Origin of the sequence: Promicromonospora sp. NPDC090134, assembly GCF_044746965.1 — a bacterium.
GTDB lineage: Bacteria > Actinomycetota > Actinomycetes > Actinomycetales > Cellulomonadaceae > Promicromonospora.
On sequence record NZ_JBIVCZ010000003.1, the window covers coordinates 304,046 to 411,259 of the forward strand.

Genomic DNA, 107,214 nt, shown 5'->3' on the forward strand with positions numbered 1-107,214 from the left:
TCTCGCTCGTGACGTTGCGCGGCACGCGGCGGGCCACGGTGGAGCAGGTCCGCACCGAGACCGTCGTGGGCGAGGCCGGGCACGCCTGAGCGGCGCCCGGTCGAGCCGGTGGTCGAGCCCGTTCGGACCGCGCGGTCACGAACGGCTCGACCACCGAACGGTCACGCGAAGGGGTCGGGTGTATGCGTGTACCAGGATCGCCTCCGGCTGGCTGACACGGCGTCGTCGACGAGCAGGTGCGACTGCGGACCCATCCGTCTGCGGTTTGTCAGGGACAATGGACGACAGCAATGTCTGCCGGATGAGGAGTCTGAAGTGCCCCAGGGAACTGTCCGATGGTTCGACGCCGACCGAGGGTTCGGCTTCATCGACCTCGGGAACGAGGCCGATGACCTGTTCGTGCACGCGTCCGAGATCGTCGGCGACGACGGACCGAAGCTGCTCCGCGAGGGGCAGGCCGTCGAGTTCGAGATGGGCGAGGGCGAGCGTGGCCCGCAGGCGCGCCGCGTCCGTGTCACGGGCGAGCGGGCCGCCGACGCGCCCGTGGGCGTGCTCGGCACCGTCACCTGGTACGAGCCGGCCAAGGGATACGGCTTCGTCACGCCCGACGACGGTCGCGTCGAGATCTTCGTGCACAGCTCGGCCATCGTCGGGGGCGGTGTGATCTCGGAGGGGCAGCGGGTGGCGTTCCTCGTCGTCGACGGGGAGAAGGGGCCGCAGGCGGACCACCTGCTACCGCTCGGGGCGGCGGCCGCACGGTCGGCATCCGACGGCGCGGACGGCACGGTGTCCTGGTACGACGACACCAAGGGCTTCGGGTTCGTCGCTCCCGACTCGGGTGGCGAGGACGTCTTCGTCCACGTCAGTGCGCTCGGCTCGGGGTTGACCGAGCTCTCCGAGGGTGCACGCGTGACGTTTGACGTCGTCGAGGGCGACAAGGGGCCGAATGCCCGCAACGTGCAGCTCGTGCGCGGCTCCGGGAGTGTGCGCGCAGCCACGGACCGCGGTCGGTCCAGCCGACCCGCGGCATCGGGCGGGCCTGTGCGCGGAGGTGAGGGCACCGTCGCGCGCTACGACGCGGACCGCGGTTTCGGCTTCATCGCACCCGATGCCGGGGGCGCGGACCTGTTCGTGCACGTGTCGGTCGTGCAGGGCGCCGAGTTCCTGGAGGAGGGCGATCGGGTCCGATTCAAGGTGCGTCAGAGCGACCGGGGACCGCAGGCCGACAGGGTCGAACTGGTGTGAGCTTCGGGTGGCCTCACGAGGCCGTCCCTGTCCGCTGAGGCACGACGGAAGCCCCGGTCTCGCCGCGGACCGGCGGCGCCGCCGTCGCGGTCAGCGCGAGAATCGGCGGCCGGCCCATCGCCCGGATCGCGGCCGCCAACCGCAGGTAGTCGGGCCGGAAGTCTTGCCCCCATTCGCTGACCAGGTGAGCCTCGTCGACCGCGACGAGGTGCGGCCGGGAGCCGGCGAGCAGTTCGAGTACGTCCGCATGGGTGAGCTGTTCCGGTGACATCAGGACAAATCCCGGACGGCGTTCCGCCAGCATCTCGCGTGCCTGGCGCTGTCCGGCGTGATCACCGGAGTTCAGCTCCGCGACCTCGAGGCCGGCCGTGGACAGCGCCCGCAGCTGATCCCGCTGCAGAGCGACCAGCGGACTGACCACCACGGTCAGCCCGCCCAGGGCCAGCTCGGCAAGCTGGTAGATCGCGGTCTTGCCCGTCCCCGTGGCCAGCACCGCCAGCGTGTCCTGCCCGTGGAGCACCGCCCCGACCGCCTCAGCCTGCCCGGGCCGCAACGCGTCGTACCCCAATCGATCCCGCGCGAGCGCCGCGATGTCCTGCATCGTGTCAGCTCCCGTTGGCCGCGACCAGCAGAGGGACGAGCCGTTCGGCGTCACTCAGCGAACCGTGATGACCGATGAACCGGCTCAGCCGCGCCTCGACCTTCGACCGGACCACGACCGACGATCCCTGCGCCGCCACCACGACGTCACCGATGCGCGGCCGCACCCGGTCGGCGACCCGCGGCCCGAACCAGCCCCGGTCGATCGCCTCCTGCCGCCGCAGCACCTGAGCGCGGTCGCCGAGCACTCCACGCCAGTTGTCGACGACGTCGTCCACCGCGCCGGCTTCGGCGTACAGGTAGCGCACACGGCCCTCGCCGCCGAGCATCCGTACGCCGTACCTCAGGTCGGGCTCGGTGTCGAAGTCGACCCGATCCTGCTCGCCCGCGGTGACCATCCCGTGGTCGGCCGTGACCACCAGCATCGCGCCGGGCGGAAGCCCGTTCGCGATCGTCGCCGCGAGGTGGTCGACCACGCTCAGCTGGTAACACCACGCGTCGCTGCCCGGCCCGTAGCCGTGGCCGAGGCCGTCAAGATCCGCGTGGTAGGCGTAGCAAAGCGTCCGGTCCTGCTCCCGCAGCGCCTGCAGCACCTGGCTGATCAGGTCACCCAGTGCGTGCACCCCTCGCACCTCACCACCCCGCAGTACGGCGCGAGTCAGTCCACTGGCCTCGATCTCCCGTGGCGCTACCAGCCGCACCGGCACCCCCGCCTCGACAGCCAGCTCGAAAACGGTCCGCTCCGGCTGCACCGTCTCGGGCACGAGCCGCTCTCGAAGATCGAGCCCCTCCCCCTGCCTGTGCCACCCCAGCGCGTTGAGCAGCTCGCCCTCGACAGCGAACGTGTACCCGACCACGCCGTGCTCCCCCGACAACCGACCGGTCCCGAGCGACGCAAGGCTCGTCGCCGTCGTCGAGGGGAACCCCGAGGCGATCGGCGCCTCCGCCAAGGACGCCAGGAACGGCGCGTCCCGAGCATGGGCCCGCAGCAATTCCCACCCCAGCCCGTCCACCACCAGCAGGCACACCTTCCGCGCCCCCGGCAGCCCGAGCCCGTTGGTGTCCCCGGGAACCCCCAGCGCCGCCAGCACAGCCGGTCCCACCTCAGCCAGTGTGTGCACGCGGTGCCCCTTCTCCTCACCACCAGTCTGAAGCAGACCGACCGAAGGCAGCCACCCATCCGAGTATCGTTGCGGTCACTGTCCGGAACGCGTGAGTTGATCAGTGGCGGGAGCAGCTGTTGTCGGCGCGGTTCGGCGCGGTTCGGCGCGCTCAGTGAGCGGCTTGGCCCCCGCCCGCTGATGACCGTCGGTGCTGATGGGGCTCGGCCTGGCCGGTACCAGCCCGCGACGGCTACCGGCGGAAGCCGACAAGCGGCTCCCCGTGCACCGGATGAGCCACTGCCCGCTGGAATCTCCTGCTGTACATCCTCAGGAAGTGGGCCGGACATCGTGACCGACAGCGACCCCACCCCCGCCGCCTGACGCCGGCAATCACCGGACACCAGATCCGCCCGACCCCCCAGCACCACCTCAGGCGCGGGTCGCTGATCGTCTCGCCGACTCGACCCGACCTCACGTACCGTCTCGGGTATGACACCGGAGGAACACCTGCGGCAGGTCGACCCGATTCTCGGACAGGTCATGGACGAGATCTCCCGCGGTGACGCCGGTGCGCCGCCGAGGTTGCCGCCGGACCCGGAGTCCCTGGGCGACCCGGACATCCCCAAGGACAGCTATGGCGTGCTTGTCCGTGCGATCGTGAGCCAGAACATCTCCAGCTCCGCGTCGCGATCGATCTTCCGCAAGCTGAAGGACAGGCACGGTGACCGCCTGCCGACGCCGCAGGAACTGCTCACGGACGATCCCGAGGAACTGCGCAAGGGAGCTGGCCTGTCCCACGCGAAGATGACGTCGTTGCGCTCGCTCGCCGAATGCATCCTCTCCGGTGCTCTCGACCTCGACCGGCTGCAGGAGCTGACCGACGACGAGGTCATCGCGAAGCTCGATGTGGTGAAGGGCATCGGCATCTGGACCGCGGACATGTTCCTGGTGTTCCATCTCCACCGCCCGGACGTGCTGCCCGTGGGTGACCTGGAGCTGCGCCGAGTCGCCGCCAAGGTCTACGACCTGCCGACAGCACCTACCCCCACCGAGCTCACGCGCATCGCCGAGCCGTGGCGGCCGTACCGGACGCTCGCGTGCCTTTACCTCTGGCAGCTGTGGGAACGAGCACCTCGCCTGTGAGGTGCGCTCCGCAACCTCGATCTTCCCGCCCCCTGGCGTGAGTGCTCTCACCCGGTGTCGCGTCGCCCGTCACAGCGTCTCGGGGAGCCCGCCGTCGACGGCGTAGTTGCTGCCCGTGACGTTGGCGGTGCGGGGACTGGCCAGCAGCACGGCCAGGTCCGCCACCTCGCGCGGGGTCGTGAACCTTCCGGTCGGGATCCCGGCAACGGCGTCGGCCGCGACTGCGGCGGGGTCCTTGCCGGTCGCCTGCGCGACCGTCTCGGCCACGCCGTTGTGCCCCAGCCACAGACCGGTTTCTACCGGCCCTGGGCTGATGGTGTTCGCGCGCACGCCACGGGGTCCGAACTCCTTGGAGATCGACTTGGAGAAGTTCGACAGTGCCGCCTTGGCCGCGCTGTAGTCGATCACCGACGGGTCTGGCAGAACCGCATTGACCGAGCTGATCGTCACGATGCTTGAGGCCGGACGCTTCATGAGCTCAGGCAGGGCCGCGCGTGTAGCACGGACTGCGGACATCAGGTTGAGGCTCAGCGCCCAGTTCCAGTCGGCGTCGCTGACCTCCAGGAAACCGCTGGTCCGGGGCCGCACCCCGCCGACGTTGTTGACCAGGATGTCAAGCTGTCCGAACCGTCCCGCGGCCGCCTCCACCATCGCCGTCGGCCCGTCCTCTGCCGTGACGTCAACCAGGAACGGCGTCACGCCCGTCGCAACCAGCGCATCCAGCTCCGGGGTCAGGGTCCGGGCGACCGCGACGACCTTGACACCCTCCCGCGCGAGACCGTCGACGACGGCCAGCCCGATTCCCCGGCTGGCGCCCGTGACGATGGCTACCTTGTCGTTCAGTCCCAGATCCATGGCGTCGATCCTCTCGTTCGTGCACACCCTGCCCTACATCACACCGGGGCACGCGCCGGCTCGTGCTCGCTCAGGGGCCAGCCGTGACCGAGGTGCCGTGCTTCGCGAGCTGTCTGGTCATGATGCGTACCAAGTCGTTCACGTGAAGCACTGCCCGGACGTCGCGGCTGAGGACCCGCGCTGACGCCGCGTCGACTGCCGCGCGCACTTCGCGGGTCTGGCCGGCGTGGTACGCACCAGGATGGACGTATGACCGACGAGCCACCGCTCGCGTGTTCCCCAGGAGGTGAGCGGCTACATCGATCGCCGCGAGCTCGGGACGGCGCGACTGTGGGGCGTCGACGGCCGTCGCGCCGGCGAGCATGGCCATCGCCACGGCGGTCCCGCCCCACGTACGGAACATCTTCGCCGTGGCGTGCTCGGCGACGACACCATGGATGTAGGCGTTCACGACCGCACTGGTGATCGGGTGCTGGGCCCGAGTTGTCCGTGCCACGAAGAGGCGACCGTCAGGAGCTGGAGGATGCGCGAGCAGCTCGCGCACGACTTCCGTCACCGCCGGATCTTCGATCAGCAGGTGCCACGGCCGGTGCTCCTTGCCGATGAACGCGAACACGATGCGTTGACCATCCACAGAGACCTGGTCGCGCGTCAAGGTGGTGAGGCCGTACGTGTTGTTGTCGCGCGCGTAGCGCCCGTTTCCCACCCGGAACAAGCCACGGTCGAGCAGCCTCACTGCGGCCGCGGAGACCCGGAGAACCTGCTGGCACTCGTCGTCGGAGGACGCCGCGTTCATGTCGTCCACCACCCGGGCGCGAAGCTGTGGGAGGGACGCGCCGAAGCCCAGCAGACTGTCGAACTTCGCCCGCGCCGCATCCTCGGTCGCTCGTGCCGAGTACCGATATTGCGTCCGGCCACGTCCGTCCACTCCCGTGGCCTGGATCCGCGCATCTGGATCATTTGACGCCCACACGTCGGCCCAGCCCGGCGGGATGGACAACGAGCGGAGTCGCGCGAGCTCCGCGCCGTCCTGGACCGGAACGCCGGTGTCGTCCACCCACGCCGGTGGCTGCCCTGGCAGACGATGCAGGCCCGGGCCGCGACAGAACTTCAACGCAGAACTGCTGGACGTCATGCCATGAGGCTGGGTCGGGGAGCCGGGCAGGACCACCCTCATGGCTGAGGTCGGGACGACGCTCTGAGCCACCGTGGCGTGTACGGAGCGCATGCTTCGTGTGCAGACGTCCGCGGCGTCAACGAAACGTAGGAGCCCACGGAACGCGATCTGTAGCCGACGCGCAGCGCTTCAGTGACCGCAGCCGCTTCTCTCCCCGGCCGGGGTCTCGAAGACCCCGAAGCCGATGGCGGGCATCTCGATGCCGTTCGCTGGTTCCCGCTCGCAGCCCGTCTCGCTGCGAGGTCGACCACGATCGGGCAGGCTAGATCGACAGACCCGGCAGCAACGGGTCTATCAAGCTGGTCGCGGCATCCTCGTCGTCGCAACCACGGCAGGCCCGCACGGCGGAGAGGTGCTGCAATGAGCCGTCAGCCGATCGCCGACTACGGACTGCTCTCAGACCGGCACTCCGCCGCCCTGGTCGGCCGTGACGGCTCAGTTGACTGGCTCGGCTTCCCTCGATTCGACAGCCCGTCGGTCTTTGGACGGTTGCTCGACGCGGAGGCGGGAACCTGGACGATCCAGCCTTCCGAACCGTCCGACCTCGAGGTCAGCCGAAGCTACGTGTCCGACACCCTGGTGCTGAGGACGGTCTTCACCACCCGGGTCGGATCGGTCGAGCTGACCGACGCGCTGGCCCTCACCGATCCGCGAACCCTCGACACGGCCGACGTGACCAAGGAGGACCCTCATCGCCTCGGTGAACACGCCCCGCACACCCTGATCCGCGAGCTGCGCGGAATCAGCGGCGAGATGGAGCTCGAGATCGTGGTGCGGCCGCGGCCCGAGTACGGGCTGGTCGTTCCCCGGCTGAGTCACACCGACGGCTGCGTCCGGTGTGCGGGCGGAGCATGCCGCCTGCTGCTCTCGTCCACGGTCGACTGGATCCTGGACGAGGGCGAGGCTCGGACGACCGTACGCGTAGCAGCGGGCGAGACCGCAGGTTTCGCCCTGCAACAGACCCAGCTCGCCGATCCGCCGCCGCTGCCCTACACCCCCGAACAGATCCACGCCTCGTTGCGGACGACGATCATCGCCTGGCAGGACTGGTCGGCCGAGCACCAGAGCTATGCAGGTCCATGGCGCAACCAGGTTCTGCACTCCGGTCGTGTGCTGCAGGGGCTGAGCTACCGGCCGACCGGTGCGATCATCGCCGCGGCAACCACCTCACTCCCCGAGGAGATCGGTGGCGAGCGCAACTGGGACTATCGCTACTCGTGGGTGCGCGATGCGAGCTTCACGATGGAAGCGCTCTGGGTTGCCGCCTGCCCGGACGAAGCGGGCGAGTTCTTCGAGTTCATGGCCGCCGCCGCGGCGCACGGCAAACGCGGTTCGCTGCAGATCATGTACGGCATCGGGGGCGAGCACGACCTCACCGAGCGAACCCTCCCTCACCTGTCCGGCTGGCGGGACAGCAGGCCGGTCAGGGTCGGCAACGCCGCCTGGAGACAACCACAGCTGGACGTGTACGGCGAGCTGCTCGCCTCCGCACACCGGCTCCGCCACCAGCTGGGGACCATCTCCGCATCGACACAAGACTTCTTGATCGGACTGGCCGACACCGCCGCAGCGCTGTGGCGACAACCGGACAACGGCATCTGGGAGGTCCGCGGCGAACCCCGGCACTTCCTCTACTCCAAGCTGATGTGCTGGGTCGCTCTCGACCGGGCCGCCGGTCTGTCCACATGGCTGGGAGCCGTCGAACGCGGTGAGCACTGGCGGTCGGTCGCCCAACAGATCAGAGCGACGATCCTGGACGAGGGGTGGAACGACGAGGTCGGTGCGTTCACCCAGTCGTTCGGGTCGAACCAGCTCGACGCCTCAGCCCTGATGATCCCGATCGTCGGGCTCCTGCCCGCGACCGATCCTCGCGTCCTCGCCACGATCGACGCGATCGACGACCAGCTCACCGATGACCAGGGGCTGGTCTACCGCTACCGCACCTCGAGCGGCGTCGACGGGCTGGCCGGCGAGGAAGGCACTTTCCTGCTCTGCACGTTCTGGCTCGCCCAGGCACAAGCCCAGGCCGGCCGCGTCGAGCAGGCCCGCGCCACCTTCGACCTGGCCAGCCGCTACGCCAACGACCTCGGCCTGCTCTCCGAGCAGGTCGCTGACGGTGAGATGGTCGGCAACTTCCCCCAGGCATTCAGCCACATCGGCCTGATCAACGCCGCCTGGGCCATCCACCAGGCGTCCCGTCGTACCCCTGGGTCGTCGTCCGAGACCGTCACGTGACGATCGAGGTCTCAGGTGGCCGCCCCGCGACGCTCCCGCCCAACCGCCTCGCGCACGGCCGGCGCCACCTCGGCCGCGAACCGCTCGATCGCGTGTCCGTCGTCGCCGCCGATGAGGAACGTCGTGACGCCATGGGTCAGAGCGAGATCCGAGAGCTGTTCGACCCACTGCGCGGGCGGCCCCGCCAGCAGGCCCCGGCCGTCCGGCGCGAACTGCACGTTCATGAAGTTCATCAGCCTGCGCACGTCCCGGGGCGAGCGCCCCGCGGCCTCGGCGGCCTCGTCGATCCGGGCGTTCGCGTCCGGCAGCGAGTCGACGCCGCGCGGCAGGTACTCGATGGTGGGCAGCCACCCGTCCCCCACGGCGCCGGTCAGCGCGAGCATCTTCGGCTTGTAGGCACCGACCCAGACGCCGATGTCGTGCGCGGGCCGGGGGCCGCGTTTGGCGCCCGCGGCCTGGTAGTAGCGGCCGTCCAGCCGGACCCCACCCCGGGTGTCGGTGTCCCAGATATCGCGGATGATCGTGATGGCCTCGCGGAGCGCCTCGACGCCCTGCCCGGCGGTGAGCCGCCGTCCGCCCATCGCCTCGATACCGTCCCAGAACGCGCCCGCCCCCAGGCCCAGCTCGAAACGTCCGCCGCTGAGCACGTCGAGCGACGCCGCGGCCCGGGCCAGCACCGCCGGCGGGCGCAGGGGCAGGCTCAGCACGTTGCCGCTGACCCGGACGTTCTCGGTGCGGGCGGCCACGTACGACAGCAGCGTCCAGGTGTCCAGGAACGCCGGCTGGTAGGGGTGGTCCTGGAAGGTCACCAGGTCCAGCCCCGCGCGATCGGCCGTGACGGCCAGGTCGACCACCTGACGCGCACCGTGCGCGCTCGGTGTGGCGAAGGTCCCGAACAGCAGGTCGTGTCGGTAGTCGGTCATCAGTACCGTCCCGTCCGACCCGCGCCCGCGGCCTCACGGTCGCTGCGCGGATCGATGTTGAAGTTGTCGCGGAAGAGGTTGTCGGGGTCGTGGCGGCGCTTGAGGTCGCGCAGCCGGGTGAGGACCGACGGCGGGAACGCGTCGTCCAGCCGCTCGGGCCGCCGATCCGTGTCGAAGCTGAGGTACAGGCCGTCGAAGTGCTCGGACAGCGCGTCCCAGCGGGTGTCGAGGTCCGCCTGATCGGCGCCCATGGCGGTGACCTGGAACAGGGGCGTGCGGTGGGCGAACGCCGTCTCGTCGGCCGGGACGTCTGCGATCGCACCACCCATGGGACGCAGCTCGAAGAAGAAGACGCGGCCGCTGCGCAGCAGCTCGGCCGTGTCGTGCGCGTACTCGGGGGTGATGTCCGGCAGGAACGCGGACCGGGAGACGGGTTCGCCCCGCCCCTGGTGACCCTCCGGCCCGACGTCGTGCGCCTGCCCCATGATGTCCTTGTACCGGGTCACGAACACCTCCTGCTGGGCCAGGGCGCCGATGTCCAGGAACGGCGTGAGCCGCTCCACCACCACGGCCGGCTCGGGAGAGTCGACTATCGCGTACAGCTGGATCATTGACTGTCCCTGGCGCGGTCGCCCGGTGACCAGGAAGACCGTCGTGTCGCGGGGAGCCGCGGCCGCGACCTCGCCGAACCGGACGAGCGACCTCTCGATGTCGTCGGTGACCAGCGTGAGCTTCGCCCAGCCGACCTCGCCCACGTCGTAGACCTCGAACTCGAACGCCGTGGCGATGCCGAAGTTCGCGCCGGCCCCGCGCACGGCCCAGAACAGGTCGGGGTTCTCCTGCGCCGAGGCACGCACCTGGGTCCCGTCCGCGAGGACGAGCTCGACCGCCCGCAGGTGGTCGATCGTCAGGCCGTGCTCGCGTCCCAGCAGTCCGATGCCGCCCGCCGTCGCAAGTCCGCCCACGCCGACGCCGCCGTAGTCGCCGGAGCCGAGCGCCCAGCCGTATGGATCGAGCGCCGCAGCGACCTGCTTCCACGTGGCGCCCGGGCCGATCCGGACCAGCCGCCGGTCCCGGTCGAGCACCTCGATCCGGTTCATCCGGCCGACGTCGATCACCACCCCGCCGTCATTGGTCGACCGGCCGCTGACGCCGTGCCCGCCGCTGCGCACACCGAGCGGCAGGTGCGTGTGCCGCCCCGCGAACTCGAGCGCGTCCGCTACCTGTTCCGGGGTCTCGGGGCGCAGCACGATGCCGGGCGCCCCGCCCCGCAGATAGTTCGAGCTCACGGCGAGATACTCGGCGTCGCCCGGTTCGACGACGCCGTCCCGCAGCGACTCGGGCACACCGTCGTAGTCGATGACCTCGCGTCGCATCGCCCGGACGCTCAGGCTGCGCCGCCGGCCGACAGCGGGGCCGCTCGCGGCGACAATCGCCACGAGCCGGGCGACGTCGTCGTACGTGCGCACCGGAACCGCCACCGGCAGTCCTTCGCCGCCGAGGACGGCCAGCTCCTCGGCGCTGGAGCCGGCCGGTGCCTCTACCCAGCCCGTCCGGGTTGCAAGCCGGTTGCCCGCGAGCAGGCCGAGGCTCTGCTCAGCCTGGGCCGCCACGGTGGGATACGCGGCCTCGGGGTCATCCGGGTGCGCGGTCGCGTCCGGCGGGTGCCCGGCTACGGCGATCCCGATGCGTTCGGTGGAGCCCGCGATCCAGATTGCCGTGGTCCAGGGATCGAGCGACCCGGTGGCCCCTGTGCCGTCGGGACCAGGCGCGGCGACGACCACCAGGTCCAGCCCGCCTGCCTCCGCACGCTGCGCGAGCGCGGCCGGAGAGTCCGGCGCGGTAAGCGTCGAGGAATCCAGGACGATCCCCAGCTCGAAGTCCATCTTGATCCGTTCTTTCATGGGCGGTCTGCACGGTCGCGCCTCGGCCGCATACGGCCGGCACGTTCCGTTCCGGACCGCGGTCCGTTTGTTGGTGCCGGTGTAACGGACTATGGTCCGGATATGTTCCCGTCGCCCGTGGCCCCTGCTCGGTTGCCGTGAGCGCGCGCGCCCAGCCATCGCTTCTCCCCCTCGCGGGCCAGCCGCGGCGGGAGCGCGCTGATGCCGTCCGCAACCGCACCCGGCTTCTGGAGGTGGCGGCTCGTCTGGTGGCGCAGCATGGCGCCGCGAACGTCACGATGGACGCCGTGGCGGCCGCCGCAGAGGTCGGCAAGGGAACTGTCTTCCGGCGCTTCGGTGACCGTGCCGGCCTGATGCAGGCTCTGCTCGACCACGCGGGGCGCGCCTTCCAGCAAGCCTTCATCTCCGGCCCCGCTCCGCTCGGACCTGGTGCGCCTCCGGCGGACCGGCTCCGGGCGTTCGGCGCCGCGGCGATCGACCATCAATTGCGGTATCGCGACCTGTACCTCGCGGCGGAACTGCCGCCCGAGCGGCGCTACACCGACGACCCGCCACGAGCCCTCCTTGCCCGCCACGTCGCGGGGCTCCTCTCCGCGGCCGAGACCGAAGGCGATCTCGAGCTGCTCACCGAGGCCCTGCTCGCCTACCTCGACACCGCCCTCATCACCCACCTCCACACCCAGCGCGGCATGGCGGCGGAACGCATCACCGCAGGCTGGTCCCACCTCGTCGACCGGCTGGTGGGCTAGCAGACGCTCGACCCGACGATGCCAGCCCGGCAGGCGTGCGGTGACGACCAGGGTCGCCACCAGGTCGTGTCCGGGATTCGCGGAGCCAGAGGACGATCGCGGCGAGGGTGGTGCGGAGCCTCTGCCGGCGCGACCCTCGGCCGCACATGCAACGTCTGCGCCGCGGCCGGCTGGCGGCCGGCGCCGACCCACGGAAGGTTTGGCGGACGACCCATAGGATCAATCAGATGGCCGTCAGACCACCCCTAGCTGCATGACAGGAGACAGCACGATGACCATGGACGCCCGATACGAAGCTCTCAGAACCGCGCTCGAACAGGACCCCGACCGCGACGTCACCGTGCGTGAAGGAGCCCTCGTGGTCCATCAGACAGCATTCGCGTTCCTTGCGGGCAGCTCGCTCGCTGTCCGTCTGCCCGCCGGCCGCGCGGACGATCTGATCAAGCGTGGGATCGCGGAGCTCCTCAGGCACGACCCCGCCGCCGACTGGGTGACGATCTCGGACCCTGAGGACTGGCCCGAGCTCGCCGCCGAGGCCCACGAGCTCGCCAGCGGCCACCAGCCTGGCAACAGGTCGTGACACAGGTCCGGTGACCGGCAACGGCCACAGGAATCAGAGGCTCATGAGCAGCCGCTCCCGGCGCCGGCCGAGGTCCGCGAGCTGCGCGCCGAGCTCGGCCGTCCGCCGTCCGGTTCGCTGGTCAGTCTGCTCCACGATCCCGAGAGCCTCGTGCACCCGGTCGACGGCGCCGTCGATCCGGTCCATGAAGGTCCGGTTGTTGAATCGGTGGTCGAACAAGAAGTCGAACGCCCCGAGGTAGTCGTCGTCCAGCAGGTGATCGATGCGGTCCTGCTCGACCGCGTCGAACTCGCGCGCGAGCACGCGGAGCGCCGCACCGGCCTTCCGGATCAGGCCGACAGCCTGGTCCATCTCGTCGGCCTTCCGCCCGTCGGAGAGGCGTGCCAGCTGTCGACGTCGCCGAGAGCGTCGAGACCGGCACGCACCCCCGTGAGCTCCCGCTCCCAGCTGTCGACCGTGGTCCGCGCCTCCGCCACGTGAGCCTCGGCGTCGTCCTGCTCGGACCGTCGGGCCGCGCGCCACTCAGCGCGCCGGCCCCGCAGGGCCGCCAGGATCAGCGTGGGGCTCAGGCGCTCGAGCATGCGGACCGCAGCTTCCGCACCAGCGAGTGCCTCCGTCGCGCGGGCCAGCTCGTCCCGGGCCGCGGCGAGCGTCGAGCGCGCCGCGCCGAGGCGCTCCACGAGCTCCCGGTGCTCGACAACCGCCTCCTGTGCCGCCCGCAGCTCCGCCTGGAACTGCCGCCCCTCGACCGACATGGGGCTGAGAGTACGCCGCACCAGATCATGACCGGTACGAAAGCGCCCGCGAGCGCCGCTTCCTCAGCCGGGCGCGAGCGGGCGACCCCGTCTCGTCATGATCGGCCGCTGACGCCATGAGGTTTGGTGCACTACCGAAGTTGGTCGCATCTCAGCGGCCGTACTCCTCGGTCCGGGACGTTCCGCGAACCACCGGGCGGCCCCAACGAAACACAGCCAGTTCTGCACCAACGACCAGTGCGGGACACACGTGCACTGAGCGAGGCTCACCCTCTCAAGGGCGCCGAGCTGCGGTACCGCGACGCTCGGCGCCCTTGAGACAAGTCATGGTCAGGAGCGTCCCGCACGCGAGTGTTACGGACGCCAACCTTGAAGCGCCATGTCGGCCACTTCTTCGAGCTGTTCGCGATCGACATCAGTAGCGGCCTGGACAGCGATGCCAAACGCCACGGACATGACGTACCGGGCGAGCCGCCCGGGGTCCGCGTCGCCCGGAAGGTCACCCTCCTCCACAGCCCGCCGGAAGCGCTCCTCGAGCATCCTGCCGCCTGCCTGCCGCCAGGCCACGAGCACATCATGCGCACCCCGACCTCCTTCACCGGATACGAGCGCAGCTTGCACTCCCAGGCATCCGTGCGGGCTGTCAGGAAGAGTCGTCGCTCGGGCAGCCCCATGAAGCCACGCGTCGACCACCGCCCGTGCGGTGGGCTCCGCCAACGCCCTCGACGCGTAGGACGCGGGTCCGGCGGTGTAAAGGTCCAGGGCCTTTCGGAACAGCTGTTCCTTGTTGCCGAACGCGGCGTACATGCTCGTCTTCGTGATTCCCATGGCGCCGGTCAGGTCCGTGAGACTCGACCCCTCGTAACCGCGTTCCCAGAACACTCGCAACGCGCGGTCCAGGGCAACATCGATGTCGAACTCCCGCGGACGACCCATGACGGCGCTACGCATACCACTCATTCGACGAGCGTACGCCTCGGTACAGATGTGCCGGCCTGGTGACTCCGCCCTCACTCACGGTGACGGGAGGAGCCCTCGTCGACGGCGTGGGCGCCTACTCGGTCTCGGAGCGCGGTCCCGGGACGATGGTGGTGAAGATCTGCCCGAGCCCGTCGGCGCGGGTGACGATCTCGTCCCCCGGCCGGAGATAGACCCCGGCCTCGTGCGCGTCCCGGACGTAGACGTCCAGGGCGGACGCGACGACGCTCTCGGCGTTCGTGCCCAGGCTGGCCGCCCACTCCATGAAGCCCAGGAAACGCTGCCGAGTGTCCGGTGCGCGGTAGACCACACCTTCGGGGGTTCCGCTCTGGATGATCGTGCCCTGCGAGATCACACCGGGCTCGCGGGTCAGCGGGATCTGCTCGCCGTCGCTGTCCCAGGTGCGATCCCCGATGGCGAGGACCTTCTCGATGACGGTCGGGGCGTCCCAGACCATGTCGACGGGGTGGGCGCGCTGGCGCAGGTCGCCGTTGACGAAGAGGTCGAGCTCGAGGTCCTGGTAGTAGGACTGCCAGTCGGCGGGGATGACGAACAGGTCGCCGGTGCTGAGGAACCCGGGCTGGCTCTTCGCGTTCGTGAACCCGGCACCACTGGTGAGGTTGTCCACCTCGATCTGGCTGACGAGCAGTTCGCGGTCGGTCCAGTCGTTGCTGAGCACGAGTCCCATGTGCTCGGGGGTGCCGGTCTCGGCGGTGATGTCGTCCAGCGCGACCAGGCCGAGCTCGACCTCGTAGTCCAGCAGGCCGCCGTCGCCGGCGAGCAGTGGCTCGTTCGAGTCGGTCAGGGCACCGATCTTCGGGAACAGGTAGGGCTCCTCGATGGTCGCTTCCGCCTGGTGCTCGACGTAGTTGGTGCCCGTGCCGATGTGGTCGGAATGTGTGTCGATCGCCGTGAGCACCTCCGACGCGGCGACGGTGACCGGCGTCAGTCCGGTGTCCGTGGCGATTTCCTGGAGCGCCGGATACCCGAGCTCGTTGAAGGCCTCGATCGGTTCGGTGAAGGCAGTGCCGGCCGCCGCGTTGAGGTCGACTCCCGTGATCTCGTTGCCCGAGTACCCGGTGACCGCCAGGATGGTCGGACCCGAGCCGACGTCGACCCGGGCGAAGGTGAGGGCCGTGGCGGGATCGGCGATGTCGACACCCTCCGTGGCGCCCGGCTCGATCTGTTCGGAGTAGACGAGCGGGAACTCGGCGGGGATCGCGCGGACGACGGCGTAGGAGCCGACGGCGGCGACGGCGAGGCCTGCCGCGACGCTGACGCTGATCGTGGCCGCCTTCCGGCGGCGGGACATGGTGCGCATGATGAATCTCCTCGTTCGGGTGGTGCCGCGGTGCGGCGGTGGCCCGAAGGTAGGAAGACATGCCGACGGGGATCATCACCCATCCGGTGCGCGTAGCCCGTACGCCGGTACCGGCCACGCATCGCTCAGGCAGTGTCGCCGGCGAGCCCTGCGGACCCCGGCGTGACCAGACCCGTCTCGTAGCCGAGCATCACCGCGTGCACACGGTCGCGGAGGTGCAGCTTGGACATGATGCGGCTGACGTGGCTCTTGGCGGTCTGCTCCGCCATGTACAGGATCTGGCCGATCTCGGCGTTCGACTTGCCCGTGGCCACGAGCAGGAACACCTCCCGTTCCCGGTCTGTGAGGCTGTTGAACACCGTCATCGGCACCAGGCCGTCAGGCTTCCTCGCGACGAACTGCTCGATCAAGCGCCTGGTGACCTGTGGTGCGAGCAGCGAGTCCCCGCGCGCCACGACCTGGACGGCGGTCGCGAGCTCGCGGACGCCGGCGTCCTTGAGCAGGAACCCGCTGGCCCCTGCCTCCAGGGCCGCGTAGACGTACTCGTCGATGTCGAAGGTGGTCAGCATGATCACCCGGGGGACGTTCGCGGCGCCGGCCGGGCGGGTCAGCCGGCGGGCCGCGTCGATGCCGTTCATCGCCGGCATGCGCACATCCATGAGCACCACGTCAGGGTGGAGCACCCGGTTGCGGGCGATGGCCTCCTCGCCGTCGCCCGCCTCGCCGACGACGGAGATCCCGTCCTCGGCCCCCAGGAGGGCGGTCATGCCGGCCCGGAACATCGGCTGGTCATCGACGACCAGGACGCGAATGGTCATCGTGACTCCTCAGGTTCGACAGTCCGGCCGACGGCCTGTTCGATGATCGCCGACGGCAGGATCGCCTCGACCGAGTACCCGCCGGACCTGTCCGGGCCGGTCTCCAGGCTGCCGCCGAGCAGGCTGACCCGTTCCCGCATCCCGCGAAGACCGTGCCCGCCGCGGTCCGGGCTCGCCGGTGTGTCGCTGCCCTCGGCCGTTGGCGGACCGTTGCGCACGGTGACGTGCAGGGCCGTTCTGCGGACGCCGATCAGCACCTCCGTCGACGCCGAGGGGGCGTGCCGGGCGACGTTGCTCAGCGCTTCCTGCACGATCCGGTAGGCGGTGAGCTGGGCGATCGGTGACGCGGCGGCGGTACCAGGTGCGATGTCGAGCCGTACGGGTATCCCGGCGCGGACGGTCCCTGCCGCGAGGTCGGCGATGTCCTGGATCTGCGGTTGCGGTGCGAGGTCGGCGTGTCCGTCTCCGGGCCGCAGCGCGCCGAGGAGCTGGCGCATCTCGGCGAGCGCGGTGCCGGCCGAGCGGGCGATGTCCTCGAAGTCGCGCTCCACCTCGGGGCGCGTCGGACCGAGCCGGGCCGGCGCGGACAGGGCCTGCATGTGCACCAGGGACATGCTGTGCGCGACGACGTCGTGCAGTTCCCGGGCGATGCGCGCCCGCTCCTCGAACAGGACGCGCTGTGCCTCGGCGTGCTCCACGTCCTTGCGTGCCTTGGCAAGCTCCGCCCGGATTCGATGGCGCTGTCCGACAGCGATCGCGGCGCCGAGCACCAGGAGGGTGTAGCTGGTATAGATCGTGAGGTTCGTGCCCCACTGGTCGGGGTCGGCGTAGCGGTCGGGCGTCAGCACGATGAGCGCCACCAGCATCGCGACGCTCGCCCACCAGGTCCCGAACGACACCGTCCACCGTTCGCGGACACCGAGCAGGAGCACCAGGGCACCAAGGGAGACCAAGCCCGTGATCGGCAGGGGCCACATGTCGGCGTCGCTGTCGCGTGTGACGAGCACCAGTGCCGCGATGGACACGAGGTGCACGGTGGCACCGAGACGCGGCCGCGGAACCGCGAGCACGAGCGACCCGCACTGGACCGTCGCGATGCCGAACGCCACGGCGAGGTCCAGCTCGTAGACCGCCGACGTGTAGGGCACCGCCACCGCGTAGAGCGTGGAGCAGAACAGGGCCACGACGCACCGCGCCCAGAAGGGCAGCGGCGCGCGCCTCATCGTCTCGCTCGGCTGGTCGTGCGGCATGTCCTGAGCGTACGGTTCGCGGTGCGCGCCGGTCCTCACCCCTGGGTTGAGCACTACCCGTACCGCGGTACGGGCCAGCGCTGCCACGCCGTTGTTCGTCGGCAGCGCTCCGGACGCCGGACGGTGGCTACGCGCTGCCGCGCGGAGCCACCGTTGCGTGCCGGACTCAGTCCCTGCCAGGCCGGTGCGAAGAACGCCCGCACGATGCCGTGCCCGTACGGCAGCGGGCGCAGGGCGACCTCCGACTCGACGGCTGTCGCCCCGTGCCTCGCACGGTCACGGTGATGGCCGGGCCGTTCATCGGGTCTGCTCCATCCAGTCGGCGGCGAGGCGGCCGGCGACGGCGGCACCGCGCTCGTTGAGGTGCACGTTGTCGGCGGTGACCTGCAGGCCGTGGCTCGCCGACATCTCGTTGAATGTCTTGCCGAGCAGAAACTTGTCGAACGCGGTCTGGATGATCGGGAACGAGAACTCGGGGGCGTCACCGTCCAGCAGCGGCTCCAGCGACTCGAACAACGGCAGGTAGTCCACCCCGCGCTCCTCAGCCTCGCTCCGGAGCATCGCGTTGTAGGCGCGGACCCGGGTGTTCTGGTCGCTGTCGGGCTGCTCGCCCAGGGGCTGCAGCGACATCACGGCGACGTCCGCCGTGGTCTGCGTGGTCAGCTTGTCCAAGATCTGGGAGATGTTCTCCTGCGACTGCTCGGGGTCGACATCGTTGCGGATGTCGTTGGTGCCGACCAGGGTGATGACCCGCTCGGGGTCCAGCTCGATGACGTCCCGGTCCAGGCGCTCCAGGAGGTCGGCGGCGGTGTGCCCGTTGATACCGGCGTTGACGACGTCGGTGCCTGGCTCGTACAGGCCGCTGACCCAGTCGGCGCTGATGGTGCCCTGCACCGTGCTGGCGCCGGCGACCACCATCAGCGAGGCCGACACCGGAGCGTCGCGAAACGCGTCCGGGCCGTTCGCCGGCTTGAAGACGAAAGCCTTCATCAGTACCGAGACGCTGACGATCAGGGCGGCGACAAGGACCGTCGCGACGACGGCGACCAGGCGCCGGCCCCACCGGCGCCGAGAGCCGCTGGCGGTGGGGACTTCGAGAGAGTCGGGCATGGGAGTTCCTTCCAGGAGTCGAGGTGCCTGCCGGCCACGGCCGGCGCCCGACCGGACAGGCGTCCGGTGGGTGCGCGGACATCGTCAGTGGCCAGATCCCCGTTCGACATCACCCACCGGTACGGACCGAGCCACACCCGCGGTACTCGACCTTCGTCGCTACCAGGCCAGATCCGCTCCCCCGATGCTCCGGGTCCGCGACGAGCGCAAGCGCGCACCCCATGGCACTTAAGTACCGATCGGAATGAAAGTCCGGTGGTCGGTGTTGGCGCGTGTGTCATGGCCACCAACACACGCGCGGCGGCCGGACACACGAGATTCGAACGCTGCCCGCCAGGTGGCACCAGGAAAGGACGCCCATGTCTGACATCGATCTTCGCGAGTTCTACGAGCGCTACATCGAAGCGCTCAACGCCCACCAGTTCGACCGGATGGACGAGTTCATCAACGACAGGGTCACCCTGAACAGCGAGCCCGGCACCAGGGACGACGTGGTCGCCGTCCTGACCGGGGACGCAGAGGCCGTGCCCGACTTCCACTGGGAGCTGCAGGAGCTCGCGTTCGACGGCGACCGGATCGGCGCCCGCCTGATCAACACCGGCACCCCTGTCAAGGAGTGGCTCGGCGTCACCCCCACCGGGGCATCGTTCGAGATCGTCGAGTACGCCATCTACCAGGTGCGCGACGGACGGTTCGTGCACATGTCCGCACTGCACGACGCCGAGGTGCTGCGCCGACAGCTCGCCGGATGACCTGACCTCCAGACCGGCCCGAGCATGCGCCGGCCATTCCAGGGCACGCGGCGCCTTGCCAGGCGGAACCCGCTCGGCGCAGGTACTCGGTCAGCACTGGAGCTGACGCCGGTCGCATTCCGTCAGTACGGAGGGTGGCGGCCTCGTCCCGAACGGCTTGCCAGGACGAGGCCGCCACTCTTCGCCGGCGTGTCCTGCGGCGTACGCGTCGCGCCCAAGCAGTTCTCCTGGGCGACCACGGCGAGAAGGCCGTCGATGTGGCCGACGCTGATCGTTCTGTCGCTACCGCCCGAGGTGGCACTACGGCTGGAGCTGCTGAAGCTTGAAGCGGGATGCCATATGGCCGTCCAGACACCACACAGGGTCGGTGAGGACAGGCGACCCGGACTGTGGGTCACGGCCTCACGGAGCCGAGCAGCGCGGCCTCAGCCCGTCGATGACGAGACCGAACATGCGATCGAGCTGGGCGTTCTGCTCGGGCGCGCCGGCCACGGAAAGCACTCCGGCGAGCATGCCTCCGACGTCGACAGGGTCGACGTCGCCGCGAAGCTCGCCCGCCGCGGCGCCGGCCTCGAGCATCATGCCCAGGACTCCCTGGACCTCATCGCAGACCGGACCCGTCCCGAAGCGCCCGGAAGCGCTCATCGCGACCAGGGCTTCGCAGATGCCCCGCCGCTCACCCGCCCACTCGGCGAAGCGCAGCATCCACGCGTGCAGGGCCTGCACGGGCTGCTCCTCGGCCAGCAAGGTCAGCGCGTCATCGCGCAGGGAGCGGACCTGGTCGCGATAGACCTCTTCGACCAGATCCTCGCGTGTGGGGAAGTGCCGGTAGAGGGTGCCGCTCCCCACTCCCGCACGCCGGGCGATCGCGTCCAGCGAGACCGCCTGCCCCGAGGCGAAGACCTCGGCCGCCGTGACGATCAGGCGCTCGCGGTTGCGTCGGGCGTCCGCGCGCAGAGGGGTTGCTTGGGGTGTCATGACCTTCGCGTCCTGAGGTGTCGGGGCGAGCCAGCAGTGAAACGGGGACGTCTCCACTTGAGTGTACAGTGCGGTAAGCGGAGACCTCCCCGCTTGGTGACGACGTCACCCCGGCTCACTCCAGGAAAGGCACACCATGCCCGTAGCACTCATCACCGGCGGCACCACCGGGATCGGGAGGGCGACCGCCGAGCTCCTCCACGCCCGCGGCTACCGAGTCGCAGTCACCGGACAGAACCCTGACTCGCTCGCGCGAGCGAGCCGTGAGCTTCCCGACGACGTGCTCGTCGTCCGGTCCGACGCACGCGTCCTGACCGACGCCGACGCCGTCGTGGCGACGGTGGCCGAGCATCTCGGACCCATCGACGTGCTGTTCCTCAACGCCGGGATCTTTCGGCTCGCACCCGTCGCCGACGTGACCGAGGAATCGTTCGACGAGCACGTCGACGTCAACTTCAAGGGCCAGTACTTCACCCTCCAGAAGGCCCTTCCGCTCATGAACGACGGCGGATCGATAGTCCTCACCGTGGGGGTCGGGTCCCGTCGTGGCAGCCCCGGCGCCGCCCTGGGGGCGGCGACGCGCGGTGCGCTGCTCGCGATGCTGCCCTCGCTCGCACTCGAGCTCGCGCCGCGCAGGATCCGGGTCAACGCCGTGAGCCCCGGGGCAACGGACACCCCGCTGTTCGACAAGCTGGGAGTTCCTGAGAGCGGCAGGGCCGCCATGCGCGCGAGCATCCCGTTCGAGCGCTTCGGATCCAGCCAGGAGGTCGCGGAGGCGGTCGCCTTCCTCGCCTCGGACGCCGCGAGCTACGTCACCGGCCAGGACCTCGCCGTGGCCGGCGGGTACGGGCTCCGCGCCTGACTCCTGGCGCGCACCAGGCCACATCCATCCTCAGCAACACCATCGCAGGAGAACACCATGACACTCACGCTCGACACCTACCGACAGCTGGGCCGTTCCGGCCTGCGCGTCTCGCCGCTCGCGCTCGGGGCCGCCACCTTCGGCAACGACTGGGGCTGGGGTGCGGAACAGGACGAGGCGCGGAGGCTGTTCGACCTCTACGTCGAGCACGGCGGCAACTTCGTCGACACCGCGGTGACCTACACCGACGGCACGTCGGAGCGCATGCTCGGAGAGTTCGCGCGGGGCAGGCGAGACAGCCTGGTCCTGGCCACGAAGTACAGCACGCTGCGCAGCCCGCACGACCCGAACTCCGGCGGCACCAGCCGGAAGAGCCTCTTCGGGGCGGTCGAGACCAGCCTGCGGCAGCTGAACACCGACTACATCGACCTGCTCTACCTGCACGTGTGGGACCCGGCCACACCCGTCGAGGAGGTCCTGCGCGGGCTGAACGACCTGGTCCAGCAGGGCAAGGTCCTCTACGTGGCCATCTCCAACACGCCGGCCTGGCAGATCTCCCGCATGCAGACGATCGCCGACCTGCGCGGCTGGTCGCCGCTGGCCGCGCTGCAGCTGGAGTACAGCCTGGTGGAGCGCACCGGGGAGCGTGACCTCATCCCCATGGCTCAGGAGCTGGGGCTGGGGACCGTCCTGTGGTCACCGCTCGCCGGAGGCGTGCTCACCGGCAAGTACAGCCGCCAGGACCTGACCACCGCGCCGTCCGGCACGGGCGAGAGCGTCCGCAAGAGCTTCAACCTCGCCCTCGGCGGAGTGACCGAGCGCAACCTCGCGATCGTGGACACGGTCAAGGAGGTCGCCGGCGAGCTGGGCCGCACGCCCGCCCAGGTCGGCCTCGCCTGGGCCCTGCAGCAGCCGGGCGTGACGGCACCGATCATCGGGGCTCGAACGTCCGAGCAGCTGCAGGAGAACCTCGGTGCCCTGGACGTCGACCTCGACCCGTCCCACCTGGCACGCCTGGACGAGGTCAGCGCGATCGAGCCCGGCTTCCCCCACGCCATGCTCGCGAGCGAGCACATCCGGGCCCAGACCCGCGGCGACCTGAAGATCCAGGCCCGCCGCTGACGGCCGCGCCGCACCCACTGATGCGGCATGCACCCCACCGCCGTCGCGGTGCACCGGCGGCGTGATTCCGTGCCAAGATGGGTCCGCGGTAGTAGACGTACTCGTACGTCTACTACCGCGGGACGAGGGGACGCGCCCTCGCTCCCCGGCACATACCGCTCACCCTCCAGGAGATGCTCCAATGACCACGACGGACACTCGTTCCACAGACATCGAGGAGCTGCTGACCGCAGCCCGGTCGGCGGTACCGGTTCTCGCCACCCATGCGGGCCGCGCGGACCACGACCGACGGCTACCCGCCGAGAGCATCACCGCGCTGCGGGACGCGGGCGCGTTCGCGCTGGCCACGCCGACTCGGTTCGGGGGCCTGGAGGCGGACCTCCCGACCACCGTCCGCGTGATCTCCGAGCTGGGCCGCGGCTGCCCGTCCTCGGCGTGGCTGGCCGCGGTGAACGCCGAGGCACAGGCGGCCTTCACGCCGCTCATGTCCGACGAGGTGCTCACGGAGTTCTACGCCGACCCTGACACGCGGCTGTGCGGTGCGGGGAACCCGCCCGGCCGCGGGCAGCGAGTCGCCGGGGGCGTCCGCGTCTCCGGCCGGTGGCCTTACGCCTCCGGCAGCGAGGACGCGCGGTGGGCCATCGCTCCGGTCCTGGTGAGCGCCGAAGACGGGCGCCCCGAACTCGTCATGGTCCTCGCGCCGACGTCGGACCTGGAGGTCGATCGCACCTGGCAGACCGCGGGCATGCGCGGCACGGCCAGCCACACGCTCGTGGCCGACGAGGTGTTCGTTCCCCAGGCACACGTTCTCCCGGTGCCCACGGGCCCGAACGGCGCACCGGACCTGTTCGCCGGACGGTCTGCGCGTCCCCTCGGCGGTGGCGTCACGCTCCTCGCGTCGCTGGTCGGAGCCGCTCGCGGGGCACTGGACGCCGTCGGCGCCGTGCTCCACGAGCGCAGGCCGCCGATGTCGCAGCACGACAGCCTGGCGGCCTCACCCGGCGCCCGGCAGTGGTTCGCGGAGGCCACCCACCTGATCGAGAGCGCTCAGCGTGACCTGGTGCTGCTCGCCGCGGAGATCGAGCAGCTGGTCGCCGAGCCCACGCTCGCCGACCGGACCACCACAGACCTGCGCATGCGGCTGAGCTCGGTGGTCCGGCGGTGCCAGGAGGGGGTGAACCTGCTGCTGGACCTGAACGGAACCTCTGGCTTCGCGCTCGACAACGCACTGCAGCGCTTCTGGCGTGACCTGCATGTCGGCAGTCGCCACGTGCAGTTCACCACCTACCTCGCGGTGGAGCGCCACGCCGAGCAGCTGGCGATGCCGGCTCAGGCCACGACAGGCGCGGTGAACGTGCGCCGGTAGGAACCGGGCGCCACGCCGAGCGTGGCGTGGAAGTGCTTGCGGAGCAGTGTTCCGCTGCCGAACCCGGCGGCGGTGGCGATGTGGTCGACGGTCAGGTCCGATGTCTCGAGCAGGCGTCGCGCCCTGTCCACCCGGCGCTGGATCAGCCACTGCGCCGGGCTCTCGCCGACCTCGGCGCGGAAGCGGCGGGAGAAGGTTCGCACGCTCATGTTCGCGTGCCGGGCCAGATCGGGCAGGCCGATCGGCTCGTCGAGGTGGGCCAGTGCCCAGGCGCGCGCCCCCGCGGTCGACGAGTCCGAGTCGATGGGCAGCGGGTGCTCGATGAACTGGGCCTGGCCACCGTCCCGCCAGGGGGCGACGACGCATCGCCGTGCCGCACCGTTGGCGACCTCGGCACCGTGGTCGCGCCGGACGAGGTGCAGACAGAGGTCGATCCCGGCAGCGCCGCCGGCAGAGGTCAGCACCTGCCCGTTGTCGACGAACAGCACGTCGGGGTCAACCGACACCCGTGGGAAGAGATCGGTGAGCGCCTGGCACAGCGTCCAGTGGGTCGTGGCGGTCCGACCGTCGAGCAGACCGGCCGCCGCGAGCACGAACGCCGAGGTGCAGAGGCTGACGACGCGACTGGAGGGCCGGACGAGACGGAGCGCGCCAAGGATCTCGTCCGGCAGCGTACCGGTCGCCAGCAGCTCGGACGTCGGCTCCTGCGTCGCGATCACCACCGTGTCCGCCCGGGCGAGCAGCCCCTCGTCGTGCTCCACGGCGATGACGAAGTCCTGGCTGGTGCGCACCGGGCGCCCGCCGAGCGAGCACGTGGACACGCTGTAGAGGTTCTTGCCGTCCGCGTCGCGAGCCTCTCGGAACACCCGGGCCGGGATCCCCAGGTCGAACGGGATCACCCCGTCGAGGGCGAGAACGGCTACCTGGTGAGTCATGGCCCGAATGTTACGTCCGATGTCCTTCTGGCTACTACCCCGCGCTCTCGGGCCAGCCGATGCTGAACGCATGCCTACACAGATCAGCACCATGCGCGCAGTCGTCCAGCATCGTCTCGGTGGCAGCGAGGTCCTCGCGGTCGAGACGGTGCCGCGGCCCGTGCCTCTGCCCACCGAAGTTCTCGTCCGTGTCCACGCGGCAGGGGTGAACCCCGTCGACTGGAAGACCCGGGAGGGACATGGCATGGCCGGCGTCCTCGGCGAGCCGCCGTTCGTCGTCGGCTGGGACGTGGCCGGGGTCGTCGAGGAGGTCGGGTTCGGGGTCACGACCCTGGCCGTCGGGGACCGGGTCTACGGCATGCCATGGTTCCCGCGCGCGGCAGGCGCGTACGCCGAGTACGTCACCGCGCCGGCGCGACAGTTCACGCACGCACCGACCTCGCTGAGCGCCGTGCAGGCCGCGGCCGTGCCGCTCGCGGCCCTCACGGCGTGGCAGGTACTGGTCGACACCCTGCACGTACAGCCGGGGCACCGGGTCCTGATCACGGCCGGCGCCGGAGGGGTGGGGCACTTCGCGGTCCAGTTCGCCCGCCACCTCGGCGCGCACGTGGTGGCGACCGCGAGCGCGGCGAACCACGAGTGGCTGCGTGAGCTCGGCGCCGACGAGGTCGTGGACTACCACGACGCCGGGTACGAGACCCGGATCAAGGACCTCGACGCGATCGTCGAGCTGGTCGGCGGCGACGAGGGCCCGCGGCTGGTCGCCGGCCTCCGCCCGGGCGGCACCATCGCCGCCGTGCCCGGCGGGGTGTCCGAGGAGCTCGCCGCCGCGGTCACGGACGTCCACGGCCACGCGTCCGCGTTCCTCGTCGAGCCGGACGCCGCGGCACTCGCGCGCATCGCCGAGCTGATCGATGCCGGCGAGGTGCGGGTCGAGGTGGCTCGGACCTTCCCCCTCGAGGAGGCCGGCCGAGCGCACGAGCTCGGCGAGACGAACCGCACCCGCGGCAAGATCGTCCTGACCCTCGACGCCTGAGGAGACGCCGTCACCGGCCACGCCGCCCGAGAGGCGCCCCTGCCGAGCACCAGGCTCGAGCGCGGCAGGGGCGCCCTCGGTCATGCTGCTCCGCCCAGGTCGATGCCGTTCGTGAGCGCGTGCGGATCGGCTGCCGGAACGGGCAGACGTGTCAGCGGCTGGTCGTGTCGATGACGATCTTGCCGCGTACACCGCCCTGTTCAAGGCGCCGGTGCGCGGCCGCGATCTCGCGCATGGGGAGCACGTCGTGGACGACCGGGTGGATCGAACCAGACTCGACGAGCCCTGTCAGGCGCTCGAGGTCGGTCGGAGTCGGGTCGTTGCTGAACGTTGTCAGCCGTGTTCTCCTGTCGAGCCCGCCGATGCCAACGGCAAGCGCGGAGCGGATGGGCCGTCGTGGGTCGAGGGCGAGCGCCACCATGACGCCCCCCGGAACAAGGAGTCGGCGGAAAGCCCGGAGCTCGGTGCCGACCAGGTCGACGATGACGTCGAACGCGGCGAGGTCTTCGGGTCCGGTCGTTCGGTAGTCGACGGCCTCGTCCGCGCCCAGACCGCGGATCCACTCGACGTTGTCGGCCGCGACGAGGGCTGTGACGTGTGCGCCGATCGCTGCGCCGAGCTGTACGGCGACGACACCGACACCGCCGGATCCCCCTCGCACGAGGAGCCGCTGACCTGGACGGAGGTCGGCCGTCACGGTGAGTGCGTGCAGCGCGGTCGTCCCGGAGGCCGCGAGCGCAGCCGCTTCCACCTCGGAGACGGTGCTCGGGGCAGTCGCCACGCGCCGCTCGGGAACGACGACCCGCTCGGCGACGGCGCCGAACGTACCGTGCGGGACCAGGCCCCACACCGTGTCGCCGACCGACACCCGTTTCACGTCCTGTCCGATCGCCGTCACCGTGCCCGCGAAGTCCACCCCGCTGCCTGCGGGCATCCGCTGGCGGAGTACCCGCCGGAGGTGACCGGCGCGGACCGGCAGCTCGCCGCCACCGACGCTCGCACCACCGACGGCGACCTCCACTTCTCCTCGGCCCACCTGCGGGACCTCGACGTCAACTTCACGGAGGACCTCCGCCGGCCCGTAGGCCTCGTACCGGACAGCGCGCATCGTCTCTTCTTTCTCACTCGATCACTGTGGTCACTGGACTACCCGGGGCCCGCGTGCCCTCCCTGGTCGGGACGCGCCCGCTGTCACGCCGGCGGCTCTCCGACGTCGCACACGGAGCGCACCGCCCGATCACCGCGCGTCATCCGTCGAACGGCCCTTCTCCGCCCGGGTGGGGGTCGACGACTCCGGCAGGGCGATCGCACGGAAGACACGGTCCGGGTCGAAGCGACGCTTCGCGGTGAGCAGCCGCTCGGCGTTGGGACCGTAGGCATGCGCGATCTGCGGGGCGTCGTCCGGCCCGAGCAGGTTGGGGTAACCGCCGGGCAACGACTCAGGCTCGAGCGCCCGGGACACGTCGTCGGCCCAGGCGCGATGCTCCGCCGCCCGGGTGTCCGCGGGCTCCCAGATGGCGATGGTCTCGACCATGAGATGTGGGGTGCGGATGCCGAACACGGTCTCCGTCACGGGAACTTGCGCTGCCGCTCCGTGCAGGCTGTGCACCGACACGGCCGAGGCGGGCGACGTCAGGGTCGACCCTGCGAGGTGCAACGCGCCGCCGACCCCTGAGGTGAGCGACGGTACCGACCGCGTACGGATCGCGACGTGCCGACCGAAGGGGAACTGCGCGTCGATCGCACCGAGCATCGCGGGCAAGGTGGTGGTGCTGACCTGGGAGACGAGCGGGGTGCCAAGGGCTTCGAGCCGCGCCAGCGCACGTTCTCCCGCGGCGGCGTCTCCGCTCCAGGTGGGCGAGACGAGGACCACCGGCGCTCCGTCAGGACCTCCGAGCACACCGAACTGCGTGGTCAGCTCGTCCGGGCTCTCCGCAAGGAGATCGGAGAGCCCGGGCAGCACGGTCTGCGCCTGCGTCCACGGGAAGAGCATCAGGCCGGACATCAGTGCGGGTACGGCATGGAGCCGCACGCGCATGGAGGTGACCACGCCAAAGTTGCCCCCGCCGCCGCGCAGGGCCCAGAACAGCTCCGGCTCATGATCGGCGTCCGCGGTGACGACGGAACCGTCGGCCAGCACCACCTCCGCCGACAGCACGTTGTCCAGGGCAAGCCCGAACCGGCCGCTGAGCGGTCCGTAGCCGCCGCCGAGCGTCAGGCCGACCATGCCCACGGAACCGGTCGTACCGGTCACGGGCACCAGGTCGAAGGCCGCGGCCGCCGCGGCGACGTCGGCCGCCGTGGCCCCTCCCGACACCTCCGCGACCTTCGCCGCCGCGTTCACCGTCACTCGGCGCAGACCGGAGAGATCGATGGTCAGGCCGCCGTCGCTCAGCGCCCTGCCCGCCCAGTCATGACCGCCCCCGCGCACGGACAGCGGCACTCCGGTCTCCCGGGCTGCCAGCACCGCGGCGGCGACGTCGGACACGTCGGCGCACCGGACGACGACGCTCGGCCGGGCCGACACCGCGCCGTTCCAGATGTGCCGCGCCGCGTCATGGTCCGGGCCGGTGGTGGCCACCGTCCCGACCCGGACGGTTCGCCGGAGGATCTCGACGAGTCGGTCGATCTGCTGAGCGGTCGGTGCTGGCATGGGTTCCTCTTTCATCGCGTCTGGGTGCGGGTGACGCCGCACGCCGGGGCGTCCCGATCGGGGTGCACGCCCCTGGCAATGTAGACTGACTAGTACGTCTACTGCACGGTACACAGCGCCCGCCACATCACGCAACCGGGCGATGTGCGCTTGGCGTAGGCTGATTTCCCACGCCATCCGGTATCTAGACGGGAGCAGGTCAGCGAGATGAGCACCACGACATCGACTTCGACCGCGCCGCGGAGCGCCGCCCACACCGGCGCCCTTGCGCCCCGTGAACGCATCCTCGAGGCAGCGACCGTGCTTTTCTATGCGCACGGGATCCGTGCGGTCAGCGCCGACAAGATCATCGACCGCGCCGGGATCACGAAGGTCACCTTCTATCGCCACTTCCACACCAAGGACGATCTCGTCGTCGCCTACCTGGAGCGCCAGGCGGCCCGGGAACGCGGCGCGCTCGACGACATCCGAAACGCTGCCGCCGATGCGGCCGAGGCGTTCCGGTCCTTCGCCGAGCTGATCGGTACCGCGAGCTGCCAGCCAGGTTTCCGGGGCTGTGCCTTCATCAACGCTGCCGCCGAGTACGCCGACGCGGACAGCGCGGTGCGGAAGGTGGTCGCCGACCACCGCGCCTGGTACCGGGCGACGTTCGCCGAGCTGCTCGGTCAGCTCGGCGTGACCGACACCGACGACGCGTCCGACGAGGTGCTCATGCTGCGTGACGGCGCCATGGTGGCCGGCTACCTCGGCGAGGCACCCCGGGTCGCCAGGGCGCTGTCCGCGGCCATCTTCGCCGTCGCGAGCACGCACGGCGCCGCCATCACCAGGTAGCCCGCCGCCCGCACACCGTCGAGGTCGCACCCTGCAGCGCCTGTCCGTGCAGCTCGTCCAGGCCGTAGCCGACACCGGCCTCCAGCTCGGCACGCGCGAGCGAGTGCTCGCAGAGCCCCGTGAGTCGTCGTAGCTCCTCGGTCGCCGCCAGATGCTCGACGAGCTCGACAGTCATCCGATCCAGCTCCGGCCGGACCTCAGCGGCCAGATCGGGGTGCCGGGTCGGCGCCAGCCCGGGATTCCGCGTCCACAGGTCGTGCAGGCCGCGCTGGATGAACTTGCTCGCCTCGATCTGTGCCCGGAAGAACTCGAGCGCCTCCTGCCTGTCGACACCCGCCACCTCGGCACGGGCCACCGCATCGTCCAGCACTCGCCGTTCCCGCTCAGGCTCCTCGATCGGGGAATCGGTACCGAACTTGGCGGCAGCCACCTGGTCGGCAAGCAGGACCCGTCGGGCCGAGAGCCCGACCAAGGGGATCAGCTCGTCGGGCAGCGCGCGTGACTGAGTGGGCATGGTCTCCTTCTCCTCTACCAGCGATTCCAGTGGCTGAAGTTCCTGTCATCGGCGCGCGAGGCCGGCTTGAACTCGGTGCCGATCGTGTAGGCGACAGGGATCAGCGCGACCTGGACGGTGGTATCGAACGGGAGGCCGAGCAGATCGGCCATCTCCCGCTCATAGGTGAGGTGAGCGACGGTCCACGCCGTTCCCAGGCCCCGTTCCCGCGCAGCGAGCATGAAGCTCCAGGTTGCGGGAACGACCGAGCCCCAGTTGTGCGCCTGCCCGCGGATCGAGCTGAGCTCCTCGCGGCGAGCGACCCGCACCACCGGGATCATCAGCACCGGCACCTCGTGCAGATGCTGGATCAGGTGGCCGAGACTGCCCCGGATCCGCCCCCACTCCGACGAGGCAAAGCTCATCCGGGTCGGAAGTGGAGCGGAGCTGTGCTCGTCGGGCGCGCCGGCCATGAGCCCGGCGCGCCAGATGTCGGCCACCTTCCTCTTCGTCGCCTGGTCGTCGATGAAGACGAAGTCCCACTGCTGCTGGTTGCGGCCGGTCGGTGCCTGGGTGGCGACCTTCACGGCCTCCTGGATCAGCTCCCGCGGAACAGGCCGGGTCAGGTCCAGGCGCCGGCGGACCGCGCGCGTGGTGGTGAGCACCTCATCGGCGGTGAGGCCGAGGGACCGGTGGTCCGGACTGCTGCTGTTCACGCTCTGCTCGCTCTCCACGTTGAAACATCGTGACGGTCGACGCCTAGATAGACTGACTAGTCACTCTACTCGTCGTGACGGTACACATCACCCGTTGCCCGGCGCAACTACGCTCCCCCTCGACCGAGGCCGCCTCCCGCTCAGGAGGCCGTCCGCACGCGAAGGGTCACGATCTGGAACGGGCGGACCTCCAGGGTGATCGGCTCCCCGCTCCGCCAGGTCGGCTCGCCCAGGTCTCGCTCGAGAACGTCGGTCCGCGACGCCGAGGAGTACGGCGCGTTCAGCCCGACCGTGACCGCCGTCCGGGCGCCCTGCGCCTCGTAGAGGCGGACGACGAGGTCGCCCGAACGGTCCTCCGCCAGCTTGACCGACTCCACGAGGACGGAGGGCGACGAGACCGTCACGATCGGCTCGACGGCGTGGCCGGAGCCTCCGCGCACGACGCGGGGCGGGAGGTTGAGGCGGTAGCCGGCCGCCGCCGCGTCGAGCATCGTCCCCGCGGGACCGATGGTGGTGCGGAAGACGTGGGCCCCCTGGTCGGCGTCGGGGTCCGGGAACTTCGGCGCGCGCAGCAGGGACTGGCGGATCAGGGTGGTCGTCCCGCCGTCGTCGCGCGTCGAGCGGGTCACGTCGTGCCCGTAGGTGGACGCGTTGGCCACGACCACACCGAAGCCGGGCTCTCCGGCGTGCACCCAGCGGTGGGCGACCGTCTCGAACCTCGCCACGTCCCACGAGGTGTTCGCGAAGGTCGGACGCATCACGTGCCCGAACTGGATCTCGGAGGCGAAGTGGTCGGCACGCACGTCCACGGGGAAGGCGAGCTTGAGCAGCTTCTCCTGCTCGTGCCAGTCGACGGCCGTCTCGATCTGCAGCTCGCCGCCGTCGACGGCCAGCCGGTAGCGCTGGACGATCGTGGAGCCGCCGTGGGTGTGCGTCACGGTCAGGGCGTCCTCGACGACCTGGACCGACTCCGGCGCGCGCAGCTCGGTGACGACGTTGGCGTAGGTGCGGTCGATGTCCCACGCCTCGAACATGTTCGGGCGGTCCCGGAAGACCTGCAGCAGTGCCGCCTGCTCGCCGGCCGGGATCAGGTCGCGGCCCGACGGGACGTCGACCAGCGAGATCAGCAGTCCCGTCGCGTCGAAGGACGCGGAGATCCGCGCGTTCTCGATGCGGTAGCCGCCGGCGACGGCGGCCGGCGGGACGTTCGCCGGCGCGCCCGGCTCGGGCGGGGCAGTGACGGACGCGCTCAACGGCGCCACGTCCCCCTCCGCGACCGGCGCCGCGTTGAAGACGACCGTCGCGTCCCCGTCGCCGGCAAGCGCGTGCTGGGCGGTCGCGATGAGGCCCTCCAGCTCCTCGCCGACCCGCCGGTAAGCCTCCTCGGCCTCCTCGTGGACCCATGCGATCGCCGAGCCGGGGAGGATGTCGTGGAACTGCTGCAGCAGCACCGTCTGCCAGATCGCGTCGAGCCGCTCATAGGGGTAGTCGAGCAGGCCGCGGACGGCGGCCGTCGCGCTCCACAGCTCGGCCTCCCGCAGGAGGTGCTCGCTGCGCCGGTTGCCGCGCTTGGTCCTGGCCTGGGAGGTGTAGGTGCCACGGTGGGTCTCGAGGTACATCTCCCCCGTCCAGACCGCGGGACGTGCCAGGTTCGCCTTCGCCTCGGCGAAGAAGTCGCCCGGCGACCCGAGCGTCACCCGGGGAGAGCCTTCGAGGTCCCGGGTGCGGTGCGCGGCGGCGATCATCTCGCGGGTCGGCCCGCCGCCGCCGTCGGACCAGCCGAACAGGGTGACGGAGGTGTTCGACGTCGCCTTCTCGGTGTGCTGCCGCTGCGCCTTGGCGAGGTCGGCGGCGCCGAGGTCCGAGCCGTAGGTGTCGTTCGGCGGGAAGTGCGTGAAGAGCCGGGTGCCGTCCAGGCCCTCCCAGAGGAAGGTGTGGTGCGGCATCCGGTTGGTGTCGTTCCAGGACATCTTCTGCGTGAGGAAGCTGTCGGTCCCGGCGGAGCGGGCGATCTGCGGGAAGGCCGCGGTGAACCCGAAGGAGTCAGGCAGCCACGCCTCGCGCGAGAGGGTCCCGAACTCACGGAGGAAGAACCCCTGCCCGTGCACGAACTGGCGCACCAGCGCCTCGCCGCCCGGCATGTTGGTGTCGCTCTCGACCCACATGCCACCCACCGGGACGAACCGGCCCTCGGCGACCCGCTCGCGGATGCGCTCGAACAGCCCCGGGTAGTACTCCTTCACCCACGCGAGCTGCTGCGCGCTCGAGCAGGCGAAGACGAAGTCGGGGTCGACGTCCATCAGGTCCAGGACGTTGGAGAACGTGCGTGCGGTCTTGCGCACCGTCTCGCGCGTGGGCCACAACCAGGCGGAGTCGAGGTGCGCATGGCCGACCGCCACGATCGAGTGCGCGGTCGCGGAGGCGGGCACGTCGAGGACGGCCGCGAGCTCCCGCCGGGCCGCCGCCACGCTCGCGGCGACAGCGTCCGGGTCGATCGCGTCGCACATCCTCTCCAGCGCCCCGAGGATCTCTGCCCGGCGCGGGAGCGTCGGCTCGAGCTCGCGCACCAGCCCCGTCAGCGCGGCGACGTCGGCCAGCAGCGCGTCCACCTCCAGATCGCGCTCGACGAGCACGACGTCGCGCAGCGTGTAGACGGGCTCGGAGCCGGCCGTCGACCTGTGGCCCAGGCGCGCGATGTGCGAGGTGCCGGCGGGCAGGAAGGTCCCGGGGAGCGCCGCCGCCATCCCTGCCGCCGGGGTGGGCGGTGCCGAGGCGAAGAAGTGCTCGAGCATGTTGGGGTTCGAGGCCGCCTCCACGAAGAGGTCGACCGAGTCGCCGTCGACGTCGACGACGTGGTTGAACGGCTCGACGCCCTTGACGATCGTTCCGTCCGGCCGGTACAGGAGGCCCTCGGCCTGGAAGGCGGGCATCAGACGCGAGAACCCGAGGTCGACGAAGAGCTGCACGGCCGTGCCCGGCCGCCGCCAGCCGTCCGGCACGGAGCCGGTGACGTGGAACCACGTGGTCCCCCAGGGCTTGCTCCAGGCCTGGCCGACCTCGAACGGCGTGAACTCGTGCCGCACGGCCTCCGCGAAGGGCACGGGCTCGTCGGGCACCTCCCACGCCGTGATGCGGACGGGTGCCCTGCGTGGGAAGAGGGCGGGTACCAGGAGGTCGCGGACGGTGTTGTTGACCCGGTGCTCGACCTGGACGGCGTTGTCGTTCATGAGGGCACCGTAACAGAAAAGCTCCACGTGGAACTTTTTGCGCTGATAGGTTGAGGCCCGGCCAACATGGAGGTAGGACGTGTCGCAGAGCGAGCGCGCCGAGGCGCCCGAGAGCGCGGAGCCAGGGAGCACATCACGGCCGCGCGGCCGGTATCCGAAGGGGATCCTGCGGCGGCAGCAGATCCTCGACCGCACCATCGACGTGTTCGCCGAGCTGGGGTCCGAGGGCACCAGCCTGCGCGCCATCGGCGAGGCGATCGGCGTGAGCCACGCCGCCCTGCGCCGGTACTTCGAGACCCGCGAGGAGCTCTTCCTCGAGGTGCTCCGCGAGAAGGACCGCCAGGCCCTGGCCGACGCCCGCGAGAGCGGAGCCGCCCCGACCGACTTCACCGCACACCTCGAGGCCTACGCCCGGCGCACGCCGGGCCTCATGGCACTGCGGCACAGCATGGTGGCCCGGGCACTGGAGTCCGGCAACGAGCACTCCCGCACGTTCTTCGTCGAGCGGTACCGGTCATTGCGCGACGAGGCGCTGGCGATCCTGCGGCTCGCCCAGGCCGCGGGCACCGTGCGGTCCGACATCTCGCCACAGGTGGCGGCCTCCCTGGTGATCGCCGCCATGGACGGGCTCTCGACGCAGTGGCTGCTCGACCCGGACGTCGACATGCTCCAGGGGATGACGCTCCTGGAGGAGCTCCTCCGGTCGACCGAGGGATAGCGCCGGACGGGGCACGAAACACGGAAGAGAGGCGGACCACAAAAAGTTCCACGCGGAACTTTTTGGTGTTACGTTGACTCCTGCCCGGGCACCGCAGCCCGGAATGCTCGCAGAGAGAAGCCGACGTGGACGCCAACCCCCATCCCGTGCCCACCGACGCCGGCCCGACGGCCGTCGCCGCTCCCCCGACCCCGAACGGCGGCGCCGAAGAACGGCGCTCGCGCTATCCCCAGGTCGCGATACCGCTCGCCATCCTGGGCTTCTCGATCGCCCTCGTCCCGCCTCTCGTCGTCACGATCGCACTGCGGCTGCGCGAGCTGGACATGGACGGCGCCGCCGCCGACCTGGGCCTGATCCTCGGGGTCGGTGCGGTCTTCTCGCTGATCGCCAACCCCCTGGCCGGACGCTTCTCGGACCGCACGACCAGCCGCCTCGGCATGCGCAAGCCCTGGATCTTCTCCGGAGCCGCAGTGGGCTACACCGGGATCGCCGTCATCGCCTTCGCCCCGAACGTGCCCCTCGTGCTCGTCGGCTGGAGCATCGCGCAGGTCGGCCTGAACTTCGCGCTCGCGGCCCTGGTGGCCATGCTCCCGGACCAGGTCGGGCCCGAGCGGCGCGGGCGGACGGCGTCGTTCATCAGCCTGGCGCAGAACGTCGGCGGCGTCGCCGCGACCTTCCTCGTGCAGCTCTTCCCGTCCGGGCTCGTGCAGTACCTGGTGCCCAGCCTGATCGGTGTCGTGCTGATGGTCGTCATGGTGGCCCCCGTCAAGGACCGCGTGCGGACGGAACGCACCCGGGAGCCGTTCGGCCTGCGGTCCCTCCTCGGCTCGTTCGTCTTCGACCCGCGCAAGAACCCGGACTTCGGCTGGGCGTGGCTGACGCGGTTCTTCCTGACCACCACGCAGTTCACCGCGACCAGCTATCTCACGTACTTCCTCATCGCCCAGTTCGGGGTGTCCGACGCCGAGGCGCCCACGCTGGTCTTCCAGGCGATCCTCGCCAACGCGGTCGGCATCGTCCTCGTCGCGCCGCTGCTCGGCTGGCTCTCCGACCGGCTCCGCCGCCGCAAGCCGTTCGTGATCATCTCCTCGGCCATCGCCATCGTCGGGCTGATGGTGATCGCGCTCGCGCCGTCGATCGAGGTCGTGCTCCTCGGCGAGCTCGTGCTCGGCGCGGGACTGGGCGCGTTCTTCGCCGTCGAGCTGGCCCTGATCGCCGACGTGCTGCCCAGCTCGGACACCGCGGGCAAGGACCTGGGCGTCGCCAACCTCGCGCAGTCCCTCCCGCAGTCGCTCATCCCGGTCGCGGCGCCCGGCCTCATCGCCGCCTTCGGGTACCCGGGTCTCTTCCTCACCGGTGCCCTTCTCGGGGTCCTCGGCGCGGTCAGCGTCACGCGTGTCCGGAAGGTCCGCTGACCCGGACGCCGCCAGCGTGTTCCCGCCGCGGGCGGACCGGTCCGTCCGGAGACGATCCAGCAACGGACAGACCGGTCCGTCCAGGGCAGGGCGGTCCCGGGGCTACGACGGAACGATCCGCTCCCCGTCGACGTAGACCTCCAGGTCGGGGCTCTTCTCGGGCCAGAAGCAGACCAGCCCCGCGACCCCTGCCGCCTCGCGCAGCGGGGTCTCGTACCCCCAGGCCGCGTCGTGGACCTTGAGGCCGCCGGCGGTCACGGACCAGTACCGCGCGGTCCCCTTGTACGGGCAGTAGCTCACGGCGTCGGTCGGGCTCAGCAGGTCCATGCGCACGTCGACCCGCGGCAGGTAGTACCGGGGCACCAGCCCGGTCTCGGTCAGGATCACCGGGCGGTGCGAGTCGGCGACGACCTCACCGTTCGCCACCACCCGCACGTGGCGGCTGGAGTGCAGGGTGTCGACCCGTACGTACGGGCTGCGCCCGTGGAAGTGGATCACCTCGTCCTCCTCGAGCCAGGTGTCCATGGCCGACCAGGTCAGCGTGTACGAGCTGCGCATGCCTTCGGTCGGCGCCTCGGGAAACCGCTGGGCGGCGCGCCTCAGGACGCGGTCGCCGAGCACGACGTCGAACAGCTCGCTCGGCCCGAGCACGCGCGAGCGCTCGCCCTCTCCGGCCGGGCGCAGCTCCGCCCTGACGTCCTCGGGCGCGAAGAAGTACCGGGGGGCGTACGAGTACTCCCACACCAGCAGCGGCACCACGGCGTCGGCGACTGTCTCGCCTGCGCTGAGGGCGCGAATCCGGGTCAGGCCGCGCTGGACCGTTCCTGGCTGGATCGCGAACGGGTTCTGCACGATGTCGGGCACTGCGTCGCCTCTCGATGTCGGTCGCGTCACGCGACCGCACAAGCACGGCCACTGACGCCTCACCCAGACACCAACCCGACAAACCACCCCAATATTTCACCCGGCCCGTGGTGCGAGCAGCGCCTGGGTGGGTCAGCGCGGATCAGTCGAGGTGCCGCAGCTCCGGCCACAGGGCGTCCCAGCCGTCCGCCGGGCCGCGGCACTCCAGGATCGACACGCCCTGTTCCTCGTTGTCGACGCCCACGCCGTTGTCGAGCCGCCCCCGGACCGCGCACTCCTCGAACCGGCTGTCCCACGCGCCGGGGGCCTCGGTCAGGACCAGCGCGACTGTCGAGGACGCCGGGGGCGGTCCGTACTCCCACAGCTCGTTGTGCCCCGAGTACACGGCGGGCAACCCGAGCTCGGGACCGTACCGGTCCACGGCCCCCGCCTCGCCGTAGTTCTGCGTGAGGACGACCGTCCGGTCGCGGTCCTCCGCGGGGAGCGCCACGTACACGTCGGCGACCTGCCGTACGTACTCGGGCCAGCCGACGGCGTCCTGCGCCGAGGAGTTGATGTCGGCGACCGGCGTGCTGCCCAGCACCGCCACCGGTACCAGCGGCAGGCTGATGACCAGGCAGATCGCCGCGTTCAGCGCCACCGTCACGACGACCGCCCGCCGCCAGGCGGTCCCGGCCCAGTCCACGATCGGCACGCAGCCCGCGGCGAACAGCACCGACAGCAGGCCCGTCGCGTAGTACGTCTGGGACCCGGCCACGTAGGTGAACGCGAGCAGCACGGGGTACGCGACCACCAGGAAGCGCAGCAGGGGCCGGCGGCGCCACAACCACACCAGCCCCACGAGCCACACCAGGGTCAGCGGCACGCCGAGCGTGAGCAGCTGGAACAGCCACATCTCGGAGCGCACGTCGGCGGCGTTGTTCTCGCCCAGCGCCGCACCCATCGCGAGCTGCGGCCAGCCGTTCGTGGCCTGGAAGACCAGGTTCGGCAGGCCCACGAGGAGTGCGACGACGGCGCCGGCCCACGGCCAGGGCGTCGCCAGCGGCCACCGGTCCGGGGCTGCGGACCGGCGCAGCATCCGCCACGGCCAGCCGACGACCAGCCCCACCAGGATCCCGCCGAGGAGCGCCACCACCAGCAGCTTGTTGTACAGCGCGACGCCCGTGACCAGCCCCGCGGCGAGCCACCAGCGGGGGTCCCGCTGCACGGCCCGGATCACGCACAGCAGGACCGCCGGCCACATGACCAGGTCCAGGCTCGAGGTGAGCAGCGTGTGCCCGAACGCCACGGGGATCGCCGCCGTCCCGTAACCCCAGGCGGCCAGCGCCTGCGCTCCCCCGCGCCCACCCAGCTCACGGGCGACGAGCGCGATCACGACGATCGCGGCCAGGTGCGCGAGCGTAGCCGGGATGCGCATGACGAGCAGCGTGTCGCCGAACAGCTCGGCGAAGGTCCGCGCCAGCCACGGCGTCAGGGGCGGCTGGTCCACGTATCCCCAGCCCGGCTCCAGCATGCGGAAGTACAGCTCGTCCCGGTGATATCCGTACCGGGTGCTGGTCGCGGTCAGCAGCACGCCGAGCACCAGCACCGCGGCGCCTACCGGACGCCACGCCACGTCGGGCCGCGGGCCGGAGGGCCGGACCTCGGCGGGGTACGCCGGGCCGGGGAGCGGGTCGGGTGGTGCGGACGCGTCCGCCATGGTCCGGAGCGTACCGACGGCGCCGGGCGGCGCGCCAGGAAATGGCGCGCGCAGGGCCGGTCCAACCGGGCGTCAGAGGCCGAGGTCCACCGCCGCGGCCGCCACCCACGCGGCCAGCACCACCAGCACGAGCACGACGTCCCCCCGGCCGATCGGGACGGGACGCCACACGGTGCGCGGGCCCTCGCCGAGGCCCCGGGACTCCAGCGCCAGCGCGATGCGTTCGGCCGACCGGATCGAGGTGACCAGCAGCGCGAAGGCGGCCCGCCCGGCGTCGGGCAGGCCGAATCGAGGACGCCCGCGTCGCAGGGGCGCACGCACCGCCTGCGCCGCCCGGACGGTGGCCCACCGCGCGGGCATCGCCGCGAGCATGCGGTGGCCCGCCAGCACCGGGTAGGCGTACCGGGGGCTGAGGCGGGCGTGCTGCACCAGGCTCACCATCAGGTCGCGGGGCGGCGTGGAGGCCAGGAACCCGATCGTGAGCACGCCGATGACGAGGCCGCGCAGCGCGAGGGCGACGCCGACCGTCAGTCCCTCGACGCTGACGGGCGTTCCCGGGACGAGCGGTGTGCCCGGCCGGCTGAGGCCGTTGACGGCGACCAGCCCCAGACCGAACAGGACGAACGGGACCTGGCCCAGCACCAGGGTGCGCGGCGGGACGCGGGCGGCGGCCCCGACCGCGACGACCGCGAGCGCGTAGAGGCCCAGCAGCGGGCGCGGGTCGAGGAAGCCGAGGGTGGCGAGCGAGGCGGCCAGCAGGATCGCCGCCTTGACCGTCGGGTTGCGGCGGCCCAGGTAGGGGGTGGCGGCCGTCATGCGGCCACGCCCAGGGTCAGGGCGGCGGCGTCCATGGCTCGCAGCACCTCGACCAGCTCCCGGCCGTCGCGCACCTCGTGCGCCAGCCGGCGCAGCAGGGCGGGTGGGCGCAGGCCCGCGCGCGCGAGCAGCGCCTCGTCGCGGAGCAGGTCGAGCGGAGCCGTGTCGGCCAGCAGGGTGCCGTCCGCGAGCACGAGGACGCGGTCGGCGTAGCCCGCGACGGCGCGCAGGTCGTGGCTGGAGAACAGGACGCCGCGGCCGTCCGCCGCGGCGTCGCGCAGCGCCCGGAGCACGCTCACCGAGGCGTGCCGGTCCAGGCTGAAGCCGGGCTCGTCGGCGAGCAGGAACGGGTGCTCGTGCACGAGCATCGCGGCGAGGCTCAGGCGGCGCTTCTGCCCGCCGGAGAGCCGGTAGGGGTTGTGGTCGGCGAGGCGGGTGAGCCCGAAGCGGGCCAGGGCCTGCTCCACCCGGGGCGCGGCGTCGGGCGGCAGGCCGTGCGCCACCTCCTGGCGCACCGTCGTCGCGGTGAGCTGGTGCTCCGGGTTCTGGAACACGAGCCCGGCCCGGGGGCCGTGCACGCTGCCGGCGGCCGGCCGGTCGAGGCCCGCGAGGCAGGTCAGCAGCGTGGACTTGCCGCTGCCGTTGGCCCCGACCAGCGCCGTGGTGGTCCCCGGGTGGAGCTCCAGGTCGACCCCGCGCAGCACCGCGCGGCGTCGGGCCCGGGGGCCGCGCGCCACGGACAGGCCGCGGGCGCGCAGGGTGGGGCCGTCGGGCTGGAGCGGTGCTCCGCCGTCGGGCATCGCGGGTGAACCGGGCGCGGGCCGGGCTCCCGGCGCGGCGTCGTCCCGGCCGAGCTCCCGCAGCAGGCGGGCCGCCAGGGACTCGCCGGCGAGGGGTCGCCCCAGGAGTGCCCGCAGCTCCAGGTCGAGCGGGAGCCAGCAGCCCTCGCCGACCAGGTCCCGGAGCATCGGCACGGTGAGGTCGGCGACGGCGACGTCGTGCCGGACCCGCCCGTCGGCGCCGAGCACGATCCAGCGCTCCGGGAGGGCATCGGCCCCGGCGTCACCCGCCAGCTCGTCGAGCCGGTGCTCCACGAGCACCCAGGCGGCCCCGGTCGTGCGCCGGACGTCGTCGAGCGCGCGCCGCACGGCGTCGATCCCGTCGGCGTCGAGCATGGAGGTCGGCTCGTCGAGCAGCAGCAGGACGGGTGAGGGCGCGATCGCCGCGGCGAGCGCCACGCGCTGCAGCTCCCCGCCCGACAGCTCCGCCGTCGCCCGCCCGGCCAGGGCCGCCGCCCCGGCCCGATCGAGCGCCGTGCGCACGAGCGGGCCGATCGCGGCCGGGTCGACGGCGAGATTCTCCAGCGGGAACGCGACCTCGTCGAGCACGTCGGGGAGGCAGACCCCCGACTCCGGGTCCTGGGCCACGACGCCCACGACGTCGGCGAGCCCCGCGATCCCGGTACCGGCCACGGACCGGCCGGCGACGCTCACCGCGCCCTCCACCTGCGCGTGGACCGCGTGCGGGACCGCGCCGTGCAGCAGCCGGAGCAGCGTCGACTTGCCGGAACCCGACGGGCCGAGCACGAGCACGCTCTGCCCTGCGTCGATGCGCAGATCGACGGGTCCCACCCCGTCGCCGGTGCCGTAGACCGCCTCCAGGCCGGTGGCCTCGACGACGGCGTCAGCGGTCACGGCGCACCACGGGCCCGCGGAGCGCGGCGTCCGCCCGGCCGATGGCGAACTCGTCGAGCACGCCGGTGCCGTACAGGCGGTCGACGATCACCTTGGCGAGCAGGCCGCCCAGCAGGAGACCGGAGACGAGCTGCATTCCCAGGCGCAGCGCCAGGATGTCCTGTCCGTACCAGCCGAACCGGAACGCGGACCACACGAAGACCAGGCCCGCGCCCAGCAGGCCCGACACCGCGTACACCCCCCACCCGAACCGGCGGTAGCGGGTCAGCGCGAACGGGAGCTCGCTGCCCGCGCCCTGGATCGCCGCGGCCACCAGCAGGAGCGGCCCGACCGGGGAGCCCAGGAACACCACCTCGACGACGGACGCGATCACCTCGGCGATGATGCCCACGAACGGCTTGCGGATGATCGCGACCGCGATCGGCGCCACCAGGAGCCAGCCGCCCAGCAGCACGTGCTGGGCCAGGTCTCCGGCCGGTCCCATCGCCACGGCGAGCCCGTTCCACGCCTGCACGAGCGCCCAGTACAGGAAGCCGAACACCACGCCGAGCATCACCATGAGCACGATGTCGCGCAGCGGCAGCCGCGCCCGGCGGCGCGTCGTCGGCTCACTCACCGGTGCCGCCCGCGGTGTGGCTCGGGCTGTTCACGGAGAGGGTGAGGTGGCTGGTGACGTGCTGCACCGTGCGGCCCGCGAGGACCCAGCCGGCGAAGGCGCTGGCGAGGACGCGGCCGGCGTCGCCCTCCAGGCGGGTGACGAAGTGCTGCGAGCCGCGGAACGTCCCGTTGTCCTTGGCCAGCTCGATGGCGGCGTAGATGTCGCGCATGTGGTCCGGCGTCACGTCCGCGCGGACGTCGTCGGCCAGCGGGTACAGCGCCCACTCGGCCGAGACGAGCCGGCCGGTGTCCCTCCCCCGGGGCACCTCGGTGACCCGCGGGCCGGCCCCGCCGGGCAGGTCGCAGGCCACCTCGCCCGGGCAGCCCCGGGACAGGTGCACGGTGATCGCCGCGTGCCTGCCCGACGCCGCGATCCCGGCCGTCAGGTCGGTCACGTACCGCAGCAGGTCGGCCTCGGCGCCGCCCACATACGTGCTCACGTCGCCGGTCTCGACGACCAGCCCCGTGGTGTCGGCCTGCCGCAGCGCGCCCAGGATCACGTCGACGTAGTCGTCCGACATCACCGCCGCGGTGATCCGCGCGCCGACGCCGAAGCGCATCGGGTCGCCGCGCAGCTCGGCGGTCTCGTCGGTCGCGGTGGCGTGGTCCGCCATCAGGTCCTCCCCTGTCCGTCGGATATCCGTCGGGCACGGGAGGACGGGACCGGTACGGCCGCGTCCTGAGGTCGCTTCCTGCGCCGGCATGATCCGGATCAGGTTCAACGGTCGGAGTTCGATTACTCCCTCTCAGCCCGGCATACCGGACTCCCGTGCTCGGCGCCCACCATAACAGCGCGCACCACACCACCTGGACATTCCGGCCACGCCCATCCCGGTGTCCGAATAGTGAGAGCAATCGCCCAGGCCCTGGTCAAGCCCGGGACTCGCGCCTATACCTCGCCGTCGTCAGGAGACCCGGCCCCGACGATCGGACGCCCTCATGCCCCTCCGCACACCCGCCAGAGCGGCCTCGCGCCGCCCGACGAACCACCGCACCGCGACCTCGGCCACGTCCTCGGCCACGGCACCGACCCGCGGCGCCCGCGCCGCCGCCGCCGTCGCCCTCGTGCTGCTCACCTCCGGCTGCGCCGTCGGAGCGCAGGCCGACGACGACGGCGCGGGCAACCTCTCCCCCGATGCCGCACTGCCCGCCGAGGTGCCCGCGGGTACCACGCTCGCGATCGGCGACCCCACGACGCAGAAGGCCTTCGAGCTGGCCGGCGACGAGATCGACTCGGACTTCGACTTCGAGATCGAGTGGGCCAACGTCTCCGGCGGCCCGCAGACCATCGAGGCGTTCAACGCGGGGGTGCTGGACATCGGCGCGGTCGCCGAGATCCCGCCGATCCACGCGGCCTGGACCGGGCTCGACGTGCAGATCTACGCCTCGCAGTACCGGGAGGACTGGGCGGAGCACCCCGTCTACGAGCTCGCCGGCGCTCCCGGCGTCGAGCTCGACGACCTGTCGGACCTGCGCGGCAAGCGGATCGCGTTCAGCCCCGGGCAGGCCCAGGGCGCGCTCGTCCTGAAGTCCCTGCGGTCGGCGGGGCTCGGTCAGGACGACGTGGAGCTGGTCGAGCTGCCGTCCACCGGCGACGTGTACCCCACCGCGCTGGCCGCCGGTGAGGTCGACGTCGCCCCGGTCGGCGGCACCGCGTTGCTGCGCTACCTCGACAAGTACGCGGCGGACGGAGCGACGTCCCTGCGCCACGGTCTGCGGGACGACCCGAGCCACCTCTACGGTCCGACCGACGTCGTGCGCGACCCCGCCAAGGCAGCCGCGCTGCGCCAGTACGTCACCGCCTGGGCCCAGGCGCGGGTCTGGATCTACGAGAACCCCGAGATCTGGAAGGAGGGGTACTACGTCGAGGACCAGGGGCTGACCGAGGCCGACGCGCAGTACCTCATCGACACCGCGGCCCGGCCCGAGATCCCGTCGGACCTCACCGACGGGATCGAGCGCACCCAGGACACGATCGACCTGCTCGCCGGCGAGCTCGACCGGCCTGCGCTGCGGGCCACCGACCTCTTCGACGAGCGGTTCGGTCCCGTCGCCGGCGAGGCCGCCGAGCAGGCCTGGAGCACGTCGTGACCGCCGTCGTCCAGGCCCGCCCGGCCGCGGCCCCCGGGCGCCGGGCGATCGAGCCGGGGGCTGACGTCCGCCCGGGGATCCGCCGCCTCGGTCTGCGCAAGCCGGTGCCGCTGGCCGCCGGCGCAGGTATCGCGCTGCTCCTGGCGGTCTGGGCCGCCGGCTCGGCCACCGGGCTCATCGACCCGCGGGTGCTCTCGGCCCCGTGGACGGTGGTGACCACCGGCGTCGGCCTCGCGGTCGACGGCAACCTCGTGGAGAACCTGGGCGTCTCGCTGGCCCGGGCCGCCCAAGGCCTCCTCTGGGGAGTGCTGGTGGGGGTCGTCCTCGCCCTGCTCTCGGGCCTGAGCCGCATCGGTGAGGCGCTGCTCGACGGGCCGATCCAGGTCAAGCGCGCCGTCCCGAACCTCGCCCTGCTGCCGCTGCTCATCCTGTGGTTCGGGATCGGCGAGGAGATGAAGGTCATCACGATCGCGCTCGGCGTGTTCATCCCGATCTACCTCCATACCCACAACGGGCTGCGGTCGATCGACAAACGGTACGTCGAGCTCGCCGAGACCCTCCGCCTGGGGCGCCGGCAGTTCGTCACGCGCGTGGTCCTGCCCGGCGCGCTGCCCGGGTTCCTGCTGGGCCTGCGCTTCGCGGTGACGGGCTCGCTGCTCGCGCTCGTCGTGGTCGAGCAGGTCAACGGCACCGCCGGCATCGGCTACATGATGGAGCTCGCGCGCACCTACGGGCAGACCGAGGTCATCGTCGTGGGCCTCGTGGTCTACGGCGTCCTGGGCTACACCGCGGACTGGTCCGTCCGCCTGCTGCAGAGGAGGGCGCTGACATGGCGACGCACGCTGGAGGACTGACCGCGACTGCCGGGCAGCCCGCCGAGGCGGGACGCCCCGCCGTCGTCGTGCGCGGCCTGGTGCGGACCTACGGGACGCCCGCCGGCGTGCTCGACGGGCTCGACCTGGAGATCGCCGCGGGCGAGTTCGTCGCGATCCTCGGCCGGTCCGGGTCCGGCAAGAGCACGCTGCTGCGGGCGCTCGCCGGGCTCGACCACGACGTGCGCGGATCGGGCGAGGTCCAGGTGCCCCGCAACGTCTCCGTCGTCTTCCAGGACTCCCGGCTGCTGCCCTGGGCACGGGTGCTCGACAACGTCGTGCTGGGCCACGAGGCCCCGCCGGCCGAGGCCCGCGCGGCCGGGCGTGGCGCGCTGGCCGAGGTGGGGCTCGCCGGGCGCGAGCGGGCCTGGCCGAACGAGCTGTCCGGCGGTGAGCAGCAGCGCGTGTCGCTGGCCAGGTCGCTGGCCCGCAGCCCGGAGCTCCTGCTCGCCGACGAGCCGTTCGGCGCCCTGGACGCGCTGACCCGGCTCCGCATGCACGACCTGCTGCGCGACCTGCTGCGGCGGCACCGGCCCACCGTCCTCATGGTCACGCACGACGTCGACGAGGCGATCGTGCTGGCCGACCGGGTGGTCGTCCTCGACGCCGGACGCATCGTGCTGGAACGCCGGACCCCGTCGGCGGGGACACCCGGCGACGTCGGACACGAACCACGCGACGACGCCCACGACCCGCACCGCGCGCTGCGCGCCGAGCTGCTCGACGCGCTCGGCCTGGACCGAGAGGACACCCCATGACCGCGAACCACCGCCCCGGACGACTCAACCTCAACGCGTTCCTCATGAGCAGCGGGCACCACGAGGCGTCCTGGCGCCTGCCGGAGAGCAGCCCCGACGCCACCGGTCACGACATCGCCCACCTGCGCCGCCTCGCGCGGATCGCCGAGGAGGGCCGGCTCGACTCGATCTTCTTCGCGGACGGGCCGGGCCTGCAGGGCGACGTCGGACGGCGTCCCTCCGGCACGCTCGACCCGCTCATCGTGCTCACGGCCATCGCGGCGGCCACCGAGCGGATCGGGCTCATCGCGACGGCGTCGACCACCTACAACTCGCCGTACAACCTGGCGCGGCGGTTCGCCTCGATCGACCACGTGTCCGCGGGTCGCGCGGGCTGGAACGTGGTGACGACGGCGGGCCCGGAGATCGCCAAGAACTTCGGCCTGGACGACCAGCCCGCGCACGCCGAGCGCTACGCGCGGGCAGCCGAGTTCCTCGACGTCGCCTACAAGCTCTGGGACTCGTGGGAGGACGACGCGATCGTGGCCGACAAGGCCGCGGGCATCTGGGCCGACGGCACCAAGATCCACCCGCCGGAGCACGCCGGCCGGTACTTCTCGGTGGCGGGCGCGCTCAACGTGCCGCGGTCGCCGCAGGGCCGGCCGCTGATCGTGCAGGCCGGGTCGTCCGAGGACGGCAAGGACCTGGCGGCGCGGCACGCGGAGGCCGTCTTCACCGCCCACCAGACCCTCGGCGACGCCCAGGCGTTCTACCGGGACCTCAAGGCCCGCGCGGTCGCAGCGGGGCGGGACGCCGACGGCGTGCGCATCCTGCCCGGCATCGTGCCGGTGATCGGCGCGACCGAGGCCGAGGCCCACGCCAAGGAACGGGAGCTGGACGAGCTCATTCGGCCCGAGTTCGCGCAGCGCCAGCTCGCGCGCACCCTGCGGCTGGCGCCCGAGGACCTGCCGCTGGACCGCGAGCTGCCGGCCGACCTGCCCGACGAGGACGAGATCGAGGGCGCCAAGAGCCGCTACACGCTGATCGTGCAGCTCGCCCGCCGCGAGCGGCTGACGGTGCGGCAGCTCATCGGCCGGCTCGGCGGCGGACGCGGGCACCGCACGTTCGCGGGTACCCCGGAGCAGGTCGCCGACGCGCTGCAGGAGTGGTACGACGCCGAGGCCGCCGACGGGTTCAACATCATGCCCGCCGCGCTGCCGTCCGGGCTGGAGCAGTTCACCAGCCACGTGCTGCCGATCCTGCGCGAGCGGGGGCTCTTCCGCGGCGAGTACGAGGGCACCACGCTGCGCGAGCACTACGGGCTGGACCGGCCGGCCAACCGGTACGCCGCGCTGAGCACCACGACGGGAGCCTGACATGGCCGACGACATCCTCTGGTACATCCCCAACCAGACGCACCCCGGCCACCGCGGGGACGACGCGACCCACGGGCACAACAGTCTCGACACGCTGACCGAGCACGCCACCCAGCTCGAGAAGCACGGCTGGGACGGCGCCCTGCTGGGCACGAGCTGGGGGCGCCCGGACACGTTCACCGTGGCCACCGCCCTGGCCGCCCGGACCACGACCTTCGAGCCGCTGATCGCCGTGCGGCCGGGGTACTGGCGCCCGGCGCACCTGGCCTCGGCGGCGGCCACGCTGGACCACCTCTCGGGCGGCCGCGTGCGGATCAACATCGTCTCGGGCCAGGACCACCTGGCCGCGTACGGCGACGCCGAGGGCGACCAGGCGCACCGCTACGCGCGCACCCGGGAGTTCCTGCAGATCGTGCGGCGGCTCTGGACGCAGGAGTCGGTCACCTACGCCGGCGAGCACTTCCAGGTCACCGACTCCACGCTGGACCTGCGCCCGGTGGCCCGGCCCGGCCGCCCCCACCCGCGGCTCTATTTCGGCGGCGCGTCGGCGGCGGCGGAGCGGGTCGCCGCCACGGAGGCGGACGTGCAGCTCTTCTGGGGCGAACCCCTGGACGGCATCGCGGAACGGATCGACCGCCTGCGCACCCTGGAGGCCGAGCTCGGGCGCGAGCACGCGCCCCTGGAGTTCGGGCTGCGCATCACGACGTTCGTCCGCGACACCACCGAGGAGGCGTGGGCCGATGCCGAGGCGAAGGTCGCACAGCTGGGCGCGCGGGCGAACCACGAGCAGCCGGGCGGCCGCCCGTGGGGCAGGGCGTCCGCCGTCGGACAGCGCCGGCTGCTGGACCTGGCGGAGCGGGGCGACGTGCTGGACGACATCCTCTACACGGCGCCCGGGCGCGCCGGTGGCGGGGGCGCCGGGACGACCTGGCTGGTCGGGACGGCGCAGGAGGTCGCCGCCGCGCTGCGGAAGTACGAACGGCTCGGCGTGACCCACTTCGTGCTGTCGGACACCCCGTACCTGCCCGAGATCGAGCGGCAGGGCAGGGAGCTGGTGCCCCTGCTCCGCGGCGAGCGGGAGCCCTGACCGACCGGTTCACCGCTCACGCCGCGGACTCGTTCAGGAGATCGGCGCCGAGGAGTTCATCCCCTGGCACATCGGCGCCGTCACCTGACGCGCCGCCTCCGCGACGCGTCCTCGGGCGGCTGCGTCCGCGCACACCACGGTTCCTCCGTGCGCGCCACACCCGGGATCCTCCGAGGTGGCGCTACCGTACGGGTGCCTGTCTGGCAACGTCGACGCCGACCCGAAACGGAGCTCCTGTGGCACGAGGCACCGGCATCCCCCGCCGCACCGGCGCGCTGCTCGCCGCGACGGGGGTCGCGGCGAGCGTCCTGGCCGGGTGCGGGACCTCGCCCGTCACCGGCGCGGCGGCCGACCTGTCCCCGGACGCGGTCTCCGCCGCGCTCCAGGAGGGCGGCGACCTGCTGGTGTGGGCCTGGGAGCCCACGCTGGACCAGGTCGTCGAGAGCTTCGAGGCCGAGTACCCGAACGTCGACGTGGAGCTGGCGAACGTCGGAACGGGCAACGACCACTACGTGGTGCTGCAGAACGCGATCAGTGCGGGCTCGGGCGTGCCCGACGTCGCGCAGGTCGAGTACTACGCCCTGCCGCAGTTCTCCATCGCGGGGTCGCTCGCGGACCTCGCGCCCCTCGGCGCGAGCGGGCTCGACGGCACCTACTCCCCCGGGACCTGGGGTTCGGTGACCGACGGCGACGCCGTGTACGGCCTGCCGATGGACTCCGGCCCGATGGCGCTGTTCTACAACGCGCGGACCTTCGAGGAGGCCGGCGCCGAGGTACCGGCGACCTGGGACGAGTTCGTCGAGGCGGCACGGAAGATCCACGCGCACGACAGCGACACCTACCTCATCGCGGACGACGGCAACGCCGGGTTCGCGACGTCGATGGTCTGGCAGGCGGGCGGGACGCCGTTCACCGTCGACGGGACCACGGTGACCGTCGACCTTGCCGACGAGGGCTCGGCCCGGTTCGCCGGGATGTGGCAGCAGCTCCTGGACGAGGACCTCGTGGCGAAGGTCCCGGAGTGGTCGGACGAGTGGTTCCAACGACTCGGCGACGGGTCGATCGCAGCGCTGGTGACGGGCGCCTGGATGCCCGCGAACCTGGAGTCCGGCGCACCCGGGGCCTCGGGCGACTGGCGCGTCGCGCCCATGCCGCAGTGGACGGCGGGCGCCACCGAGACGGCCGAGAACGGCGGCTCCGCGCTGTCTGTCACCGAGGCCAGCACCCAGAAGGCCCTGGCCTACGGCTTCCTGCAGTACGCGAACGCCGGCGACGGCGTGCAGGTGCGGCTCGACCACGGGAACTTCCCGGCCACGACGGCGGACCTCACCAGTCCCGAGTTCCTGGGCAAGGAGCCGGAGTACTTCGGCGGCCAGAAGATCAACGAGGTGCTCTCCGCGTCGGCCACCGGCGTCGTCCCCGGCTGGCAGTACCTGCCGTACCAGGTCTACGCGAACAGCGTGTTCCCCGACACCGTCGGCCAGGCGTACACCGGCTCGACGCCGTTGGCCGACGGCCTCGGCGCCTGGCAGGACTCGATCGTCAAGTACGGCAACGAGCAGGGCTTCACCGTCTCCGGATCGTGAGCAGTACAGGCACGTCCGGTCGGGCTCGACGGCACGACCTCGGTCGTCGCCGTCGAGCCCGACCATGCGCCCATCGCTGAGCCAGACGAGCGTGACAGCCCCCGTCCCCCCGCCTCACCGGTGATATCTGCCAGGTCGCATGCGCACGGCCGATGGTTGGACTTTCTACCGGATCTCCACGTCGAGGAAGAGGCCGGTGATCTTGCCGCCGGTCGCTTCGATCACGGCGCCGAAGAACGCGCCGCCCTCGGGTGACGCCGTGGCCGCCGAGGCCTCGTCATAGCCGTCGAAGAACAAGTCGAGGGTGCGGTAGGCCGGCGTCGGCGTGCCGTCCTCCTTGGGCCAGACCCGGCTCGACTCCAGGCGCCGCAACCCAGGGAGGGCGCGCGCCTTGTCGAGCACGTCCGGCAGGACGGCCTCGAAGGCGTCGGGAGAGTCGAGGTTGTCGATGATGATCTCAACCTTGGTAGCCATGATGCTTCCTTTCTCGTAGTGAGCCCTGTAGCCATCGGATCACCCCGCGACTCCAGTAGACTGACTAGTCACTCTACTACCGGCTGAGCCATGTTGGGAAGTGGGACCATGCCGAGTCCGGGAGATCAACGACTCTGCCACCTCGCCGAGATCCTGGCGCGACCGAGCACAGCAGTTGCTGCCAGGATCGGCCGATCCTGGCAGCAACTGCTGTGGTCAACGTCGTTTCGAGGCGGCGGCAGGTTGTTGTGGACTCCGCTGTCCGGAGCTAGCCGAGCACCAGGTCACGCAGCGCGGCATCCGAGGCTCCTTGGGCGTCCCGGTCGTACGTCGAGCTGAACGCCATGATCTCCTCCGTCCCCGTGACCTCCGCCAGCCGGCCGAGGTGGCTGCGCACCGTGTCCGGCGACCCGACGGCGCCCTGCGCAAGGTGCGCCTCGACGCGGTCGCGCAGCTGGTGGGTCCAGGGCCGGTCGCGGATCGCCTCGACCGGCTCCAGCGGGCCGAACTCGCCCGTCTGCCGGGACCGGGCCATCGCCCACGCCTCCGGCAGGGCCAGCTCGCGCGCCTCGGCGTCCGTGTCCGCGACGAGGACGTCGAGCGAGACCGTCACCGACGGCTCCGGCGCGCGGGGCGAGGGGCGGAACTCCCTGCGGTACGCCGCGAGTGCTTCCGGCAGCGCGGGGCTGTCGAGCACCGGTCCGCCGATGACCACCGGCAGCCCGAGCCCGGCGGCGACGGCCAGCCCCCGCCCGGTGGCGAGCACGTAGACCGGGACGATGCGTGCGGCGGCGGGCCGGGCGGTGATCGCCGCGGTGCCGTCGAGATGGTCGCGCAGCTCCTCGATGTCCTCCGGGAAGGTGTCCGGGGCGTCGGACCCGTGCCGGAGCGCCCGGCGAACGGGTGCCGTGAAGCCGAGGGTGCGTCCGACGCCGAGATCCACCCGGTCCGGGTAGAGGGCGTCGAGCATGAGGAACTGCTCGGCCACGACCAGCGGCTGGTGGTGCGGCAGCATCACGCCGCCCGACCCGATCCTGATCCTGCTGGTGCGGGCACCGAGGGCGCCGAGCAGCACCGGCGGCGACGCCGAGGCGATCCCCGGCACGGCGTGGTGCTCGGCGACCCAGAAGCGGTGGTAGCCCAGCCGCTCGGCCGCCATCGCCCGCTCGACGGTGTGGCCCAGCGCGGCGGCATCGGAATATCCGGCTCGGGTGCGGGAACGGTCCAGGAGGGAGAGCCTCACACGAGCCCTCAACAGCGGCGGGACCCGGGCACTTCCCGCGCCGAGGGGTTGCCGCCGCCGCGGGTGATGCGGCGGCAACCCCGCCCCGGCTACGGCTGCGGACGCGTGGGCCGCGTCGCCGTCACCGGCAGCTCGCCCCGCAGCATGCGACCCCCGTCGTTCGTCAGGCGCAGGTAGTAGTCCGACGTGCAGGCCGTCCCGTCCTCGTCGAGCGCCCAGATGCCCGAGCCCGCCGGCACGTCTCCCGCCGACGCGGCGGTCTTGGCGATCTGGTTGCCCTCGTTGTACTCGTCGAACATCGAGATGTACGCGCTGGCCACGCCCGCCCGCGCGTGGTTCCAGAACTGCCGCCACATGAAGTCGCCGTGCGCGCGCTGCCGCTCCTGCAGGTCGCCCGGGAGCACGCAGGGCTGGTAGTCGATGCCCAGACTGGTGCACTCCGCCAGGTCGGGGACTGTTGCGCGCGCGTAGAAGTCGTCCGCGCCGCCGACGGTGCTGATCCGCCCGACGAGCCACGGCGAGATCATGTCGAACGACCGGTAGACGTCCGCGAAACCGTCCCGCGAGTCGTCGCCCTCGGTGCGCCACCAGGTGGGCACACCGCCCATGACGTAGCAGCCCTGCGCCTGGAACCAGTCGACGACCTCCTGGCACTCCTGCGGCGTGAACGGCCGCTGGGGGTCGTCGAACCCGAAGCCCCAGATGCCCACGACCGGCTTGCCGTTCTGCCGCGCGTAGGCGGACGAGGCCGTGTGGGCCGACATCTTGCCCGCCCAGTCCTGCGTGATCTGCGAGCGCATCTGCGGCCAGTCGCTCACGTCGTACATGACGTAGAACTTGACCCCGGTCCGCTCCGCGGCCGACCGGACCCGCCCGGCGACGGCGTCGCGCGTCGGCCCCTCCGCCCCGAACGGGTTGAACCGCTGCAGCGCCGCCGTGTGGATCCCGTTCTCGGCCATCCAACGCAGGTGGACGTCGACGGTCTGCTGGTCGTAGGAGGAGAAGAGCCGCGCGGGGCGGCCGTCGTTCAGCGCGGGGAACGCCGTGCCGTAGGTGGCCGCGTACTCGCGAGTGTCGGGCCACGACTTGATCGCGGAGTTCGTGGTCGACGGCGGCTGGTCTGCCTGGCGGGCCCAGTGCCACCACAGGTCGATCGGGGCGCCGTCGCCTCGGCAGGCGAACCAGCCCTGGTAGCCGGCGGTGATCTTGCCGACGACGTCGCCGGGCGGGCTCACGGCGGCGGCCCGCGACGCGGCGGCCGCGGTGGGCGTCGCCGCGGCGGACGACACGGCGCCGGGTGCGGCGGCAGCCGTCGCCGCGACCGTCGCGGAGAGGCTGAGGAAGGAACGTCGGGAGATGGTCATGTGGTGTCCGTTCGTCGAGGTGGCGGGGCACGACGTCGTCGTCGCGCCCCGGGTACGTCGATCACGTGCGGTGCGGCGGAGCGGTGGGTGACCTCCCTTCGGCCGGGATCCGGTCGACGTCGAAACGCAGGGAGTACGAGACGGACTCCCCCGGCGCGAGCACGGGCAGGGTGCCCGCCTCGCGCGCGGCCACGCGGCCCTGGATCGCGGGGGCGTTGGCCGGTTCGAGCCCGAGGACGTTCTGCCCGGGGGCGAACATCTTCCACTGGTAGAGCACGGGCAGCGTGGCGGTCGGGAACGTGAGGGTCAGCCGCAGGCCGAGCGCCGGGTTGGACACCACGGCCCGCCCCGTGCCGGGCGCCAGGTCGTGCCGGTGCACGCGCTGGCGGTAGCCCGGCTCGGGCGCCGAGACCTCGCGCCACGGGTCGCCCACCGCGTCCGGGCCGTCGGGCTCGACCCGCTCCGAGGAGACGTCGAGCCCGGCCGCCTCGGACACCAGCGGCCACCCGAGGTTGGCGTGGTAGAGCACCAGGTGCGGCTCCGGACGCCACCCCTCGTTGGTCACGGTGTCCTCGACCGTCACCCACGTCGACCCCAGGCCGGCCCGGATCCGGCGGCGGAGCACCAGGTGCTCCTCGTGCAGGGCGGCCTGCCGCACGACGCCCTCCACGACCAGCTCGTCGCCCACGACCGCGGCCCGCTCCAGGCTCGCCGGCAGCGAGGTGAGGCGGCCGTGCTGCGGGAACCGCCGCCCGCCGTCGACCACCGGCGAGCCCACGTGGTCGAGGCCGCAGGTGACGAGCAGCCCGCCGCCGAACGACGTCCCGAAGTCGTCGGCGCGGTAGAGGCCGGGGGCCGAGAAACCGGCGGGCGCGAGCCACGCGAGCGGCACCCCGTGCACCGTCAGCGCGCCGAGGTCGAGCGCCCGGTCGGGCAGGACGTCGAGCTCCAGCCCGCCGCCGGTCACGAGCCGCAGGCGGCGGGCGCCCCGGGCCGGGCCGTCCGCCTCGACGACCTGCTCGACCCGGGCCACCTGCGCCAGCGACCCCACGCGCCGGGCGACCTCGTCCCGCGTCAGTCCTGCGATGCGCACAGATCCGGGTTCCTCCCGCGGTGCTGCCATCGGTGCCCGACTCCTCTTCTCTCGACAGGGTGGGCCCGCCCTTCGGGCCCACCGCACGCGGGTCTCCCCCGCGAGTCCTCCCCCGGCCGCGCCCGCACCGGCCGCGGCGTCAGCCGCAGGCCGCCGCGTCGTACGGCAGCGCGACGACGCCGGCCGAACCGTCACCGCCCGTCACCGTCATCGCGACCTCGCCGGCCGCGACCGACCGGGAGCGCGCCGGCAGCGCCCGGCGGGCGTCCGCGCCGGGTTCGAGCTCCGCGACCTGGCGCTGCCCGAACGGCGACGCCAGCCGGACGGCGAGCACCTCCGGCCCCACGTTGCGCAGCCGCACCACGACCTGGGCCCGGTGGCCCGTGCACCGGGTCACGGCCCGGGCCTCGACCCAGGTCTCGGGGGCCGGCTCGAACGTCGCCACCAGCCGAGTGTCGGCCGCGAGCGCGAACGTGTACCGGCTCGCGGACGAGACCGTGCCGCCGTCGGCGTCCCGCCAGCCCGCGAACCGCGAGCCCGGCGCCGCCTCGGCGACGGCGGTGACCGTGCCGCCGGTCTCGTACCGGCCGGGCTCGGCCTCGTTCCCCTCGATGCGGGCGGTGCCGCCGTCGTCCGCGGTCACGGCGAGGGCCGAGGTGGTCATGTTGATCGCCATCGGGTTGACGATCGTGACGGGGCCCCGGCTGGTCGTGCCGTTGTAGCGCATGAGGTTGACGACCGTGACGGCGCTGGACGCGTCGGCGTCGACCGTGTGCCCGCCGGGACCGAGGTTGTCGGTCCCGAGGTTGAAGGCCGTCACGGTCGCGCCGTCGCTCGCCACGATCCCGTCGTGCGAGCCGTAGGCGAAGGTGTTGCGGACCTCGAGGTCCTGCGCCCCGACGGCGTGGACGAGCACCTCGCGCTCGCGGCTGACCCCGTCGATCACCTGGGCGAAGAGGTTGGTCTCCTCGACCCGGCCGGGCAGCCCGTACGCGTTGCGGGTCATGACGTTGCCGTTGGACAGCACGCCGTCCACGACGCCGTCGGACGCCGCGCCCACGCGCACGCCCTCGTCCAGGAAGATGCCGAGCACCCGCCGCACCAGGAAGCCGTCCGCGCGGTCGGTGAGGTCGACCGCGTTCCACGCGTTGTCGAGGCCCACGTTCTCGACGTAGACGCCCGGGGCGTCGCCGCGCACGGCGAACGGGTAGGGCACCGCGCCGTCGGGCGACGCCGGGTTGTTCTCCGGGTGCAGCACCCGCAGACCGCGCACGCCGGCGTCCTGCCCGGCGAGCGTCACGACGGCGGGTGCGGCGGCGGCCGCCGCGACGGACGCGTCGTCGGTGCCGTCCTGGCGGCCCTCGTAGGCCATCAGCACCGTACCGGACGACTCCACGAGCGAGGTGCGGTTCGGCACGGCGGACGCGCCGCGCAGCTCGACCCCGGCCGGCACCGAGAGGTGCCCGCGCACGGTGTACCAGCCAGCCGGCAGGTACACCACGCCGCCCCCGGCCCGCCCGGCGTCGTCGAGCGCGGCCTGGATGCCGGGCGTCGCGTCGACGTCCGAGAACTGCTTCGGGGTGCGCGGCACGTCGTAGGGCGCGGCCGTGACGTCGAAGATCCGCCCGTCCGGCTTCGGGGCGGTCCGGGTCACGCCCGGCCGCGGAACCTGGCCGGGTCCCTCCAGCGTGTGGACCGTCCCTTCGAGAGCGCCGCTGACGGCGGTGTCGGTGAGCTTGACGTAGCCCGCGGAAGTGTTGCGCACCGCCGCCTCGGATCCCTCCAGGACGCTGGAGGCGAAGGCGGACCCCCACCGCTGGTCGGAGTTCTCGACCAGGACGGCGACGTCGGTGTCGACGATCTCGGCGTCCACGAACACGCCGGTGAACGAGGCGCGCGGCCCCTTGACCAGCTTGACGCCCACCGCGTAGTCGGCGGCGTGCAGGCCGACGAACTGGTCCCACTCGAGGTCGGCGAGCACGAAGCCCGTCCCGTGGGCACGGGTCCAGGCGTCGAGCACGGCCCGGTCCGGCGCGCCGTAGGCCGCACCCGCCCCGGCCCAGTAGCCGTTGTCGAAGCGCACGTCCTCCCAGACGCCGACGTCGGCCCCGTTGTACCCGGCGGCGCCCTCGCGCAGCACCGTCCCGGAGACGTTGCGCACGTTCGCCAGCTCGTGCCCCTGGGCTCCCGGCCCCTCACCGCGGTCGTTGCGCATCGTCGAGATGCCGATGCCGCGGTAGGAGTTGAGGAACGTGAGGTCCTGCACGGTCGAGAGCATGTAGTTCTCGTTGCCGATCCAGGCGAGCCCCGGCACCTCGACGGTCCACCCGTAGGGCACGGGGTCGGCGGCGTCCTGGTCCGGGTAGTACGTCGTCAGGCCGACGACGCCCGCCGAACCGCCCACGCGCAGCAGCGGCGGGCCGTCATCGCCCGACGGCAGGTGCGCCTCCAGCACGGTGCCGAGCCCGGCGGGCGCCCCCGGGGCGCCGACCGGCTGCTCGTCCAGGTCGCGATGGTCGCCGCGCAGCGTGCAGTAGGCGAACACCTCCAGGGTGTCGCTCACCCGGTAGGTGCCGGCCGGCAGCCACACCGTGCCGCCCCCGGCGTCGCGGCACGTCGCCAGCGCCTCCTGGATCGCGGCGGTGGAGTCTTCCGCCCCCGTGGCGTCCGCCCCGAAGTCCGTGGCGTCGAGGTCGGCGACCACCACGTCGTCGGTCGGGAACACCGTCCCGACCACCCGCGGTGCCAGGTCCACGAGCCGCGCGTCGCGCACCTCGAGCGCGGTCAGCCCGTAGGCGCCGCGCTGCGCGGCGAGCTCGTCCAGGGCGAGGCGCACGTAGCGGGCCGTCGTCTCCTCGAACCGGGTACGCACCGGGGTGGCGCCCAGCGAGCCGGCGGTCGCGACGGTCCGGAACTGCGTGCCGTCGTCCGACACCTGGACGCGGTAGACGTGCGCGTAGTCCGCGGTCCAGTCCACCAGGACGTCGTCGAACGTGGTCGCCTCGCCCAGGTCGACCTGGACCCAGGCCGAGTCCTCGTCGCGGCCGGAGAACCACGCGGACCCGGTGCCGTCGGTCACCGCGCCGGGCGTGCCCGCGCTGGTGGAGCTCGCGGTGGCCGTGGCGCCGCGGGCGAGGTCGGTGGTCCGCTCGACGGCGAGGAAGGTCTCCAGGGCCTCCTGCAGCGTGTCCGTCGCGGCGTCGATCTCGGGCCCGGACGCGTCGGGGTCGTCCAGCACGGCCTGCGCGGCGGCGATCGCGGCACGCAGCACGCCCTTCGACCCGGCGGGGAACTGTCCGTCGCGCCCGCCCTCGCGCGCCGCGTAGTGCGCGACGTCCGCCTGCTGGACGAGCTGGCGCAGCCCGACGGCGGGGTCCACCTCGCGCGGCACGACCGTCACCGCGAGCGAGTCGATCCGCACGTCCTGCGCGGAGCCCTCGACCGAGAGCCGGAAGTCCGACCCGTTGGCGCGGTTGGTCAGCAGGGCGTCGTCCAGGAGCCACGCCCGCGAGGTCCACGTGCCGTCGTCCGCCAGCTCGTGCCGGGCGGACGGGCGGAACATGTCGGGGATCGTGTCGCCCGGCGAGTCGTACTGGAGGAACATCGAGCCGCCGCCCTGCTGCACGGTGGCGTCGACCAGCACGCGGTCGCGCACGTCGCGCGCGTAGGCGTCCGAGACGTTGGCGTAGACGAAGTTCGTGCCCTGGGCGCGGCCGGTCTGCCAGTACCCGCGCCCGTCGGCGGTGCCGGTCACGAGGCCGGCGGTGTCGTCCCCCGCCCGGACGGCGATGCCACGCTCGGCCACGGCCGGACCGAGGTCCACGCTCGTGCCCTGCGCCACGACGCGCACGGCAGCGACGGTCAGCTCACCGTCAGCGCCCGCGAGCTCGACCTCCGGGCCCGCCCCGGCCGCCGCGCCCGCCGACAGGGTCCCGGCGGGCAGCACCACGACGGTGGTGGTCCAGCCGTCGCCGTCGGCGTCCGCCTCCGGTGCACCGGACGGCGTCCCGGCGCCGCCGGCCGTGGCGACCACGGTCTCGCCGGCCCGGTGGTCCACGACGAGATAGCCCGGGGTGCCGTCGAGCCGGCCCACGTACTCGTCGGCGAGGTCCAGCGCGAGGCGCTCCGCGCCCGCCGCCCCGTCGGTGCGCCAGTAGGCGCGCCCGGCGTGCTCGCCCGTCGTCTGCCCGCCCGCCGTGGGCGCCGTGGCGACGGCGATCCCGTGGGTCAGCGGGGTCGCCGACAGGTCGGCGCCGACCCCCGCCGGGTAGCGGTCGACGTCGACCAGCGGCCCGGCGGCGGCCGGGGCCACGAGCCCCGCCGTCGTCAGTGCCACGGCCGCGGCCGTGGCCGTGGCCGTGGCCAGCACCCGGGCTCTTCCTGCGTTCATGTTCATCCTCAACACCTTTGTTCGGACTGACGTGAATGGGACGTGCGGGTCGTGGTGCGGCCGGTCAGACGGTCAGGCCCTCGGCGACCGCCGTGACGTCGGGGTCGAGCGCGTCGCCCGTGCGCCACGAGTGCACGGGCACGAAGCCGAAGAGCTCGCGCACGGCCGTCGTGTCGATGACGGTCGCGGTGCCCTCCAGCGGCCGCGCCACGCGGGTCCCGGGGTGGAAGCGGGCGAGCAGCTGAGCCGTCGGCACGTCGCTGGTCGTGTCCGGCGCCGCCACGTTGACCACGTGGTAGCCGTCGACGCCGGACTCCAGCACGGCACGCACCACCCCCGCGGCGTCCCGCGTGTCGAGCCAGGTCCACAGCTCCTGCCGGATCGCCCCCGGGTCGCGGCGGGCGAGCTCGACCATCTCCCGCAGCCGGTCGCCCGTGCCCACGAACGGGATGCGCAGCAGGGTGGTCGGCATGCCGTACCGGCGCGCGGCGTACGCGCCGACCTGCTCGGAGGCCAGCTTGGACAGCGCATAGGCGTCCATCGCGACCGGCTCCTGCGCCTCGTCGACGGGCACGTACGCGGGCGACAGGTGCCGCCCCGCCCACGGGTAGCCGTACGCCGAGAAGGAGGACGCCGCCACGGCGACGCGCACACCCGCCCGGCCCGCGCCGTCGAGCACGCAGAAGGTGCCCTGCGCGTTCTGCGTGAACGTCTGGTCGTCGGGCACCTGCCCCGGTGACGCGATCGCCGCCAGGTGCACGACGCCGTCCACCGCCCCGGGCCCGGCCCCCGCCCGCAGCGCCGACCCCACGAACTCCGGGTCCCGGGTGTCCCCGACGAGCACGGCCTGCGCGGACGGGGCGTCGAACGGGACGCGGTCGGTCGCCACGACGCGGTAGCCGGCCGCGGCGAGCGCCGGGACGACGACCCGGCCGATGCCGCCGGCCGCGCCGGTCACCAGCACGGCGTCGCCGGGGCGGAGCGCACCGGCGCGGCCGGCCGGGGGCAGGGTGTGGTTCATGACGTGGTGGGTTCCGATCTGTCGTGCGGCCGTGGCCGGTGGGTGGTGGCTCATCCCTTGACCGCGCCGGCGAGCCCGTTGACGAAGTACCGCTGGGTGGCCAGGAACAGGATGATCACCGGGATCACCACGATCAGGGCGCCGGCCATGAGCTGGTTGTACTGGACGACGTTGGACGACTGGAGCTGCTGCAGCGCGATGGGCAGCGTGAACGTGGCCGGGTCGTTGAGCGAGACCCGGGACAGCAGGTACTCGTTCCACGTCGGGATGGCGGTGAGCAGCGCGACCGTGATGAGGGCGGGCCGGGCGAGCGGGAGGTAGATCCGGGTGAAGATCCGCAGCTCGCCCGCGCCGTCGACCCGCGCGGCGTCGCGCAGCTCGTCCGGCAGGGACCGGAACGAGTTGGTGAGCAGCAGGATCGACAGCGGCGCGGTGCCGTTGACGAACGGGAGGATCAGGCCCAGGTGCGTGCCGAGGATCCCCATCTGGTTCTCGAGCAGCACGATCGGCAGGAGGGTCACCACGCCGGGCACGAACAGCAGCACCAGGAAGAGCCGGAAGAACGCCTGCCGGCCCGGGAACCGGAGCACCGCGAACGCGTACGAGGCGGCGGAGTAGACGACGACCACGGCGAGCGTCGTCAGCCCGGTGACCTTGAGGCTGTTGAGGAAGTAGTCGAAGAAGTGCAGCTGCGCCCAGGTGTCCACGAGCGTGCTCAGCGTGGGGTCGTGCGGGATCAGGTGCCCGCCCTGGATGACCTCCTGCTGCGTCTTGAACGCCGCCGAGACCATCCAGAGGAACGGGTAGAGGCTCACGACGGCGTAGCCCGCGAGCAGCACCGCCGCGACGGAGCGGGCGACGACCACCTTCGCGGGGGTACGACGGCGGCGCGGCGCCCGCGGGACCGCCGGCGCGTCGGGGACCGTGCGGTCGGTGACGGTCGTCATGGCTTCTCCCGGGTGACGCGCTGGTTGACGATCGCGACGGCGAGCGCGGCGAAGAACAGGAGCCAGCCCAGCGCGCTGGCGAGGCCGAGCGTGGGCGCGAGCTCCTGCTGGAAGGCCAGGTCGTACGTCTCCAGGCCGAGCACGTTGGTGCGGCCCGCCGGACCGCCGTTGGTCATGATCAAGAAGATCTGGAAGCCCTGGAGGGCCTCGCGCACGTTCAGCAGCGTGATCACCGCGGTGGTCCCGGCCAGGAGCGGCCGCACCACGGACAGGTTGGTGCGCCACCAGCCGGCGCCGTCGAGCTGCGCGGCCTCCAGGAGCGAGGAGTCGATGGACTGCAGCCCCGTCAGGTACAGCAGCATCGCGACGGGCACGCCCGACCAGACCATGATGACGACGAGCGTCGGCATCGCGGTGGCGGGGTTGCCGAGCCAGCCCTGCGGCTGTTCGAGGCTGCCCAGCCCGACCGCGCGCAGCAGCAGGTTGACGGCGCCGTTCGGCTCCAGCACGTACTGCCACGCCATGTACACCGCGATGCCCGCCGTCACGTACGGCACGAAGTACACCGAGCGCAGCACGCCCGCGAACCGCCGCGCCTGGTTGAGCACCACCGCGAGCGGGAAGGACACCACGACGGTCAGCAGGGGCACGGCGACCATCACGCCGAGCGTGTTCAGGGCGGCCCGGTGGACGACCGGCGCGTACACCGGGCTCGCCCACAGCAGGTCGGCGTAGTTCTTCAGGCCGACCCACTCCCAGGTGGGGGTCAGGCCGTTCCAGCGGACGAACGAGAGCTGGGCGCTGAAGAAGAGCGTGTAGACGCCCATGACGAGGAAGAGCAGGAGCGCGGGGGCGATGAAGACGTAACCCCACGCCACCTCCTGGCCGCGGTGGTGCACCGGGTGCCGGCGGCGGCCCCGCCGGCCGCCGCCGCCGTCCCCGGTGGGGACGGCGGCGGCGAGCGCGGTCGACGTCGTCACTTCGACTGGGACCAGAAGGTGTCGACGAGCGTCGCGACGTCCTCGCCCACGGTGGCGACGTCCTTCGTCTCCAGCGGGGTCAGCTCCATCACGGCGTCGCCGATCTGCGCCGCGTCGTACGCCGCGGGGCGGTACGAGGTGTCGCCGGGGTTGTAGGCGTTCTCGCCCTCACCGAAGGCGCCGATCATGGCGCCGAGCACCGGGCCGACCGTCGCGGTCGGGTCGTCGCCCAGGTCGACCGGCGGTACGTCGAGCGCGTCCTGCGCGAAGGTGGCGGCCACGTCGGTCTCCGAGAGGTACTCGATCCACTGCAGGGCGCCGTCCTTGTTGCCCGTCGAGGCCGAGACCGAGAGCCCGGTCAGGCCGAAGGGCGCGAGCTCCAGGTCGTCGATCGCGCCGTCCTCGGGGGCCGGCACGGGGAAGGTGACGATGTTCTCGGGGTCCATCCCGTTCTGGTCGAGGAACGCGAGCGTGAACGTGCCGCCGATGTCGAACGACGACTTGCCCTGGGCGAAGGCGATGTCGGCGTCGTCGATCGTGAGGGACTGCGTGCCGGGCATCCAGTAGGGCTGGACCTGGCTGTAGGCCTCGAGCACCTGCGTGCCGTTGTCCGACGCGAAGTTCTTCGCCGGGTCCTGCCCGAACAGAGCGCCGAAGTCCTCCTTGCCGAGCTGGCCGTAGGCCATGGGCTGCATGAGCCACTCCAGCCCCGTCGTGGAGGACTGGAAGCCGATGCTCACGCCGCCGTCGTCGGGCCGGGCGGCCTGGACGGCGTCGAGCGCGGCGACGAACTCCTCCCAGGTGGTCGGGGCCGCGGTGATCCCCGCCTCCTCGAGCCGCTCCTTGTTCGCGTAGACGATGCCGAACGTGCCGATGGTCAGCGGCACGGAGTACCGCTGACCCTTCTCGATCCCGGCAGTCTTGGACCCCTCCGCGAGCGACTGCTCGTAGTAGGCGTCGGTGACGGTGCCGTCGTTCGCCACGGCGGGCAGGAACCGCGAGGTCCACTCGTCGTCCACGTCGTCGGAGAGGTCCTCGAGCAGGCCCGCGCCGCCGAACGTGAAGTCGTCGCCGTGGGTGTGCACCTCCAGCACGTCGGGCAGGTCGCCGGTCTGCGCCGCGGCCTGCACCTTGGTGATGAAGGCGTCGTCCGGCGTGTAGGCCTGGACGTCGACGGCGATGCCCGTCTTCTCCTCGAAGGACTTCGCGGCGTTCTGCAGCGGCTCGACGTGCGACTGCTTGAAGGTCCACATGGTCAGGGTGTCGGGGTCGCTCTCCTGCGAGCCCCCGGCAGCACCGCCGACCGGCCCGCTGCACGCGGCGAGCGCGCCGACGAGCAGGGCGGAGGTGGCGGCGATGGTCAGGCGTGCAGAGGACGGACGACGTCGGTGTCGTATCACGGGCTGTGCCTCTCGGTCATCAGGCGGCACCGGGCGGTGTCGCGGACCATCGGAAGATAAATCAATTCGATGTACAGTGTCAACGGGCGCCGCCGCCGGTGCCCGCCCCGCGCGCGGGAACGGCCCGCGCTGACCGCTCGTCCCGGATCGAGGTCACCGATGACACCCCTGCAGGCAGCCGACACCGACGCCCGCGACACCCCCCGTCCCGACGTGCTCGCCCCGGCGCCCTGGTCCCCCGTCGGCGCCGGGGCCGACGCCGACGGCGTGCGAGTCACCGCGGTGCGCACCTTCCTCACCGGCCCGCAGGGCTGCCCCTACGTGGTCACCCGCGTCGAGACCAACCAGCCCGGGCTCTACGGGCTCGGCGACGCCAGCGACCCGCAGCGCCCGCTGGCGACCCGCACGCTGATCGACGAGTACCTCGGGCCGCTGCTCATCGGCCGGGACCCCGCCGACATCGAGGACCTGCACCGCCTGCTGCTCAACAGCGGGTACTGGCGCGGCGGGTCGATCGAGCACAATGCGCTCGCGTCCCTCGACCTGGCCCTGTGGGACCTCAAGGGCAAGGTCGCGGGGCTGCCGGTCCACCAGCTCCTCGGGGGCCGGGCGCGGGAGCACGCCGACGCGTACACGCACGTCGACGGCGCCGACGCGGCCGAGGTGGCCGAGAAGGTGCTCGAAGCGGCCGGCCGCGGCTACCGGCACGTGCGCGTCCAGGTCGCGGTGCCCGGCCGGGACACCTACGGCACCGCCCCGCGCGACGCCGCGGAGGCCGCCCGCCGCCGGGCCCGCACCGACCGCTGGGACACCCTGGCCTACCTGCGGCACGTGCCCGGGATCCTCGCGGACGTCCGCGACCGGGTGGGCCCCGACGTCGAGCTGCTCCACGACGCGCACGAGCGCATGACCCCGGCCGAGGCCCGGCAGTTCGTCCGCGCCGTCGAGGACGCCCGGCTGTACTTCCTGGAGGACGCGCTCGCCCCCGAGGACGCCGCCCACTTCCCCGAGCTCCGGGCCGCCGGCACGACGCCGCTGGCCGTCGGCGAGCTCTACCACGACCCGCGCGCGTACCTGCCCCTGCTGGCCGGCCGTTCGATCGACTTCGCGCGCCTGCGCATCCCCACGCTCGGCGGGCTGACCCCGGCGCGCAAGCTCGTGGCCGTGTGCGAGATGTTCGGCGTCCGCACGGCGCCCCACGGGCCGGGCGACGTGACGCCGGTGGGTATGGCGGCCAACATGGCGCTCAACATCTCCTCCCCCGCGTTCGGCGTCCAGGAGGCGGCGACGTTCCGCGACGCCACGCTGGAGGTGTTCCCGGGCGCCCCCGTCCCGGCCGGCGGGCACCTGCTCGCCTCCGAGGCACCGGGGCTCGGCGTCGACTTCGACGAGCGGGCCGCGCGCCGCTACCCCGTGGGCGCCCCGCTGGAGCACGACCGCTGGGCGCTGCTGCGGGCCACGGACGGGAGCGCGCACCGCGCGTGAGCCGGTCCGGGCGCCCCGCGGGGCGCCCGGACCGGCTCAGCCGATCAGGAGGGCGTGGGGCTGCGGGGAGAGCGTCTGGTCGAGCACGAGGCAGGCCGCGCCGACCGCGCCGACGTCCTCACCGAGCCGCGTGTTGACCACCTGGATCTCGTGCATCTTCTCGACGAACGGCCAGCTCGTGATCACCGGCTCGACCACCGCCAGGAACCGCTCCGACAGCATCGGCCAGATGGGCCCGCCGAACACCACGAGCTCGGAGTCGAGCAGCGTCGCCGCCGCCGCGACCCCGGTGCCCACGCGGCGCGCCCAGCGGTCGATGATCACCTGGGCGCCCCGCTCCCCCTTCGCCGCGAGGTCGGCGAGCCGGCCGAGCTGCTCGGCCACGGCCTGCGGGCCGGGCGCCGGGGCGACCTCCAGGACGCCCGCCGCCACGGCCTCGTCGACCAGCGCGCGCGTGGTGCAGTTGGCGTCGAGCCCGCCCACCTCGCCGGCGTTCCCGGACGCGCCGCGCAGCACGACGTCGTCCGCGACCACGCCCATGCCGGAGCCGGTGCCGAGGTAGAAGAAGAGGAAGTTGCCCGAGTGCGTCGCCGCGCCCGCCCAGCGCTCGGCCACCGCGGCCGCGATGACGTCCTTGTCCATCAGCACGGGCAGCCCCGTGGCCTCGACGAGCCGGTCCCGCAACGGCACCCGGCCCCAGCCCTTGAGCTGCGGCGGGTCGACGACGGAACCGGTCGCGAAGTCGACGGGGCCCGGCACGGCGAGGCCGAGACCGAGGATCCTGTCGCGGGCCGCCCCGGACTCCTCGATCACGGTCTCGATGGTGTCGCTCATCTCGGCGATCGTCGACTCCTGGTCGACGACCGCGGGCGTGGGCCGGTGCATGCTGTGCACCACCCGGCCCGCGAGGTCGAGGACGACGTACGTGATGACCGCCGGGTCGAGGTGCACGCCGAGGGCGTACCGGCCGCCGGGCACGACCTGCAGGACGGTGCGCGGCTTGCCCGCCCGCCCGCCCTTCTTGCCGGTCTCGGCCAGGAGCCCCGCGTCGAGCAGACGCCGGCAGATGTTGGAGACGGTCTGCGCCGACAGGCCCGTCGCGCCGGCGAGCTCGACGCGGCTCAGCCCGTCGGGTGCGCGCCGCACCGCGTCGAGGATGACCGACTCGTTGAAGTCACCCATGCGCGGGAGGTTGGTGCCCCGCCGGGCGGTCGCCGGCGCAGCCGACTGGTCGATCGTCACGCCGTACCTCCTGCTCGATGACCGGCCGGCGGGCGACCCGGATGCCCGCTCCCGCACATCTTCGCACCCCGGATCCTGGTCGGGCGCACTCAGGCGACCTGACGCACGAGCAGGAGCGACCAGGGCGCGAGCGACCGCTCGACCCGCAGCACGCCGTCCGCGGGGACGACGAGCGACTCGCGGCGCGTCGCGCGCGCGGCGGCGTCCAGCGCCGCGGTCTGCTCGCGCGTGGGCGACGACGGCGCCCCCATCGCGCGCCACGCGGCCACGGGGTTGGCGTTCGACGGGTCGAGCGTCTCCAGCTCGACGACCGCGCCCGGCGTCAGCCCGTCGACCGTGATCTCGGTGTCGCGGACCGAGCCGACCGCCTCGGTCGCGTCGGCGACGGTCCGGTCGTCGAACGAGGCCGGCACGGAGCGCGTGACCTCGTGCGGGTAGTGGTGCACGAGCGCGACGACCCGGCCGGTCGCCTCGTCACGCGTCACCACGCCGTCGGCGCCTGCCGCGAGGAGCGTCCCGCCCAGCGCGTTCAGCATGCGGTAGGCGTGGAACGTCGGCTTGGGCACGCCCTGGAGGGTGAGCATCCCGAACCCGCCGTGGAACATCTCGTCGCCGGCCCCGCCCTCCTCGAAGACGTCCGTGAACGTCCAGTAGGCCAGGGAGTCGACCGTGCCGATCGAGCGCAGGACCGACCGGACGACGTAGACCGCCGCCGGGACGGTGTCGTGCGTGAAGTCGCGGGGCGACGACGACGAGTTCCACTCGGTCAGGTGGATCTCCGCGTCGGGGAACGGGCTCGCATCGACCAGGCGGCGCAGCAGCGCGAGGTCCTTCGGGGTCGCGTCGGCCTCGCGCGTGAGCCGCCGGCCCTGGCCGTGCTCGTCGAGCGCCCAGTCGGTCGGGTACGGGTGCGTCGAGACGAAGTCGACGGGCAGGCCCTCCTCCGCGCAGAACGCGAGAAAGGCCGCCAGCCACACCGGCTTCCACTCGAGCGCGTCCAGGTCGGCGCCCAGCGTCGCCTCGTGCACCTGGAAGTCCTCGGTCTCGCCGTCGAACCGGGCGTCCGGCACGAAGTTGGACGTCGCGGGACCGCCGACCCGCAGGGCGGCGTCGACCGACCTCACGGCGCGCGCCGAGGCGGCGTAGAGCGCGAAGTACTCGCTGCGCGTACCGCGGAAGAAGCCGCGCAGGTTCGCCTCGTTCCAGACCTCGAAGTACCACTCGCGCACCTCGGCCGGGCCGTACCGGTCGACCCAGTGCTGGACGAGCGACCGCACGAGCCAGGACCACCGGTCGAGGTCGGTCGGCGGGGCGCCGTGCGCTCCCCACCAGAACACGGTCTCGGTCTCGCGGGCGAGCGCCCGCGGGCTGAAGCCGAGCTCGACGAACGGGCGCACGCCGGCGTCGAGCAGCGCGTCGAACAGTGTGTCGACGTACTGGAAGTTCAGGACCGGCGTGCCGTCGGCGCGTTCGGTGTACACGAACATGTCGTCGTGCAGCAGGCCGTGGAAGCGGACGTAGTCGAACCCGCAGTCCTCGCGCACCGTGGCGAGGTGGCGCTGCCAGTCGGCCCGGAGCCCCTCGTTCGCGCGCCCCGCACCGACCACGGTGCTCCAGAAGTGGCGCAGCGGGCGCCCCGGCCCGGTCGCGGTCGCCCGCAGGTAGATCGGCTCGGCCACACGTCCTCCAGTCGTCCATGCCTCGCCGGATCACGAGACGGCGCGCAACGCGCGTCGCCAGTGTAAATCAAACTGATGGACTATCACCGCCGTGACCGTCGCGACGGGAGCCCTGCCTGGCCGGGGACCTACAGCGCGGCGACCTGGTCCGCCATGAGCACGGCGAACCGGCGTTGCTCGCGCGTCGGGAAGACCGCGTGCGACACCGCGGTGACCAGGAAGTAGCCGACGACCTCCGCGCCCCGGCGGACCGGGATGGCTACGTACTCGTCGACCGGCAGGCCGATCCGGTCGACGTCGACCGGCCGGCCGTTGCGGATCAGCACGCCGTCGTGGTCCAGCACGGCGAACCGCACGTCCCCCACCTGCCCCTCGACGTAGCGGGAGTCGTCGGCCTCCAGCACGTCGGTGATCTGCCGCGCCACGACGTCGACAACCGTCTTGGCGGGCGTGGTGCCCTCGGCGACCGCACGGGCGGCGCCGAGCACTCCCTCGAGGTAGCCCGAGCGCCGGGCCTCCCGCCCTTGCTGCCGGTAGCCCCACAGGGCGATCTCGGTCACCGCGAGGCTGATCACGACCAGCAGTGCGGTCGCCTCGATGTCCTCGGCGTCGGCGATGACGAAGCGCAGGTAGGGCTCGGTGAGGAAGAAGTCGAACCACACCCCGGCCGAGAAGGCGGCGAGGAGCGCCGCCGGCCGGTCGCCCGTGGCCGCGGCGGCCACGACCAGGAGGACGAGGACCAGCACGTCGGTCGCCGCGGCGACATCGTCACGGAACGCGAACAGGATCGCGCACGTGACCAGCGGCGCCAGCACGGCCGCCACCCGCACCGCCGGACGCCACCACGCCGCCGAAGGCCATGCCGAGACGCTTCTGGTCATGCTGCTCCTGTCCCCCGAACATCGTGGCGCGGGCCGCGACCGCGCGCGAGCGCAGGGTGCAGGAGAGCTGGGCGGAGCCTGCCGCGTCAGCGCCGTACCCGGTGGTCGACGGCGACCCAGTTCGTCTCCCACGTCTCTCCGCCGTCGGCCGAGAACGCCTGCTCGAACCGTGCCTCGTCCTGCCCCACGCGGGTGACGAGGAACCGCACCTTGATCGGCCGGTCGCCGAGCCGGTCGTCGCCGTAGAACTCGCCGACGCCGTCCCGGAACCCGCCGTACACCGCCGGGGTGAGCAGACCGTCGCGCAGGTTGACGAACGTCAGGCTCCACCGCTGCGCCTGCGGCTCGTACAGCCTCAGGTTGATCGCGTCGATGCTGCCGGCGGGCCCCGACACCTCGAGCTCGACGACGTTGGCCCGTCGGTCCGCGAGCGGACGCACGGTGCTGGTGCCGGAGAACTCGAGCCACTCGTCCGGGGACTCCGAGAGCGGGTCGGCGAGGACCCGCACCGTGGAGCGCCACGTACCGATCTCCCAGTTGAAGTCCCGTTGGCCGTCGGCGGCCGTCGCCGACGCGGTGGAGGGTGCGACGGGAGACGAGGCGGGTGACGGCGCCGCGGCGCCGGACGCCGCCGTCGCGAGCAGCATGAGCACGGCGGAAAGGCTTGCGGTCAGGATTCTTCGGTGTGAAATGGTCATAATTCGACTATCGAGCGGAGCGCGGCCGTGAACAAGAAGGCACCTGCGGGTAACCCCTCTCGTCCCAACCCCCTGCCGGGCTGCCCCATGGCCGCGGCGTTCACCGCGATCGGCGGGAAGTGGAAGCTGACCCTCCTCTACTGGCTCGCCCACGGGGAGTCCCACTTCGCCGGCCTGCGCCGCAGGGCCGCGCCCATCACGCCCAAGGTGCTGGCCGAGCAGCTGCGCGAGCTCGAGGCCGACGGGCTCGTGGAGCGCGTCGTGACCGGACCGGTCCCGGCGCCCGTGATCTACCGGCTCACCCCCTACGGGGCGACGGTCCTGCCCGTGGTCGAGGGGGTCCGGGTGTGGGGTGAGACGCACCTGCGGCGCACCGGCGCCGTCTCCGCACCGGACACGGCGATGAGCTGCGCCACCACCATCGCGTAGGCGTACCGGAGCGCCGCCGCCGGTCCGGGCGGGGGCGTGCGCGGCGGTAGACTGCGAGTTCTCCGGTGATCATGCAGGGCCATGACCACCGCCCGCGGTGGTTCGCGGAGACGTCCGGCGGCGTGTCACCATCATCATGAGCACGGGGCCGTCGTGAGCACGGGGCCGCGGGCGGGGACGCCGCGGTGACCCCGCGGCCGGTCGGAACGCTCCGGCCAGGGGCCACCTGCCCCACGGCCCGACCGGCCGGCCCTGGGCCGGCCCTGGGCGTACGGGCGCGGCACGCGCTGGTAGCGCCGTGGTCGTAGTACCCATGCAGCGAAGGAGAAGATGTGGCTCGAGCAGGCCAACGCCGGTCCGGCCGCGCGCGGAGCGGGTCCGGCGCACAGCGTCGCCGCGCCCCGCGTCCCGCGGAGCAAGGGATGATCCCGGTGCTGGCCGAGGCCGCCCGCGAGGTCGACGGCGCCGTCCGGAGACCGCCGACGCGCCCGGCGACGCGGACGAAGTTTCAGGTCGTCGCGCTGCTCATGCGGGAGGAGCGGACCAGGGTCCGCGAGGACGGCGCCCTGACCGAGCCGCAGCGGGCCAAGCAGCTCAAGCAGCTCGACGCGGTGGGCACCCTGCTGGCGAGGATCGCCGCCCGCGACACCTCGCTGCTGGAGCTGCTCGCCGAGGACGCCCGGGTCTCCGACGCGGCGCGCGACCTCAAGGCGACCATGATGCGTGCCGGCGGTCTGGAGCCGCCCGAGGAGCCCCCGCCGCTCCCGCCCGCCGCGTCGGCGCCCGGCGCCGAGAAGCGGGTGGTGCCCCGTTCGGTGATCTCGCGCCAGCTCGCGAACCCGTTCCTCGCCCCGGACTTCGCGGCCGCGGCCGAACGGCAGGCCCCGAGGGTGCTCCGGCTGGCCGGCTGGGAGCTGCTCGAACCGCTCTTCCGGTCCTTCGAGTACGCCGGCCCCGGCGCGGCCGCCTGCATGCCCCTGCCCGAGCCCCGCTCGGTGGCCGCTCCCCAGGGCCGGAAGCTGATGCCGCACCAGGCCCAGGTCGTCGAGGCCACGGCCCGCGGGCACCGCACCTTCCTGCTCGCCGACGAGCCCGGCCTGGGCAAGTCGGCCCAGGCACTGCTCGCCGCCCAGGCGGCCGACGCCTACCCGCTGCTGGTCGTGGCGCCCAACGTGGTCAAGACGAACTGGGCGCACGAGGTCGAGCTGTGGACGCCGCGGCGCCGGTCCACCGTGGTCCACGGCGACGGCGAGCGGGTCGACGGGTTCGCCGACGTCGTGATCGTGAACTACGAGCTCCTGGACCGGCACGTCGGGTGGCTCGGCGACCTCGGCTTCCGCGGCATGGTCGTGGACGAGGCGCACTTCATCAAGAACAAGGGCAGCCAGCGCTCCCAGCACGTGCTCGCCCTCTCCGAGCGCATCCGCGCCCGGGCCGGCCGGCCGCTCCTGATGGCGCTGACCGGCACCCCGCTGATCAACGACATCGAGGACTTCCGGGCGATCTGGCAGTACCTCGGCTGGATCGACGACGCCAAGCCGCTGGGCCCGCTGCTGAGCGCCCTCGAGGAGACCGGGCTCACCCCGGCCGACCCGGGGTTCTACGCCGCCGCCAGGACCAGCGTGATCGACATGGGCATCGTGCGCCGACGCAAGGCCGACGTGGTCGCCGACATCCCGGCCCGCCGGGTGGCGGACATGCCGGTCGAGCTCGACGGCGCGGCCGGCCGCTCGATCCGGGCCGCGGAGGAAGCGCTCGCCCTCCGCCTGGTCAGCCGGTACCGGTCCGCCCTGGCGGCGCGCGCCGAGAGCTCCGTCGTGGACGACGTCGACGTGGACGGCGTCGACGTCGATCTCGCCCGCCGGGTGGCGGCGGCCGAGCTGAAGGACTCGAGCTCCAAGGCCAAGGGCGAGAACGTGTTCACCATGGTCCGCCGGATCGGCCAGGCGAAGGCCGCGCTGGCCGCCGACTACGCCGCGCAGCTCGCCCGCAACGTCGGCAAGGTGGTGTTCTTCGCCAAGCACGTCGACGTGATGGACCAGGCCGAGAAGATCTTCGCCGACCGCGGCATCGGCTACGCCTCGATCCGCGGCGACCAGACGCCCCGGGCGCGCGAGAAGAACATCACCGCGTTCACGGACGACCCCGACGTGTCGATCGTGGTGTGCTCCCTGACCGCCGCCGGGGTGGGGCTGAACCTCCAGGTGGCCTCCAACCTGGTGCTGGCCGAGCTGTCCTGGACCTACGCCGAGCAGACGCAGGCCATCGACCGGATCCACCGGATCGGCCAGTCCGAGCCCGTGACGGCCTGGCGGATCATCGCCGCCCAGACCATCGACTCCACGATCGCCGCGCTGATCGACAGCAAGTCCGACCTGGCTGCCCGGGCCCTGGACGGGGCGGGCGACGAGGATGCCGCGTCCTCGACGGACGTCCAGCTCGAAGCGCTCGTGGCGCTGCTCACCGAGGCGCTGGACGCCGAGGGCGTCGCCTGAGCCGGCGCCGCCGTCACGACATGGCGTAGCCCGGCCGGTCAGGCCCCCGCCGGGTCGGGCCGGGCCGCCAGGTCGAGGACCCGTCGCAGTGCGTCGTCGGGCGTCGTCGTGGCCGTGTCGAAGATCAGGTGCGGCTGGTGCCAGTCCTCCCAGCGGTCCCTCATCCGCTGCACGTGCGCCCAGGTGACGGTCGCCGGCCACCCGGGGATGCCCCGGTCGCGTCCTGCCACGCGGGTCCGGTGGACCGACTCGTCCGAGCACACGCACTCCACGCCGACGAACGTGGCGTCGAGGCTGCGCGCGAGCGACTGCAGCCGCGCGCGGAACTCCTGGGTGTGACCCGTGGCGTCGATGACCGCGCCGAGCCCGAGCTGGAGCTGACGAGCCGCCGCCCCGACGAGCGTCAGCTCTGACAGCGGCCCGGTGTTGTCCGGGCGGAGCACGCCGAACGGCACCAGCGCACCGAGCTGCCAGTCCATCGAGAAGACCGGCGCCGGCAGTGCGGCCGCCAGCGCCTCGGCCAGCGTGGACTTGCCGGTTCCGGGCAGCCCGGCCAGGAGCACCAGGGGCGGACGCGCGGCCCCGGCGGGCCGGGGCCGGGGCGCCAGGTCCAGGTACGCGGCGAACGCCCGGTCCCCCATCAGCACGTGGAAGTCCGCGCGGGCACGCGCCAGCCGGTCGTCGTCGCCCAGCACACCGAGCGCGCCCAGCAGCAGGTACTCGCAGCGCACGTAGCCGTCGCCGAAGATCTCCGCCTCGCGCCCGGCGGCCGCGAGCAGCTCCACCCGCCCGAGCCGGGTCCGGTCGACGGCGTCATCGTCGCCGTCCGCCGCGAGCGTGGTCAGGAGGTCGCCGACCACCCATCCGGGCTCAGCGGCCACGGCGCTCATCACGTCGCGCAGGGTCGGGTCGGCGTGGTCCAGCCGGCGCCAGGCCGCCTCGGCCGTCGCGTGCAAGGGCACCGGGTTCACGCGATCACCTGCTCCGCCGCGCCGGTACGAGGACCAACCGGACGGTCGGACGGCGGCGGGGACCAGGGCATGGACGGACCCTACCGGCGGCCGGCCCGTCGACGTCGTGTGCCCTCCGTCCTGACGCACCCGGGCCGTTGGTCCCTGGCCGGACGGCCCGGCGCAGCGAGAGGCTGGGGTGGACGTCGGCAGCAGGGCGTGGGCCGGCGTCGCGGACCGGCGGGAGCAGAGCCATGACCCACACCTGGAACGTCGCCATCCACCTGTTCGACGCGGACGACCTCGTGCGCGACGGCCGCATGACCGGGGCGCACGCCGTCCTGACCACGTCGAGCGGGACCTCCCTCGAGGGCTACGGGCGCGCCCGGCGCAACCCGGAGGACGCCGCCGTCCCCGAGATCGGCGAGGAGCTCGCCGCCGCCCGGGCGCTGCGGGAGCTGGCCGACCGGCTCCTGCGCGCCACGTCGGACGACATCGCCGAGATCGAGCACCGCCCGGTGCACCTGCAGCGCTAGACCCGGGCCGAACCGAGGAGAGCAGCCATGAGACCCGAGGTCGTCGTCGACATCGTGCCGCACACCGCGCAGACCGCCGCCGGACCCGCCCGGCAGCGCTCAGCCCTGCCGGAGACACGGCGCCTGCTGGTGGTGTGCGCGCACCCGTTCGACGCCACGGTGACGCTCGGCGGCGTCATCGCCGCCTTCGCCGACACCGGTACGGCCGTGCAGGTCATCTGCCTCACCCACGACCAGTGCGCCGCCGCGGGCGAAGGGCGCCGTCCCGTCCGGGCGGACGAGCTCATGCACGCCGCCGGCCTGCTCGGCGCCCGGGAGGCGACGCTGCTCGAGCACCGGGCGGCGCACCTCCAGTGGAACCCGCCGGAGGTGCTCGCCGCCGAGCTGCGATCGGTCGCCGGTCCCGTCGACGGGGTGCTGACGATCGACGCGAGCGCGCCGGACAGCCACCCGGACCTGGTGCGCGCCATGCGGGCGGCCCGCCGCGTCGCGTCCCGGCTGCGCTGCCCGCTGTACGCCTGGGTGCCCCGCACCTGGGGCACGGACGAGCCGCCTGCGAACGTGCTCGCCGTGAGCTGCGACCGCGCCAGGCAGCGTGCCGCGATCGCCTGCCTCGACGCTCCCCGGGCGGACGATCCGTGCACCGCCCGGGCCGGGACCGACGAGCCGCGCGACTACCTCACCGTGCTCTGACGTCATTCCTCGCCGGGCCCGCCGTCGAGCCGTGCCTGCGCGGCGGCCAGCCGCGCGACCGGCACGCGGTAGGGCGAGCAGGACACGTAGTCGAGGCCGAGCTCGTCGAGCAGGGCGATCGACGCCGGGTCGCCGCCGTGCTCGCCGCACACCCCCGTCTCCAGCCCGGGCCGGGTCCGCAGCCCGCGCTCGACGCCGATCCGGACGAGCTCGCCCACGCCGTCGGCGTCCAGGGAGGCGAACGGGTTGGCCCGCACGATGCCTGCCTCCAGGTAGGCGGTGAGGAACGAGCCCTCGGCATCGTCGCGCGAGATGCCCACCGTCGTCTGCGTCAGGTCGTTGGTGCCGAACGAGAAGAAGTCGGCGTGCTCGGCGATCTCGCCGGCGGTCAGGGCGGCGCGCGGCAGCTCGATCATGGTGCCGACGCGGTAGTCCAGGTCCGCCACCCCGGCGGCGCCGAGCTCCTCGTCCGCGGTGGCGACGACGATCTCGCGCATCCGCCGCAGCTCCTCGGCGTACCCGACCAGGGGCACCATGATCTCCACCCGCGGGTCCAGGCCCCGCCCCCGCACCGCGAGCGCCGCGCGGAGGATCGCGCGGGTCTGCATGACGCCGATCTCCGGGTACAGCAGCGACAGGCGCACGCCGCGGGTGCCGAGCATGGGGTTGGCCTCGGACAGGCGCAGCACGTGGGCCAGGAGGGTGCGGGCCTGCTCCAGCTCCCCGGGTGTGCCGTCGGCCTCCAGGCGCTGCACGAGGAGGGACTGCTCGACCAGGTCGGGGAGGAACTCGTGCAGCGGGGGGTCGATGAGCCGGACGGCGACGGGCAGGCCGGTCATCGCCGTGAAGATCTCCTCGAAGTCCGCCTGCTGCATGGGCAGCAGCTCGTCCAGGGCTGCCTGCCGGGCCTCGGTGGTGTCCGCCAGGATCATGCGCTGGACCACGGGCAGGCGGTCCGTGGCCATGAACATGTGCTCGGTGCGGCACAGGCCCACGCCCTCGGCGCCCAGCTCGCGGGCCCGGGCGGCGTCCGGGCCGTTGTCGGCGTTGGCGCGCACCCCGAGGCGGCGCACGTCGTCGGCCCAGCCGAGCACGGTGGAGAATTCGTCGGTCATCTGCGGGGGCACGAGCGGGAGCGCGCCCGGGTAGACGTATCCGGTGGTGCCGTCCACGGTGATCGTGTCCGCCTCGGTGAGCACGGTGTCGCCGACGGTGACGGTGCGGGCCAAAACGTCGATGCGCAGCTCGCCCGCGCCGGCCACGCAGGGCTTGCCCATGCCGCGTGCGACCACCGCGGCGTGCGAGGTCATGCCGCCGTGGGCGGTGAGCACGCCCTGGGCGGCGGCGACGCCGTGGATGTCGTCGGGCGTCGTCTCCCACCGCACGAGCACGACGTCCTCGCCGGCCCCGCCCCGCTCGGCCGCGGTGTCGGCGTCGAACACGAGGGTGCCTACCGCCGCGCCCGGGGAGGCGTTGAGGCCGTGCGTGAGCGGGGCCGGGGCCTGGTCGGGATCGAGCGTCGGGTGCAGGAGCTGGTCGAGCTGGGCGGGGTCGATCCGCCGCAGCGCGGTCCGCCGGTCGATCGCGCCCTCCGCGACGAGGTCGCGCGCCACCTTGAGGGCTGCCGCGGCGGTGCGCTTGCCGGTGCGCACCTGGAGCAGGTACAGCGTGCCGTCGTCGATCGTGAACTCGATGTCCTGCATGTCCTGGTAGTGCTGCTCCAGGCGGTCCATCGTGTCCAGGAGCTGCGTGTACACCCCGGGCAGCACCGACTCCAGCTGCGGGAGACGCAGCGGTGTGCGGATGCCCGCGACCACGTCCTCCCCCTGCGCGTCCAGGAGGAACTCCCCGTACCGCTCCCGGGCGCCCGTGGCCGGGTTGCGCGTGAAGCACACCCCGGTCGCGGAGGTGTCGCCCTTGTTGCCGAACACCATCTGCATCACGTTCACGGCGGTGCCGAGGTCGTCCGGGATCTTGTTCAGCTCGCGGTACACGCGCGCCCGCGGGCTGTTCCAGGACCCGAACACGGCGTCCACCGCCCGGCGGAGCTGCTCGTGGGGTTCGGTCGGCAGGTCGTGGCCGGTGCTCCGGCGGACGACGCCGCGGAACGTCGCCACCAGGTCCCTCAGGTCGTCCGCCGTCAGCTCGGTGTCCCGCCGCACCCCGCGGTGGTCCTTCAGGGCCGTCAGCTCGTCCTCGAAGGCCTGCCCCGGGACCCCCTCGACCACCGTGCCGTACATCTGCACGAACCGGCGGTAGGTGTCCCAGGCGAAGCGCGGGTCGTCCGACTCGGCGGCCAGGCCCTGCGCCGCCCGGTCCGACATGCCCAGGTTGAGGACGGTGTCCATCATCCCCGGCATCGAGACCACCGCCCCCGACCGCACCGACACCAGCAGCGGCCGCTCGGCCGCCCCGAGCGTGCGCCCCGTGCGGCGTTCCAGGGCCGCCAGGTGCGTGCGGATCTCGTCCCACAGGCCCTCGGGCCACGCGCCGTCGTCCTCCATCGCGGCGACGCACGCCGCCGTGGTGACGGTGAAACCGTCCGGGACGGGCAGGCCGATGCGCCGCATCTCCGCGACGCCGGCGCCCTTGCCGCCGAGCAGCGCCCGCATCCCGGCGTCCCCGTCGGACAGGTCGTAGACGTACGGCCCGCCGGGCGCCCGCGCGGACGCGTTCTCGGCGGCGGCTCCGGCCCGGCTGTTGGTGTGGGTGGTCATGACGGCTCCGTGGGCAGGCGCTCGGTGCCCACGCTCCGTGGGCAGGCGCGTCTACCCCGCCAGCGTCCCGCGCCCGCCGTCCGCCGCGCCAGGGACGAACGGCCCGGAATCTCCGCCCGGACGGGACAGAAAGGAAAAATTCACCCGCCGGTCGGTGCGTCGTCGGGTCCGCGTCGGCCGGGTGGGCGAGGATTCACCCCGACCAGTTCCCCCACCGAGAGGGAGATCAGCGTGTCCGAGCAGACCAGCACCAAGACCGGAACCAAGACCAGCACCGTGTCCAGCCTGATCAGAATGCTCGTCGTCCTGTCCGCCATGGTCAGCCTCGTCGCCGGCGGCATCACCGTCGCCCCGGCCGCGAGCGCGACCGTCTACGGCTCCTGCACGCACAGCGGCTGCACGGAGGCGTACTCCTCGAAGTCGATCTGGAGCTCCAAGGGCTACCCGAGCACCCGAGGCTGGGTCAGCTGGCCGAACGGCCAGTGCAACTATGCGGGCGGCACGCACCAGAACCGCGAGGGTCAGCTCCCGGCCGGCCACTCCTACCTCGAGTTCGACGTGACGCCGCGGGCGTGCGGTGCCGCGCGGCAGTCCTACCGGCTCATCCTGGACCGCACCACCGGGGTGACCTACTTCTCGCCCAACCACTACGGCGACTTCTACCGGATGTGACCGGTCCGTGCGCGGCGCCCGTCCCCCTCGGGGCCGGACGCCGCGCACGGGCCCGGCCCCGAGCGGGACGGATAGCCTCGAACCATGACTCGTGACCTCCCCGTGCTCGTCGTCGACGGAACGCGGTTCGGCGACCTCGACGGCTTCGCCCGCGAGTTCTCCCGGCTGCTGAGCGGGTACACCTGGCGCGGAAACCTCGACGCCCTCGACGACGTGCTCCGCGGCGGCTACGGGACCCCGGCGGCCGGCTGGACCCTGCGGTGGACCAGCTCGGAGACGTCCCGCGCGGCGCTCGGCCACCCGGAGACGGCCCGGCGGCTGGAACGGATCCTGCCCGGCGTCGACCCGTCGAACCGCGCGGCCTTCACCGCGCGGCTCGACGCCGCACGCCGCGGCGAGGGTCCGACGCTGTTCGACGAGATCGTCGCCATCGTCCGCGACCACGGACCTGGTGGCCGGGAGTCGGCGGACGGGATCCTGCTGGAGCTGGTCTGAGGCGGGTCAGCGCCTGAGGCGGGTCACCGCCGGAAGTCCAGGGTGCCCAGGAAGGCGTGCAGGTCCTTCCAGCCCTGCTCGGTGCCGTCGAACTCGACCACGAGGAAGAGGTTCTCGCCCCGGTCGCTCTGGTGGAGGTAGATCTGGGCGTCGTACCTCTCCGGCTCGCCGTCCAGGGTCAGGACCGACGGCTGGACCTCGGCGTAGTCCGCACCGGGGACGGTGATCATCTGGGACCAGGGGGCGGGGTCGGTCTGCGTCCACCAGTTCCCGCCCGGCTTGCCGCCCTGCACGTACACCCGCTCGTACTCCGGGTGCTCCTTCGTCGCCGCCTCGAGCTCCTCCGCGGTGAGGTCGGGTGCCCCCGGCAGCTGCGCGTAGAGGTCCTCGAGCTCCTCGGGATCCACGCCCCCGTTCACGTGCGTCACCGTCTGGCCCGTCCACTCGACGCCGGGCGTGAACTGCCCTTCCGTAGCCTCGGAGGTCCAGGACTCCGGCACGGCGAACGACAGGCCGTTGAGCTCCACCTGCTTCCAGCCCGCCGGCACCACGTGGTCGAGCGGTTCGAGCAGGGGGTACTCGATGCCACCGACCGGCCGGCCGCTCGGGTCCGGACCGGCCGGTGCGCCGTCCGACGGACCGGTCGACGGACCCGTCGACGGGGTCGCGTCCGCCGCCGCCCGGTCGCTGCCCGGCAGCAGGTCACCGCGGTGGGCGCCGGCCGCGCCGAGCACCCCGAGACCCGCGCCGGCGAGCACGAGCGCCGCGAGGCAGGCTCCCGCCGTCCTGGCCACCCGACGGCGCCGCACGTTGCGCACGGCGGTCGCCACCAGCAGCGCCGGGTCGAGGTCCCCCGGCGTCTCGATCATCGACCCCGCCGTGTGGATGCCGGCCGCGAGCGCCGCGTCCTGGGTGGGGTGGGTGTCGTACATGGTCATCATCGTTCTCCCCCGTTGGGCACCAGGACGGTGCGCAGGCGTCGTAGGCCGTGTGCCGCGGTGGACTTGACGGTGCCCTCGGAGATGCGGAGCTCGGCGGCCGTCTCCGCGACCGAGCGGTCCAGCATGAACCGGAGCACCACCACGCGCCGCTGCTTCACGGTGAGCTGCATGAGCGCGCGGACCAGGCGGTTACGGTCGACCACCTCCCCCTCGAACACCAGCACGCCAGGACTGCGCACGCTGGCGGCGGGGTCGTCGGTGAGCACCTCGCGGCGGGTGCGGCGCCAGGTGTCGATGCGGGCGGTCGCCAGGACGCGGCGCGCGTAGGCGAACGGGTCGCCGTCGCCCACCTTCCGCCAGGCGTTGAACGTGCGCTCGAGCGCGATCTGCACCAGGTCCTTCGCGCGGTGCTCGTCGCCGCACAGCATGTAGGCGATCCGGTACAGGGCCGGGGTCTTGGCGTGGGCGAAGACCGTGAACTGTGCGACGGGGTCGGCGCCGCTCCGGACGACCGGGACCTCCGTGGTGACCGTCTCGGGGACCACGCCCACGGCAGTCCCGCTCATCCGCTCCACCGTCCCCGAAGGGAGCGTTCAGGGAGCGGTGTCGGGGATGGTTCGCGGCGTCGTGGACCCCGCTTGGTTGGCGTCATGCACCATAGACGCAGCCCGGGCAGCGCGGGGTTCTATGCAGTTTCAGCTGAACTGCTGCAGCCCGATCGTCGCGAGGAGGTCGAGCTGCCCGGCGGCCTCGGTGCCCGGTGCGGCGGTGTAGACGATGAGCCGGAGGTCGCTGTCCCGGACGGTGAGGAAGTCGCTGTCGAGAGTGATCGGCCCGATCTCCGGGTGCAGGAACGTCCGGTGGCCCGGGGCGGGCTGCGGGGGCAGGCGCCGCTCCCACAGCTCCGCGAAGTCGGGGCTGACCTCCTGGAGGTCCGCGACGAGCTCGCGCAGCTCGGTGTCCTCCGGGTACCGGACCCACGCCTCCCGCAGGTCCGCGACCACCTCCAGGCGCAGGAGGCGCTCCTCCTCGTCGGTACGCACGTAGCGGGTGGACCGGTGGGTGAAGATGATCCACGCGAGGTTCTGCTCCCGCAGCGGCAGGGCCGACGTGTCGCCCGTCAGGGCGTAGGCCAGAGCGTTCGAGGTGACGCAGTGCCACGACGCGTCGACGACGGTCACCGGCGTGTCGGTGAGCCGGTCCAGGATGCGCTGCACGCTGGGCGTGATGTGCCGCTTGACCTGCCCCGACAGCGGCTCCGCCTGGTCCCCGAGCCGGAACAGGTGCACGCGCTCCTGGTCGGACAGCCGCAGCACGCGGGCCAGCGACATCAGCACCGACGCCGAGGGATGTCCGGCACGCCCCTGCTCCAGGCGGGCGAGGTACTCGACCGACAGCCCCGCGAGCTGGGCGACCTCCTGCCTCCGCAGGCCGGGCACACGCCGTCGTCCCCCGGCGGCGAGACCCGCCTCGGCGGGCGCGACCCGGTCACGCCACGCACGCAGGCTGCTGGCGAGCTCGCTGGAGTTCACGACCATGCGTCCAGTCGTATCACGCGGCCGCCCGGCGGAGGGTGGCCCTGCCAGTACGAGGCTCGACAGGTTCATTTTGCTCCGGACGGCGCGGGGCGAGACTCGGAACACCTGGCCGGTGTCGAACCACCGGCAGACGAACCAACAGATCGGAAACAGCAATGAAGAGCATCCGCCCCGCGTCCGCCCCCTCCGCGGCGGTCACCCTGTGAGCGCGGGCATGACCCCGGAGGAGCTGCGCGACTTCTACCGGCGGTACGTGGAGCTGGCGAACAACCGCGACTTCGACCGCATGGACGAGTTCGCGCACGACGAGGTCATCATGAACGGCACCCCGGTCGCCCGCGACGACATGGTGGCCGAGTTCCGTCGGCACACCGACGCCGTCCCGGACCTGACCTGGGAGATCAAGGAGCTGCTGGTCGACGGCGGGCACGTCGCCGCCCGGCTCGTCGACACCGGGACGCCTGAGCGGGAGTGGAACAGCCTGGCCCCCACCGGGGCGACCGTCACCTTCGCCGAGACCGCGTTCTACGAGGTCGAGGACGGCCGGTTCAAGCACATGTGGTACCTGATGGACGCCGCCGCGCTGCGCGCCCAGCTCACCGAGTAGGGCGGGGAGCCCCGGAGAGACCGCGGATGGCCCGGCGCGCTGCCGGGCCATCCTGGCTCTCCAGGTGCCCGACTTTTCCACTTCACCCCCTCTGTGACACAACGTTTCCCGCGCCTCGGACGTGTGAGATGTCATGAGGAACAAAGCGGTGCACCCAGTCATCCTCGGTGGCGACGCCGGCGCCTACAGCCTCGCGCGCGCCTTCCACGAGGGCTACGGGGTCAGGTCGACCGTCGTGTCCATCCGCCCGACGCCGAACGTCGCGCACTCCGGCATCATCTGCAACGTCGTCGAACCGCGCCTCGACGACCCCGACGTCCTGGTCGAGCTGATCCGCCGGATCGCGGCGGCCGGACCCGGGCCGGTCATCGCCCTGACCTGCGTCGACTGGTACGTGCGGGCGCTCGCGGAGCACCGCGACCGGCTGGCGGACGTGGCGATCGTCCCCTACCCGTCGGTCGACCTGCTCGACCGGGTGATGGACAAGCGGCGGTTCTCCGAGCTGTGCCAGGAGGTCGGGGTCCCGCACCCCCGCACGGAGGTGCGCGACGGCGGGGAGCCGGTCGGCGACCTCGACCTGCGCTACCCGCTGATCGCCAAGCCCGGCGACAACACGGCGTGGCACCAGGTGTCGTTCCGCGGCAAGGCGAAGGTGCACCTGGTACAGGACCGCGAGGAGCTGGCGGCGCTGCTGACGGCGGCCGGGGACGCGGGCTACCGGCGGCCGATGATCATCCAGGAGTACGTGCCCGGCGACGACTCGCAGATGCGGATCATGACCACCTACTCCGACCGCACGGGCGAGGTGCGCATGGCGTGGGGCGGCCGGGTGCTGCTCGAGGAGCACACGCCCGGGACCCTGGGCAACCCCGCCGCGATCCTCACCGGGCCGCTCCCCCAGGTCGAGGCGGACGCCCGCCGGCTCGTGGAGCACCTGGGCTGGACGGGGTTCGCGAACTTCGACGTGAAGGTGGACCCGCGCACCGGCGTCGGGCACTTCTTCGAGCTGAACCCGCGCACGGGGCGGTCCAACTACTACCTGACGGCGAGCGGCCTGAACCCCGCCGCCTACTGGATGGGCGACCACCTGACCGGGTTCTGGCCGACCGCCGCCGAGCCGCAGGAGGTGCTGTACCGGATCGTCCCGGGCTTCCTGCTGGACCGGTACGTGCGGGACAAGCAGGTGCGCGCCGCCGTGCGCCGCGCCCGCGCCGTGCACCCGCTCAAGTACGGCCGGGACCGGTCGCCCCGCCGGGACGCCTGGGTACGCCTCGCCGAACTGAACCAGGTGCGCAAGTTCTCGCAGTACCACCCCGCACCGGAGGCGGGCGAGGCGAACGGGCGGCCAGTCGAGCCCGTCGCGTCCGGAGAGCGGGACGTTGCCTGACGGCGGCGCGCCGTTGCCCGACGACGGCGGACCCGGCGCCCGCCCCGCGGGGACGCTGGTCGGCGTGCTCGGCGGGGTCGGGCCGCTCGCGACGGTCCTGTTCATGGAGCGCGTCGTGCGGCTGACCGACGCGGAGCGCGACCAGGACCACGTCGACATGGTGGTGCTCCAGCACGCGACCGTCCCGGACCGGACGGCGTTCGTGCTGGGGCGCTCCGCCGACGATCCCGGGCCCGTGCTCGCCGCCGACGCACGGCGCCTCGCCGGGCTCGGAGCCGACTTCCTCGTGCTGCCGTGCAACACGGCGCACGTCTTCGCCGGCGCGGTCGCCGCGGCGACGTCGGCCCCGCTGCTGACCGCGGTGGACGCGGCGGTGTCCGCGGTGTGCGACGCCTGGACCGGCCGCTTCAGCGGGTCGCGGCCGGAGGCCGTCGGCCTGCTGGCGACCGAGGGGACGATCGAGTCGGGCGTCTACCTGGACGCCTTCAGCGCCCACGGCGTCAAGGCCCTGGTGCCGGACGTCGCCGGCCAGGCGGCCGTGACCTCCCTGATCTACGACGGCGTCAAGGCGGGCCGCGGCGGAGACCTCACCGCGCTGGCGGGTGTCGTGGCCGACCTGCGGTCGCGCGGCGCCGGCGCGATCGTGCTCGGGTGCACCGAGCTGTCGGTCGCGGCGGAGGCGACCCCGCCGGACCGCCTGCCCGGCGTCGTGCTCGTGGACACCCTCGACGAGCTGGCCCGCGCGACGGTGCTGCGCGCGGGCCGGCGGCTGCGCGGCGCCGGCTGATCAGCGGCGACCGTGCCGTCGCCGGAGGGCCGTTCCCGTGCGAGCCTGTAGACGTTCCTGCGCCCGGCACCGCACGTCCGTGCGCGACCATCCCGGGGAGAATCGATGTGCGCGCAGCCGTCCCCCGAACCCCGGCGTCGCCGGTGGCGCGGCCCGGCCCTGGCGACCGGGGCCGCCCTCGCGGCCTTGGCGCTGGGTCTGGCCGGGGGTGTGCTCGGCGCCCGGCTCACGGCGGACCCGGACGCATCCGCGCCGGTGGGTAGCTGCGACGTGGCCGAGGTGGCCCCGCGCGTCCTGCCGACGATCGTCACGATCAGCGCGACGGGCGCGGAGTCAGGTACCGGCAGCGGTGCGATCCTCACCGAGGCCGGCGCCGTGGTCACCAACGACCACGTCATCACGCCGGCCGTCCCCGACGGCCGGATCGATGTGATCCTGGCCGACGGGGAGCGCCTGCCGGCCGAGCTGGTGGGGCGGGACCCGCAGACCGACCTCGCCGTGCTGGCCGTGGAGCCCGGGCGCGCGCTGCCCGCCATCGAGCTGGCCGGGTCGGACGACGTGGCCATCGGGGAGCCCGTGGTCGCGCTGGGTGCGCCCTTGGGGCTGTCCAGCACGGTGACGGCGGGCATCGTCAGCGCGACCGGCCGCTCGGTGACGGTGCCGACCGGCGAGGGCGGCACCACGGTCCTGACCGGGGCCATCCAGACGGACGCCTCGATCAACCCCGGCAACTCCGGCGGTGCGCTGGTCGACTGCGACGGGCGCCTGGTCGGGGTGAACACGGCGATCTCGACGGTGCCCGACAGCGCGGGGCAGCCGGTGGGCGGCAGCGTCGGGATCGGGTTCGCGGTTCCCGTGGGCACGGTCCGGGCGATCACCGACGAGCTGATCGAGCACGGCCGGGTCGCGCACCCGTCCTTCGGGATGACCGTCTCCGCGCTGCCGCCGTCCGCCGCGGCGCGGTTCGGCGTGCCGCCGGGGCTGGTCGTGACCGCCGTGACGGACCGTGGTGCCGCGCAGGCCGCCGGCCTCCGGGTGGGCGACCTGATCACGGGCCTGGACGGCCAGGACGCGCCGACGGACTCGACGCTCGCGCACGTCGTCGTCCACGCCGCCGACGGCGACGAGGTGGAGGTGGAGGTCCTGCGCGACGGGCAGACGCGCCAGGTGACGGTGACGCTGCGCTGAGTCGCGGGGCCGGTGCCCGACACCGACCGAGGCGGTGTGGGAGGTGGCGCCCCACCGCTGGATCGTGCTCGAACAGCGCCCGGAGCGCGCCGGGAACGCGACGCACACGCTGTACGTGAACGATCTCGACGCCCGGGTCGCGGCGATCTCCGCCCGCGGCATCGAGCCGAGCGACACCGAGATCTACGGCGACGTCCGCAAGGTGGTCTACCGCGACCCCGAGGGCAACGAGATCGGCTTCGGCGGCAGCCCGGCGTGAGCCGGGGCGCCTAGCTCGCCCGCGGCGTCGTGGAGGCCAGCACCCGGTCGACGAGGTCGTCGATCGCCGCGGTGCCCACCGGCCTGCCCTCGAACGTGACGAGCACCAGCACCGCTCCCGTCAGGAGCGCGAGCGCGGGCTCGACGTCGCGCTGCGCGACGTGGGACTCGAGGACGGCGCGCAGGGCACTGGTCCCGGTCTCGTAGAGCCGTGTGCGCAGCCGGCCGACGACCTCGCTGTCGTTCGCGCGCTCGACGACGCCCGCCAGGAGACGGTCGAGGTGACCGTGCGTGAGGTCGTCGGCGAAGTCCGCCAGGCCGGCACGGAGATCGGCCCGCAGGTCGCCGGTGGCCGCCGGATGGTCGGCCTCGTCGCAGATCTGCTCGATCGACGCGCTGATCAGGTCGAGCCGGGTGGGCCAGTGCGTGTAGACGGTCGCCTTGGAGTAGCCGGCGCGCCGCGCCACCGCCGCGTGGGTGACGGCGTCCCAGCCCTCGTCGAGCAGCAGCGCGCTGGTCGCGGCGACCACGTCGCGCCGCGTGCGGGCGATGCGCGGGTCCAGGGCTGCGGTCTCGCTCGTCATGGCGCGATCCTACGAGTACTGGACCGCGTTGACACTGTTGAACGCATCGTTCAATACTGGCATGCATGACCAACAATGACACCCCGCCCGCACAGGTCGAGGTCTTCCAGCTCCCCACGGGCTCCTACGAGACCCCGGCCGCCCTGGCCTTCCGGGGCGGCAGCTTCCGGGACCGCCGGCAGTTCGCCGCCACGGCCGTGCTGGTCCGGCACCCGAGGGGCGACGTCCTCGTCGACGCCGGATTCGGCGCGCACGCCGAGGAGCACATCCGGATGCTGCCCGCGTTCCGGCGCTCGCCGCACCACCTCGGCGCGACCGCGAGCGAGCAGCTCGACGCCGCCGGCTACGACCGCAGCCGGCTGCTCGGTGTGCTCCTGACCCACTCGCACTGGGACCACGCCAGCGGGCTGGACTCCCTCGACGTGCCGGTCCTCGTGACCCCCGAGGAGCTGCGGTACGCGGCCGGCAGCCGGGGCGACCGGGTGTTCAGCCGGGTCGTCGCGGGCCACGACCTGCGGGTGTACGCGTTCGACGGTCCGCCCCACCTGGGCTTCCCGGCAAGCCACGACCTGCACGGGGACGGCTCCGTCGTGATCCTGCCGGCGCCCGGCCACACCACCGGCTCGGTCGTGGTCCTCGTCACAGAGCGGCCGGACCGACGGTTCGCCTTCATCGGCGACCTCACGTGGCAGCTCGACGGGATCGAGCGCGGCGCGCAACGGCCCCTCCTGATGCGCCTGCTCGCCGACAGCGACCCGGCGCGGGTCCGGCAGGACCTGGCTCGGCTGGCCGCGTTCCCGCCCGACGTGCGGATCGTGCCCGCGCACGATGCGCGGGGGTACGCGGGCATCCCGCTGCTGGGCGCGTAGGCACGGCGCCCGAGCCGGCCCGACCCAGCCCGGAATCAGGGCGTTTTGCATCTCGGACCGATCGGACGTACGGTAGAGTTACTAGTCAGTCTACCTAGACCAGTACGAGAGGCATTCCCATGAAGTTCAGCACCTCCACGCGCCGGCTCGGCGCAGTCGTCGGCGTCGCGGTCAGCGCGGCCCTCGCCCTCGGCGTCGGGGCCGGCGTGGCCCAGGCCGACAGCAGCCACCACCCCGACCGCGACACGACCAAGCCCACCGTCGTCCTCGTGCACGGCGCCTTCGCCGACGCGAGCGGCTTCGGCGGCGTGATCGACAAGCTGCAGCACGACGGCTACCCCGTCATCGCCGTCGGCAACCCCCTGCGCGGCCTCGCGTCCGACGCCGCCTACGTCCGCAGCGTCGTCGACTCCATCGACGGCGACGTCGTCCTGGTCGGCCACTCCTACGGCGGCGGAGTCATCACCAACGCCGCCACCGGCGCCGACAACGTCGACGCCCTCGTCTACATCGCCGCCCACGCCCCCGACAAGGGCGAGACCGTCAGCGACTTCAACGACCCCGCCCAGTACCCCGGCAGCCTGCTGGAGCCCGAGTCCCTCGTGCTGCGCCCGTTCCCGGGCGGCGTGGACGCCACCATCGACCCCGCCCACTTCCGCGAGATCTTCGCCCAGGACCTGCCCGCACAGCAGGCCCGCCTCATGGCCGCGACCCAGCGCCCCGCCGATGTCGCGGTCCTCGAGGAACCCTCGGGCGAGCCCGCCTGGAAGACGATCCCCAGCTGGTACCAGGTCTCCAACGACGACCACGCCCTGTCCCCCACCGCGCAGCGCTTCTTCGCCCAGCGCATGAACGCACACACCACCTCGATCAACGCCTCGCACGCCGGGTACGTCTCGCACCCGACCGAGACCGCGAACGTCATCGAGAACGCCGCTCGCGCGACCCGTTGACACCCCCCGCGCCGGGCGCTCAGGTCACCGACCTGGGCGCCCGGCGCGCTGTTCGCGACCCCCGGCGGGGACGCAGCCGGCCCACGACCGTCCACGCGATCATGCGCGCCATCCGCAGCGGCCCGTAGCGGACGCCGGACGCGAACGGCGCGTCGCCGCGGAGCGTGGCCTCCGCCCCGCCGTCGACGAAGAGCACCTGCCCCGTGACGAACGCGGCGTCCGGCGTCAGGAGCCAGGCGATCGCCGCGGCGACCGGCTCGACCGGGCCGGGCATCCCGAGGGGCTGCGGCAGGGCGTCCTGGAGCACGCGCACGCTCGTGGCGTCGGCGAGCAGGGTCCGTCGCGCGGTCCCGGTCTCGACGATGCCCGGGGCCACGGCGTTGAGGGGGATCCGAGCCCCCGCCCACTCCTCGGTGACGGCGGCACGGCGCAGCCACCGGTTCAGGGCGATCTTGGTGGACCGGTAGATCACTCCCCCACGGCCGCGCGCGATCATCCGGTCCGCGACCGCCAGGGCGTGGGCCTCGTCGCCGGCGAGGCAGGCGTCCACGAGGTCGTCCTCACCGGCGGAGAGCGAGGACGCCGAGCTCACGACGACGGCGCGGGGTGCGGTCCGGCGCGCCAGGTCGCCGCGCAGTGCGGCGAGCAGCCCGACGGTCCCGAAGTAGTTGAGGCCGACGGCGATGCGCTCGTCCGCGCTGCCCGCGACGAGCGCGACCCCGTCGATCCCGGACGGGGCCAGCTCCCGGACCCGCGCGACGGCGGCGTCACGCCCGCCCGCGGTGGTCAGGTCGGCGCGGACGTCGGCGGTGTCGGCGAGGCCGCACCGCAGCACCCGCGCGCCCGCCCGGTCCAGCCGGCCGGCGACGGCGGCGCCGATCCCGGAGTCCGCACCGGTCACCACGTAGGTCCGGCCGGCGTGCTGCGACATGGGCTTCTCCTCGGTCGACTTATCAATGCACTAGTGCATTTCTACACTAGTGCACTCATCCCGCGCTACGCTGAGCACATGAGCAAGGAGACCGGGATCCGGGAGCGCAAGCGGGGCGAGACGCGGCGCGCGATCGTCGCCACGGCCACGACCCTGTTCCTCGACCGGGGCATCGCCGCGACGTCGATCGAGGACATCGCGGCCGGTGCCGGCGTGGCGCGCCGCACGTTCTTCCTCCACTTCCCCTCGAAGGAGGACGTGCTGTTCCACTACCTGGAGGGCCACGTCCGGCGGGCGGTCCTGGCGCTCGACGACCTCCCGGCCGAGACGGACGCGGCGCAGGGCGTCCGGGCGGTGATGATGGCGTTCGTCGACCGCTTCGACGATCCGAGCGCCGGTACCGACGAGCTCGCGGACCTGCGGGCCGAGCTCGTCACCACCTCGCGCGGCCTGCCGCCGTCGCTGGTGGTGCGCCTGCAGCGGGCGCAGACCGACCTGGTCGGCGCCCTGCGCGAGCGGTTCCCGGACCGTGCGGGCTGGCCGCTGATGTCGGCGCACCTCGGCGCCTGCATGGGCGGCGCGACGGCGGCGGCGGTCGCCGTCGAGCGGCCCGAGGACCGGGCCGCCGCCATCCGCGAGGCCGTGGACCGCGCGAGCGCGGGCTTCGTGGCCTGACCGCACCGGCCACGAGGGGGCGGGGACGCTACGCTCCAGGCGGACGTGCTCCAGGCGACGAAAGGATGCCCATGCCCGCAACTGCCGACCTCTACGACGAACTCGGCGAGACGGTCCAGTCCGTGCCCGTCCAGTTCCAGCTCCACGGCGGCGTCGCCCGGTTCGAGGGGCCCGTGCGCACCGTGCGGTGCTTCGAGGACAACGCGCTGCTGAAGTCGGTCGTCTCGACGCCGGGCGACGGCGCCGTCCTGGTCGTGGACGGCGGCGGATCGCTGGAGCGCGCGCTGATGGGCGACATGATCGCCCAGATCGCCGCCGACAACGGCTGGGCGGGCGTGGTCATCCACGGCGCGGTCCGCGACCGCGTCGCCCTCGCCGAGATCCCGATCGGGATCAAGGCCCTGGGCACCAACCCGCGCAAGAGCACCAAGACCGGCGCGGGCGAGGCGGACGTCGAGGTCGCCTTCGGCGGCGTCACGTTCCGGCCCGGGGCCCGGCTCTGGAGCGACGAGGACGGCATCCTCGTCGAGCGCTGAGCCCGGCGCACCATCACCAGGCGAGCAGGCGCCGGATCAGAGCATCCCGCGCTCCCGTGCCGTGGCCGCCGCCTCGGTCCGGGACTGGGTGCCGAGCTTGGTGTTGATGTGCGCGAGGTGCGACTTGACCGTCGCGACGGAGACGAAGAGCTCGCGGGCGACGGCGTCGTTGGACCGCCCCGCCGCGACCAGGCGCAGCACCTCGAGCTCGCGCGCGCTGAGGGTCTCGGCGGGGGTGCGCACGCGCCCGAGCAGCCGCCGCTGGACGTCCGCGCCGAGCGCGACCTCGCCCGCGGCGGCGGAGCGGATCGCCCGGGCGAGCTCCTCGGTCGGCGCGTCCTTGAGCAGGTAGCCGGTGGCGCCCGCCTCCACCGCGGCCAGGATGTCGGCGTCGGTGCCGTAGGTCGTGACCACGAGCACGGGTGTGGCGTGGCGCCGGACGATGCTCCCGGTGGCCTCCGCGCCGCTCATCCGGGTGTCGCCGAACCGCAGGTCGAGCAGGACGACGTCGGCCCGGCCCTGGCCGTCGAGCCAGCGCAGCAGGTCCTCGGCGGTGGACGCCTCGTGGACGACGCGCATGTCCGGCTGGCCGTCGATCACGGCGCGCAGCCCGGCGCGGACCACAGGGTGGTCGTCCGCGACGACGACGTCGATCATCAGGTGACCTCGCCCGGGCGGACGGGCAGCGTCACCGTGAGGGCGGTCCCCGCGCCGGCCGGTCCCTCCAGCGCGAGCTCACCGCCGAGCTCCCGCACCCGCGAGCGCATGGCGGGGATGCCGAAGCCGCGTCCGCCCGGCGCGCCGGACGCCGCCGTCGGAACCGCGGGCGCCGGGTCGAGGCCCACGCCGTCGTCCACGACGCGCAGGGTGACGCTCTCGGGCGCGTAGGTCAGCGTCACCTCCGCCCGGGACGCGCCGGCGTGCTCGTCGACGTTCGCGAGCGCCGACTGGGCGATGCGCAGCAGCGCGGTCTCCAGCGGCACGGGCAGGGCGCGCGGGGTGCCGCCGGTGTGCACGGTGACCGCCAGGGGCGACCGGGTGTCGTCGCGGCCGGCGGCGGTGCGCTCGGCGACCCGGCGCAGCGCCCCCAGCAGGGTGGTGCGGTCGAGGTCGGCGGGGGTGAGGTCCTGCACCACGCGCCGGGCCTCGGCCAGGCCGTCGCGCGCGGCGGACCGGGCCTGGCCGACGAGGGCATGCGCCCTGGTCTCGTCGGAGCCGACGGCGTCCTCCGCGGCGCGCAGCAGGAGCTCGATCGCGGACAGCGACTGGGCGAGGGTGTCGTGGATGTCGCGGGCCAGGCGGGCGCGCTCGTCCGTGACCGCTCGCTCCCGCTCCGCCACGGCGAGGTGGCGGCGTGCCCGGGTGAGCTCGTCCACGGTGCGCTGCCGGCTCTGCGCCTCCCGGACGAACGCCTCGATGCCGAGCACCACGCCCACGGCGACGGCCGCCCCGAGCAGAGGCCCCAGGACGTACCCGGTCCACGGCTCCCCCGGCCCGGTCCGGGTCAGGAGGCCGTCGGCGACGGCCACGACCGCGGTCAGGGCGACCGCGACGACGCCTCGGCGGGGGCCGAGGACGTGCAGCTGCAGGATCATGAGCGGGAACGCCACCCACAGCGCCGCCGGGGACAGCCACAGCAGCACCACCCACAGGACGGTCAGGCCGACGATCCACGCGACGTCGGGCCACCAGCGGCCCCGCGGTGTGTCCACGGACCGCTCGTGCACCCGCACCAGGGCACGTCCCACGGCGTAGCCGGCGAGGAGCGCGCCGCCCACGAGCAGCGCGAGCCACTCGGTTCCCGGCGGGGCCTGGACCACCGCGATGACCACCAGGACCACCAGCAGGAGGTCGAGCCCGACGACGAGGCCGCGCGTCGCCGGGGACGGGGAAGGGCGGGTCACCCGTCCACGATAGCCAGGCGAGGGACCCGCGCATCGTCCGAAAGGTTGATCCGCCGGTCCACCGTTCGGCGGCCCACGATCACACCCACCGCCGATGACCGCCGTCCGCCCGACGCGGAGGCTGGTACCCGTACCGGCAACCGTGTGGAGGAATCTGTGTTCGTCGCCCTGCGCGATCTCAAGCATGCTCGTGGACGCTTCGTCCTCATGTCCGTGGTGATCGTGCTCATCACCTTTCTCGTGACCTTCCTGGCCTCCCTCACGGCCGGGCTGGCGAGGGAGTCGACCTCCGCCGTGACCGACCTGCCCGCCGACCACCTCGCGTTCTCGATGCCGGCCGCGGGCGACGCACCCGAGTTCACCGCGTCCCGCGTCACCCGCGAGCAGTGGGAGGGCTGGGCGCGGGAGCCGGGCGTCGCATCCGCCGAACCGCTGGGGGTGGCGACCACCCGCGCCGAGTCGGGCAGCACCACCGCGGCGGTCACCGCGCTCGGCGTGGCTCCGGGCACGGACCTCGTGCCCGAGGACGGCGGGGACGCCGGCGCCGACGTCGAGCCCGGCACGCTGGTGCTCACCCCGGGCGCCGCCGACGCGCTCGACGTCGGCGCCGGCGACACCGTCACGCTCGGCGGGCAGCGGCTGACGGTCGCGCGGACCGTCGACGCCGACCAGTCGTTCTCGCACACGCCCGTGGTGTGGACCACGCTCGACGACTGGCAGGCCGTCGGCGCCCGCGGGCTGGCGGCCCCGTCGGACGGCCTGGTCGCGACGGTGGTCGCGCTGACCACCTCCGGCAGCGACGGCGCCGGCGGCACCGGGCTCACCGCCGCGGACGGCGACCTGGGGACCACGACCGTCACCACGTCGGACGCCCGGTCGGCGGTGTCGTCCTTCGTGGGCGAGAACACGTCGCTGACGACGATGCAGGTTTTCCTGCTCGTCATCTCCGCCCTCGTGGTCGGCGCGTTCTTCACCGTCTGGACCATCAGCCGCACCGGCGACGTCGCCGTGCTCAAGGCCCTCGGCGCCTCCACCGGCTACCTGCTGCGCGACGCCCTCGGCCAGGCCGCGGTCCTGCTGGTCGGCGGCGTCGCGATCGGCGCGGGACTCACCGCCGCCGGCGCCGCCCTGCTGCCGGACGCCGTCCCGGTCGTCCTCACCACCGCGACGATCCTGGTGCCCGCCGGCGGCCTGATCCTGCTCGGGCTCGTCGGCGCGGGCGTCGCCGTGGCCCGCGTCGCACGCGTCGACCCGCACGCCGCCCTCGCCGCCCGCTGACCGGACGCGGCCCGCGCCCGGCAGCGCTCCTGCGCCCCATCACCCCGAAGGAGAAACCCATGGACCTGCGCCTGGACGGCATCACCCTCGTCTACCCCGACGGCGACACCACGCTCACCGCGGTGGACGACGTCGACCTCAGGATCCCCGCCGGAACCACCACTGCCCTGCTCGGTCCGTCCGGGGCCGGGAAGTCCAGCCTGCTGGCGGTGGCGGCCGGGCTGACCCCGCCCAGCGGCGGCACGGTCTCGATCGGCGACGAGACGGTCCTCACGCCCACCACGACCGTGACGGACGCGACCCGCGTGCGGCTCGAACGGATCGGCATGGTCTTCCAGTCGCCCAACCTGCTGGGCTCGCTCACCGCCCTCGAGCAGCTCGAGCTGCACGCCCACCTGCGCGGCGACCGGCCGGCGAGCGTGCGCGCACGCTCCCTGGAGCTGCTGGACGCCGTCGGGCTCGCCGACCTGCACGACCGGCGCCCGGCGCGGCTGTCCGGCGGGCAGCGGCAACGGGTCGCGATCGCGCGGGCGCTCGTCGGACGGCCGCAGGTGCTCCTCGTCGACGAGCCGACGTCGGCCCTCGACCACGAGCGCGGCACGCAGGTGGTCGAGCTGATCACCGGCCTGGCCCGCGAGACCGGGGCCGCGACCCTGCTGGTCTCCCACGACGCCGCCACCCTCGGGTCCGTCGACGCCACCGTGCGGATGCTCGACGCCCGCGTCGAGGCGGCTCAGCCGGCGTGAGCGGGGAACCCGCCCACGCGCGTCGGGCCCCGCGGGGTCACGGCGCGCACGTCACCGGATCCGGTATCGGCGAACCCGCTGCTGGATCCGCTCCCGGACGGCCGCCTGCTCGGCGAGGGGGACCGCCCGCTTGGGCAGCCACCAGACGAGCGAGGCGAGCCCGTTCGGCACGTACACGTAGTAGGCCTCGGCCGTCTCCCAGGCACGGGACGCGACGCCCCACGCGAAGGTCTGGGAACCGCTGGGCCCTTCGTGGGCGAACCCGTCGGCGTCGAGCACGGCGCGCACGGGCTCCCGGTTGGCGGGCAGGCGCCAGGCGGCCGGCCCGCCGAGCCACGGGTACCCGAAGAACAGCGCGGCCGGGATCCCGGCCACGAGGAACAGCTCCAGCGCCCGCGGGTCGCCGGCCAGGTTCCCTTCCGCGTCCACGACGACGAACCGCAGCAGCGCCAGGAGCACGCCCAGGGCCAGCATGACCCAGGCGAGCACCCTGGCCGCGGCGAGCTGCGGCAGGCTCCGCAGTACGGCCACGTAGTCCGCGCGCACCGGGACGAAGTCGTACTCCGTCCCGGTGCCGGTCCCGGTGGCCCGCTCCGGGTGGTTCTGCGTCGTCACGGGGCGCAGCGTATCCCGGCCGCCCCGGCGCTCCTCACTCCTCCGTCACTCCTTGACGGACCCCGCCGTCAGCCCCTCGACGATCCAGCGGCTCGCCAGGGCGAACAGCACCATGGTGGGCAGCACGGTGAGCACCGCGGCGGCCGACATGGGGCCCCAGGCAATGTTGAAGGTGGAGATGAACCCGTTGAGCGCCGCCGGGACGGTCTTGTTCGCATCGGAGTTCATCAGCACCACCGACAGGAACAGCTCGTTCCAGCAGTTCACGAAGTTGAAGATGAACGCGGCGGCGATCCCGGGGGCCATGACGGGAACGAGCACGCGGAACAGGGCGCCCAGGCGCGAGCACCCGTCGATCATGGCGGCCTCCTCCAGAGCGTCGGGCATGTTCTCGAAGAACCCGCGCAGCATCACGGTGGAGAACGGGATGCACATGGCCACGTAGACGAGGCCGAGCCCCGGCTTGGTGTCGACCAGGCCCAGGTCGGCAAGCATCGCGTACAGCGGCCCGAGGGCGATGAACGCCGGGATCATCTGCGTGAGCAGGAACGCGCCAAGCACGGCGCCCTTGCCCCGGAACTCGAACCGGGCCAGCACATAGGCGCTGAGCAGGGCGATGAGCGTCGCGGTGCCCCCGGCCACGAGCGCGACCACGAGCGAGTTGCCGAGGAACGTGCCGAAGGCCGACGTGGCGAACAGGTCGGTGTAGTTGGCGGTCGAGGGCTCCGACGGCCAGTACTCCAGCGGCCACCGGTTGATCGAGCCGGGTGACTTGAACGACGTCACGACCACCCAGTACAGCGGGAACAGGCTGATGACCAGCCACAGCGAGAGCCCCGTGACGCGGGCGACACGAGCCGTCATCGCTGGTTCACCCGCCGCATCGCCGTCAGGTAGAAGGCGCAGAACACGAACAGGACGACCATGACGGCCAGCCCGATCGCGCTGGCCAGGCCGTAGCTGCCCTGCTGCGTGTACTCGATCATCCAGGTGGTGACGATGTGCGTGCGGCCCGCGGGCCCGCCGGCGGTCATCGCGTAGATGATCTCGGGCGAGTTGAACGTCCAGATGGCGCGCAGCAGCACGGTCAGCGCGAGCGTCGTCCAGATGTACGGGACCACGATCGAGAAGAGCCGCCGCACCGTGCCCGCCCCGTCGATGGCCGCCGCCTCCAGCACCTCGTCGGGCACCGACTGGAGGGCCGCGAGGATCATGATCGCGAAGAAGGTCACGCCGTACCAGACGTTGGCGACGATCACGGCCACCATGGCCAGCTTCGGGTCGGCGAGCCATGGCAGGGGCGCGTCGATGGCGCCCGCCTTCATCAGCAGGTCGTTCACCACGCCGAACTCGGCGTTGAACATCCAGCGGAACAGCATGCCGACCAGGAAGCCGGACACGGCCCACGGGTAGAAGATCAGCGCCTGGTACAGCCCGCGGAAGCGGAACCGGCGCCACAGCGCGAGTGCCACGAGGAACCCGATGACGAGCTGGGGCACGATCGAGCCGACCACCCACACGAGCGTGTTGCCCGCGACCACCGGGAAGACTGGGTCGGCGAGGATCGTGGCGAAGTTGCCCAGGCCCACCCAGGGCGTCGAGGTGAGGTCCCACAGGTTCCAGTCGCGGAACGCCATCTGGGCACCCTGCAGCATCGGCCAGTAGGTGAACCAGCAGACGAAGACGATGGCGGGCGCGAAGAACCCGAGGATCGTCAGCGCCTGCCGGCGCCCGAAGGGCCGGCGGCGCACGGGCCCACGCGGGGCGTGGGCCCGTGGCGGCCGGACGGCGGTGGCTGTCACGTCACTGCTCCGCCGCGTACTTCTCGGTCCAGAACGTGTCCCACTCCTCGAGCAGCTCGCTCGTCGTCATGCTGCCCAGCAGCACCGCCTGCACGTCCTGGTCCGCCTTCTGCTCCCACTCGGTCCACCAGCTCACGCCGCGCGGCTGCACCACGTTGACGTACGTGTCCGGGTCCTCGGTCATGGCGACGTAGCTCGCCCACGGCCCCTCGGCGTAGAACGGGTCCTCCCCCGCGCCGTCGATGATCGGCACCAGGCTGTTCTCCTGGGCGAACCGGGTCGCGGGCTCCGCGCCCGAGAGGAACTCGACGAGGTCGGTCGCCTCCTGCGGGTGCTCGCTCGCCTCGGCCACGCCCCAGCCCGCGGTCGCGAGCGGCTGCGCCGCCTTGCCCGTGGGGCCCGTCAGCAGCGGGGCCGTGGACCACTGGTCCTGCGTGATCGTCGTCGACTGCGACACGGTGGCGATGACCTCCGGGTCCTGCAGCAGGAACGCCGTCGAACCGTTGGTGAAGCCCTCCACCATCTCGGGGTAGCCCCACGAGACGGCCGACGGCGGAGCCGCCTCCTCGAACAGGGAGAAGTACGTGTCGACGGCGTCCTGCGCCTCGGGCGCCGAGAAGATGGTCGACCCGTCCGCGAGCAGGTAGGCGTTCTCCACGTCGAGGTCGTCGATCGTGTACGCCTCGACGGCGGCCACCACGTTGCTGAACCCGTTCTGGCCGCCGCGGAACGCGTAGCCGTAGGTGTTCTGCCCCGGGTCCTGGATCGCGGAGGCCTGCTCCAGGAGCTCCTCCCACGACGCCGGCGGGCCGTCGAAGCCCGCGTCCTCGACGAGGTCGGTGCGGTAGAACAGCGACAGCCCGTAGAAGCCGTACGGCACGTAGTAACGGGCGCCGTCCTCCGCCGTGACGGCCTGCGCGTTGTCGGTGAGGTCGTCCCAGCCCGCCCACGCCGTGGCGTCGTCGGACAGGTCGTGGAGCCAGCCGTTGTTGCTGAAGGCGCCGACGGTGCTGTCCCGCACCTCCAGGACGTCGACGCCCTTGCCCGACTGCAGCATCTGCTGCAGCTTCTGGTCGGCCTGGTCGGTGGGCGGGGACACGAGGTCGACGGTGACCCCGGGGTTCTCCGCCTCGAACTCGTCCAGCAGCTCACGGATCAGGGTGGTCCGGGCCGGGTTGGTGAGGCTCTCGACCATCTGCAGGCGGACGGTCCCGTCCGCGGCGGACCCGCCTCCGGAACACGCGGTGAGGGCGAGCAGGCCCATCGTGGCCAGGCTCGCGGTGACGGCAGCTCGGGTGCGGTTCACGTGCGCACCTCTCCTTCTTGTCGGTCAGGCTCGTGGGTCAGGCTTGGCTGTCGGGTGCGGTCGGACGTGCGCCGGTGGGCGCGCGTCAGCCGCGGCGGCGTTCCTCGGCGAACGCCAGGATCTGGGGCACCGCGCGCTCGACGAACACGTCGAAGTCGCGCTGCTCCGTGTACAGGTGCACGGACAGGCGCAGGTAGCCCACGCCGCCGATGCTCGTGAAGGCCGACTCGACGCCGGCCAGGTCGAGCAGGCGCAGGCGCAGCTCGTCGGCGTCCCGGCGGTCCCGGCCGAGCCCGTCGGGCAGCCGGAGCAGGCGCATGGAGACCACGGGCTGGCCCACGTCGGTGGCCACCGGGGCGTCCACGTGGGGCTGCAGTGCCGCGCCGATGACGGCGGCGCCGTGGTCGGCGAGCGCCGTCATCGTCTCGCGCGCCCGCGCCCAGCCGTGCTCGCGCTCGACGAACTCGATCGCGCGGCCGGAGGCGAGGTAACTGGTCGCGTCGAGGGTGCCCTGCGAGTCGAACCGCTCCGGATAGTGCTCCTCGGCGCCCCACGAGTCGATGAGCGGCCACAGGTCGTCGCGGTCCGCGGCCCCGGTGACGAGCAGGGCCGAGCCGCGGGGCGCGCAGGGCCACTTGTGCAGGTTGCCGAACCACCAGTCGCCGCCCGCGACGGCCGCGGCGTCCGCGACGAGGCCCGGGGCGTGCGCGCCGTCGACCAGCACGCGGGCGCCGCGCTCGTGGGCGAGCGCGGTGATCCGGGCGGTCGGGAGCAGGCGGGCGGTGGGCGAGGTGATCTGGTCGACGACGACGAGCCGCACGGCGTCGGTGAGCTCCGTCCGGAAGCGTTCGACGACGTCGTCCGCGCTCGCCGCGAGCGGGATGGTGACCGTCCGCACCCGGGCGCCGAAGCGGCGGGCGAGCCGGAGGGCGCCCATGGTGACGGCGCCGTACCCGTGGTCGGTCACCAGGATCTCGTCGCCGGGCTCCAGGCGCAGGGAGTTGAGCACCACCGTCGCGGCCGCCGAGGCGTTGGGCACGAACGCCGTGTCCTCGGCCCGCGCGCCGACGAACGGCGCGACCTCGTGACGAGCCGCGGCGACGTGCTCCGCGACCCGCGGGAACCAGCCGACGGGGCTCAGGTCCGCCTGGCGGCGCAGCTCGTCCTGGTGGCGCAGCACCTCGGTGGGCACCGCGCCGAACGAGCCGTGGTTGAGGTGCACCACAGCGGGGTCCAGCGGCCATGCCTCGCGCGCCGGACGGCCGGACGCGAGCCGGACGGGCGCCGGGGCGGGCGCCGTGCGTGTCTGGTCCATCAACACCTCTCTCGGGATTTGTCGGACAACCATGGCAGGCTGGACCCGGTCGCACCAGAGTTTCCCGGCAAATGACACAGATCTGTAGGACAGGTTTAACGGGCGCGAAATGTCCGCCCCGCCCCCGAGAACCTGACATCCTGGAGGGATGCACGAGGTGAGCGCAGTCGAGACGGCCCTGCACGGGCTGCGGACCCTGATCGCCGACGGCTCGCTCCAGCCCGGCGACCGCATGCCCAGCGAGGGCGAGCTGAGCGAGCGGCTCGGCGTCTCGCGCGGGTCGATCCGCGAGGCGATCCGCACCCTCTCGGCCCTGGGCGTCGTCGAGACGCGCCGGGGCGCGGGCACCTACGTGGGCGAGCTGCGCGCCGCCGACATGATCCAGACGCTCTCGCTCACGGTCGGACTGCTCCCGCTGGAGTCGATCCTGGAGCTGTACGAGCTGCGCCGGGTGCTGGAGGCGCACGCCGTCGCCCTGTCGGCCGCGCGCTGCGACGACGCGACGCTGTCCCGCCTGGGCGACCTGCTCGACCGCCTGGAGGCCAGCGAGGACGTCGACGAGCAGTCCGCCCTCGACCACGAGTTCCACATGGGCATCGTGCGGCTGTGCGGCAACGAGTCGCTCGGCGCGCTGGTGTCGGTGCTGCGGTCCCGCTCGCGCGCCTACCCGGTGCTCACCCCGGAGACCAAGCGCGTCTCCGACGCCGGGCACCGCGCGATCCTGCGGGCGCTGACGGCGCGCGACCCCGTGGCCGCGTCGGTGGCGGCCGCCGCCCACGTGACGCAGAGCGAGGTGTGGCTCCGCGAGGTCAGGCCGGCGCCGGAGGCCGTTGGCTGATCGGTCGAGGGCCGACCGGCCGAGGGCTACTTGGTCGAGGCGGGGTCCTCGTCGCCAATGTGTCCCGGGGCGTTGGCGGCCAGGACCCGCTGGACGAACCCGCAGTACTCCCCCATGTAGTGCCGCAGGAACGTCGCCGTGGTCTCGTTGACCACGGTGCCGTCCGGGCCGAAGTCGGCGGCGTCGTAGGTGATGTAGGCCTCGGGCGCGTTGAGCTGCGGCGCGTCGAGGAAGCTCAGCACGCTGCGCATCGACGACTGCATGACGGCCGTGCCGATGCCGCCCGGCGAGGCGCCGATGATGCCGGTGGGCTTGCGCGCGAAGGAGTTCTGGCCCCAGGGCCGCGAGCCCCAGTCGATGGCGTTCTTCAGCGCGCCCGGGATCGACCGGTTGTACTCCGGGGAGACGAACAGCAGCCCGTCCGAGGCCTCGATCGCGGCCTTGAACGCCCGGCCCTCCGCAGGGAAGTCGGCGTCGTAGTCCCAGCTGTACAGCGGCAGGTTCCCGATGGGGACCTCGGTGAACGTGAGGTCGTCCGGCGCCGAGGCGATCAGCGCCCTGGACAGCGTGCGGTTGATGGATCCCTTCGCCAGGCTGCCCACCAGGTAGCCGATCTTGTAGGTCATGACGCCTCCCGTGCCTCGGCCGTCGACGCCGGCCGCCGGCGTGCCGTCATGTCTACTGTGCGCTCGCCGGCTCGGACCGGCGAGTCCGGTCCCGGCGGAACAGCACGACCGGGTCAGCCGTCGCCGTCGAACAGGCCGCCGTCGAGCAGCCAGTTGTAGCGCAGGCGCAGGGCGCGCTCGGTGCTGGCCACCAGGGTGGCGACCAGGATCGAGACGTTGAGCCAGCCGGGCAGCCGGACCGGCGACGTGAAGGTGGTGCCGAGCCGGTCGGCGATCGGCGGGAACTGGGAGACCTCCTCGATGATCTGCGGCGCCCCGAGGACCAGACCGATCAGCAGGACGACCACGGAGACCAGCCCGACGAGGCGGCCGGCGACGGGGTGCGAATGCTCCAGGCGAGCGCGGCGGCCCTCGGCCGAGGCGGCGTCCGGGGTGAGCTGCCGCTCGGTGCCGTCGTCGGACACGTAGTGGCAGCGCCGGAGGCCGAAACCGCTGGTGACCACCTCGATGACGCCGCCCGTCACCGGGAACCGGGCCGGGAGCTTCGACGTGGCGTACAGCCGGCCGTCGAGGTAGAGCCGCGCCCAGACCGTGCCGTTGTCGTCGCCGCCGTGCCGGATGTCCACCGACCAGGTCTCCGGGCGTCCGTCCGGTGTGGTCAGCTCCAGGTGGAACAGCGAGCGCGAGAGCGGCTGCCACCACCGGAACCGTCGGAGCGGGCTGCCGTCACCCGGCCGTACCCGCTGGTCGGCGCGCCGACGACTCCAGTCCGAGAACACACCCGACACCGTAACAACGCACCCGCGAGGCCGCACCGAAGTCAGCCGGCGCCATCGGCCCTACCGCCGTTCGTCGCTACTTGCTGTCGCGCTTGCCCTGCCGGCGCGCGCCCTGCGCCCGGGTCGACGCGTCGCGCTTCTTGCCGCCCGTCGTCTTCTGATGGCTCCGGGCCCGCCCGGGCCCGACCTTCTTGCCGCCCGGCCGGTCCGACGCGCCCGGCCCGGCGGACCTGCCGGCCCGAGCCTTGGCGAGCCGCTCGTCCTTCAGGGCCTCGGCCTGCGCGTGCGCGACGTGCGCCAGCCGCCCGCTGACCATCGACAACGCCTCCTCGAACGCTGCCGCCCGCCAGCGTGACTTGCCGCCCTTGGGCGCGGCCTTGCCCCGCGCGCCGAGCTCCTCGACGTTCCGGGCCGCCTTGCGGCGGTAGTTCTTGACGTGCTTGTTCCGCGCCCGCCGCACGCGCCGGTGCAGGTCCAGCAGCCCGTCCTCGTCGAGCGCCTTCAACCGCTTGGGTTCGAGCTCACGCACCAGATCGAGCTCGTCGTCCTTGAGCACCCACAGGTAGTCGTCCATCGGTGACCCTCCTCCGCGCCGAGTCCTGAGCATCCCCACCATCGCAGGTTCGCCGCGCGGCGGCGCGTCAGGTCGTAAGGATCTCCCCGTCGCTCTCCAGGACGATCGGCACGCCGGAGGTCCTCCAGCGCAGCGGGACCACCTCGACCGGGGTGTCGCACACGCCCAGGATGGCCCGCGGGGTACGGCCGAGCCGCGCGATGTGCCCCAGCCCGCGGTGGTGCCGCGCGACCATCAGCAGGTCCGCGTCGGCCGCGGCCGCCACGAGGACCTCGTCCGGGCGACCGAGCACCACCGACGTCTCCACGGCCACGCCCGGGTAGACGACGGACCAGTCGTGCACGACCATCTCCAGCAGCCGTGTGGCCTCCGTGACCGACTCGCCGGCGGAGGAGTCCACCGTCCCGAGGTCGGCGGCCAGGTCCGCTACCTCGACGGCGTGCACCACCCGCACGGTGGCGTGCCGGCAGGACGCCACGGACAGTGCCCTGGTCAGCAGCTCACCGGCGCTGGCGAACGTCTTGATCCCCACGACGATGCGGTCGTGCCCGCCGTCCCGCCACCCCGCGGGCACGACCGCCACGGGGACCTGGGCGCGTGCGGTGACCTCGGCCGTCGTCGCCCGCGCGACCAGGCGCTCGAACCCGTGTCGCGTCTCACGGCCCAGCACCAGCAGGCCGCCGGCGGCCCCCGCGGCGACGAGCTGGGCGACCCGCGGACCGAGGGCGAGCACCGGCTCGATCTCCAGCTCCGGGGCGGCGGAGCGCGCCGTCGTGACCTCTCGGGTGACCGCCCACCGGCCCGCCCGCTCCAGATAGGTGATGTCGCCCGCCTGGGCGGGCCAGAGCCCGTTCTCCGGCAGCGGTGCGGGGACCACGTGGACCATGTGCACCCCGCTGCGCCGGATCCGGGCCTCGTTGATCGCGTACCGGACGGCACCGGTGCTGCGGTCGCTCCCGTCCACGGCGACGACGACCGGCCTCGATCGCTGGTCGGTGCCCATGGTCATGCCTCGCTCAGCCTGCTCTTCGTGTACGGGTGGCGGAGCTGGTACGAGCGCTCGTACGCGGACGGGGTGACCGGCCGGGTAGGGCGCCGGACGGCGATCTCGGCGCCCAGGGCCTTGCCCCACGCGTGCGCGCGGCCGAGCTCGCCGTCCACGAGCGGCCCCTTGACGTCCGTGACCCGGAAGCTCATGGGCGAGGCGATCAGCGGAAAGCCCAGCCGGTCCAGCCGCCGGCTCGCAGCGCGCGCGGCGGAGCCGGTCAACCGCGAGGTCGTCCGCGTGTCGAAGGTCGTGGCCGCGGTCCGCGTCGTCACTCCCGGCAGCGCCCCGAGCCACTCCCGGATGCCCCGGTCGCGCGAGACGAGGTTCACGGCCCGCCCGGCGGCGTCGCGTCGCGTCGAGGGCCAGGACATGCTGAAGGCGTGCGTGGGCCCGCCCACGACCAGCAGGGTGACGTCGGCCGGGACGGTGGCGGGTGCCGCACTCACCTCGACGACGTCGGCGTGCATGGACGCCTCGATCCCGTCCGCGACCGCCCGTGCGATCGCCGCGGTGTTGCCGAACATGGACTCATAGACCACCAGCGCACGCATCGTGGCCACCTCTCTCCGGTTCTGCCTCCACGCTCGTCTCCGGGCAGTCCGGGCGTCAGGGCCGTCCGGCCCACGTCCGCGGGACCTTTGGCCCGTGCCCCGCACCCGCCTGCCACGAACACTGGAGCCCATGGACGTCGTCGACTCGCGGGTGAAGCGGATCCTGCGGGCCGCCGCGAGCGCCCCGAGCGTCAACAACACCCAGCCGTGGCAGGTCGAGGTCGCGGGCCGCACCGTGGTGCTCCGGGCGGATCCGGCGCGACAGCTGCACCACTCGGACCCGCTGGGCCGGGAGATGCTGATCAGCTGCGGGGCGTACCTGTTCAACGCCCGGGCGGCGGCACGCCGCGAGTCGCTGAGCCCCGCCGTCCGCGTGCTGCCCGAGCGGGACGACCCGCTGCTCGTGGCCACGATGCAGCTCGACCCGGGCCCGGCCCCCAACACGGACGAGCTGGAGCTGGCCGTGGCGATCGCGCGGCGCAGGACGTCACGGGTCCCGTTCGACGACCAGCCGCTGTTCACGGACGTGCTGACGGACATCCAGCAGTCCGCCCGGGACGAGGGTGCGGACCTGCGCCCGATCCAGCCCTCGGAGCCGGCGCGCGAGGAGGTGATGGGCCTGGTCCGCCGGGCCGAGTCCCTCGCCGCGGAGGACCCCGCCGCGAGGGGCGAGGAGCTGGCGTGGACGGCAACCGACGCGGACCGCGCCGACGGCATCCCGGTGGACCTGCTCGGGCCGGCGCCCGTCGACGACGGCGCGCCGGTCCGGCAGTTCCTCGCCAGCAGGGGCAGCGCCCAGTTCGAGCAGCACTCGACGATGGCCCTGCTCTTCACGCCCGGCGACACCCCGCGGGACTGGGTCACCGCGGGGCAGTCGCTGGAACATCTGCTGCTGGTGGCGATCACCTACTTCGTCCACGCGTCGTTCGCGACCACCGTGCTGGAGAACCCGACGACCCGCCACGACCTGCGCCGGGTGCTGTCCCTCGACGAGGCGCCGCAGATGCTGATGCGGCTCGGCTACAGCTCGCTGCCCCGGCACACGCCGCGGCTCAGGAGCGGATGAACTCCAGCAGGTCGGCGTTGATCACCTCGGCGTGCGTGGTCGGCATGCCGTGCGGGAAGCCCGGGTAGGTCTTGAGCGTGCCGTTCGGCAGCAGCTCGGCCGACATCGGGCCCGCGTTGGCGTAGGGGACGATCTGGTCGTCGTCGCCGTGCATGACCAGCACCGGCACCGTGATCTTGCGCAGGTCCTCGGTGAAGTCGGTCTCCGAGAACGCCGCGATGCCGTCGTAGTGCGCCTTGGCGCCGCCCTGCATGCCCTGGCGCCACCAGTTGCGCACCAGCGGCTCGCGCGTCTCGACGCCGGGCCGGTTGAACCCGTAGAACGGGCCGGCGGGCAGCGCCGTGTAGAACTCCGAGCGGCTGGCCGCGAGCTGGGCGCGCAGGTCGTCGAACACGCTCTTCGGCAGGCCGCCCGGGTTGGCGTCGGTCTGCACCATCAGCGGGGGCACGGCGGCGATGATCGCGGCCTTGGCCACGCGCGACTCGCCGTGCCGGGCGATGTAGTGGACCACCTCGCCGCCGCCGGTGGAGTGGCCCACGTGCACGGCGTCGTGGAGGTCGAGGTAGGTGGTCAGCGCGGCCAGGTCGTCCGCGTAGTGGTCCATGTCGTGGCCGTCGGCCACCTGCGTGGACCGGCCGTGCCCGCGGCGGTCGTGGGCGATGACCCGGTAGCCCTGGTGCAGGAAGAACAGCAGCTGCGTGTCCCAGTCGTCCGCCGACAGGGGCCAACCGTGGCTGAAGACGATGGGCTGCCCGGTCCCCCAGTCCTTGTAGAAGATCTCGACGCCGTCATCAGTGACAATTTTCGGCACGTTTCCGTCTCCGTTCGCTGGTGCTGAGGGCTCGGCTCCCCGAGCCGCCCTGCCAGCATCCATCGACCGGGCCGAGCGCGCAGGCCAGGATCGGCCCCGCCGCTGACTTTGCAGGGTGATACTGAGCCTCGCGCGGCTCCGGGCACGGCCCGGCCCGGGTCACTCCTGGATGAGCGCGATGACGTTGCCCGCCGGGTCGGTGATCCAGCCGATCGTCGGGCCCTGGGCAGGGTCGGTGCTGCGGGCCACGCCCCGTTCGTCCTGGTCGAACCCGGGGTACCGCAGCAGGCTCACCCCCGCCGCCGCCAGCTCCGTGACCGCCTTGTCGATGTCCGGCACCACGAGGTTCAGCACGGTGTACGACGCCGGGATGTGGTCCTGCCCCTTGGGGTAGACGAACACCGACGACCCCTCGGTCAGGTCGATCTGGAGTCCGCCCATGTCGTTGGCCCGGGCGGGCAGGCCGAGAGTGTCGCGGTAGAAGGTGAGGGCGGCGTCGACGTCGTCCACCGAGAAGCCGCTGAAGCTGCGGAGCGTGGTGACCATGGTGAGTTCCTTTCCTCGGGTCGGTCCTACGGCAGACGCCGGGGCGTGGCGGAACTCATCGGCGGGCCGTATCACGCCGTCTGCCGCGCGACTCCCTCCGGGTAGGCGGACAAGGAGGTGCGCCCGATGAGACACCAGACGAGAAATGCCTCGGTCCGGCGGCGGCACGCGCCGGTGGCGCTGCTCGTGGCGTTCGTTGTCTCGGCGGGCGCGGCTTGTTCCTGGGGTGGCGACGACGACGCGGGCGACGACACCACGCAGACCGAGAGCACCGATGACGGCGGCGGGGGCGGCGGAGGAGGCGGCGGTGGCGGAGGCGGTGGCGGAGGAGGCGGCGGAGGTGCACAACCCTCGCCGATCCGCCTCGGCAGCCCCCTGGACCGGGCCGGCGGCGACCAGACCGTGTCCGAGATCGCCGACCTGGCAGCCGTTGCGATAGCCGACCAGTGCCCCGGCGGGGACCTGTGCGTCGACATCACCTTCGAGCCCACCGTGCGCGACTGCATCTACTCCGGTTCCGACCCGGCGGAGGGTGACCTGATCGAGGTTGGCGCAACGCTGACGTTGTTCGGGGACCCCGAGAACCCAGAGGGCTGTGCGGGCGACACGGGAGACGGGCCGACCGATGGCACCACCGACAACGGCACGGAAACCGACACCGACACCGACACCGACACCGACACCGATCAGAACGGTACCGACAGCACCGGCGACCCGACCGGCACGGACGACACCTCCTCCGAGGGCAGCCAGGGGTAGCGAGGGATGAGCGGCCGGGAGCGGACGGTGCCCGACGAGGACACGTCGACCGACGTCGGCCGGGACATCGGCCGGATCGCGCGCGTCGCCACGGAGATCATCGCGCCCGTCACGCTGATCACGGCGCTGCTGTACTTCTTCGGGCGCAAGCAGATCACGTTCTTCTTCGAGTACTTCGGCGTGGACGTCTCGTCGCTGGGGCTGACCACCACCGACTACCTCTACCTCGCGCAGGACGGGCTCCTGATCCCGCTGGCCGTGGTGGCCACGGGGGTGCTCGTGGCGCTGTGGGTCCGGGGCGGCTCCCGCGCCGGCAGCTCTGGGCCGGAGGTGGACCGGTGGATCGTGCGGGTGGCGGGCCCGGTCGGAGCGGGACTGGCCCTGTTCGGCCTCGTCCAGGCCTTCCGGCCGGGTGCGGGCCTGGCCGGCTGGGTGCCGTCGTGGCTGGCGCCCCTGTGCCTGGCCGGCGGGGTGCTGCTGCTCGGCCTGGCCGTGCGCCGCCGGCGCGCGGTACGGCGCCGCGACGACCCGTCCTGGGTCCCGCCGTCGCAGACGGCACGGCTCGCCGAGTGGGGTGCGATGTTCGCGCTCGTGGCGGTGGCCCTGTTCTGGGCGGTGGCGGACTACTCCGCGGCGGTGGGCTACGAACGGGCCGCGCAGTTCGCGCGTGGCCTGCCGGAGGACTCGTCCGTGGTGGTACGCAGCACCGTCGACCTGCAGATCGTCGGGCCGGGTATCACGGCGACGGCGTGCCCCACGGACGCGGACGGATTCCGCTACCGGTACGACGGCCTGGTTCTCATGGCCGCCTCCGGCGGCCGGTACGTGCTGATCCCCCGCGCCTGGACGCCCGACACGTCGAGCGTGGTCTCGGTCCCCGTGACCGACGACGTCCGGCTCGACCACCTGAGTCCGTCACCCGACGGCCGGGCACGTCAGGGGCCCACGGCCGAGCCTGGCGGCGACTGCTGACGCACTTCGTGAACCCCGGGCGATCGGGTAGCCTCCCTGCCGTGCGCGTGATCTCGCTCCTCCGCTCGGCCCTCGCCGGCCCTCGGCAGGGCGTGGTCGGAGCGCTGGCGATCCTCACGGTGATCGTCGGCGTGGTCACGATGCACTCGATGAGCGGTTCGCCGACCTCCCACGCGCACGCGGTGCCCCACGAGGCCGCCGCGGTGGTGTCGGCGCAGGCCGGCACCGGTCCCGTCCTGGTCCAGGCCCCCGCGACGGACGACCACGCGGCCGGCGACGAGGGCTCCTGCTGCGACGGGTGCGGCGGGCACGACGCCGCGATGGCGATGTGCCTCATGATCCTCGTCGCGCTGCTCGCCCTGGTCGCGCCCGCACGGCGGCTGCTGTGGCGGGCCCCGCTCCAGCTCGCGGCGTCCCTGACCCCGGCGTTCGCCGGCCCCCGCGACCTCGCGGCCCCCTCCTTGCACGAGCTCTGTATCTGCCGGACGTAGACCGGGCCCGGCGCGCACCCGCGCCGACCCGAGAGCGTGACCGTGCCCCAGCGCCGTCGCGCCAGTGAGTGCTACCCCGAGACGAACCAGAGGAAGACCCCATGAAGCGCACCCTTATGCCCGCGATCGCCCTGAGCGTCACACTGGCCCTGACGGGCTGTTCCGCGGCCGGCGAGCACGCCGGGCACAGCGACGCCGACGTGATGTTCGCGCAGATGATGATCCCGCACCACGAGCAGGCGATCGAGATGGCGGACGCCGTCCTGGCCCGGCCCGACGCCGACCCCCAGGTCACCGAGCTGGCCACCCAGGTCAAGGCAGCCCAGGCCCCCGAGATCGAGACGCTCACCGGCTGGCTCGACACCTGGGGCGCCGAGCCCACCGGCGAGCACGGGGGCCACGCGGGGATGGACGGCATGATGTCCGACGAGGACCTCCAGGCGCTCGCCGCCGCCACCGGCCCCGCGGCGGACCAGCTGTTCCTGGAGCAGATGATCGTGCACCACGAGGGCGCCGTCGAGATGGCGCAGGCCCAGGTCGAGGACGGTCAGGACGCGGGCGCGGTCGAGATGGCGCAGACCATCGTGGACACGCAGGCCGCCGAGATCGAGACGATGGAAGAGCTCCTCGCCTCGATGTGACCGCCGGGTGGTGGGGGGGGGGGGGGCGGGGGCGGGAGAACGACCCCCCCCCCGGCGGGACCCAAAAAAAAAAAAAAAG

General features: G+C 72.7%; 104 protein-coding genes and 1 riboswitch (1 of these 105 running past the window's edge). Of the genes, 44 read left to right on the top strand and 60 right to left on the bottom strand.

Annotated features, from left to right (window positions below):
* On the top strand, positions 1–89 hold the 3' end of the coding sequence (locus tag ACIPN7_RS11045) for an MFS transporter (RefSeq protein WP_400541214.1). It extends 1,492 nt beyond the left edge of the window; 89 of the gene's 1,581 nt are visible here — the last part of the coding sequence; its start codon lies beyond the left edge, outside the window; the stop codon is at positions 87–89.
* Between the two features lie 226 nt (positions 90–315).
* Positions 316–1,245, top strand: a complete 930-nt coding sequence (locus ACIPN7_RS11050) for a cold-shock protein (RefSeq protein ID WP_400541217.1) — start codon at positions 316–318, stop codon at positions 1,243–1,245.
* A gap of 13 nt (positions 1,246–1,258) precedes the next feature.
* On the opposite strand, the gene ACIPN7_RS11055 is transcribed toward ACIPN7_RS11050, so the two are convergent.
* Both ACIPN7_RS11055 and ACIPN7_RS11060 read right to left on the bottom strand, forming a co-directional pair.
* The gene (locus ACIPN7_RS11055; protein ID WP_400541220.1) at positions 1,259–1,846 is read right to left on the bottom strand and encodes a DEAD/DEAH box helicase; all 588 of its coding nucleotides are present in this window, start codon (positions 1,844–1,846) and stop codon (positions 1,259–1,261) included.
* Positions 1,847–1,850: 4 nt separating this feature from the next.
* Positions 1,851–2,966, bottom strand: coding sequence for an alkaline phosphatase family protein (locus ACIPN7_RS11060; RefSeq protein WP_400541223.1), 1,116 nt, complete (start codon positions 2,964–2,966; stop codon positions 1,851–1,853).
* Positions 2,967–3,437: 471 nt separating this feature from the next.
* Between ACIPN7_RS11060 and ACIPN7_RS11065 the strand changes: the two genes are divergently transcribed.
* On the top strand, positions 3,438–4,091 hold the full coding sequence (locus ACIPN7_RS11065) for a DNA-3-methyladenine glycosylase family protein (RefSeq protein WP_400541226.1): 654 nt from the start codon (positions 3,438–3,440) through the stop codon (positions 4,089–4,091).
* Positions 4,092–4,160: 69 nt separating this feature from the next.
* Here the strand turns inward: ACIPN7_RS11065 and ACIPN7_RS11070 are convergent, their stop codons facing one another.
* Both ACIPN7_RS11070 and ACIPN7_RS11075 read right to left on the bottom strand, forming a co-directional pair.
* Positions 4,161–4,946 carry an SDR family NAD(P)-dependent oxidoreductase gene (locus ACIPN7_RS11070; RefSeq protein WP_400541229.1) on the bottom strand — a complete coding sequence of 262 codons (786 nt, stop codon included), beginning with the start codon at positions 4,944–4,946 and terminating at the stop codon, positions 4,161–4,163.
* A gap of 70 nt (positions 4,947–5,016) precedes the next feature.
* Entirely contained in the window at positions 5,017–6,081 is a 1,065-nt protein-coding gene (locus tag ACIPN7_RS11075) for a DNA topoisomerase IB (RefSeq protein ID WP_400541232.1), read from the bottom strand.
* 402 nt (positions 6,082–6,483) lie between these two features.
* Between ACIPN7_RS11075 and ACIPN7_RS11080 the strand changes: the two genes are divergently transcribed.
* Positions 6,484–8,358: a glycoside hydrolase family 15 protein gene (locus ACIPN7_RS11080; protein WP_400541235.1), complete on the top strand. Its 1,875-nt coding sequence runs from the start codon at positions 6,484–6,486 to the stop codon at positions 8,356–8,358.
* Positions 8,359–8,369: 11 nt separating this feature from the next.
* Here ACIPN7_RS11080 and ACIPN7_RS11085 read toward each other — a convergent pair whose 3' ends face one another.
* Positions 8,370–9,281 carry an LLM class flavin-dependent oxidoreductase gene (locus ACIPN7_RS11085; RefSeq protein WP_400541238.1) on the bottom strand — a complete coding sequence of 304 codons (912 nt, stop codon included), beginning with the start codon at positions 9,279–9,281 and terminating at the stop codon, positions 8,370–8,372.
* Entirely contained in the window at positions 9,281–11,185 is a 1,905-nt protein-coding gene (locus tag ACIPN7_RS11090; protein WP_400541241.1) for an FAD-binding protein, read from the bottom strand. Before ACIPN7_RS11090 ends, ACIPN7_RS11085 begins: the two co-directional genes overlap by 1 nt.
* A gap of 137 nt (positions 11,186–11,322) precedes the next feature.
* Here ACIPN7_RS11090 and ACIPN7_RS11095 point away from each other — a divergent pair, with 137 nt between their 5' ends.
* Both ACIPN7_RS11095 and ACIPN7_RS11100 read left to right on the top strand, forming a co-directional pair.
* Entirely contained in the window at positions 11,323–11,934 is a 612-nt protein-coding gene (locus tag ACIPN7_RS11095) for a TetR/AcrR family transcriptional regulator (protein ID WP_400541244.1), read from the top strand.
* A gap of 271 nt (positions 11,935–12,205) precedes the next feature.
* On the top strand, positions 12,206–12,514 hold the full coding sequence (locus ACIPN7_RS11100) for a hypothetical protein (RefSeq protein ID WP_400541247.1): 309 nt from the start codon (positions 12,206–12,208) through the stop codon (positions 12,512–12,514).
* 33 nt (positions 12,515–12,547) lie between these two features.
* Here ACIPN7_RS11100 and ACIPN7_RS11105 read toward each other — a convergent pair whose 3' ends face one another.
* The 7 genes from ACIPN7_RS11105 to ACIPN7_RS11135 form a co-directional block, all read right to left on the bottom strand.
* On the bottom strand, positions 12,548–12,865 hold the full coding sequence (locus ACIPN7_RS11105) for a hypothetical protein (RefSeq protein ID WP_400541250.1): 318 nt from the start codon (positions 12,863–12,865) through the stop codon (positions 12,548–12,550).
* Positions 12,844–13,269, bottom strand: a complete 426-nt coding sequence (locus tag ACIPN7_RS11110; protein ID WP_400541253.1) for a hypothetical protein — start codon at positions 13,267–13,269, stop codon at positions 12,844–12,846. Before ACIPN7_RS11110 ends, ACIPN7_RS11105 begins: the two co-directional genes overlap by 22 nt.
* Positions 13,270–13,623: 354 nt before the next feature.
* A complete protein-coding gene (locus tag ACIPN7_RS11115) occupies positions 13,624–14,220 on the bottom strand; it encodes a TetR/AcrR family transcriptional regulator (protein ID WP_400541256.1) in 597 nt (198 codons plus the stop codon).
* 103 nt (positions 14,221–14,323) lie between these two features.
* A complete protein-coding gene (locus ACIPN7_RS11120; RefSeq protein ID WP_400541259.1) occupies positions 14,324–15,568 on the bottom strand; it encodes a fumarylacetoacetate hydrolase family protein in 1,245 nt (414 codons plus the stop codon).
* A gap of 125 nt (positions 15,569–15,693) precedes the next feature.
* Positions 15,694–16,386: a response regulator gene (locus tag ACIPN7_RS11125; RefSeq protein WP_400541261.1), complete on the bottom strand. Its 693-nt coding sequence runs from the start codon at positions 16,384–16,386 to the stop codon at positions 15,694–15,696.
* Positions 16,383–17,636: a sensor histidine kinase gene (locus tag ACIPN7_RS11130; RefSeq protein ID WP_400541264.1), complete on the bottom strand. Its 1,254-nt coding sequence runs from the start codon at positions 17,634–17,636 to the stop codon at positions 16,383–16,385. Before ACIPN7_RS11130 ends, ACIPN7_RS11125 begins: the two co-directional genes overlap by 4 nt.
* Positions 17,637–17,933: 297 nt before the next feature.
* Positions 17,934–18,746 (bottom strand): SGNH/GDSL hydrolase family protein, encoded by an 813-nt coding sequence (locus ACIPN7_RS11135; protein WP_400541267.1) that lies wholly within the window; start codon positions 18,744–18,746, stop codon positions 17,934–17,936.
* Positions 18,747–19,105: 359 nt separating this feature from the next.
* Between ACIPN7_RS11135 and ACIPN7_RS11140 the strand changes: the two genes are divergently transcribed.
* Positions 19,106–19,498, top strand: a complete 393-nt coding sequence (locus tag ACIPN7_RS11140) for an ester cyclase (protein WP_400541270.1) — start codon at positions 19,106–19,108, stop codon at positions 19,496–19,498.
* Positions 19,499–19,900: 402 nt separating this feature from the next.
* Here the strand turns inward: ACIPN7_RS11140 and ACIPN7_RS11145 are convergent, their stop codons facing one another.
* Positions 19,901–20,533: a TetR/AcrR family transcriptional regulator gene (locus tag ACIPN7_RS11145; protein ID WP_400541273.1), complete on the bottom strand. Its 633-nt coding sequence runs from the start codon at positions 20,531–20,533 to the stop codon at positions 19,901–19,903.
* 79 nt (positions 20,534–20,612) lie between these two features.
* Here ACIPN7_RS11145 and ACIPN7_RS11150 point away from each other — a divergent pair, with 79 nt between their 5' ends.
* The 3 genes from ACIPN7_RS11150 (at position 20,613) to ACIPN7_RS11160 (ending at position 23,826) form a co-directional block, all read left to right on the top strand.
* Entirely contained in the window at positions 20,613–21,338 is a 726-nt protein-coding gene (locus ACIPN7_RS11150; protein WP_400541276.1) for an SDR family oxidoreductase, read from the top strand.
* Between the two features lie 57 nt (positions 21,339–21,395).
* On the top strand, positions 21,396–22,460 hold the full coding sequence (locus ACIPN7_RS11155; RefSeq protein WP_400541279.1) for an aldo/keto reductase: 1,065 nt from the start codon (positions 21,396–21,398) through the stop codon (positions 22,458–22,460).
* Positions 22,461–22,641: 181 nt separating this feature from the next.
* Positions 22,642–23,826 carry an acyl-CoA dehydrogenase family protein gene (locus ACIPN7_RS11160; protein WP_400541282.1) on the top strand — a complete coding sequence of 395 codons (1,185 nt, stop codon included), beginning with the start codon at positions 22,642–22,644 and terminating at the stop codon, positions 23,824–23,826.
* On the opposite strand, the gene ACIPN7_RS11165 is transcribed toward ACIPN7_RS11160, so the two are convergent.
* Positions 23,790–24,761 (bottom strand): GlxA family transcriptional regulator, encoded by a 972-nt coding sequence (locus ACIPN7_RS11165; RefSeq protein WP_400541285.1) that lies wholly within the window; start codon positions 24,759–24,761, stop codon positions 23,790–23,792. The two genes, ACIPN7_RS11160 and ACIPN7_RS11165, sit on opposite strands and share 37 nt — an antisense overlap.
* 70 nt (positions 24,762–24,831) lie before the next feature.
* On the opposite strand from ACIPN7_RS11165, the gene ACIPN7_RS11170 reads away from it, so the two are divergent.
* Positions 24,832–25,797: an NADP-dependent oxidoreductase gene (locus ACIPN7_RS11170; RefSeq protein WP_400541288.1), complete on the top strand. Its 966-nt coding sequence runs from the start codon at positions 24,832–24,834 to the stop codon at positions 25,795–25,797.
* A gap of 151 nt (positions 25,798–25,948) precedes the next feature.
* Here ACIPN7_RS11170 and ACIPN7_RS11175 read toward each other — a convergent pair whose 3' ends face one another.
* Together ACIPN7_RS11175 and ACIPN7_RS11180 are read right to left on the bottom strand one after the other, a co-directional pair.
* Entirely contained in the window at positions 25,949–26,905 is a 957-nt protein-coding gene (locus ACIPN7_RS11175) for an NADP-dependent oxidoreductase (protein ID WP_400541291.1), read from the bottom strand.
* A 129-nt stretch (positions 26,906–27,034) separates the two neighbouring features.
* Positions 27,035–28,450: an FAD-binding oxidoreductase gene (locus tag ACIPN7_RS11180; protein WP_400541294.1), complete on the bottom strand. Its 1,416-nt coding sequence runs from the start codon at positions 28,448–28,450 to the stop codon at positions 27,035–27,037.
* Between the two features lie 207 nt (positions 28,451–28,657).
* Between ACIPN7_RS11180 and ACIPN7_RS11185 the strand changes: the two genes are divergently transcribed.
* On the top strand, positions 28,658–29,281 hold the full coding sequence (locus ACIPN7_RS11185; RefSeq protein ID WP_400541297.1) for a TetR/AcrR family transcriptional regulator: 624 nt from the start codon (positions 28,658–28,660) through the stop codon (positions 29,279–29,281).
* On the opposite strand, the gene aroQ is transcribed toward ACIPN7_RS11185, so the two are convergent.
* From aroQ to ACIPN7_RS11200, 3 genes are all read right to left on the bottom strand, one after another.
* Positions 29,271–29,795 (bottom strand): gamma subclass chorismate mutase AroQ, encoded by a 525-nt coding sequence (gene aroQ / locus ACIPN7_RS11190; RefSeq protein WP_400541300.1) that lies wholly within the window; start codon positions 29,793–29,795, stop codon positions 29,271–29,273. The two genes, ACIPN7_RS11185 and aroQ, sit on opposite strands and share 11 nt — an antisense overlap.
* A gap of 14 nt (positions 29,796–29,809) precedes the next feature.
* Complete coding sequence (locus ACIPN7_RS11195) at positions 29,810–30,439, bottom strand: nitroreductase family protein (RefSeq protein WP_400541303.1); 630 nt, start codon at positions 30,437–30,439, stop codon at positions 29,810–29,812.
* Positions 30,440–30,630: 191 nt separating this feature from the next.
* On the bottom strand, positions 30,631–33,717 hold the full coding sequence (locus ACIPN7_RS11200; RefSeq protein WP_400541306.1) for an alpha-mannosidase: 3,087 nt from the start codon (positions 33,715–33,717) through the stop codon (positions 30,631–30,633).
* 79 nt (positions 33,718–33,796) lie between these two features.
* Between ACIPN7_RS11200 and ACIPN7_RS11205 the strand changes: the two genes are divergently transcribed.
* A complete protein-coding gene (locus ACIPN7_RS11205) occupies positions 33,797–34,435 on the top strand; it encodes a TetR/AcrR family transcriptional regulator (RefSeq protein ID WP_400541309.1) in 639 nt (212 codons plus the stop codon).
* A 125-nt stretch (positions 34,436–34,560) separates the two neighbouring features.
* A complete protein-coding gene (locus ACIPN7_RS11210) occupies positions 34,561–35,850 on the top strand; it encodes an MFS transporter (protein ID WP_400541312.1) in 1,290 nt (429 codons plus the stop codon).
* A gap of 102 nt (positions 35,851–35,952) precedes the next feature.
* On the opposite strand, the gene ACIPN7_RS11215 is transcribed toward ACIPN7_RS11210, so the two are convergent.
* The 6 genes from ACIPN7_RS11215 to ACIPN7_RS11240 all read right to left on the bottom strand — a co-directional run bounded on the left by ACIPN7_RS11215 (position 35,953) and on the right by ACIPN7_RS11240 (position 42,194).
* Positions 35,953–36,714, bottom strand: coding sequence for a DUF427 domain-containing protein (locus ACIPN7_RS11215; protein WP_400541315.1), 762 nt, complete (start codon positions 36,712–36,714; stop codon positions 35,953–35,955).
* 142 nt (positions 36,715–36,856) lie between these two features.
* Complete coding sequence (locus ACIPN7_RS11220; protein ID WP_400541318.1) at positions 36,857–38,413, bottom strand: glycosyltransferase family 39 protein; 1,557 nt, start codon at positions 38,411–38,413, stop codon at positions 36,857–36,859.
* A 72-nt stretch (positions 38,414–38,485) separates the two neighbouring features.
* Entirely contained in the window at positions 38,486–39,229 is a 744-nt protein-coding gene (locus tag ACIPN7_RS11225; RefSeq protein ID WP_400541321.1) for an energy-coupling factor transporter transmembrane component T family protein, read from the bottom strand.
* Entirely contained in the window at positions 39,226–40,923 is a 1,698-nt protein-coding gene (locus ACIPN7_RS11230) for an ABC transporter ATP-binding protein (RefSeq protein ID WP_400541324.1), read from the bottom strand. The genes ACIPN7_RS11225 and ACIPN7_RS11230 overlap by 4 nt, the downstream gene beginning before the upstream one ends.
* Entirely contained in the window at positions 40,913–41,539 is a 627-nt protein-coding gene (locus ACIPN7_RS11235) for an ECF transporter S component (protein ID WP_400541327.1), read from the bottom strand. Before ACIPN7_RS11235 ends, ACIPN7_RS11230 begins: the two co-directional genes overlap by 11 nt.
* Positions 41,532–42,194, bottom strand: a complete 663-nt coding sequence (locus ACIPN7_RS11240) for a YkoF family thiamine/hydroxymethylpyrimidine-binding protein (RefSeq protein WP_400541330.1) — start codon at positions 42,192–42,194, stop codon at positions 41,532–41,534. The genes ACIPN7_RS11235 and ACIPN7_RS11240 overlap by 8 nt, the downstream gene beginning before the upstream one ends.
* A 73-nt stretch (positions 42,195–42,267) precedes the next feature.
* A riboswitch (TPP riboswitch) is annotated at positions 42,268–42,353 on the bottom strand.
* Between the two features lie 166 nt (positions 42,354–42,519).
* Here ACIPN7_RS11240 and ACIPN7_RS11245 point away from each other — a divergent pair.
* The 6 genes from ACIPN7_RS11245 (at position 42,520) to ACIPN7_RS11270 (ending at position 49,329) form a co-directional block, all read left to right on the top strand.
* Positions 42,520–43,671 (top strand): ABC transporter substrate-binding protein, encoded by a 1,152-nt coding sequence (locus tag ACIPN7_RS11245; RefSeq protein WP_400541333.1) that lies wholly within the window; start codon positions 42,520–42,522, stop codon positions 43,669–43,671.
* A complete protein-coding gene (locus tag ACIPN7_RS11250) occupies positions 43,668–44,525 on the top strand; it encodes an ABC transporter permease (protein ID WP_400541336.1) in 858 nt (285 codons plus the stop codon). Before ACIPN7_RS11245 ends, ACIPN7_RS11250 begins: the two co-directional genes overlap by 4 nt.
* On the top strand, positions 44,501–45,301 hold the full coding sequence (locus tag ACIPN7_RS11255) for an ABC transporter ATP-binding protein (RefSeq protein WP_400541339.1): 801 nt from the start codon (positions 44,501–44,503) through the stop codon (positions 45,299–45,301). Before ACIPN7_RS11250 ends, ACIPN7_RS11255 begins: the two co-directional genes overlap by 25 nt.
* Positions 45,298–46,656, top strand: coding sequence for an LLM class flavin-dependent oxidoreductase (locus ACIPN7_RS11260; protein WP_400541342.1), 1,359 nt, complete (start codon positions 45,298–45,300; stop codon positions 46,654–46,656). The genes ACIPN7_RS11255 and ACIPN7_RS11260 overlap by 4 nt, the downstream gene beginning before the upstream one ends.
* A 1-nt stretch (position 46,657) precedes the next feature.
* Positions 46,658–47,743 (top strand): LLM class flavin-dependent oxidoreductase, encoded by a 1,086-nt coding sequence (locus tag ACIPN7_RS11265; RefSeq protein ID WP_400541345.1) that lies wholly within the window; start codon positions 46,658–46,660, stop codon positions 47,741–47,743.
* A gap of 236 nt (positions 47,744–47,979) precedes the next feature.
* Entirely contained in the window at positions 47,980–49,329 is a 1,350-nt protein-coding gene (locus ACIPN7_RS11270) for an ABC transporter substrate-binding protein (protein ID WP_400541348.1), read from the top strand.
* A 165-nt stretch (positions 49,330–49,494) separates the two neighbouring features.
* Here the strand turns inward: ACIPN7_RS11270 and ACIPN7_RS11275 are convergent, their stop codons facing one another.
* The 9 genes from ACIPN7_RS11275 to ACIPN7_RS11315 all read right to left on the bottom strand — a co-directional run bounded on the left by ACIPN7_RS11275 (position 49,495) and on the right by ACIPN7_RS11315 (position 62,241).
* Positions 49,495–49,803, bottom strand: a complete 309-nt coding sequence (locus ACIPN7_RS11275; protein WP_400541351.1) for an EthD family reductase — start codon at positions 49,801–49,803, stop codon at positions 49,495–49,497.
* A gap of 268 nt (positions 49,804–50,071) precedes the next feature.
* Positions 50,072–51,046 carry an MsnO8 family LLM class oxidoreductase gene (locus ACIPN7_RS11280; RefSeq protein WP_400541354.1) on the bottom strand — a complete coding sequence of 325 codons (975 nt, stop codon included), beginning with the start codon at positions 51,044–51,046 and terminating at the stop codon, positions 50,072–50,074.
* Positions 51,047–51,135: 89 nt separating this feature from the next.
* Positions 51,136–52,410 carry a glycoside hydrolase family 71/99-like protein gene (locus ACIPN7_RS11285; protein ID WP_400541357.1) on the bottom strand — a complete coding sequence of 425 codons (1,275 nt, stop codon included), beginning with the start codon at positions 52,408–52,410 and terminating at the stop codon, positions 51,136–51,138.
* Between the two features lie 61 nt (positions 52,411–52,471).
* Positions 52,472–53,503 carry an aldose 1-epimerase family protein gene (locus ACIPN7_RS11290; protein WP_400541360.1) on the bottom strand — a complete coding sequence of 344 codons (1,032 nt, stop codon included), beginning with the start codon at positions 53,501–53,503 and terminating at the stop codon, positions 52,472–52,474.
* Positions 53,504–53,642: 139 nt separating this feature from the next.
* Positions 53,643–57,893 carry a glycosyl hydrolase family 28-related protein gene (locus ACIPN7_RS11295; protein ID WP_400541363.1) on the bottom strand — a complete coding sequence of 1,417 codons (4,251 nt, stop codon included), beginning with the start codon at positions 57,891–57,893 and terminating at the stop codon, positions 53,643–53,645.
* Positions 57,894–57,957: 64 nt separating this feature from the next.
* A complete protein-coding gene (locus tag ACIPN7_RS11300) occupies positions 57,958–58,914 on the bottom strand; it encodes an NAD-dependent epimerase/dehydratase family protein (RefSeq protein ID WP_400541366.1) in 957 nt (318 codons plus the stop codon).
* Positions 58,915–58,964: 50 nt separating this feature from the next.
* Positions 58,965–59,861: a carbohydrate ABC transporter permease gene (locus ACIPN7_RS11305; RefSeq protein WP_400541369.1), complete on the bottom strand. Its 897-nt coding sequence runs from the start codon at positions 59,859–59,861 to the stop codon at positions 58,965–58,967.
* Entirely contained in the window at positions 59,858–60,841 is a 984-nt protein-coding gene (locus ACIPN7_RS11310) for a carbohydrate ABC transporter permease (RefSeq protein WP_400541372.1), read from the bottom strand. The genes ACIPN7_RS11305 and ACIPN7_RS11310 overlap by 4 nt, the downstream gene beginning before the upstream one ends.
* The gene (locus ACIPN7_RS11315) at positions 60,838–62,241 is read right to left on the bottom strand and encodes an ABC transporter substrate-binding protein (RefSeq protein WP_400541375.1); all 1,404 of its coding nucleotides are present in this window, start codon (positions 62,239–62,241) and stop codon (positions 60,838–60,840) included. Before ACIPN7_RS11315 ends, ACIPN7_RS11310 begins: the two co-directional genes overlap by 4 nt.
* A 159-nt stretch (positions 62,242–62,400) precedes the next feature.
* Here ACIPN7_RS11315 and ACIPN7_RS11320 point away from each other — a divergent pair, with 159 nt between their 5' ends.
* Positions 62,401–63,726, top strand: coding sequence for an enolase C-terminal domain-like protein (locus tag ACIPN7_RS11320; RefSeq protein WP_400541378.1), 1,326 nt, complete (start codon positions 62,401–62,403; stop codon positions 63,724–63,726).
* Positions 63,727–63,762: 36 nt separating this feature from the next.
* Here the strand turns inward: ACIPN7_RS11320 and ACIPN7_RS11325 are convergent, their stop codons facing one another.
* From ACIPN7_RS11325 to ACIPN7_RS11340, 4 genes are all read right to left on the bottom strand, one after another.
* Positions 63,763–64,968, bottom strand: coding sequence for an ROK family transcriptional regulator (locus tag ACIPN7_RS11325; protein ID WP_400541381.1), 1,206 nt, complete (start codon positions 64,966–64,968; stop codon positions 63,763–63,765).
* A gap of 89 nt (positions 64,969–65,057) precedes the next feature.
* Positions 65,058–66,647, bottom strand: coding sequence for a beta-xylosidase (locus ACIPN7_RS11330; protein ID WP_400541384.1), 1,590 nt, complete (start codon positions 66,645–66,647; stop codon positions 65,058–65,060).
* A gap of 128 nt (positions 66,648–66,775) precedes the next feature.
* Positions 66,776–67,528 (bottom strand): DUF4118 domain-containing protein, encoded by a 753-nt coding sequence (locus tag ACIPN7_RS11335; RefSeq protein ID WP_400541387.1) that lies wholly within the window; start codon positions 67,526–67,528, stop codon positions 66,776–66,778.
* Between the two features lie 86 nt (positions 67,529–67,614).
* Positions 67,615–68,226, bottom strand: a complete 612-nt coding sequence (locus ACIPN7_RS11340) for a hypothetical protein (protein ID WP_400541390.1) — start codon at positions 68,224–68,226, stop codon at positions 67,615–67,617.
* A 27-nt stretch (positions 68,227–68,253) separates the two neighbouring features.
* Between ACIPN7_RS11340 and ACIPN7_RS11345 the strand changes: the two genes are divergently transcribed.
* Both ACIPN7_RS11345 and ACIPN7_RS11350 read left to right on the top strand, forming a co-directional pair.
* Positions 68,254–68,655, top strand: a complete 402-nt coding sequence (locus ACIPN7_RS11345) for a winged helix-turn-helix transcriptional regulator (RefSeq protein ID WP_400541393.1) — start codon at positions 68,254–68,256, stop codon at positions 68,653–68,655.
* Positions 68,656–68,987: 332 nt separating this feature from the next.
* Positions 68,988–71,150, top strand: coding sequence for a DEAD/DEAH box helicase (locus ACIPN7_RS11350; protein ID WP_400541396.1), 2,163 nt, complete (start codon positions 68,988–68,990; stop codon positions 71,148–71,150).
* A gap of 38 nt (positions 71,151–71,188) precedes the next feature.
* Here the strand turns inward: ACIPN7_RS11350 and ACIPN7_RS11355 are convergent, their stop codons facing one another.
* A complete protein-coding gene (locus ACIPN7_RS11355) occupies positions 71,189–72,121 on the bottom strand; it encodes an AAA family ATPase (RefSeq protein WP_400541399.1) in 933 nt (310 codons plus the stop codon).
* A 233-nt stretch (positions 72,122–72,354) separates the two neighbouring features.
* Here ACIPN7_RS11355 and ACIPN7_RS11360 point away from each other — a divergent pair, with 233 nt between their 5' ends.
* Together ACIPN7_RS11360 and ACIPN7_RS11365 are read left to right on the top strand one after the other, a co-directional pair.
* Positions 72,355–72,636: a dsRBD fold-containing protein gene (locus ACIPN7_RS11360; RefSeq protein ID WP_400541402.1), complete on the top strand. Its 282-nt coding sequence runs from the start codon at positions 72,355–72,357 to the stop codon at positions 72,634–72,636.
* Between the two features lie 27 nt (positions 72,637–72,663).
* Positions 72,664–73,329, top strand: coding sequence for a PIG-L deacetylase family protein (locus tag ACIPN7_RS11365; RefSeq protein ID WP_400541405.1), 666 nt, complete (start codon positions 72,664–72,666; stop codon positions 73,327–73,329).
* Between the two features lie 2 nt (positions 73,330–73,331).
* Here ACIPN7_RS11365 and ppdK read toward each other — a convergent pair whose 3' ends face one another.
* Positions 73,332–76,046: a pyruvate, phosphate dikinase gene (gene ppdK / locus ACIPN7_RS11370; protein WP_400541408.1), complete on the bottom strand. Its 2,715-nt coding sequence runs from the start codon at positions 76,044–76,046 to the stop codon at positions 73,332–73,334.
* Positions 76,047–76,277: 231 nt separating this feature from the next.
* On the opposite strand from ppdK, the gene ACIPN7_RS11375 reads away from it, so the two are divergent.
* Both ACIPN7_RS11375 and ACIPN7_RS11380 read left to right on the top strand, forming a co-directional pair.
* The gene (locus ACIPN7_RS11375; protein WP_400541411.1) at positions 76,278–76,718 is read left to right on the top strand and encodes a ribonuclease domain-containing protein; all 441 of its coding nucleotides are present in this window, start codon (positions 76,278–76,280) and stop codon (positions 76,716–76,718) included.
* Between the two features lie 84 nt (positions 76,719–76,802).
* The gene (locus tag ACIPN7_RS11380; protein ID WP_400541414.1) at positions 76,803–77,213 is read left to right on the top strand and encodes a barstar family protein; all 411 of its coding nucleotides are present in this window, start codon (positions 76,803–76,805) and stop codon (positions 77,211–77,213) included.
* 23 nt (positions 77,214–77,236) lie between these two features.
* Here the strand turns inward: ACIPN7_RS11380 and ACIPN7_RS11385 are convergent, their stop codons facing one another.
* The 3 genes from ACIPN7_RS11385 to ACIPN7_RS11395 form a co-directional block, all read right to left on the bottom strand.
* On the bottom strand, positions 77,237–78,151 hold the full coding sequence (locus tag ACIPN7_RS11385; RefSeq protein WP_400541417.1) for a hypothetical protein: 915 nt from the start codon (positions 78,149–78,151) through the stop codon (positions 77,237–77,239).
* Entirely contained in the window at positions 78,151–78,720 is a 570-nt protein-coding gene (locus ACIPN7_RS11390) for a SigE family RNA polymerase sigma factor (protein ID WP_400541420.1), read from the bottom strand. Before ACIPN7_RS11390 ends, ACIPN7_RS11385 begins: the two co-directional genes overlap by 1 nt.
* A gap of 129 nt (positions 78,721–78,849) precedes the next feature.
* On the bottom strand, positions 78,850–79,692 hold the full coding sequence (locus ACIPN7_RS11395; RefSeq protein ID WP_400541423.1) for a helix-turn-helix transcriptional regulator: 843 nt from the start codon (positions 79,690–79,692) through the stop codon (positions 78,850–78,852).
* Positions 79,693–79,906: 214 nt separating this feature from the next.
* On the opposite strand from ACIPN7_RS11395, the gene ACIPN7_RS11400 reads away from it, so the two are divergent.
* The 5 genes from ACIPN7_RS11400 (at position 79,907) to ACIPN7_RS11420 (ending at position 83,920) form a co-directional block, all read left to right on the top strand.
* On the top strand, positions 79,907–80,299 hold the full coding sequence (locus tag ACIPN7_RS11400; RefSeq protein ID WP_400541426.1) for an ester cyclase: 393 nt from the start codon (positions 79,907–79,909) through the stop codon (positions 80,297–80,299).
* Positions 80,300–80,447: 148 nt separating this feature from the next.
* Positions 80,448–81,686 carry a carboxylate--amine ligase gene (locus tag ACIPN7_RS11405; RefSeq protein WP_400541429.1) on the top strand — a complete coding sequence of 413 codons (1,239 nt, stop codon included), beginning with the start codon at positions 80,448–80,450 and terminating at the stop codon, positions 81,684–81,686.
* Entirely contained in the window at positions 81,679–82,473 is a 795-nt protein-coding gene (locus ACIPN7_RS11410) for an aspartate/glutamate racemase family protein (RefSeq protein WP_400541432.1), read from the top strand. The genes ACIPN7_RS11405 and ACIPN7_RS11410 overlap by 8 nt, the downstream gene beginning before the upstream one ends.
* Positions 82,474–82,578: 105 nt before the next feature.
* On the top strand, positions 82,579–83,661 hold the full coding sequence (locus ACIPN7_RS11415; protein WP_400541435.1) for a S1C family serine protease: 1,083 nt from the start codon (positions 82,579–82,581) through the stop codon (positions 83,659–83,661).
* Positions 83,662–83,704: 43 nt separating this feature from the next.
* The gene (locus ACIPN7_RS11420; RefSeq protein WP_400541438.1) at positions 83,705–83,920 is read left to right on the top strand and encodes a VOC family protein; all 216 of its coding nucleotides are present in this window, start codon (positions 83,705–83,707) and stop codon (positions 83,918–83,920) included.
* A gap of 10 nt (positions 83,921–83,930) precedes the next feature.
* Here the strand turns inward: ACIPN7_RS11420 and ACIPN7_RS11425 are convergent, their stop codons facing one another.
* Entirely contained in the window at positions 83,931–84,503 is a 573-nt protein-coding gene (locus tag ACIPN7_RS11425; RefSeq protein ID WP_400541441.1) for a TetR/AcrR family transcriptional regulator, read from the bottom strand.
* Between the two features lie 65 nt (positions 84,504–84,568).
* Here ACIPN7_RS11425 and ACIPN7_RS11430 point away from each other — a divergent pair, with 65 nt between their 5' ends.
* Both ACIPN7_RS11430 and ACIPN7_RS11435 read left to right on the top strand, forming a co-directional pair.
* Positions 84,569–85,372, top strand: a complete 804-nt coding sequence (locus tag ACIPN7_RS11430) for an MBL fold metallo-hydrolase (RefSeq protein WP_400541444.1) — start codon at positions 84,569–84,571, stop codon at positions 85,370–85,372.
* Positions 85,373–85,491: 119 nt separating this feature from the next.
* Positions 85,492–86,325, top strand: a complete 834-nt coding sequence (locus ACIPN7_RS11435; RefSeq protein WP_400541447.1) for an alpha/beta fold hydrolase — start codon at positions 85,492–85,494, stop codon at positions 86,323–86,325.
* Between the two features lie 19 nt (positions 86,326–86,344).
* Here the strand turns inward: ACIPN7_RS11435 and ACIPN7_RS11440 are convergent, their stop codons facing one another.
* Positions 86,345–87,256, bottom strand: a complete 912-nt coding sequence (locus ACIPN7_RS11440; protein WP_400541450.1) for an SDR family oxidoreductase — start codon at positions 87,254–87,256, stop codon at positions 86,345–86,347.
* Between the two features lie 78 nt (positions 87,257–87,334).
* On the opposite strand from ACIPN7_RS11440, the gene ACIPN7_RS11445 reads away from it, so the two are divergent.
* Positions 87,335–87,931, top strand: coding sequence for a TetR/AcrR family transcriptional regulator (locus ACIPN7_RS11445; RefSeq protein WP_400541453.1), 597 nt, complete (start codon positions 87,335–87,337; stop codon positions 87,929–87,931).
* A gap of 71 nt (positions 87,932–88,002) precedes the next feature.
* Positions 88,003–88,467: a ribonuclease E activity regulator RraA gene (gene rraA, locus ACIPN7_RS11450; protein ID WP_400541456.1), complete on the top strand. Its 465-nt coding sequence runs from the start codon at positions 88,003–88,005 to the stop codon at positions 88,465–88,467.
* A gap of 36 nt (positions 88,468–88,503) precedes the next feature.
* Here the strand turns inward: rraA and ACIPN7_RS11455 are convergent, their stop codons facing one another.
* On the bottom strand, positions 88,504–89,124 hold the full coding sequence (locus ACIPN7_RS11455; protein ID WP_400541459.1) for a response regulator: 621 nt from the start codon (positions 89,122–89,124) through the stop codon (positions 88,504–88,506).
* Complete coding sequence (locus tag ACIPN7_RS11460) at positions 89,124–90,371, bottom strand: sensor histidine kinase (protein ID WP_400541462.1); 1,248 nt, start codon at positions 90,369–90,371, stop codon at positions 89,124–89,126. Before ACIPN7_RS11460 ends, ACIPN7_RS11455 begins: the two co-directional genes overlap by 1 nt.
* A gap of 144 nt (positions 90,372–90,515) precedes the next feature.
* Between ACIPN7_RS11460 and ACIPN7_RS11465 the strand changes: the two genes are divergently transcribed.
* Positions 90,516–91,649 (top strand): FtsX-like permease family protein, encoded by a 1,134-nt coding sequence (locus tag ACIPN7_RS11465; protein ID WP_400541465.1) that lies wholly within the window; start codon positions 90,516–90,518, stop codon positions 91,647–91,649.
* A gap of 59 nt (positions 91,650–91,708) precedes the next feature.
* Positions 91,709–92,395 carry an ABC transporter ATP-binding protein gene (locus ACIPN7_RS11470; RefSeq protein ID WP_400541468.1) on the top strand — a complete coding sequence of 229 codons (687 nt, stop codon included), beginning with the start codon at positions 91,709–91,711 and terminating at the stop codon, positions 92,393–92,395.
* A gap of 51 nt (positions 92,396–92,446) precedes the next feature.
* Here ACIPN7_RS11470 and ACIPN7_RS11475 read toward each other — a convergent pair whose 3' ends face one another.
* The 5 genes from ACIPN7_RS11475 to ACIPN7_RS11495 form a co-directional block, all read right to left on the bottom strand.
* The gene (locus ACIPN7_RS11475) at positions 92,447–93,010 is read right to left on the bottom strand and encodes a YcxB family protein (protein ID WP_400541471.1); all 564 of its coding nucleotides are present in this window, start codon (positions 93,008–93,010) and stop codon (positions 92,447–92,449) included.
* A 45-nt stretch (positions 93,011–93,055) separates the two neighbouring features.
* Positions 93,056–93,874, bottom strand: a complete 819-nt coding sequence (locus tag ACIPN7_RS11480) for a carbohydrate ABC transporter permease (RefSeq protein ID WP_400541473.1) — start codon at positions 93,872–93,874, stop codon at positions 93,056–93,058.
* Positions 93,871–94,812: a carbohydrate ABC transporter permease gene (locus ACIPN7_RS11485; protein ID WP_400541476.1), complete on the bottom strand. Its 942-nt coding sequence runs from the start codon at positions 94,810–94,812 to the stop codon at positions 93,871–93,873. The genes ACIPN7_RS11480 and ACIPN7_RS11485 overlap by 4 nt, the downstream gene beginning before the upstream one ends.
* Before the next feature lies 1 nt (position 94,813).
* Positions 94,814–96,118, bottom strand: coding sequence for an ABC transporter substrate-binding protein (locus ACIPN7_RS11490; RefSeq protein WP_400541479.1), 1,305 nt, complete (start codon positions 96,116–96,118; stop codon positions 94,814–94,816).
* A gap of 85 nt (positions 96,119–96,203) precedes the next feature.
* Positions 96,204–97,433: an aminotransferase class V-fold PLP-dependent enzyme gene (locus ACIPN7_RS11495; protein ID WP_400541482.1), complete on the bottom strand. Its 1,230-nt coding sequence runs from the start codon at positions 97,431–97,433 to the stop codon at positions 96,204–96,206.
* A 148-nt stretch (positions 97,434–97,581) separates the two neighbouring features.
* On the opposite strand from ACIPN7_RS11495, the gene ACIPN7_RS11500 reads away from it, so the two are divergent.
* The gene (locus tag ACIPN7_RS11500; protein WP_400541485.1) at positions 97,582–98,271 is read left to right on the top strand and encodes a FadR/GntR family transcriptional regulator; all 690 of its coding nucleotides are present in this window, start codon (positions 97,582–97,584) and stop codon (positions 98,269–98,271) included.
* 26 nt (positions 98,272–98,297) lie between these two features.
* On the opposite strand, the gene ACIPN7_RS11505 is transcribed toward ACIPN7_RS11500, so the two are convergent.
* The 5 genes from ACIPN7_RS11505 to ACIPN7_RS11525 form a co-directional block, all read right to left on the bottom strand.
* Positions 98,298–98,897 (bottom strand): NADPH-dependent FMN reductase, encoded by a 600-nt coding sequence (locus ACIPN7_RS11505; protein WP_400541488.1) that lies wholly within the window; start codon positions 98,895–98,897, stop codon positions 98,298–98,300.
* Between the two features lie 113 nt (positions 98,898–99,010).
* On the bottom strand, positions 99,011–99,676 hold the full coding sequence (locus ACIPN7_RS11510; RefSeq protein WP_400541490.1) for a hypothetical protein: 666 nt from the start codon (positions 99,674–99,676) through the stop codon (positions 99,011–99,013).
* Positions 99,677–99,752: 76 nt separating this feature from the next.
* Positions 99,753–100,250 (bottom strand): hypothetical protein, encoded by a 498-nt coding sequence (locus tag ACIPN7_RS11515; protein ID WP_400541493.1) that lies wholly within the window; start codon positions 100,248–100,250, stop codon positions 99,753–99,755.
* Positions 100,251–100,317: 67 nt separating this feature from the next.
* Positions 100,318–101,259 carry a universal stress protein gene (locus tag ACIPN7_RS11520; RefSeq protein WP_400541496.1) on the bottom strand — a complete coding sequence of 314 codons (942 nt, stop codon included), beginning with the start codon at positions 101,257–101,259 and terminating at the stop codon, positions 100,318–100,320.
* Positions 101,256–101,849, bottom strand: a complete 594-nt coding sequence (locus ACIPN7_RS11525; RefSeq protein ID WP_400541499.1) for a flavodoxin family protein — start codon at positions 101,847–101,849, stop codon at positions 101,256–101,258. The genes ACIPN7_RS11520 and ACIPN7_RS11525 overlap by 4 nt, the downstream gene beginning before the upstream one ends.
* A 130-nt stretch (positions 101,850–101,979) precedes the next feature.
* Here ACIPN7_RS11525 and ACIPN7_RS11530 point away from each other — a divergent pair, with 130 nt between their 5' ends.
* Positions 101,980–102,915: an Acg family FMN-binding oxidoreductase gene (locus tag ACIPN7_RS11530; protein ID WP_400541502.1), complete on the top strand. Its 936-nt coding sequence runs from the start codon at positions 101,980–101,982 to the stop codon at positions 102,913–102,915.
* On the opposite strand, the gene ACIPN7_RS11535 is transcribed toward ACIPN7_RS11530, so the two are convergent.
* Positions 102,902–103,726: an alpha/beta fold hydrolase gene (locus tag ACIPN7_RS11535; RefSeq protein WP_400541505.1), complete on the bottom strand. Its 825-nt coding sequence runs from the start codon at positions 103,724–103,726 to the stop codon at positions 102,902–102,904. The genes ACIPN7_RS11530 and ACIPN7_RS11535 overlap by 14 nt on opposite strands.
* 159 nt (positions 103,727–103,885) lie before the next feature.
* Positions 103,886–104,272 (bottom strand): VOC family protein, encoded by a 387-nt coding sequence (locus tag ACIPN7_RS11540; RefSeq protein WP_400541508.1) that lies wholly within the window; start codon positions 104,270–104,272, stop codon positions 103,886–103,888.
* A 174-nt stretch (positions 104,273–104,446) separates the two neighbouring features.
* On the opposite strand from ACIPN7_RS11540, the gene ACIPN7_RS11545 reads away from it, so the two are divergent.
* From ACIPN7_RS11545 to ACIPN7_RS11560, 4 genes are all read left to right on the top strand, one after another.
* Complete coding sequence (locus ACIPN7_RS11545) at positions 104,447–105,031, top strand: hypothetical protein (RefSeq protein ID WP_400541511.1); 585 nt, start codon at positions 104,447–104,449, stop codon at positions 105,029–105,031.
* A gap of 27 nt (positions 105,032–105,058) precedes the next feature.
* Complete coding sequence (locus ACIPN7_RS11550) at positions 105,059–106,003, top strand: hypothetical protein (protein ID WP_400541514.1); 945 nt, start codon at positions 105,059–105,061, stop codon at positions 106,001–106,003.
* Between the two features lie 41 nt (positions 106,004–106,044).
* Complete coding sequence (locus ACIPN7_RS11555) at positions 106,045–106,494, top strand: DUF6153 family protein (protein WP_400541517.1); 450 nt, start codon at positions 106,045–106,047, stop codon at positions 106,492–106,494.
* 101 nt (positions 106,495–106,595) lie between these two features.
* Positions 106,596–107,135: a DUF305 domain-containing protein gene (locus tag ACIPN7_RS11560; protein ID WP_400541520.1), complete on the top strand. Its 540-nt coding sequence runs from the start codon at positions 106,596–106,598 to the stop codon at positions 107,133–107,135.
* Positions 107,136–107,214 lie beyond the last annotated feature (79 nt).

Bases quoted from the DNA above. Each gene is read 5' to 3' on its own strand.
- ACIPN7_RS11295 (WP_400541363.1), bottom strand. From the start codon at position 57,893: ATGAACGCAGGAAGAGCCCGGGTGCTGGCCACGGCCACGGCCACGGCC.
- ACIPN7_RS11530 (WP_400541502.1), top strand. From the start codon at position 101,980: ATGGACGTCGTCGACTCGCGGGTGAAGCGGATCCTGCGGGCCGCCGCG.
- ACIPN7_RS11495 (WP_400541482.1), bottom strand. From the start codon at position 97,433: ATGGACCAGACACGCACGGCGCCCGCCCCGGCGCCCGTCCGGCTCGCG.
- ACIPN7_RS11390 (WP_400541420.1), bottom strand. From the start codon at position 78,720: ATGAGCGGGACTGCCGTGGGCGTGGTCCCCGAGACGGTCACCACGGAG.
- ACIPN7_RS11110 (WP_400541253.1), bottom strand. From the start codon at position 13,269: ATGTCGGTCGAGGGGCGGCAGTTCCAGGCGGAGCTGCGGGCGGCACAG.
- ACIPN7_RS11135 (WP_400541267.1), bottom strand. From the start codon at position 18,746: ATGCCCGACTCTCTCGAAGTCCCCACCGCCAGCGGCTCTCGGCGCCGG.
- rraA (WP_400541456.1), top strand. From the start codon at position 88,003: ATGCCCGCAACTGCCGACCTCTACGACGAACTCGGCGAGACGGTCCAG.
- ACIPN7_RS11180 (WP_400541294.1), bottom strand. From the start codon at position 28,450: ATGCCAGCACCGACCGCTCAGCAGATCGACCGACTCGTCGAGATCCTC.
- ACIPN7_RS11360 (WP_400541402.1), top strand. From the start codon at position 72,355: ATGACCCACACCTGGAACGTCGCCATCCACCTGTTCGACGCGGACGAC.
- ACIPN7_RS11155 (WP_400541279.1), top strand. From the start codon at position 21,396: ATGACACTCACGCTCGACACCTACCGACAGCTGGGCCGTTCCGGCCTG.
- ACIPN7_RS11515 (WP_400541493.1), bottom strand. From the start codon at position 100,250: ATGGACGACTACCTGTGGGTGCTCAAGGACGACGAGCTCGATCTGGTG.
- ACIPN7_RS11440 (WP_400541450.1), bottom strand. From the start codon at position 87,256: ATGTCGCAGCACGCCGGCCGGACCTACGTGGTGACCGGTGCGGACTCC.
- ACIPN7_RS11455 (WP_400541459.1), bottom strand. From the start codon at position 89,124: ATGATCGACGTCGTCGTCGCGGACGACCACCCTGTGGTCCGCGCCGGG.
- ACIPN7_RS11380 (WP_400541414.1), top strand. From the start codon at position 76,803: ATGACTCGTGACCTCCCCGTGCTCGTCGTCGACGGAACGCGGTTCGGC.
- ACIPN7_RS11170 (WP_400541288.1), top strand. From the start codon at position 24,832: ATGCCTACACAGATCAGCACCATGCGCGCAGTCGTCCAGCATCGTCTC.
- ACIPN7_RS11300 (WP_400541366.1), bottom strand. From the start codon at position 58,914: ATGAACCACACCCTGCCCCCGGCCGGCCGCGCCGGTGCGCTCCGCCCC.
- ACIPN7_RS11400 (WP_400541426.1), top strand. From the start codon at position 79,907: ATGACCCCGGAGGAGCTGCGCGACTTCTACCGGCGGTACGTGGAGCTG.
- ACIPN7_RS11500 (WP_400541485.1), top strand. From the start codon at position 97,582: ATGCACGAGGTGAGCGCAGTCGAGACGGCCCTGCACGGGCTGCGGACC.
- aroQ (WP_400541300.1), bottom strand. From the start codon at position 29,795: ATGCCCACTCAGTCACGCGCGCTGCCCGACGAGCTGATCCCCTTGGTC.
- ACIPN7_RS11260 (WP_400541342.1), top strand. From the start codon at position 45,298: ATGACCGCGAACCACCGCCCCGGACGACTCAACCTCAACGCGTTCCTC.
- ACIPN7_RS11070 (WP_400541229.1), bottom strand. From the start codon at position 4,946: ATGGATCTGGGACTGAACGACAAGGTAGCCATCGTCACGGGCGCCAGC.
- ACIPN7_RS11245 (WP_400541333.1), top strand. From the start codon at position 42,520: ATGCCCCTCCGCACACCCGCCAGAGCGGCCTCGCGCCGCCCGACGAAC.
- ACIPN7_RS11520 (WP_400541496.1), bottom strand. From the start codon at position 101,259: ATGACCATGGGCACCGACCAGCGATCGAGGCCGGTCGTCGTCGCCGTG.
- ACIPN7_RS11080 (WP_400541235.1), top strand. From the start codon at position 6,484: ATGAGCCGTCAGCCGATCGCCGACTACGGACTGCTCTCAGACCGGCAC.
- ACIPN7_RS11340 (WP_400541390.1), bottom strand. From the start codon at position 68,226: ATGACCATTTCACACCGAAGAATCCTGACCGCAAGCCTTTCCGCCGTG.
- ACIPN7_RS11285 (WP_400541357.1), bottom strand. From the start codon at position 52,410: ATGACCATCTCCCGACGTTCCTTCCTCAGCCTCTCCGCGACGGTCGCG.
- ACIPN7_RS11305 (WP_400541369.1), bottom strand. From the start codon at position 59,861: ATGACGACCGTCACCGACCGCACGGTCCCCGACGCGCCGGCGGTCCCG.
- ACIPN7_RS11075 (WP_400541232.1), bottom strand. From the start codon at position 6,081: ATGACGTCCAGCAGTTCTGCGTTGAAGTTCTGTCGCGGCCCGGGCCTG.
- ACIPN7_RS11540 (WP_400541508.1), bottom strand. From the start codon at position 104,272: ATGGTCACCACGCTCCGCAGCTTCAGCGGCTTCTCGGTGGACGACGTC.
- ACIPN7_RS11505 (WP_400541488.1), bottom strand. From the start codon at position 98,897: ATGACCTACAAGATCGGCTACCTGGTGGGCAGCCTGGCGAAGGGATCC.
- ACIPN7_RS11100 (WP_400541247.1), top strand. From the start codon at position 12,206: ATGACCATGGACGCCCGATACGAAGCTCTCAGAACCGCGCTCGAACAG.
- ACIPN7_RS11085 (WP_400541238.1), bottom strand. From the start codon at position 9,281: ATGACCGACTACCGACACGACCTGCTGTTCGGGACCTTCGCCACACCG.
- ACIPN7_RS11165 (WP_400541285.1), bottom strand. From the start codon at position 24,761: ATGACTCACCAGGTAGCCGTTCTCGCCCTCGACGGGGTGATCCCGTTC.
- ACIPN7_RS11120 (WP_400541259.1), bottom strand. From the start codon at position 15,568: ATGCGCACCATGTCCCGCCGCCGGAAGGCGGCCACGATCAGCGTCAGC.
- ACIPN7_RS11185 (WP_400541297.1), top strand. From the start codon at position 28,658: ATGAGCACCACGACATCGACTTCGACCGCGCCGCGGAGCGCCGCCCAC.
- ACIPN7_RS11365 (WP_400541405.1), top strand. From the start codon at position 72,664: ATGAGACCCGAGGTCGTCGTCGACATCGTGCCGCACACCGCGCAGACC.
- ACIPN7_RS11090 (WP_400541241.1), bottom strand. From the start codon at position 11,185: ATGAAAGAACGGATCAAGATGGACTTCGAGCTGGGGATCGTCCTGGAT.
- ACIPN7_RS11175 (WP_400541291.1), bottom strand. From the start codon at position 26,905: ATGCGCGCTGTCCGGTACGAGGCCTACGGGCCGGCGGAGGTCCTCCGT.
- ACIPN7_RS11415 (WP_400541435.1), top strand. From the start codon at position 82,579: ATGTGCGCGCAGCCGTCCCCCGAACCCCGGCGTCGCCGGTGGCGCGGC.
- ACIPN7_RS11395 (WP_400541423.1), bottom strand. From the start codon at position 79,692: ATGGTCGTGAACTCCAGCGAGCTCGCCAGCAGCCTGCGTGCGTGGCGT.
- ACIPN7_RS11240 (WP_400541330.1), bottom strand. From the start codon at position 42,194: ATGGCGGACCACGCCACCGCGACCGACGAGACCGCCGAGCTGCGCGGC.
- ACIPN7_RS11140 (WP_400541270.1), top strand. From the start codon at position 19,106: ATGTCTGACATCGATCTTCGCGAGTTCTACGAGCGCTACATCGAAGCG.
- ACIPN7_RS11265 (WP_400541345.1), top strand. From the start codon at position 46,658: ATGGCCGACGACATCCTCTGGTACATCCCCAACCAGACGCACCCCGGC.
- ACIPN7_RS11425 (WP_400541441.1), bottom strand. From the start codon at position 84,503: ATGACGAGCGAGACCGCAGCCCTGGACCCGCGCATCGCCCGCACGCGG.
- ppdK (WP_400541408.1), bottom strand. From the start codon at position 76,046: ATGACCACCCACACCAACAGCCGGGCCGGAGCCGCCGCCGAGAACGCG.
- ACIPN7_RS11065 (WP_400541226.1), top strand. From the start codon at position 3,438: ATGACACCGGAGGAACACCTGCGGCAGGTCGACCCGATTCTCGGACAG.
- ACIPN7_RS11385 (WP_400541417.1), bottom strand. From the start codon at position 78,151: ATGACCATGTACGACACCCACCCCACCCAGGACGCGGCGCTCGCGGCC.
- ACIPN7_RS11275 (WP_400541351.1), bottom strand. From the start codon at position 49,803: ATGGCTACCAAGGTTGAGATCATCATCGACAACCTCGACTCTCCCGAC.
- ACIPN7_RS11105 (WP_400541250.1), bottom strand. From the start codon at position 12,865: ATGGACCAGGCTGTCGGCCTGATCCGGAAGGCCGGTGCGGCGCTCCGC.
- ACIPN7_RS11220 (WP_400541318.1), bottom strand. From the start codon at position 38,413: ATGGCGGACGCGTCCGCACCACCCGACCCGCTCCCCGGCCCGGCGTAC.
- ACIPN7_RS11525 (WP_400541499.1), bottom strand. From the start codon at position 101,849: ATGCGTGCGCTGGTGGTCTATGAGTCCATGTTCGGCAACACCGCGGCG.
- ACIPN7_RS11255 (WP_400541339.1), top strand. From the start codon at position 44,501: ATGGCGACGCACGCTGGAGGACTGACCGCGACTGCCGGGCAGCCCGCC.
- ACIPN7_RS11445 (WP_400541453.1), top strand. From the start codon at position 87,335: ATGAGCAAGGAGACCGGGATCCGGGAGCGCAAGCGGGGCGAGACGCGG.
- ACIPN7_RS11130 (WP_400541264.1), bottom strand. From the start codon at position 17,636: ATGCCGCACGACCAGCCGAGCGAGACGATGAGGCGCGCGCCGCTGCCC.
- ACIPN7_RS11320 (WP_400541378.1), top strand. From the start codon at position 62,401: ATGACACCCCTGCAGGCAGCCGACACCGACGCCCGCGACACCCCCCGT.
- ACIPN7_RS11115 (WP_400541256.1), bottom strand. From the start codon at position 14,220: ATGCGTAGCGCCGTCATGGGTCGTCCGCGGGAGTTCGACATCGATGTT.
- ACIPN7_RS11055 (WP_400541220.1), bottom strand. From the start codon at position 1,846: ATGCAGGACATCGCGGCGCTCGCGCGGGATCGATTGGGGTACGACGCG.
- ACIPN7_RS11430 (WP_400541444.1), top strand. From the start codon at position 84,569: ATGACCAACAATGACACCCCGCCCGCACAGGTCGAGGTCTTCCAGCTC.
- ACIPN7_RS11125 (WP_400541261.1), bottom strand. From the start codon at position 16,386: ATGACCATTCGCGTCCTGGTCGTCGATGACCAGCCGATGTTCCGGGCC.
- ACIPN7_RS11150 (WP_400541276.1), top strand. From the start codon at position 20,613: ATGCCCGTAGCACTCATCACCGGCGGCACCACCGGGATCGGGAGGGCG.
- ACIPN7_RS11470 (WP_400541468.1), top strand. From the start codon at position 91,709: ATGGACCTGCGCCTGGACGGCATCACCCTCGTCTACCCCGACGGCGAC.
- ACIPN7_RS11335 (WP_400541387.1), bottom strand. From the start codon at position 67,528: ATGACCAGAAGCGTCTCGGCATGGCCTTCGGCGGCGTGGTGGCGTCCG.
- ACIPN7_RS11225 (WP_400541321.1), bottom strand. From the start codon at position 39,229: ATGACGGCCGCCACCCCCTACCTGGGCCGCCGCAACCCGACGGTCAAG.
- ACIPN7_RS11480 (WP_400541473.1), bottom strand. From the start codon at position 93,874: ATGACGGCTCGTGTCGCCCGCGTCACGGGGCTCTCGCTGTGGCTGGTC.
- ACIPN7_RS11560 (WP_400541520.1), top strand. From the start codon at position 106,596: ATGAAGCGCACCCTTATGCCCGCGATCGCCCTGAGCGTCACACTGGCC.
- ACIPN7_RS11435 (WP_400541447.1), top strand. From the start codon at position 85,492: ATGAAGTTCAGCACCTCCACGCGCCGGCTCGGCGCAGTCGTCGGCGTC.
- ACIPN7_RS11160 (WP_400541282.1), top strand. From the start codon at position 22,642: ATGACCACGACGGACACTCGTTCCACAGACATCGAGGAGCTGCTGACC.
- ACIPN7_RS11200 (WP_400541306.1), bottom strand. From the start codon at position 33,717: ATGAACGACAACGCCGTCCAGGTCGAGCACCGGGTCAACAACACCGTC.